Origin of the sequence: Nocardia sp. NPDC049737, assembly GCF_040674755.1 — a bacterium.
Lineage (GTDB): Bacteria > Actinomycetota > Actinomycetes > Mycobacteriales > Mycobacteriaceae > Nocardia.
The window spans coordinates 1-114908 of record NZ_JBFANH010000023.1 but is presented as its reverse complement, the minus strand read 5'-3'; the positions used below and the strand labels follow the sequence as shown (position 1 = coordinate 114908).

General features: G+C 65.2%; 111 protein-coding genes and 1 pseudogene (1 of these 112 running past the window's edge). 68 read left to right on the top strand and 44 right to left on the bottom strand.

The window, feature by feature from the left end; genetic code table 11:
• The 9 genes from AB0J47_RS28245 to AB0J47_RS28205 form a co-directional block, all read left to right on the top strand.
• Positions 1-44 carry the final stretch of a helix-turn-helix transcriptional regulator gene (locus AB0J47_RS28245; RefSeq protein ID WP_364352375.1) on the top strand. The gene continues 835 nt to the left of window position 1, outside the view, so 44 of the gene's 879 nt are visible here — the last part of the coding sequence; its start codon lies off the left edge, out of view; its stop codon occupies positions 42-44.
• Positions 41-247, top strand: coding sequence for a DUF397 domain-containing protein (locus AB0J47_RS28240; protein ID WP_364352372.1), 207 nt, complete (start codon positions 41-43; stop codon positions 245-247). Before AB0J47_RS28245 ends, AB0J47_RS28240 begins: the two co-directional genes overlap by 4 nt.
• Positions 248-461: 214 nt before the next feature.
• Positions 462-1064 carry a DUF3558 domain-containing protein gene (locus AB0J47_RS28235; protein ID WP_364352369.1) on the top strand — a complete coding sequence of 201 codons (603 nt, stop codon included), beginning with the start codon at positions 462-464 and terminating at the stop codon, positions 1062-1064.
• 55 nt (positions 1065-1119) lie between these two features.
• Positions 1120-1641 (top strand): hypothetical protein, encoded by a 522-nt coding sequence (locus tag AB0J47_RS28230; protein WP_364352366.1) that lies wholly within the window; start codon positions 1120-1122, stop codon positions 1639-1641.
• Between the two features lie 308 nt (positions 1642-1949).
• Positions 1950-2288 carry an ESX-1 secretion-associated protein gene (locus AB0J47_RS28225; RefSeq protein ID WP_364352363.1) on the top strand — a complete coding sequence of 113 codons (339 nt, stop codon included), beginning with the start codon at positions 1950-1952 and terminating at the stop codon, positions 2286-2288.
• Entirely contained in the window at positions 2285-2584 is a 300-nt protein-coding gene (locus AB0J47_RS28220; RefSeq protein ID WP_364352360.1) for a WXG100 family type VII secretion target, read from the top strand. The genes AB0J47_RS28225 and AB0J47_RS28220 overlap by 4 nt, the downstream gene beginning before the upstream one ends.
• A 131-nt stretch (positions 2585-2715) precedes the next feature.
• On the top strand, positions 2716-3903 hold the full coding sequence (locus AB0J47_RS28215; protein ID WP_364352358.1) for a hypothetical protein: 1188 nt from the start codon (positions 2716-2718) through the stop codon (positions 3901-3903).
• A gap of 12 nt (positions 3904-3915) precedes the next feature.
• Entirely contained in the window at positions 3916-4428 is a 513-nt protein-coding gene (locus AB0J47_RS28210) for a hypothetical protein (RefSeq protein WP_364352355.1), read from the top strand.
• Positions 4429-4591: 163 nt separating this feature from the next.
• Positions 4592-4978, top strand: coding sequence for a hypothetical protein (locus AB0J47_RS28205; protein ID WP_364352352.1), 387 nt, complete (start codon positions 4592-4594; stop codon positions 4976-4978).
• 120 nt (positions 4979-5098) lie between these two features.
• Here the strand turns inward: AB0J47_RS28205 and AB0J47_RS28200 are convergent, their stop codons facing one another.
• A complete protein-coding gene (locus tag AB0J47_RS28200) occupies positions 5099-5422 on the bottom strand; it encodes a hypothetical protein (RefSeq protein ID WP_364352349.1) in 324 nt (107 codons plus the stop codon).
• Positions 5423-5429: 7 nt separating this feature from the next.
• Here AB0J47_RS28200 and AB0J47_RS28195 point away from each other — a divergent pair, with 7 nt between their 5' ends.
• On the top strand, positions 5430-5972 hold the full coding sequence (locus AB0J47_RS28195) for a hypothetical protein (protein ID WP_364352346.1): 543 nt from the start codon (positions 5430-5432) through the stop codon (positions 5970-5972).
• An 18-nt stretch (positions 5973-5990) separates the two neighbouring features.
• Complete coding sequence (locus AB0J47_RS28190) at positions 5991-6434, top strand: hypothetical protein (protein ID WP_364352343.1); 444 nt, start codon at positions 5991-5993, stop codon at positions 6432-6434.
• A 653-nt stretch (positions 6435-7087) separates the two neighbouring features.
• On the opposite strand, the gene AB0J47_RS28185 is transcribed toward AB0J47_RS28190, so the two are convergent.
• The 3 genes from AB0J47_RS28185 to AB0J47_RS28175 form a co-directional block, all read right to left on the bottom strand.
• Entirely contained in the window at positions 7088-7480 is a 393-nt protein-coding gene (locus AB0J47_RS28185) for a rhodanese-like domain-containing protein (RefSeq protein WP_364352340.1), read from the bottom strand.
• A gap of 67 nt (positions 7481-7547) precedes the next feature.
• Entirely contained in the window at positions 7548-8072 is a 525-nt protein-coding gene (locus AB0J47_RS28180) for a cysteine dioxygenase family protein (protein ID WP_364352337.1), read from the bottom strand.
• A 171-nt stretch (positions 8073-8243) separates the two neighbouring features.
• On the bottom strand, positions 8244-8825 hold the full coding sequence (locus AB0J47_RS28175; RefSeq protein WP_364352334.1) for a TetR/AcrR family transcriptional regulator: 582 nt from the start codon (positions 8823-8825) through the stop codon (positions 8244-8246).
• 101 nt (positions 8826-8926) lie between these two features.
• On the opposite strand from AB0J47_RS28175, the gene AB0J47_RS28170 reads away from it, so the two are divergent.
• The 5 genes from AB0J47_RS28170 (at position 8927) to AB0J47_RS28150 (ending at position 17169) form a co-directional block, all read left to right on the top strand.
• Positions 8927-10351 (top strand): MFS transporter, encoded by a 1425-nt coding sequence (locus AB0J47_RS28170; protein ID WP_364352331.1) that lies wholly within the window; start codon positions 8927-8929, stop codon positions 10349-10351.
• A gap of 475 nt (positions 10352-10826) precedes the next feature.
• Positions 10827-11885: a phenylalanine--tRNA ligase subunit alpha gene (gene pheS, locus AB0J47_RS28165; RefSeq protein ID WP_063044271.1), complete on the top strand. Its 1059-nt coding sequence runs from the start codon at positions 10827-10829 to the stop codon at positions 11883-11885.
• A gap of 46 nt (positions 11886-11931) precedes the next feature.
• Positions 11932-14436, top strand: a complete 2505-nt coding sequence (pheT, locus tag AB0J47_RS28160) for a phenylalanine--tRNA ligase subunit beta (protein ID WP_364352327.1) — start codon at positions 11932-11934, stop codon at positions 14434-14436.
• 592 nt (positions 14437-15028) lie between these two features.
• Positions 15029-16294: a hypothetical protein gene (locus AB0J47_RS28155; RefSeq protein WP_364352324.1), complete on the top strand. Its 1266-nt coding sequence runs from the start codon at positions 15029-15031 to the stop codon at positions 16292-16294.
• A gap of 101 nt (positions 16295-16395) precedes the next feature.
• Entirely contained in the window at positions 16396-17169 is a 774-nt protein-coding gene (locus AB0J47_RS28150; RefSeq protein WP_364352321.1) for an ESX secretion-associated protein EspG, read from the top strand.
• A gap of 39 nt (positions 17170-17208) precedes the next feature.
• On the opposite strand, the gene AB0J47_RS28145 is transcribed toward AB0J47_RS28150, so the two are convergent.
• From AB0J47_RS28145 to AB0J47_RS28125, 5 genes are all read right to left on the bottom strand, one after another.
• Positions 17209-18237, bottom strand: coding sequence for a hypothetical protein (locus AB0J47_RS28145; RefSeq protein ID WP_364352318.1), 1029 nt, complete (start codon positions 18235-18237; stop codon positions 17209-17211).
• A gap of 54 nt (positions 18238-18291) precedes the next feature.
• Positions 18292-18798, bottom strand: a complete 507-nt coding sequence (locus AB0J47_RS28140; RefSeq protein ID WP_364352315.1) for a hypothetical protein — start codon at positions 18796-18798, stop codon at positions 18292-18294.
• A 25-nt stretch (positions 18799-18823) separates the two neighbouring features.
• Positions 18824-19591 (bottom strand): alpha/beta hydrolase, encoded by a 768-nt coding sequence (locus AB0J47_RS28135; RefSeq protein WP_364352312.1) that lies wholly within the window; start codon positions 19589-19591, stop codon positions 18824-18826.
• A 54-nt stretch (positions 19592-19645) separates the two neighbouring features.
• Positions 19646-19936, bottom strand: a complete 291-nt coding sequence (locus AB0J47_RS28130; RefSeq protein WP_329406503.1) for a DUF427 domain-containing protein — start codon at positions 19934-19936, stop codon at positions 19646-19648.
• A gap of 333 nt (positions 19937-20269) precedes the next feature.
• The gene (locus AB0J47_RS28125; protein ID WP_364352308.1) at positions 20270-21187 is read right to left on the bottom strand and encodes a helix-turn-helix transcriptional regulator; all 918 of its coding nucleotides are present in this window, start codon (positions 21185-21187) and stop codon (positions 20270-20272) included.
• A gap of 166 nt (positions 21188-21353) precedes the next feature.
• On the opposite strand from AB0J47_RS28125, the gene AB0J47_RS28120 reads away from it, so the two are divergent.
• The 4 genes from AB0J47_RS28120 to AB0J47_RS28105 all read left to right on the top strand — a co-directional run bounded on the left by AB0J47_RS28120 (position 21354) and on the right by AB0J47_RS28105 (position 25495).
• Positions 21354-22604 carry an MFS transporter gene (locus AB0J47_RS28120; protein ID WP_364352305.1) on the top strand — a complete coding sequence of 417 codons (1251 nt, stop codon included), beginning with the start codon at positions 21354-21356 and terminating at the stop codon, positions 22602-22604.
• A gap of 50 nt (positions 22605-22654) precedes the next feature.
• A complete protein-coding gene (locus tag AB0J47_RS28115; RefSeq protein ID WP_364352302.1) occupies positions 22655-23134 on the top strand; it encodes a cyclophilin-like fold protein in 480 nt (159 codons plus the stop codon).
• 169 nt (positions 23135-23303) lie between these two features.
• Positions 23304-24329 carry a zinc-dependent alcohol dehydrogenase family protein gene (locus AB0J47_RS28110; protein ID WP_364352299.1) on the top strand — a complete coding sequence of 342 codons (1026 nt, stop codon included), beginning with the start codon at positions 23304-23306 and terminating at the stop codon, positions 24327-24329.
• 32 nt (positions 24330-24361) lie between these two features.
• Entirely contained in the window at positions 24362-25495 is a 1134-nt protein-coding gene (locus tag AB0J47_RS28105; RefSeq protein ID WP_364352296.1) for an alpha/beta hydrolase, read from the top strand.
• A gap of 601 nt (positions 25496-26096) precedes the next feature.
• Here the strand turns inward: AB0J47_RS28105 and AB0J47_RS28100 are convergent.
• The 6 genes from AB0J47_RS28100 to AB0J47_RS28075 form a co-directional block, all read right to left on the bottom strand.
• Positions 26097-27107, bottom strand: a complete 1011-nt coding sequence (locus AB0J47_RS28100; RefSeq protein WP_364352293.1) for an alpha/beta hydrolase family protein — start codon at positions 27105-27107, stop codon at positions 26097-26099.
• 245 nt (positions 27108-27352) lie between these two features.
• Entirely contained in the window at positions 27353-29170 is a 1818-nt protein-coding gene (locus AB0J47_RS28095) for a PatA/PatG family cyanobactin maturation protease (protein WP_364352290.1), read from the bottom strand.
• On the bottom strand, positions 29163-29372 hold the full coding sequence (locus AB0J47_RS28090; RefSeq protein ID WP_364352287.1) for a cyanobactin biosynthesis system PatB/AcyB/McaB family protein: 210 nt from the start codon (positions 29370-29372) through the stop codon (positions 29163-29165). The genes AB0J47_RS28095 and AB0J47_RS28090 overlap by 8 nt, the downstream gene beginning before the upstream one ends.
• Before the next feature lie 13 nt (positions 29373-29385).
• The gene (locus tag AB0J47_RS28085; protein ID WP_364352284.1) at positions 29386-31290 is read right to left on the bottom strand and encodes a PatA/PatG family cyanobactin maturation protease; all 1905 of its coding nucleotides are present in this window, start codon (positions 31288-31290) and stop codon (positions 29386-29388) included.
• A gap of 457 nt (positions 31291-31747) precedes the next feature.
• Positions 31748-32005 carry a cyanobactin biosynthesis PatC/TenC/TruC family protein gene (locus AB0J47_RS28080; protein ID WP_364352278.1) on the bottom strand — a complete coding sequence of 86 codons (258 nt, stop codon included), beginning with the start codon at positions 32003-32005 and terminating at the stop codon, positions 31748-31750.
• 207 nt (positions 32006-32212) lie between these two features.
• Positions 32213-32347: a DUF397 domain-containing protein gene (locus tag AB0J47_RS28075; RefSeq protein WP_364352518.1), complete on the bottom strand. Its 135-nt coding sequence runs from the start codon at positions 32345-32347 to the stop codon at positions 32213-32215.
• On the opposite strand from AB0J47_RS28075, the gene AB0J47_RS28070 reads away from it, so the two are divergent.
• Entirely contained in the window at positions 32298-32723 is a 426-nt protein-coding gene (locus tag AB0J47_RS28070; protein WP_364352527.1) for a hypothetical protein, read from the top strand. The two genes, AB0J47_RS28075 and AB0J47_RS28070, sit on opposite strands and share 50 nt — an antisense overlap.
• 19 nt (positions 32724-32742) lie before the next feature.
• Positions 32743-33000: a hypothetical protein gene (locus AB0J47_RS28065; protein WP_364352275.1), complete on the top strand. Its 258-nt coding sequence runs from the start codon at positions 32743-32745 to the stop codon at positions 32998-33000.
• Positions 33001-33028: 28 nt separating this feature from the next.
• On the opposite strand, the gene AB0J47_RS28060 is transcribed toward AB0J47_RS28065, so the two are convergent.
• Entirely contained in the window at positions 33029-33415 is a 387-nt protein-coding gene (locus AB0J47_RS28060; protein WP_364352272.1) for a hypothetical protein, read from the bottom strand.
• Positions 33416-33427: 12 nt separating this feature from the next.
• Positions 33428-33940, bottom strand: a complete 513-nt coding sequence (locus AB0J47_RS28055; protein WP_364352515.1) for a DUF3558 domain-containing protein — start codon at positions 33938-33940, stop codon at positions 33428-33430.
• A 467-nt stretch (positions 33941-34407) separates the two neighbouring features.
• Between AB0J47_RS28055 and AB0J47_RS28050 the strand changes: the two genes are divergently transcribed.
• The 7 genes and pseudogenes from AB0J47_RS28050 (at position 34408) to ppc (ending at position 43453) form a co-directional block, all read left to right on the top strand.
• Positions 34408-37950, top strand: coding sequence for a nitrate- and nitrite sensing domain-containing protein (locus tag AB0J47_RS28050; protein WP_364352269.1), 3543 nt, complete (start codon positions 34408-34410; stop codon positions 37948-37950).
• 41 nt (positions 37951-37991) lie between these two features.
• Positions 37992-38375 carry a roadblock/LC7 domain-containing protein gene (locus AB0J47_RS28045; RefSeq protein WP_364352512.1) on the top strand — a complete coding sequence of 128 codons (384 nt, stop codon included), beginning with the start codon at positions 37992-37994 and terminating at the stop codon, positions 38373-38375.
• Positions 38376-38410: 35 nt separating this feature from the next.
• Positions 38411-38809, top strand: coding sequence for a DUF742 domain-containing protein (locus tag AB0J47_RS28040; RefSeq protein ID WP_364352509.1), 399 nt, complete (start codon positions 38411-38413; stop codon positions 38807-38809).
• A gap of 28 nt (positions 38810-38837) precedes the next feature.
• Positions 38838-39413, top strand: a complete 576-nt coding sequence (locus AB0J47_RS28035; RefSeq protein WP_364352266.1) for an ATP/GTP-binding protein — start codon at positions 38838-38840, stop codon at positions 39411-39413.
• Positions 39414-39474: 61 nt separating this feature from the next.
• Positions 39475-39707, top strand: a pseudogene (locus AB0J47_RS28030) (sugar O-acetyltransferase); the annotation flags it as partial.
• Positions 39708-40095: 388 nt separating this feature from the next.
• Positions 40096-40515, top strand: coding sequence for a VOC family protein (locus AB0J47_RS28025; RefSeq protein ID WP_364352263.1), 420 nt, complete (start codon positions 40096-40098; stop codon positions 40513-40515).
• A 172-nt stretch (positions 40516-40687) separates the two neighbouring features.
• Positions 40688-43453: a phosphoenolpyruvate carboxylase gene (gene ppc, locus AB0J47_RS28020; RefSeq protein WP_364352506.1), complete on the top strand. Its 2766-nt coding sequence runs from the start codon at positions 40688-40690 to the stop codon at positions 43451-43453.
• A 119-nt stretch (positions 43454-43572) separates the two neighbouring features.
• Here the strand turns inward: ppc and AB0J47_RS28015 are convergent, their stop codons facing one another.
• The 3 genes from AB0J47_RS28015 to AB0J47_RS28005 form a co-directional block, all read right to left on the bottom strand.
• On the bottom strand, positions 43573-43974 hold the full coding sequence (locus AB0J47_RS28015) for a RidA family protein (protein ID WP_364352260.1): 402 nt from the start codon (positions 43972-43974) through the stop codon (positions 43573-43575).
• Positions 43971-44741 carry an IclR family transcriptional regulator gene (locus AB0J47_RS28010; protein ID WP_364352257.1) on the bottom strand — a complete coding sequence of 257 codons (771 nt, stop codon included), beginning with the start codon at positions 44739-44741 and terminating at the stop codon, positions 43971-43973. The genes AB0J47_RS28015 and AB0J47_RS28010 overlap by 4 nt, the downstream gene beginning before the upstream one ends.
• Positions 44742-44811: 70 nt before the next feature.
• On the bottom strand, positions 44812-45909 hold the full coding sequence (locus tag AB0J47_RS28005; RefSeq protein ID WP_364352254.1) for a sugar kinase: 1098 nt from the start codon (positions 45907-45909) through the stop codon (positions 44812-44814).
• An 88-nt stretch (positions 45910-45997) separates the two neighbouring features.
• Between AB0J47_RS28005 and AB0J47_RS28000 the strand changes: the two genes are divergently transcribed.
• From AB0J47_RS28000 to AB0J47_RS27985, 4 genes are read left to right on the top strand one after another with little or no spacing between them, the layout of a single operon-like run.
• Positions 45998-47281, top strand: coding sequence for an amino acid deaminase (locus AB0J47_RS28000; protein ID WP_364352251.1), 1284 nt, complete (start codon positions 45998-46000; stop codon positions 47279-47281).
• Between the two features lie 9 nt (positions 47282-47290).
• Complete coding sequence (locus AB0J47_RS27995; RefSeq protein ID WP_364352249.1) at positions 47291-48901, top strand: D-aminoacylase; 1611 nt, start codon at positions 47291-47293, stop codon at positions 48899-48901.
• A gap of 5 nt (positions 48902-48906) precedes the next feature.
• Complete coding sequence (locus AB0J47_RS27990) at positions 48907-49524, top strand: bifunctional 4-hydroxy-2-oxoglutarate aldolase/2-dehydro-3-deoxy-phosphogluconate aldolase (protein WP_364352246.1); 618 nt, start codon at positions 48907-48909, stop codon at positions 49522-49524.
• An 11-nt stretch (positions 49525-49535) separates the two neighbouring features.
• Positions 49536-50987, top strand: coding sequence for a gluconate:H+ symporter (locus AB0J47_RS27985; protein ID WP_364352243.1), 1452 nt, complete (start codon positions 49536-49538; stop codon positions 50985-50987).
• Positions 50988-51285: 298 nt separating this feature from the next.
• Here the strand turns inward: AB0J47_RS27985 and AB0J47_RS27980 are convergent, their stop codons facing one another.
• Positions 51286-52248, bottom strand: coding sequence for a YafY family protein (locus tag AB0J47_RS27980; RefSeq protein WP_364352240.1), 963 nt, complete (start codon positions 52246-52248; stop codon positions 51286-51288).
• 63 nt (positions 52249-52311) lie between these two features.
• Here AB0J47_RS27980 and AB0J47_RS27975 point away from each other — a divergent pair, with 63 nt between their 5' ends.
• On the top strand, positions 52312-53469 hold the full coding sequence (locus tag AB0J47_RS27975; RefSeq protein ID WP_364352237.1) for an epoxide hydrolase family protein: 1158 nt from the start codon (positions 52312-52314) through the stop codon (positions 53467-53469).
• A 34-nt stretch (positions 53470-53503) separates the two neighbouring features.
• Here AB0J47_RS27975 and AB0J47_RS27970 read toward each other — a convergent pair whose 3' ends face one another.
• The gene (locus tag AB0J47_RS27970) at positions 53504-54484 is read right to left on the bottom strand and encodes a YafY family protein (protein ID WP_364352234.1); all 981 of its coding nucleotides are present in this window, start codon (positions 54482-54484) and stop codon (positions 53504-53506) included.
• 62 nt (positions 54485-54546) lie between these two features.
• Between AB0J47_RS27970 and AB0J47_RS27965 the strand changes: the two genes are divergently transcribed.
• Complete coding sequence (locus AB0J47_RS27965) at positions 54547-55038, top strand: pyridoxamine 5'-phosphate oxidase family protein (RefSeq protein ID WP_364352231.1); 492 nt, start codon at positions 54547-54549, stop codon at positions 55036-55038.
• Between the two features lie 190 nt (positions 55039-55228).
• Here the strand turns inward: AB0J47_RS27965 and AB0J47_RS27960 are convergent, their stop codons facing one another.
• Positions 55229-56131 (bottom strand): LysR family transcriptional regulator, encoded by a 903-nt coding sequence (locus AB0J47_RS27960; protein WP_364352228.1) that lies wholly within the window; start codon positions 56129-56131, stop codon positions 55229-55231.
• A gap of 110 nt (positions 56132-56241) precedes the next feature.
• On the opposite strand from AB0J47_RS27960, the gene AB0J47_RS27955 reads away from it, so the two are divergent.
• On the top strand, positions 56242-57006 hold the full coding sequence (locus AB0J47_RS27955) for an SDR family oxidoreductase (protein WP_364352225.1): 765 nt from the start codon (positions 56242-56244) through the stop codon (positions 57004-57006).
• A gap of 605 nt (positions 57007-57611) precedes the next feature.
• Here the strand turns inward: AB0J47_RS27955 and AB0J47_RS27950 are convergent.
• Both AB0J47_RS27950 and AB0J47_RS27945 read right to left on the bottom strand, forming a co-directional pair.
• A complete protein-coding gene (locus AB0J47_RS27950) occupies positions 57612-58748 on the bottom strand; it encodes a BTAD domain-containing putative transcriptional regulator (RefSeq protein ID WP_364352222.1) in 1137 nt (378 codons plus the stop codon).
• 298 nt (positions 58749-59046) lie between these two features.
• Positions 59047-59403 carry a DUF732 domain-containing protein gene (locus AB0J47_RS27945; RefSeq protein ID WP_364352219.1) on the bottom strand — a complete coding sequence of 119 codons (357 nt, stop codon included), beginning with the start codon at positions 59401-59403 and terminating at the stop codon, positions 59047-59049.
• Between the two features lie 641 nt (positions 59404-60044).
• On the opposite strand from AB0J47_RS27945, the gene AB0J47_RS27940 reads away from it, so the two are divergent.
• Positions 60045-61883, top strand: coding sequence for a serine/threonine-protein kinase (locus AB0J47_RS27940; protein WP_364352216.1), 1839 nt, complete (start codon positions 60045-60047; stop codon positions 61881-61883).
• 74 nt (positions 61884-61957) lie between these two features.
• Here the strand turns inward: AB0J47_RS27940 and AB0J47_RS27935 are convergent, their stop codons facing one another.
• The 5 genes from AB0J47_RS27935 to AB0J47_RS27915 all read right to left on the bottom strand — a co-directional run bounded on the left by AB0J47_RS27935 (position 61958) and on the right by AB0J47_RS27915 (position 65655).
• Complete coding sequence (locus tag AB0J47_RS27935) at positions 61958-63184, bottom strand: RNA polymerase sigma factor (protein ID WP_364352213.1); 1227 nt, start codon at positions 63182-63184, stop codon at positions 61958-61960.
• Positions 63177-63518, bottom strand: a complete 342-nt coding sequence (locus AB0J47_RS27930) for a YciI family protein (RefSeq protein ID WP_364352210.1) — start codon at positions 63516-63518, stop codon at positions 63177-63179. Before AB0J47_RS27930 ends, AB0J47_RS27935 begins: the two co-directional genes overlap by 8 nt.
• Positions 63515-64093, bottom strand: coding sequence for a dihydrofolate reductase family protein (locus tag AB0J47_RS27925; RefSeq protein WP_364352207.1), 579 nt, complete (start codon positions 64091-64093; stop codon positions 63515-63517). The genes AB0J47_RS27930 and AB0J47_RS27925 overlap by 4 nt, the downstream gene beginning before the upstream one ends.
• A gap of 105 nt (positions 64094-64198) precedes the next feature.
• The gene (locus AB0J47_RS27920; RefSeq protein ID WP_364352204.1) at positions 64199-64978 is read right to left on the bottom strand and encodes an isocitrate lyase/phosphoenolpyruvate mutase family protein; all 780 of its coding nucleotides are present in this window, start codon (positions 64976-64978) and stop codon (positions 64199-64201) included.
• Positions 64975-65655 (bottom strand): hypothetical protein, encoded by a 681-nt coding sequence (locus tag AB0J47_RS27915; RefSeq protein ID WP_364352201.1) that lies wholly within the window; start codon positions 65653-65655, stop codon positions 64975-64977. The genes AB0J47_RS27920 and AB0J47_RS27915 overlap by 4 nt, the downstream gene beginning before the upstream one ends.
• Positions 65656-65719: 64 nt before the next feature.
• Between AB0J47_RS27915 and AB0J47_RS27910 the strand changes: the two genes are divergently transcribed.
• The 7 genes from AB0J47_RS27910 (at position 65720) to AB0J47_RS27880 (ending at position 72880) form a co-directional block, all read left to right on the top strand.
• Complete coding sequence (locus tag AB0J47_RS27910) at positions 65720-66424, top strand: winged helix-turn-helix domain-containing protein (RefSeq protein WP_364352198.1); 705 nt, start codon at positions 65720-65722, stop codon at positions 66422-66424.
• A gap of 327 nt (positions 66425-66751) precedes the next feature.
• Positions 66752-67810: an N-acetyl-gamma-glutamyl-phosphate reductase gene (argC, locus tag AB0J47_RS27905; protein ID WP_364352195.1), complete on the top strand. Its 1059-nt coding sequence runs from the start codon at positions 66752-66754 to the stop codon at positions 67808-67810.
• Positions 67807-69024, top strand: a complete 1218-nt coding sequence (gene argJ, locus AB0J47_RS27900) for a bifunctional glutamate N-acetyltransferase/amino-acid acetyltransferase ArgJ (RefSeq protein WP_364352192.1) — start codon at positions 67807-67809, stop codon at positions 69022-69024. Before argC ends, argJ begins: the two co-directional genes overlap by 4 nt.
• Before the next feature lie 77 nt (positions 69025-69101).
• Entirely contained in the window at positions 69102-70037 is a 936-nt protein-coding gene (gene argB, locus AB0J47_RS27895) for an acetylglutamate kinase (protein ID WP_364352503.1), read from the top strand.
• Positions 70034-71248 (top strand): acetylornithine transaminase, encoded by a 1215-nt coding sequence (locus AB0J47_RS27890; RefSeq protein WP_364352189.1) that lies wholly within the window; start codon positions 70034-70036, stop codon positions 71246-71248. The genes argB and AB0J47_RS27890 overlap by 4 nt, the downstream gene beginning before the upstream one ends.
• On the top strand, positions 71245-72237 hold the full coding sequence (argF, locus tag AB0J47_RS27885; protein ID WP_364352186.1) for an ornithine carbamoyltransferase: 993 nt from the start codon (positions 71245-71247) through the stop codon (positions 72235-72237). The genes AB0J47_RS27890 and argF overlap by 4 nt, the downstream gene beginning before the upstream one ends.
• Before the next feature lie 130 nt (positions 72238-72367).
• Positions 72368-72880: an arginine repressor gene (locus tag AB0J47_RS27880; RefSeq protein WP_040689265.1), complete on the top strand. Its 513-nt coding sequence runs from the start codon at positions 72368-72370 to the stop codon at positions 72878-72880.
• Positions 72881-73035: 155 nt separating this feature from the next.
• Here the strand turns inward: AB0J47_RS27880 and AB0J47_RS27875 are convergent, their stop codons facing one another.
• Positions 73036-73185 (bottom strand): hypothetical protein, encoded by a 150-nt coding sequence (locus tag AB0J47_RS27875; RefSeq protein WP_364352182.1) that lies wholly within the window; start codon positions 73183-73185, stop codon positions 73036-73038.
• 253 nt (positions 73186-73438) lie between these two features.
• On the opposite strand from AB0J47_RS27875, the gene AB0J47_RS27870 reads away from it, so the two are divergent.
• The 8 genes from AB0J47_RS27870 (at position 73439) to AB0J47_RS27835 (ending at position 80865) form a co-directional block, all read left to right on the top strand.
• Positions 73439-74641 carry an argininosuccinate synthase gene (locus AB0J47_RS27870; protein WP_364352179.1) on the top strand — a complete coding sequence of 401 codons (1203 nt, stop codon included), beginning with the start codon at positions 73439-73441 and terminating at the stop codon, positions 74639-74641.
• Between the two features lie 110 nt (positions 74642-74751).
• Positions 74752-75639 (top strand): class I SAM-dependent methyltransferase, encoded by an 888-nt coding sequence (locus tag AB0J47_RS27865; RefSeq protein WP_364352176.1) that lies wholly within the window; start codon positions 74752-74754, stop codon positions 75637-75639.
• A gap of 14 nt (positions 75640-75653) precedes the next feature.
• On the top strand, positions 75654-77075 hold the full coding sequence (gene argH, locus AB0J47_RS27860) for an argininosuccinate lyase (RefSeq protein ID WP_364352173.1): 1422 nt from the start codon (positions 75654-75656) through the stop codon (positions 77073-77075).
• Positions 77076-77254: 179 nt separating this feature from the next.
• On the top strand, positions 77255-77578 hold the full coding sequence (locus AB0J47_RS27855) for a multidrug efflux SMR transporter (protein WP_364352170.1): 324 nt from the start codon (positions 77255-77257) through the stop codon (positions 77576-77578).
• A 47-nt stretch (positions 77579-77625) separates the two neighbouring features.
• Positions 77626-77913 (top strand): DUF4253 domain-containing protein, encoded by a 288-nt coding sequence (locus AB0J47_RS27850; RefSeq protein ID WP_364352167.1) that lies wholly within the window; start codon positions 77626-77628, stop codon positions 77911-77913.
• Positions 77914-78029: 116 nt separating this feature from the next.
• Positions 78030-78806 carry an ATP-binding cassette domain-containing protein gene (locus AB0J47_RS27845; RefSeq protein WP_364352164.1) on the top strand — a complete coding sequence of 259 codons (777 nt, stop codon included), beginning with the start codon at positions 78030-78032 and terminating at the stop codon, positions 78804-78806.
• Positions 78803-79837: an ABC transporter permease gene (locus tag AB0J47_RS27840; RefSeq protein ID WP_364352161.1), complete on the top strand. Its 1035-nt coding sequence runs from the start codon at positions 78803-78805 to the stop codon at positions 79835-79837. The genes AB0J47_RS27845 and AB0J47_RS27840 overlap by 4 nt, the downstream gene beginning before the upstream one ends.
• Positions 79838-79890: 53 nt before the next feature.
• A complete protein-coding gene (locus tag AB0J47_RS27835; RefSeq protein ID WP_364352158.1) occupies positions 79891-80865 on the top strand; it encodes an ABC transporter substrate-binding protein in 975 nt (324 codons plus the stop codon).
• A gap of 37 nt (positions 80866-80902) precedes the next feature.
• On the opposite strand, the gene ilvA is transcribed toward AB0J47_RS27835, so the two are convergent.
• Together ilvA and AB0J47_RS27825 are read right to left on the bottom strand one after the other, a co-directional pair.
• Positions 80903-82123: a threonine ammonia-lyase gene (gene ilvA / locus AB0J47_RS27830; protein ID WP_364352155.1), complete on the bottom strand. Its 1221-nt coding sequence runs from the start codon at positions 82121-82123 to the stop codon at positions 80903-80905.
• Positions 82124-82192: 69 nt separating this feature from the next.
• Positions 82193-83362, bottom strand: a complete 1170-nt coding sequence (locus AB0J47_RS27825; protein WP_364352152.1) for a serine hydrolase domain-containing protein — start codon at positions 83360-83362, stop codon at positions 82193-82195.
• 162 nt (positions 83363-83524) lie between these two features.
• Here AB0J47_RS27825 and AB0J47_RS27820 point away from each other — a divergent pair, with 162 nt between their 5' ends.
• The 3 genes from AB0J47_RS27820 to AB0J47_RS27810 all read left to right on the top strand — a co-directional run bounded on the left by AB0J47_RS27820 (position 83525) and on the right by AB0J47_RS27810 (position 86584).
• A complete protein-coding gene (locus tag AB0J47_RS27820; protein WP_364352149.1) occupies positions 83525-84247 on the top strand; it encodes a GntR family transcriptional regulator in 723 nt (240 codons plus the stop codon).
• 121 nt (positions 84248-84368) lie between these two features.
• Entirely contained in the window at positions 84369-85853 is a 1485-nt protein-coding gene (locus AB0J47_RS27815; RefSeq protein WP_364352146.1) for an NCS1 family nucleobase:cation symporter-1, read from the top strand.
• Positions 85853-86584 (top strand): aspartate/glutamate racemase family protein, encoded by a 732-nt coding sequence (locus AB0J47_RS27810; protein ID WP_364352143.1) that lies wholly within the window; start codon positions 85853-85855, stop codon positions 86582-86584. The genes AB0J47_RS27815 and AB0J47_RS27810 overlap by 1 nt, the downstream gene beginning before the upstream one ends.
• 18 nt (positions 86585-86602) lie before the next feature.
• Here AB0J47_RS27810 and AB0J47_RS27805 read toward each other — a convergent pair whose 3' ends face one another.
• From AB0J47_RS27805 to AB0J47_RS27785, 5 genes are all read right to left on the bottom strand, one after another.
• Positions 86603-86947, bottom strand: a complete 345-nt coding sequence (locus AB0J47_RS27805; RefSeq protein WP_364352140.1) for a hypothetical protein — start codon at positions 86945-86947, stop codon at positions 86603-86605.
• A gap of 378 nt (positions 86948-87325) precedes the next feature.
• Positions 87326-87904, bottom strand: a complete 579-nt coding sequence (gene idi, locus AB0J47_RS27800) for an isopentenyl-diphosphate Delta-isomerase (RefSeq protein WP_364352137.1) — start codon at positions 87902-87904, stop codon at positions 87326-87328.
• 132 nt (positions 87905-88036) lie between these two features.
• Positions 88037-88909 carry a geranyl diphosphate 2-C-methyltransferase gene (locus tag AB0J47_RS27795; protein WP_364352134.1) on the bottom strand — a complete coding sequence of 291 codons (873 nt, stop codon included), beginning with the start codon at positions 88907-88909 and terminating at the stop codon, positions 88037-88039.
• Positions 88910-88960: 51 nt separating this feature from the next.
• Positions 88961-90514, bottom strand: coding sequence for a family 2 encapsulin nanocompartment cargo protein terpene cyclase (locus AB0J47_RS27790; protein WP_364352131.1), 1554 nt, complete (start codon positions 90512-90514; stop codon positions 88961-88963).
• A 15-nt stretch (positions 90515-90529) separates the two neighbouring features.
• Positions 90530-91936, bottom strand: a complete 1407-nt coding sequence (locus AB0J47_RS27785) for a family 2B encapsulin nanocompartment shell protein (protein WP_364352128.1) — start codon at positions 91934-91936, stop codon at positions 90530-90532.
• A gap of 549 nt (positions 91937-92485) precedes the next feature.
• Here AB0J47_RS27785 and AB0J47_RS27780 point away from each other — a divergent pair.
• The 3 genes from AB0J47_RS27780 (at position 92486) to AB0J47_RS27770 (ending at position 96667) form a co-directional block, all read left to right on the top strand.
• Entirely contained in the window at positions 92486-95554 is a 3069-nt protein-coding gene (locus tag AB0J47_RS27780) for an AMP-binding protein (protein WP_364352125.1), read from the top strand.
• A gap of 84 nt (positions 95555-95638) precedes the next feature.
• Positions 95639-96037 (top strand): hypothetical protein, encoded by a 399-nt coding sequence (locus AB0J47_RS27775; protein ID WP_364352122.1) that lies wholly within the window; start codon positions 95639-95641, stop codon positions 96035-96037.
• A gap of 30 nt (positions 96038-96067) precedes the next feature.
• Positions 96068-96667, top strand: a complete 600-nt coding sequence (locus AB0J47_RS27770; protein WP_364352119.1) for a methionine biosynthesis protein MetW — start codon at positions 96068-96070, stop codon at positions 96665-96667.
• Between the two features lie 18 nt (positions 96668-96685).
• On the opposite strand, the gene rffA is transcribed toward AB0J47_RS27770, so the two are convergent.
• Both rffA and AB0J47_RS27760 read right to left on the bottom strand, forming a co-directional pair.
• Complete coding sequence (rffA, locus tag AB0J47_RS27765; RefSeq protein WP_364352116.1) at positions 96686-97825, bottom strand: dTDP-4-amino-4,6-dideoxygalactose transaminase; 1140 nt, start codon at positions 97823-97825, stop codon at positions 96686-96688.
• A complete protein-coding gene (locus tag AB0J47_RS27760; protein WP_364352113.1) occupies positions 97815-98915 on the bottom strand; it encodes a glycosyltransferase family 2 protein in 1101 nt (366 codons plus the stop codon). The genes rffA and AB0J47_RS27760 overlap by 11 nt, the downstream gene beginning before the upstream one ends.
• Positions 98916-99173: 258 nt before the next feature.
• Here AB0J47_RS27760 and AB0J47_RS27755 point away from each other — a divergent pair, with 258 nt between their 5' ends.
• The 4 genes from AB0J47_RS27755 to AB0J47_RS27740 all read left to right on the top strand — a co-directional run bounded on the left by AB0J47_RS27755 (position 99174) and on the right by AB0J47_RS27740 (position 104455).
• Positions 99174-101381, top strand: a complete 2208-nt coding sequence (locus tag AB0J47_RS27755) for a hypothetical protein (RefSeq protein WP_364352500.1) — start codon at positions 99174-99176, stop codon at positions 101379-101381.
• Positions 101382-101450: 69 nt separating this feature from the next.
• Positions 101451-103694, top strand: coding sequence for a hypothetical protein (locus AB0J47_RS27750; protein ID WP_364352497.1), 2244 nt, complete (start codon positions 101451-101453; stop codon positions 103692-103694).
• Positions 103691-104200: a GtrA family protein gene (locus tag AB0J47_RS27745; RefSeq protein WP_364352110.1), complete on the top strand. Its 510-nt coding sequence runs from the start codon at positions 103691-103693 to the stop codon at positions 104198-104200. The genes AB0J47_RS27750 and AB0J47_RS27745 overlap by 4 nt, the downstream gene beginning before the upstream one ends.
• Positions 104201-104221: 21 nt before the next feature.
• On the top strand, positions 104222-104455 hold the full coding sequence (locus tag AB0J47_RS27740; protein WP_040689305.1) for a Trm112 family protein: 234 nt from the start codon (positions 104222-104224) through the stop codon (positions 104453-104455).
• Positions 104456-104500: 45 nt separating this feature from the next.
• Here AB0J47_RS27740 and AB0J47_RS27735 read toward each other — a convergent pair whose 3' ends face one another.
• The 4 genes from AB0J47_RS27735 to AB0J47_RS27720 form a co-directional block, all read right to left on the bottom strand.
• Positions 104501-105148, bottom strand: coding sequence for a TetR family transcriptional regulator (locus AB0J47_RS27735; protein ID WP_364352108.1), 648 nt, complete (start codon positions 105146-105148; stop codon positions 104501-104503).
• Positions 105145-105936: an ABC transporter permease gene (locus AB0J47_RS27730; protein ID WP_364352106.1), complete on the bottom strand. Its 792-nt coding sequence runs from the start codon at positions 105934-105936 to the stop codon at positions 105145-105147. The genes AB0J47_RS27735 and AB0J47_RS27730 overlap by 4 nt, the downstream gene beginning before the upstream one ends.
• Positions 105933-106664, bottom strand: coding sequence for an ABC transporter ATP-binding protein (locus AB0J47_RS27725; RefSeq protein ID WP_364352103.1), 732 nt, complete (start codon positions 106662-106664; stop codon positions 105933-105935). Before AB0J47_RS27725 ends, AB0J47_RS27730 begins: the two co-directional genes overlap by 4 nt.
• 77 nt (positions 106665-106741) lie before the next feature.
• Positions 106742-108259: a multicopper oxidase domain-containing protein gene (locus AB0J47_RS27720; protein ID WP_364352100.1), complete on the bottom strand. Its 1518-nt coding sequence runs from the start codon at positions 108257-108259 to the stop codon at positions 106742-106744.
• A gap of 180 nt (positions 108260-108439) precedes the next feature.
• Here AB0J47_RS27720 and AB0J47_RS27715 point away from each other — a divergent pair, with 180 nt between their 5' ends.
• The 6 genes from AB0J47_RS27715 (at position 108440) to tyrS (ending at position 114478) form a co-directional block, all read left to right on the top strand.
• Positions 108440-109618 carry an FAD-dependent oxidoreductase gene (locus AB0J47_RS27715; protein WP_364352097.1) on the top strand — a complete coding sequence of 393 codons (1179 nt, stop codon included), beginning with the start codon at positions 108440-108442 and terminating at the stop codon, positions 109616-109618.
• Positions 109619-109706: 88 nt separating this feature from the next.
• Entirely contained in the window at positions 109707-110606 is a 900-nt protein-coding gene (locus tag AB0J47_RS27710) for an RNA polymerase sigma-70 factor (RefSeq protein WP_364352094.1), read from the top strand.
• A gap of 31 nt (positions 110607-110637) precedes the next feature.
• On the top strand, positions 110638-111786 hold the full coding sequence (locus tag AB0J47_RS27705; RefSeq protein ID WP_364352091.1) for a low temperature requirement protein A: 1149 nt from the start codon (positions 110638-110640) through the stop codon (positions 111784-111786).
• A 22-nt stretch (positions 111787-111808) separates the two neighbouring features.
• Entirely contained in the window at positions 111809-112420 is a 612-nt protein-coding gene (locus tag AB0J47_RS27700) for a DNA-3-methyladenine glycosylase (RefSeq protein ID WP_364352088.1), read from the top strand.
• 107 nt (positions 112421-112527) lie between these two features.
• On the top strand, positions 112528-112965 hold the full coding sequence (locus AB0J47_RS27695) for a DoxX family protein (RefSeq protein WP_364352085.1): 438 nt from the start codon (positions 112528-112530) through the stop codon (positions 112963-112965).
• A 223-nt stretch (positions 112966-113188) separates the two neighbouring features.
• On the top strand, positions 113189-114478 hold the full coding sequence (tyrS, locus tag AB0J47_RS27690) for a tyrosine--tRNA ligase (RefSeq protein ID WP_364352082.1): 1290 nt from the start codon (positions 113189-113191) through the stop codon (positions 114476-114478).
• The last annotated feature ends 430 nt before the right edge of the window (positions 114479-114908 follow it).

The window sequence follows — 114908 nt, the reverse complement described above, 5'->3', positions numbered from 1 at the left end:
GCAGGGAACTGCTACTGAAAGTTGCAAGGGAGTACCAAGCGTGAGCATCGACCTGTCCAGCGCAGCATGGTTCAAAAGCAGCAGGTCAGCCAGTCGTGACACATGCGTGGAAATCGCGCACCTCGAAGGCGGCATGGTCGGGGTGCGGGACTCGAAGGACCCCATGGGACCGGCTCTTGTGTTCAGACCCGCCGAGTGGGATGCGTTCACAGCAGGTTTGCAGAGCGGGGGGCTCGAGCTGTCCTGAGTGGCGTGTCCATGTGAAATCGTAAGAAACCCAGGTGCTTTCGCCTTAGATTCTTTCGTTCCTATAACTCCACGCGCGCGCGTCGGCGACGCTAGGTGGACGCCATCGGCTCGGCTGACGCTGGCCCAACGCCTTTGCGTGCTGGTGACCTGGCCGGTACGGTCTAGACGAGCTTTGGTGGGGGCGGGGTAGCCGGTCCGGTCCCAGGTCTGGGATGGCATTGGCACGAGAGGACGAGATGGCCAGCTGGAGTGGTGTGGTCCGGGGTGTGGTTCTCGGTGCGGGGGTGGTCATGCTGGCTTCGGCGTGCAACTCCGGTGGGGAGTCGAAGGGTAATACGAACACTGCGTCGGCGACGCCGACCATCGCAGCGGATGTACCGGCCGGGTTCGACGCGTGCAAGGACATCCCGCAGGCTCTTATTCAGTCGGAGAAGCTGAAGAACAAGGGGGCTGACACCACAGATAGGCCCGGTGGCATCAAGTGGCGCGGCTGCGGCTGGGTTCAGGCTGGCGGCGACGGATACGCAGGCTCGATCGACACCACCACTATCACCTTGGCGATGGTGCGAGCCAACAAGGACTTTAAGGTCGCTGAGGAGTTCAGCATGGGCGGGCGGGCGGCACTTACCTACAGTCCAAGCGCGCAGAACGATTTAAAGGAGCACTGCATCTTGAATGTCGAGATGAAGGGCGGCAGCCTCGAGGTCAGTATCATCAACCCGCCTTCGGCCAAACTGACTGCCTCCCAGCACTCTTGTGACATCGCTAAGCGCCTGGCGGAGGGAATCGTTCCAGCGATACCCGCCACCCTCTAAGCTTGAATCGATCTCCGGTCGATCCCAGCCGGAGCCCTGGGGAGGAATGCCAACGATGAGTAACGATACGACGATGCCGGCATCAGCCGGGCCGCTGGCCATCGCGATTAAGGATGCTCAGGACGGCAAGCTGACCGTCAGCTTCAGCGACGACGTGCGGGTCAACGCCGACGAATTCGTCTACATCGAACGCGACTGCGAGGCGTTCAAAGAAGAGATAAGGGACCTTCAACGGATCGCGCAATCGATCTCGGACCGTGAGCACTGGGGTCTCGGCGAGACAACGGACGGCATGACCTCGGCCGCCACACTGGTGGCTCGCTTCCGTGGCAAGGCCAAGATCGTCAATCCAGCCACCGACACGGACAACAACGTCTACGACATCCTCCAGCAGCACTATCAGATCGTCGACGACATCCAAAACCTCCACCGCACAATCGCCCAGAAATACGTCGAGCAGGATCAAGAATTCGCCGCTCGCTACAACGAGTTGAAGGCGAATGTAGAACCCAGCCAGATCGGTACCCCGAACCAACTGGGCGTGATTTCGCCCCCCGCCGTCGGTGCCTCGAAATGAGTGATTCGAGTATCCAGGGGCGCGCCGACCAGCGCGATCAATGACGCCCGGACGCTGAACTACCCGCAGCAGCGGAAATGTACGCGCGGCACAGGATTTCGCAACCCACAATGGGGGGAGACAGACCTGTCCATGACGGCATTCGCCCCACTCAATGTCGAGTTCCACAGCCACGCTATGGAACTCGAAGCGGGCGGTCCCAACAAGGCCGCTGTCGAAGGCGACACGCTAACCTACGCACCCGGCGCCCCAAGCTCGCCCACCTCGCTCTATCGCTACCCCAACGTGCATCGGTTACGATTCGCGTCATGAGTGATGGGGGGACATCAACCTCTGGCCAGAACCTTTCGGTGGTGCCCGAGAAGGTGCGGGAGGTCGGCAAGTACGTCTACGAGTTGGCCGAGGCGCTGCGCGCGGCGTTGGATTCCGCTGCGAAGGACGTGGCTTCGCTGACCGATGGCAGCTGGACCGGGGATGCGGCCAACGAGTTCTCCGAGGGCTGGACTGACGTTCGCGATGGCGGCACCAAGATCATGACCGCTCTGACCGGGATGGCGGAAAAGCTCGGCGTCACTGCCGACACCTATCAGGCGCGTGATGAGAGCAACGCCGCCACCGTGAGCACTTCGAGTTTGGATTTGCCATGAGCTCACAGTTTTCGGTCGATCTCGACCATCTCGATGAGGTCGTGACCCGCCTGTCGGGTCTGGCCGGGTTCATCGGCGAGCATCTCGACGAGATCGATGACCGAGTTGCCACCCTGGTCGGCAGCGGGTGGGAAGGCGTTGCCGCCCAGGCATATGCCGATGCCCACGCTCAATGGGTCATTGGGGCAAGGGAATTCGTCGAGGGTGTGAAGGATGTGAGCGACGCGGCCAAGGTGGCCCACGCGCGCTACACCACCGCCCACGACACGAATTACAAAATGTTCTCCCAGGGATAAGACACATGGGTGTACTCGTTATCGACTGGCAGACCTACTACGACGCTGGCAAGAAATGCCACGCCCTGGCCACTGATCTCCGTGCCGCCGACAAACCGGTCCACGATGCGGTCAAAGGTGAATGCGCGGGCATGGCCGGTGACACCGCGGGCTGCGAAGCATGGGGCAAGACCTACGACCGCGTCGCCCAGGAAACGATGCAGACCTGCACGAACCTGGCCGACGCTCTCACCAACTTCGGCAACATGCTCTACGCCGCCGGACACAACTGGGCACTCGGCAATAACTCCAACCCGATGCCCGACCGGCCAACCGTGACTGCGATGTCGGAGTACAAGGTCACTATCCCGACTTCGGTAGGCAACAACGGCGACGGTGTCACCGAGGGAAAGGGCAGTATCCCCGGCTTCTACGACGCCCTGGTCGGGAAGATCCAGGAAGAGTTCGGAAGCAAGCTGCCCAACGGCAACAAAGACAAACTCGCCAAGGCCGCATTGACCTGGAAAACCTTCGCCGAACACAAAACCATCACCGACGCCGCATCCCGGATCACCGAGATCACCAACCTTTTCAGCGACATCCAGGACAAGAAAGGCCTCGAACCCCTCCTCGGCCACCTCACCACCCTCAACGGCGGCGCCACCCAACTTGCCTCGGCATCCCTCAGCCTCGCCACACCCGTCGCCGAATACAGCACCGCCACCTCCGAAACCCGCGACAAATTCCGGGACGCGGTCACCAACGCTCTGATAGCAGCCGGAACCACTGTCGTCATCGGTGTCGCTGCCTCCTGGATCACCGCCGCCCTCAGCGACGTCGCCGCCGGCGTCGGCGTCGTAGCGATCGCCGGCAACACCGCCAGAGTGCTCAAAAGCACCTACGACACCAGCAAACTCATCAAAATAATCGGCACCGCGGCAGCAGTCGCGGGAACCGCGGCCTTAACGGTCACCGCGTTCGACAAAGTCCCCAGCCTCACCGATATCGCCATCAAACTCGGTGCCATCATCGCCATGAAGGTACTCATCGATGATGCCGATTCGGATGACATCAATCCAAACAGCCCTAGCGGTGCGTTTACCACGGCCTCACAGACAACGAAGATCAACAAGATCGCCAGTTACTACGGTGTGCCAGCGAAAGATGTCAGAGAAGCCATCCACAGAATCAAGTCTTACGGGGCATGGCGCGGGGATGGTGCGAATAAGAATCCAGATGTTGTGGTCGATCTGGAATCCGGTGAGGTATACGTGAAGAAGCCGGACGGCACTGCGTCGGACGATAGTATTGGAAATATCCGCGATGAGCTGGACAGATGACGAAGGGGAGATGTGAACTCGGAGATTAAAGAGTACGACGACAGGTGGATAATACAACCTTTACGTGGAAGCCGCATTGCCAATATAGAATGGCGACCCGATGGATTCGAATTCCACCTGGATTCCGGATTCAGGATAGCTGCCGGATACGGTGCCGAACTGTCGCCACGATCTCTTGCCGAAGACGATCCCGACCGTCATGCGATCACCTACTGGCCGAAATCCGAAATCGAACGGACGCTTACAGAGCCAATCGTATCGCCAGTATTCTTCAAGTCCGGCAGCTTGCGAATCGGCTTCCGAAATGGGTGGAACATGTTTGTGTCCGATCGGCGTCCCGAGATACCAGCTGAGGTTTTCTGGGGTGATATTCTCATTTGGAATAGATCAGGTATCGCAAATCAGTCAGATTATCCGGTTGTGACCGTAGATAAATGGTCAGGAGCCAGAATTCAGGCACCTCCGTGGCCGTCTCGGCCAGCTGACCTCGAATTAAACTACGACTCAGATGATATCAACGATTGAGCTGGTCTCAGTCACCGACCGATAGTTCTCCGGCGCCACTACGGTATATATCGACGACAAATATGTCTACGATCCGAGCATAGTGCGAACCCATTCCTATCGAGCGATGGCGGAAGATTATTATGGGAGATAATGACGGCGCTACGATGAAGGAAGTAGGGTAATGAATTCTGGTGACTTTATTACTCGACTGAAGTGGTACGGAGACCTGGAGTGGTATCGCCATGCGGGCGGCATCGGTGATGACGGCACTCCCGCTCCGCCGCTTGTTGTCTGGCGTTTCCCCGAACCTCGGCCAGTTCGTGTTGCTGAACTGTTGCATGAGGCCGCTTTTGCCGACAATCGAGAGATCGACTGGGTGTTCGACACTACCCGACGAAACTGCGTGCTCGTACCTTCACGAGTAATGGCTGAGAAAGAACTTCACGGACTGGCAACCGAAGCGCAAGCTGTAGACCTCTTAGTGAAGACGGATCGAGAGTTCTGCCAGCGTTCGGTACGTGATTTCAAGAGAATCATCGCAGTGTTGGATCAAAATTCTGGCAACTGACTCGATGAGTTCGCGCCGGTACCTCGTTGCCTAACCAAACCTCAACTGCTGGAACCGGACCGCTACTTAGATGATCACAGGATGCACACTCGCGTTGTGGGCCCCAGTCTGCGCGAGGATCTATTCGGGATCTGTTCCATAGATCGAGCGGCACTCCTTGGCGAAGGTGCGGCCGAGCGGGCGCCAGGTGAGTCTGGCGGCGAACGGCATGTCGGCAAAGTACTTTCGGCGTTCGGTACCCCTTGCAGGATGAAGCCGAGGAACCAACTGCCGATCCTTGGGCGCGGCGGCGTGTTCCCGTTCGCCGTGCGCCTCCCGCTTGCGTGCGGTCGTGAAGTAGATGCAGGCGCCAAAATAATCCGCATCCCTCAACCTCGCCACACCCGTCGCCGAATACAGCACCGCGACCTCCGAAACCCGCGACAGATTCCGGGACGCGGTCACCAACGCCTTGATAGCAGCCGGAACCACTGTCGTCATCGGTGTCGCCGCCTCCTGGATCACCGCCGCCCTCAGCGACGTCGCCGCCGGCGTCGTAGCGATCGCCGGCAACACCGCCAGAGTGCTCAAAAGCACCTACGACACCAGCAAACTCATCAAAATAATCGGCACCGCGGCAGGAGCCGCGGGAGCCACAGCCTTCACGGTCACCGCGTTCGACAAAGTCCCCGACCTCACTCAGGAAGCCGCGAAACTGGCGGCCATCATCCTGATGAAAGTGTATATCGACGAAAATGACACAGGTGCTCCGGGGAGTTCAGCTGCGGACGAGAATTTCGAAGGTACGGGGTTTTCTCGCGATGAGATCGCAGAGTTTGCTCGCGGGCATGCGGGCGACGACAACCCCGCGATGGGACGGCCGAGCCTGCCGGAGATCGAGGAGGCTCTGGAAAAGGGAAGGACTTCGCCAGGGAAAGGAAACTCGGTTCGATACGCTTACAATGGTGTCCGGGTAATCGTCAATCGAGACGTGCCTTGGAAAAGCACCACTTAATACCCACAGAGATGAGACATGGGCAATATCGGAGCCGAAGAATACTATGAAGGGTTCTCTGACACGGAACTCGCGGACATCAAGTCGCAGCCCTATCAGGTCGGGCGGCGGTCGTTCACTGTCCTGGAGCTGGTCGCGGCCTGGGCTGCACATGTAGAAAAGATCGATAAAGACCGCGCTAAGCCCACGTCAGATCCGAAGGTCTGGGGCGCTTATGATTTGCTGGCAGCAATGTCTATGCGGAGCTCGCTCGAAAAGTCGATGTCGCAGATGCCCGATTCGATTCGGGGCAAAATTTCCTTCCTGACAACAGAAATCGATAAACAATTTGTTTCTATCACCCAGCCGGATGAAAAGAATCTCGTTGCAGAGTTCGAAGAGGCGGACTTATCGAATAGGCCATGGTGGTGGCACCGAATTCCCGACTCCGGGCCGATACTTGACGAGCTGTCGAACCAATGACTGGCGCCGCGGGTCACCTCGTCGCCCGGTATTCCTTCAAGCGCGGTCACCGTATGACAAGAATGCTGCGAGAGGCATTCATCCAGCTGAAGATTGTTCCGAGATTGCGAAACACTTAAAGAAGGTTGCTGCCGGGGTAGTGCGGTTTACGGCTAGAAGTGTCGCATCCCGTTGATCAACAATCGGGGAAACATGCACTACAACGGGCAGAACTGGTCCGCACCGGCACCCCAACATCCCTTACCTCAACTTTCCTGTCAATCAAGGTGGTTGGCCGCCGCCGGCGGGATTTGCGCCGCAGCCAGGTATGCCGCCGTACCCCGGAATGCCCAGGTCGTCGAATCCCACTGGCTGGTTCGTCGTTGGTGTCGTGGCTGCTGTCCTGGCGTTGGTCGTCATCCGCAAGGGCGAGGGTAAGTCGGAGCTCGACAAGATGAAGGATGCGTTTCCTGGTCTGGTGCAGCCGGTCGGATCGGGTGTATCCGGTACCGGCTACGACGGGCACAAGTGCTACCACGAAACCGCGGGCAGCACGTGGGACATTTTGCGGATATCCGGTGGTGGTCGGCGCAGGTTCTACCTTCTGCGCCCGCGCACCGGATATGCGACAGTTCGGGCTGGAGGGCTTGGCGCCGCAAGCTCGAGGCGGAGGGCTAGGGGACGGCTGTTGTGCCGCCGGGGACTACCGGTAGACCAGCCGCTTGCCACGCCCGGAAACCGCCGATGAGGTCGGTGGCTCGGTGCAGGCCGAGTTCGAGGACGTCGGCGGCGGCGAGGCTGGAGGCGTAGCCCTCGTTACAGACCAGCACCACCGGTGTGTGCTCGGTGAGGCCGGGTAGCCGGTGCGCGCCGGTCGGGTCGAGCCGCCATTCCAGCACGATTCGTTCCACCACGACCGAGCCGGGGATTTCGCCCTCGGCGAGCCGGTTGGCGTGTGGGCGGATATCGACGACCAATGCGCCCTCGGCCAGCAGTGCCGCCGTCTGCTGCGGGTCAACGCGATTCAGTTTGGCCCGCGCCTGGTCGAGCCTTTCCTCGGCGCTCATGATTGCGCCTCCCTAGCGCTCGGCTCCGTCATGACCACCATGGCGGCTGTGTTGAATGTTCGCTCGCTCATACGCCCACGAAATCCGTGAGCGCGCGGTACTCGCGGACCGGTCGAAGCGGTGGTGAATAAGCGTGTACCGAAGCGGCCGGGCGGGTGCTGTGATTGCGCAGCCGGTGCGCGCGTTCAGGTCCGAAGGCGACAGTTTCGCCCGCCCGCCATTGCGCCGTGCGGACCGGGCCATCCGGATGACGGTATTCCTCGCCGAGTTCGCCGATGGATACCGTGAACGAGCCGGACGCACCGCCGTGATCGTGTGGTTCGGTGCCCTGTCCCGGTGCCCACGACAGCAGCCACACCTCGACGCCCATGGTCAGCGCCAGCCGGGTCCACCAACGTTGCTGCGGATCGAACCGAACGATGTCCAGGAGCGGTGTTGCCATGGCATCGGCAACCGACCTGGTCAATTCCCGCAATTCCGCCGGCGCCCACAACGTCCGCTCCGGACATACCGCCTCGCGTATCAGCGGTACATCGACCGAGGGGTGAATATCATTGGTGTGCTTGAGATTCACCGGCAGTGATGTGGTCAAGCGAGATACTCCTGACATGGTCGTGGGGACAAATCGACTGCGCTGCCATCAACCGCGACGAAGCGGTCTCGCGCATTTTCCGGCACCACGACGCCGTTGCCATCGGTCTGGATCACCATGAGCAAAACTGCGCACCCGCAGACCGTGCCGCCACCGCGCGGGACACACCAGCTACTCCGCCTCGGCGCGGAGGCTTTCGAGCATGTCGGTGGCCCAGCAGACCTCGACCGAATCGGGGCCGGCGACACCCATGGCGGCCATCACGGTGAGCAGCATGCCGTTGCCGAGGAAGCGGCAAATCTCCGTGATGGAGGCGTCGGTGAGCTCTTGGATCACGCTGTAGATGCCGCCGAAGCGTTCGCGGACGTTCGGGCCGATGGCCGGATCGGAGGCGGCGGCGAAGGCATGCAGCAGCACCAGGAGTAGTTCGCGTTCGTTGAGGAACGTCTTGTAGCCCTGGCCGAGCGCGCGCATCTTCTCGTCCTGCGTGGAGTCGGGTGTGATGCCTTCGGCGGCGGCCGCGCGGAAGATGACTTCGATGCGGTCGCATACTTGGTTCGCCGCGGCCAGGAACAGTTGCTGTTTGGTGCCGAAGAGGCGGATCACATATGGCTGCGAAACTCCGGCCAGTCGTGCGATCTCATCGGTTTTCGTTGCGGCATAACCTGATTCGGCGAAAGCGGTGATGGCCGCGCGCAATACTTCCGCGCTGCGTTCGGTCGCGGTCATCCGGGTTCGGGCTGGACTCGCCATCGTGCTCCACTTCGTCGTCGGCCGCCTGCCCTTGACATGTTATCAGTCGATGCATACTGTCCGAGCAGTTAGTTATCAGTCGATTACAACAAAGGCTGGACATGTCCGAGACACTCGTAACCGCCGCCCCGCAGGCGCCCGTCGAACCGCGTGCTGGCGGCCGCGCGCTGGCGGCCGTGCTGGCCGCGGTCGGCATCCCGATGTTCATGGTCACGCTGGACAACCTGGTGGTGACCAATGCGCTGCCGGTGATCCGCACCGAACTCGGCGCCTCCCTCGCCGATCTGCAATGGTTCGTCAACGCCTACACGCTGGCCTTCGCATCGCTGCTGCTCACCGCCACGTCCATCGGGGACCGGCTCGGTCGACGCCGGATCTTCCTGGCCGGTATCGCGGTCTTCACAGCGGCATCGGCGGCCTGCGCGCTGGCCACCGAGCCCTGGATGTTGATCGCCGCCAGGGCGATTCAGGGTTTCGGTGCGGCCGCGGTGATGCCGCTTTCGCTGACCCTGTTGTCATCGGCGGTCCCGGAGAAGATGCGCAGTGCCGCCATCGGCATCTGGGGTGGCATCTCCGGGCTCGGCGTCGCGCTCGGACCGCTGATCGGCGGTGCGGTGGTCGAGGGGCTGAGCTGGCAGTGGATCTTCTGGGTGAACGTGCCGATCGGCGTGCTGGCGCTGCCCTTCGCGGCGCGGGTGCTGACCGAATCGCACGGGCGGGCCAAGCGGCTGGATCCGCTCGGGCTGGTGCTGTCCGCGGGCGGCGTGCTCGCGGTGGTGTGGGGCGTGATCCACGGCGCCGATGACGGTTGGACCTCGACCGGCGTGCTGGCCGCACTGATCGGCGGTGCGGTGCTGCTCGGCCTGCTGATCGCCTGGGAGTTGCGGACACCGGATCCGATGCTGCCGCTGCGATTGTTCCGCTCCCGCGCATTTCGGGTGAGCAATACCACCGTCTTCACCTTCTCGGTCGGCGTCTTCGGCTCGATCTTCTTGCTGGCGCAGTACTTCCAGGTAGTGCAGGGCTTCGGGCCGTTGCAATCCGGCATCCGGACCATGCCGTGGACGATGGCGCCGATGGTGGTCGCGCCGCTGGCCGGATTGGTCGTGGATCGGGTCGGCGCGCGGAATCTGCTGACGGCCGGACAGACGTTGCTGGCGGTGGCCCTGGCCTGGATGGCGGCGGTGGCCTCGGTCGACGCGAGCTACCTCGCATTCGTCGGTCCGTTTCTGCTGGGTGGCATCGGGATGGGGCTGACCTTCGCGCCCGGTGCGACCGTGGTGATGGCCAGTGCGAGTCCAGAGGATCGGGCGATGGCTTCGGGCACCAACAGCACCATCCGTGAGGTGGGTGTCGCCATGGGTGTCGCCGTGCTGGCGTCGGTCTTTGCCTCACACGGCTCCTACACCGATCCGCAGAGCTTCGTCGACGGTCTGATTCCCGCCGTGTGGGTCGGCGCCGCGATCGTCGCGGTGGGCGCGGTGCTTTCCCGGCTGTTGCCCAGCCGCATCACAGCAGTGGACTGATCGTCACGGCACTGATCGGCGGCTATGCGCCCGCCCCATGTCATTCGCGTGGGGCGGGCGCACAGCTGCGTTCTGGTATGGCCGCCGTCGCAGGGTGCGCGCCACTTCCGGGCCCTATCACGACGGGCTTTTGGACATGAGTGGTGCGTGCCGGGCATCGAACCGGGCGCAACCTGCGGCGAGGCCTATGCGTGCGCTGTTCGCAATCCTGGTCCTCGTCGCGGGGTACGCGCTGTTCGTCGTCGGAAATGGGAACTGCGGCGCGCTGTGGCGATCAACGAATTGCCGCTGGCCGTAGAGCCGCGCTGGCCGTGGGTGAACTGCGCAAGTTCGAGCTGGCACACGCTCGGCAAGCGCCACAGCGGTAATCCGGATGAATCGGCCGCGGCGCATCGAATACGATTCGACCAGCAGCAATGTGGGTAGGCAATTACGCGGACCCGCCAACCGATCCCCAGGGGAGAGACGAACGATCGTGGCCGACGACAACGATGGAGTCGAGAACGCAGCGCTGAGCGAAGAGGCATTGGCCGCCGCCGCGGCGGAGGCCGAGAAGGCGTTTGCGGCGGCCGCCGATCTCGATGCGCTCGCGGTCGCGAAGACCGAGCATCTCGGCGGTAAGGCGCCGCTGGCCTTGGCCCAGCGTGCGCTCGGCAGCTTGCCGAAGTCGGAGAAGGCGGACGCGGGCAAGCGCGTGAATGTCGCGCGGGCGCGGGTATCGGAGGCCTTCGAATCGCGCCGCACGGTGCTGCTCGCCGAGCGCGACGCGGCCGTGCTGGTCGCCGAGACGATCGATGTGACGCTGCCCGCGCGTCGGGACGCCGTCGGAGCGCGCCATCCGATCACGGTTATCTCCGAGCAGATCGCGGATGTCTTCGTCGCGATGGGATGGGAGGTCGCCGAGGGGCCCGAGGTCGAGACCGAGCACTTCAATTTCGACGCGCTGAATTTCCTGCCCGACCATCCGGCCCGCACGATGCAGGACACCTTCCATATCGCACCGGAGGGTTCGCGGCAGGTGCTGCGCACGCACACCTCACCGGTCCAGGTGCGTTCGCTGCTCGAGCGCGAGCTGCCGATCTATGTGGTGTGCCCCGGCCGGACCTTCCGCACCGACGAACTCGACGCCACCCACACCCCGGTCTTCTCCCAGGTGGAGGGTCTGGCGGTGGACAAGGGTCTGACCATGGCGCATCTGCGCGGCACCCTGGACGCGTTCGCGCGCGCCCTGTTCGGGCCGGATACCCGCACACGTATGCGCCCCAACTACTTTCCGTTCACCGAGCCATCGGCCGAGGTCGACGTGTGGTTCCCGGACAAGAAGGGCGGCGCGGGCTGGGTCGAATGGGGCGGCTGCGGCATGGTGAACCCGAAGGTGCTGATCGCCAGCGGGATCGATCCCGAGGTGTACAGCGGGTTCGCGTTCGGCATGGGGCTGGAGCGGACGCTGCAGTTCCGCAACGGCATCCCGGACATGCGGGACATCGTCGAGGGCGACGTGCGCTTCACGCTGCCCTTCGGTGTCCGGTCCTGAGCTTGTCGATTCCAACGAACCTTCGATCGAGAGAGCGAAACGTCAAGTGCGAGTAGCGCAGTCCTGGCTGACCGAAATCCTGCGCCGGACCACCCCCGACTGGTCGGTGACCCCGGAGGAGCTCGATGCCGGATTCGTCCGCGTCGGGCTGGAGGTCGAAGAGGTCGACAAGCTCGAGCGGGTGACCGGTGATATCGATCGGCCGCTGGTGGTCGGTCGCGTCGCCGAGATCACCGAGCTGACCGAGTTCAAGAAGCCGATCCGGTTCTGCAAGGTGGATGTCGGCAACCCCGATCTGCAGGAGATCGTCTGCGGCGCAACGAACTTCGCCGTTGGCGACCTGGTTGTCGTGGTGCTGCCGGGCGCGGTGCTGCCGGGCGGATTCCAGATCTCCTCGCGCAAGACCTACGGGCATGTGTCCAACGGCATGATCTGCTCGGTCGCCGAACTCGGTATCGGCAAGGATCATTCGGGCATTCTGGTGCTCGAGCCGGGTACCGCCGAACCGGGCACCGACGCCAATGAGCTGCTCGGACTCGACGATACGGTCATCGAGCTGAACATCACGCCGGATCGCGGGTACTGCTTCTCGACCCGCGGTCTTGCGCGCGAGCTGGCATGCGGCTTCGATCTCGAATACGCGGATCCGGCGGTGCGGACACTGGCCGATGACGAGCAGGACGCGTGGCCGGTCCGGCTCGAACCGGAGTCCAAGTGCACCCGTTTCGCGGTGCGCCGGGTCATCGGTATCGACCCGAATGCGGTGAGCCCCTGGTGGTTACAGCGTCGGCTGCTGCTGTCGGGTGTGCGCCCGATTTCGCCCGCGGTCGATGTCACCAACTATGTGATGCTCGAGCTCGGCCAGCCGCTGCACGCCTTCGATGCGGCCAAGCTCACCGGCGGTCTCGTCGTGCGCACCGCCGACAACGGTGAGACGCTGCGCACTCTGGACGAGGTCGAGCGGGTGCTCGATGCCGAGGATGTGGTGATCGCCGACGATTCCGGTGTGGTCTCCCTCGCGGGTGTAATGGGCGGTGCGACAACGGAAGTCGGCGCGGAGTCGACCGATATCGTGCTGGAGGCCGCCACCTGGAATCCGCTGCTGGTCTACCGGACCGCGCGCCGGCACAAGCTGGTCTCCGAGGCCGGTAAGCGTTACGAGCGGGTCGTGGATCCGGAGATCAATGTCGTCGCGCTCGATCGCGCTGCCACGCTGCTGGCCGAAATCGCCGGTGGCACAGTGCAATCCGCCCTCACCGATGTGCGTGTGCCGGTGCCTGCCGCGCCGCCGATCCGGATCGATATCGATCTCGCCGATCGGGTGGCCGGCGTGGTGTATCCGACCGGCACCTCGGCGCGTCGGCTCGCGCAGATCGGCTGCACGGTCGAGGTGGGTGTCGATGAGGCCACCGGGCACGGACAGCTCGTCGTCACGCCGCCGAGCTGGCGGCCGGATCTGGCCCAGCCCGCCGACCTCGTCGAAGAGGTGCTGCGGCTGGAGGGGCTGGAGCAGATTCCGTCGGTCATTCCGACCGCGCCGGCCGGGCGCGGGCTGACCGCCGCGCAGCGCCGTCGGCGCGCGGTGAGTCGGGCGCTGGGCTTCGCCGGATGCGTCGAGGTGCCGCCGCCGCTGTTCCTCGCCGCCGGGATTTTCGACATTTGGGGCTTGGACGCCGACGATCCGCGCCGCAACACCACGCGGGTGCTGAACCCGCTCGATGTGGAGCGCGCGGAATTGGCGACCACCCTGCTGCCGGGGCTGCTGGAAGTGGCCGCGCGCAATATCTCTCGGGGTGCGCGCGATCTCGCGATCTTCGGGATCGCGCAGGTAGTGCTACCAGGTCCCAATGTGCGTGCGGTGGCGGCGTTGCCGGTGGATCGCCGTCCGACCGATGCGCAGATCGAGGAGCTGATCGATTCGCTGCCCGCGCAGCCGGTGCATATCGGCGCGGTGCTGACGGGTCGACGGGAACCGCGCGGGCCGTGGGGTGCCGGACGTCCGGCGGAGGCCGCCGATGCCTTCGCGCTCGCCGACGCCGTCGCCGATGCGGCGGGGGTGAGCATCGAGCGTCGCCCAGGGGTCTACCTGCCGTGGCATCCGGGGCGGTGCGCCGAGCTGGTGGTCGATGGTCAGGTCATCGGGCATGCGGGTGAATTGCATCCGGCCGTTTTGGAGCGGGCGGGTCTGCCGCCGCGCACCTGTGCCGTCGAACTCGATCTCGATGCGCTGCCGTTGCGCGAATCTCGGCCCGTCCCAGTGGTTTCCCCGTTCCCGGCGGTACTGCAGGACGTCTCGGTGAGCGTCGCCAAGTCGGTGCCCGCTGCCTCGGTCGAATCGGCGCTGCGCACTGGCGGCGGTACGTTGCTCGAAGATATCGCCCTGTTCGATGTGTACGAGGGCGCGCAAGCGGGGGAGGGACGCAAGTCGCTCACCTATGCCCTGCGTTTCCGTGCCACCGACCGGACCCTGACCGAGGACGAGGCGAGTGCCGCGCGTGACTCGGCAGTCGCTGCGGCCGCCGGCGCGGTCGGCGCGGTGCTGCGGGGGTAGTCGACTGAAATCGGCCCCGGATGGAAATCCCGTCCGGGGCCGGTTTGCGTTGTGGCTGAGGGCATACCGCGCGGGCGGCCGAAGAAGGTCGAGTGTCGCTCGCGACCGCTGAGTTGCCGATGCCACTGTGTCGCAGCTGCACTCGCATGTCGCCCGCTGAGCTGACGCAGACCTTCGATGCGGTCACACACCGACGCTCCGCATGACACGCCGAGCTGAAAGTCACAAGCTCTGCGCGAACTCGGATTTGGCGCGGCGGTCGAATTTTTCGTCCGCGATAAGCCATGGATGGCACTCCTCTGGTGCCGCTTTCGTAGGTCGAGGCGTCACCGCATGGTCAGGTCGGGGATGGCCAGAGGGGTTGGTCCTGATCGCCGGTTGACGCCCGCGGTGTTGTGCGGCTGAAACCGGGGGGACTGCTCGCGGGCCGATTTGCTCGTCGAGTGTCCAGCGCAGAGCCGATTCGTCGCGCGGCAGGTGGGGGATACCGTTTGATATGGTAAGGATCTCCGGACGGGTCGAGAGGGTGGGGATGGCGCACCGAGTGACGTTGATGCTGCGATCGATGGGCGGTTGAGCCATGGGATTCGGCATGTTCGAGTGGAGCGCAGGCGATCTCGGCTCCGCGATGCTCGGAAGTCTCACCGATTGGATCGCGGGCGAGGAACGTCAACCGGGGGTCGATCCGGCCGCCGTGCAGACCAAATACAACCAACAGCGCGACGGTGTCCGCAGCACTGCCAATGGCATCGGCTTCCACGGTGACTACCGGCCGCGTTCGGTCAAGAACCGCGACGACTTCGATACTCCGACGACCTCCCAACTGCGTGAAAAGGTCGACAAGATCGACATCACTGCCGTCGACAACCTGGCGACCGCATGGAATGAGATCGGCAAACGCGCCGAGACCTCGCTGAACACCTTCAACAAGGCGATGGAACGCGCGACCGATGAAAGCATCTGGAAGGGTGCGTCGCGCGATGCCGTCGCCAAGGCTGTCAGCGACTACAGCACCCAGGCCATGCAACTCGCCAATGCCGCCAAGCTGACCGGCAGCAAGGTCGCCGAACTCAAAACCGGCCTGGAACCGACCAAAGCCCTTGTGCCGCATGCTCCCGAGCTCCGGTCGAATGTCGAAAACGCTCGGCACTGGGTAGCGGGCCGTGGCTGGCGCGATAACGACGAGGCCGAGAGCACCGCGCACGCCGAGGCGGTTCGCGTGCTGCGCACCGTGTACGCGCCGGTCATCGAGGAGACCGACACCAACGTCCCGGTCATTCCGAAACCCGATAACCCCACCGCCAAGCCGGGCGAAACTCCCACCGTGGGACCGGGTTACAGCCCTGGTGGCAGCCAGCCCGGTACTTCCACCGGCGGCACCGAGCCGACGGGAAAGCAGGAGCCCGCGAGCACCGAGGATGGCCAGTCCACCGACCCGTCGAATACCCAGTCGACGGATAGTTCGACGACACCCACTGCCAGCACCGAGCCGACCACGACAAAGCCGGATACCACCGCGACCAACCCGTCGTCGACGACAATGCCGACCACCACAGGCTCGTCGACCGGTTCGGGCAGCCCGAGTGGCATACCCGGCACGACCAGCCAGTCCCCGGGCCGAACCGTCACCGGCGCACCCACCGGCACCGCTACCTCCGCCGCGGCGGCAACGACCACCGCCGCGACCACGGGCCGCAGCGGTATGTCCGGCATGGGCTCACCCGGCAGCCGCGGCGGCAAGGACGAGAACGAGTCCACCAAGGGCGTCCCCGACTACTTGATCAACCAGCAGAACGGCGAAGAGCTCATCGGGCTCGACAGCGCGCCGAAGACGGTCCCGCCGGTCATCGGTGAGTGACCGAACGCGACGAGGGCACCAAGGACACAGCGTCAACGATCGCAGCGGAGCCGAGCGCCAGGGAGGCGGAGCTGTGATCGCCGGAAAGACAGGAAGACCGCATGACAACCGCGCGGCGGTGGCGTTTCACCGCGCTCGAATTCCGAGTGCTCTGGGAGTCGACCGGACGGGATGTGCTCCCGTATCCGCTGCGACATCGCTCCACCGAGGTCTTCCAGGAAGATTCGAATCGGTTGCGTCGGGCCGCGGCCGAGGTGGTGGTCCCACAGTTGGACGACGATCTGGTGCGGTCCGTCGAGGTGCTGCTGGCACCGGAGGCGCGCGTGGAGGTGGCGGGGTTCCACGGTCCGCGTAACGAGTGGAAGATTCGCGCACACGGTGGCGTGCATTTTCAGCACGCCGCATTGGCGATCCAGGAGCCGGGGCCCGATCACGAGCACGGCGGAGATGTGGACCTGCTGTTCCTATCGGCCGATGACCTGGCCCCCGCCGTCGTCGATGTATTGCCGGAAACCCGTCCGGGACAAGGCAAACCGATGCAGGTGCCGGTCGAGGAATTGGAGAAGCCACCGCCCGTGGTGCGCGACGCGTGGCGTCCGACGATTCGCGAGGAGTTCGACAAGTTCTTCCGTCGGCCGACCACTGCCACCGTGCATGTCGGCGTCTACCCGCTCGGCAGTGTGGACAATCGGCATACCAAGGGCCGCAAGGACTTCCAGATCACAGATTTCGAAAATGATGGGCGCTATGTAAGTTTCGGCAGTCGCACCGTCATCGTGAAGCCGACCGATCGCCAGCGCATCACCTCGACACTGCGCGAAATGATCAGCCGCACAGTCGAAGAGGTCCGCAACGGCGATCACCTCGCCCGTTGAGTGCCCACGCCCGGTCGTGCCGGGCGTGGGCCCGCCGGATCAGCTGGTGGCCTCACCCAGGATTCCGAGCACCACGTCCGAGGTGTAGAACGGCTCGAGTCGTTCCCGAATCAGCTTGCCCAGCACGCCATTTCGCTTCGCGCCCTCGATAACGGCGGGGCCGTAGCGCAGGATCTCCTTGGCGATATCGTCGCCGGACAGACCGAGTTCCGGCAGCATCGCGGCCAGCGTGTAATCGCCGTATTTGGTGAAGAAGACATCCACGCACTCGTCGACGAGCAGCCCGAAATACTCCTTCTCCCTGGTGGTGACCGCGATCTCGTAGCAGAGCAGCACCAGTTCGTTCAGATCCTTCTGGGTCAGGTAGTCCCGCAGACCGCTCACCGGCTCATCGGCGTGCAGATCCCAGAACTCCATCGCGGCATCGTGTACCGGAGCGTCGCGCAACATCTCCCGAATGGCATTGTTGGTGCGCTTGAGCGCGAATACCGCGCCCTTGCCCGCCATATCGCCGATGAAGGTGCTTTCGGTGGCCTTCTTGGCGGTCTTGGCCGCCGACTGTCCCATGGAGATCAGCGAGGAGACACCCGGAATCTTGCCCGCGATCTGCCTGTTCGCCTCCATGAAATCGGAGATCAGCTTATCCACGAACTTCGAGGCGACGGTGGCGACCAGCGGGCTCTCGGTGAGCCGCTCCAGGATGCGCTCCTGTGCCTGGTGCATACCGAAGATCTTCTCCAGCAGTGCCTCGACCGGTTCGCGGTCGACGACCTGCCCGAGGGTGTAGTCGTTGTTGGCGGCGATATTGTCGTAGATCGAGTCGGCGAATACCCCGACCATATCCGCGATGACCGGACTGCCGCCGATCAGGTCGATGACGGTGCGAACCGTCTCCTTGGCCTGGTCGATGCCGACGATATCGCGGAAGATGAGGGTGTCGGCCACCTCGATCACCGATTCCACGTCACGAGCGACGACCTCGGTGAAGCGCTCGCCGCTCACCTCGGCCAGCAGGAATTCCACTTGGGCATCGAGTAGCCGTTCGGCGATCTCACGCGGCTCGCTCATCGAATATCACCATCACATTCGTAGTCCGTCGCGCTCGGTCAGCTTACGGATCGTTCATTCGACATCATTGCCGTGCAACGATTTCCGTATCTGAGCCAGACGCTCACGCGCCGCTTTCTCGCGCGTCTCCCATTGTTCGTCGGCGCTGCGGCCCGCAGGAGTCTGCCGGTCGAGTTCGCCCATCCCCTGCGCGGTACCGAAACGCTGCTCGACCTTATCGCGAACTGACTCGAAAGTAGGTACGCCGCCGGACGAATATCCGCCCACCTCGGACCCGGACGGGATACCGGTCGGCGGTACCGGTACTGCCGGTACCGGAGAAAAGCCTCCGACCTGCTCGGATGCGCCGACGCCCGACTCTTGATCATGCGGTTGCGGCGTGACCGTGGTGGGACTCACACCCGCATCGGGGCCCGCATGACCGAGGCCCGAGGCTTCCGCGACCGCGGTGTGCACCCACGAGAGCCGAGGCCGCCCCGCGGTGGCGGTACCGAGCACTGCCAAGAGTTCGTCATCGGACAGTGCCGCGAGGCGCGCGGTGATCTCACCCAAATCGCTCATATCGCCAGGCTACGCACGAGCGCCGTCACGGGTTGAGCAGATCACTCGCCCAAGTGCGGATCAGATCCGGCCAACTGACCCTGGCCGAGATGATCAGATCGTTGTGACCGCCGCCGGGAAAGACCACCAATCGCTTCGGTTCGGGTGCGGCCGCGTACAGCCGCTCGGCGTGCCGCAGCGGCAGCAGTTCGTCCTGGTCGCCGTGCATGATCAAGATAGGTGCGCGCAGCTTGCGGATGCGGCGCAGGCTCGGATAGGCGTCCGGGACGAACGGGCTGGGCAGGAATGGATATACCGAGCGGGCCGCGTCACGCAGACCGGTGAAAGTGGACATCAGAATCAGTCCTGTGGGCGGATGCTCGGTCGCCAGTTCGAGCAGCACCCCGCCGCCGAGCGATTTCCCGAGATAGAGCACTCGATCCGGATCGACGCCAGGCTGTTTCAGCAGCACCTCCCGCGCCGCGTGGGCATCGAGGTAGGTGCCGTACTCGGTGGGGCGCCCGGTGCTGCGGCCGTAGCCGCGGTAGTCGAAAGTCAGTACGTCCAAACCGATTTGGGTGAGCAGCGCATAGATCGGCACCCGGTCGCCGATATTGCCCGCATTGCCGTGCGCGAACAGGACGTGCCCGATCGAGCGGGCGGCGGGCAACCACCACCCCTGCAGTATCTCGCCGTCCGTCGTGCGGATGGACAATTCGGTGTAGTCCATCTCGAGGACCGACGGCGTCTGCACGATCTGCCGATCGGGCATGAAGGTCAGCGCATTGAGGATCGGACTGGCCGGATGTCGCATGCCATCGTTCTTACCCGGTACCCGCCACCTCTGCGCGCCGACGCCCCGAGCGGACTACACCTCGACGATGTCGACGCCCTTCCAGAACGCGACCCGATCGCGCACCTGCTCGGCCTCCGGCTTCGGATCCGGGTAGTACCACGCGGCATCCGGATTCTTCGCGCCTTCAACCTCGACCGTGTAATAGGACGCGAGCCCCTTCCATCCGCACACGGTATGCGTATCGCTGTCCCGGAAGTACTCCGTCTTCAGTGTTCCCGCCGGAAAGTAATGATTGCCCTCGACCACTACGGTGTCGTCGCTCTCGGCCAACACCGTGCCGTTCCATACCGCTCGTACGCTCATCGAATCTCCCACCGTCGCACTGGATTCCGCCGCGCAGACACCACGGCTACGGTGTGTAACCCAAACCACACGCACCGTATTCCCCGCCACCGCTCGCTATCAGTCAGCCGCGCACCTCCGACCAGTCCCGGCGTTGCGCGCAAAAGGTGCGCGGTCAGCCGAGAAAGCGACGCCGCGCGCCGCTGACCGCGCGCCGCTGACCGCGCGCCGCCGACCGCGCAACGCCTGGCGTCTGTGCCTCGAATCGGATCGGTCACCGCCGTGGAAACCCCTCCGTGACCGGCATATCGCCATCGTGGTCATCTCTTCCTCTCAAAACGCTGGGGTGACGAGCTATTCGCCGGCCGTGGTGGCGGGTTGATCGGCGGGCGCGGGCAGGTGAATGTTGGTGGCGGCCCAGGTACCGAGCAGGGTCATCGCATCAGCCGACGGGGTGGCCGGTTGCACGGTGTAGAAGTTGACGACCAGCCCGGGGTCGGCGGGCAGCGGCATGGTTTCGTAGCCGATGCTGATGTCGCCGACGACGGGGTGATGGAAGGATTTGGTGCCGGTGTAGTGCAGGCGCACATTGTGTTTGGCCCAACGGACCCGGAATTCCTCGCTGCGGGTGGACAGTTCGCCGACCAGGTCGGAGATGCCGCGGTCATAGGGGTCGCGGCCGGCGTCGGTGCGTAGCAGGTTGACCGCACCGTCGGCCATGTGGTCCCAGCCGGGGTAGAAGTCGTGGGCGCGTGGGTCCAGGAAGCAGAACCGCACGAAGTTCACCGGCTTGGAGACGTCCGGGTGCAGGGGGTCGGGGTAAAGGGGGCTGTAGAAGGCGTAGCCGAGTTGGTTGCCCGCGACCAGGTCGTGGCGGGCGTTGCGGACGAAGGCGGGCCCACTGTAGGTGTCGAGCAGGCTCTGCACGCCCGGACGGACGGTCTTCGCGGCGCGGCGCGGGCGTCGTTGCGGGCTGATCAGGGCGTTGCCGTGCAGATCGAACAGGTGGGAGCGTTCGGCGTCGTCGAGTTCCAGCGCGCGGGCGATGGCGTCGAGCACCGACTCGGAGACGCTGTTGACCTTGCCGCGTTCGATCTGGGTGTAGTAGTCCACCGACAGCCCGGCCAGGGTGGCGACTTCCTGGCGGCGCAGGCCCGGGACGCGGCGCTTGGCGGCGTCGTAGACCGGCAGCCCGACCTTTTCGGGGGTGATCTTGGCGCGGCGTGAGGCCAGGAACTGGCCGATCTCGGCGGCGCGGCTGCTCGACTCCATGTGATCGAGGCTAGGCCCGTGGCCTGCGTGTTTGCCAGGTGCTGTGAGAGGGGTGTTGCCAGCACCCCTCTGATCTACACCTCCCACAACCGCGCTGCGCCGCGTTGCATGGATTGCGGAGCCGACAGCTCCGAGTCCCGCAATTCTTCGACATCGACGAGGTGAGATGAGCACGCCGACCATCGACCGCCCGAGCACCCGTTTGCCTGTGCTGGTGTACGTGCTGGCCGCCGGGATCTTCCTGATGGGCACGACCGAGTTCATGATCGCCGGCCTGTTGCCCGACGTGGCCGCCGATCTCGGGGTCGACATCGCCCGGGCCGGCCTGCTGGTTACCGCGTTCGCGGTCGGCATGATCATCGGCCCGCCGGTCATGGCGCTGGCCACCCTGCGGCTGCCCGCTCGGGCCACACTGGTCGGTGCGTTGGCGGTGTTCGCGGCCGGGCACGTGGTGGCCGCGGTCAGCGACTCGTTCACCGTCGTCACCGTCTCCCGGGTGGTGACGGCGCTGGCGACCGGCACGTTCTGGGCGACCGGCGCGGTCGTCGCCGCGGCGGCCGCGGGACCGGGGGCGAGCGCGCTGGCGCTGGCGGTGATGTCGGGCGGGTTGAGCCTGGCGGTGGTCGCCGGCGTTCCGTTGGGCACCTTCGCCGGGCAGCTCACCGGATGGCGTGGCCCATTCTGGATCCTCGCCGCACTGGCTGTTCCCGCCATCGTCGCCGTGCTGCGCTTTGCCCCCGCGACCTCCCACCGCGTCACGGACGAGGTGTCGGTGCGGGCCGAGGTCGCCGCGGTACGTCCGTGGCGGGTGTGGGCGGTGCTGGCGGCGATCACCCTGGCCCAGGCCGGGTTCCTCGGCGCCTACAGCTTCATCAGCCCGCTGCTGACCGACCGCGCCGGTATTGCCACGGCGCTGGTCCCGCTGGTGCTGGTCGGATTCGGTATCGGTGCGCTGGCCGGTACTGCGCTGGGCGGTCGGCTCGGTGACCGGTGGCCGCTGGGCACCATCACCACCGCGATCGCCGCCACCTCGCTACTGCTGCTCGTCCTCGCTGCGACGGCGAGCCACTCGACGATCGTCGTCGCCCTGGTCGTCGCGCTGGGTGCGTCGGGTTTGGGGGCGAACCCGGTGCTGATCGCGCAGACTATGCGGTTCGCCGGGCACGGCTCCCGGCTGGCGTCCTCCCTGGCGACCGCGGCGTTCAACCTCGGCACCGCCGCCGGTTCGGCACTGGCTGCGACCACCCTGTCCACCGCCCTCGGCGTGACCGGACCCGCGGTGCTGGGCGCGACGATCACCACGACCGCGCTGATCCCGATCGCTTTCCTCGCCGCCAACCGAACTGGTCCGCGCAGCGACAACACGCCGACGCGACCCGGCCGGCAGCCCCAGCGGGTTCTGACCGGAGTGAGCTGAGCATGCGCCGCACCGCAACCGACAGGAGCTACCCGTGCACCCTGATCGCCGTGAGCGCGATAGCGGCCACGGCGGTGATCACCGCCTGCTCCGACGCCCCGGAAACAACTACCCCGGCCCCACCCGCGCGTGCCTCGCAACCGGCGACGACACCGCCAGGTCAGGAGGAAACGTTCATGCAGATCCGACTGCGTATCGGTATCAGCGAAGCCACCGCGCGGCTCCACGACAACCCCACCGCCCGCGATTTCGCCTCGCTGCTACCGGTCACCCTCACCATTCACGATCTCGGCGGCCGGGAGAAGGCCGGGACGCTGCCGCGTGAACTCGCCGACGGGCAGGGCCAATCCGGTTACCGCGCCGGGCAACTGGGTTACTGGGCGCCCAGCCACGACCTGGCCATCTACTACCGCGAAGACGGTTTCCGCATCCCCGCCCCCGGGATCGTGATGATCGGCGAGATCGAGGGCGGTCTCGACGCGATCACCGCCGCCAACGCCGGCACCACCCTCACCATCACCGCCGCCTGAGCACCGAACAGAAAGGGCATCCCTCGTGCCACGCGGCATGTCAACGCCATCTGCCCGGGAGCCATCGAAACCCCGATGGTCACCCAGATGTACGTCGTCGGCGTCGCACTGCCCGTCGACGGCGGCTACATCGCCCGCTGAACCACCCTGAATCGAGAGGACACACCCCATGCGTGGAGTTGTCATGTACGCCCCCGGCGATGTTCGCGTCGTCGACCGCGAAGACCCCAAAATCGTCGAACCCACCGACGCGATCATCCGGCTCACCGCCACCTGCATCTGCGGCTCGGACCTGTGGCCCTACCGTGGTGTCGAACCGGTCGATCACACCCTCATGGGGCACGAATACGTCGGTGTCGTCGAAGAAATCGGTTCCGACGTGCACACCCTGAACGTCGGTGACTTCGTCGTCGGCTCCTTCGTGATCTCCGACAACACCTGCGAGATCTGCCGTGCCGGATTCCAATCCCGCTGCGTGCACGGCTCATTCGTCGCCGGCACCATCGGCACCCAGTCCGAACTCGCGCGCATCCCCTACGCCGACGGCACCCTCGTCGCCACCCCCGCCATGCCCGAACCCGACCTGATCCCGTCGCTGCTGGCCGCGTCCGACGTGCTGGGCACCGGCTGGTTCGCCGCCGACGCCGCCGCGGCCGGACCCGGAAAGACCGTGGCCGTGGTAGGCGACGGCGCAGTCGGGCTGATGGGTGTCCTGGCTGCCAAACAACTCGGCGCCGAACGGATCATCGCCATGTCGCGTCACGCCGATCGTCAGGCTCTGGCCCGCGAGTTCGGCGCCACCGACATCGTCGAAACCCGCGGCGACGAAGGTGTGGCCGCGATCAAGGATCTCACCAACGGTCTCGGCGCCCACAGTGTCATCGAGGCCGTCGGGAGCCAGGAATCGATGATGCAGGCCATCAACTCCGCGCGCTCCGGTGGACACGTCGGCTACGTCGGTGTCGCCCACGACGGCGTCACCCTGCCCGCCGACCAGCTGTTCTTCGCCGAAGTCCACCTTCTTGGCGGCCCCGCCCCCGTGCGCCGGTTCCTGCCCGACCTCATCGACCGTATCTGGAATCGAACGATCGACCCCGGCAAGGTCTTCGACCTCACTCTCCCTCTGGACAACGTCGCGGAGGGTTACAAGGCGATGGACGAACGCCGCGCGATCAAAACCCTGCTCACTGTCTGACCACCGAAGAAACCTGCACCAGGAGTACCACCATGACCACCATCACGACCGTGCGACGACATCCGCGCCGCTGGACCCGCATCGCCGGCGCCGGTATCGCCACCCTCGCAGTTCTGGCCGCCTCGGCCTGCTCCGGCGCCAACTCGGCCACAACATCCGCCACGCCTGTGACACCGATCGCGGGCCTGGCCCCCGGTGACCTGTCGCGCGGCGCGGACAACTTCTACACCAGCGACCAGGTCACCATGCAGCCGGTGACGTTCAAGAACCAGTACCAGATGGACGTCACCGGCAATTTGTTCGTCCCCAAGAACCTCGCCCCCAGCACCCGGGCCGCGGCGATGGTGGTCGGGCATCCGATGGGCGCGGTCAAGGAGCAGAGCGCCAACCTCTACGCCACCAAGATGGCCGAACAAGGCTTCGTCACCCTCGCCCTGGACCTGGCGTTCTGGGGCGGCAGCGGCGGTGAACCCCGCAACGCCGTCGCCCCTGACCTCTACACCGAAACCTTCTCCGCCGGTGTCGACTACCTGCGCACCCAAGACACTGTCGATCCCGAACGCATCGGTGCTCTGGGAATCTGCGGCAGCGGCAGCTTCGTCATCTCCGCCGCCAAGATCGACCCCCGCATCAAAGCTGTGGCCACCGTCAGCATGTACGACATGGGCGCAGCCAACCGCAACGGGCTCAACCATTCCGTCACTCCCGAGCAGCGTCAGGCGATCCTCGCTCGAGCCGCCGCACAGCGTGATGTCGAATTCACCGGTGGCCCCACCGAATACACCAGCGGCACCGTTCACGAGCTGACGGCCGAATCGACCCCTATCGAGCGCGAGTTCTACGACTTCTACCGCACCCAGCGCGGAGCCGTGACTCCCGAGGGCGCCAGCCCGGACACCACGACCCATCCGACGCTGTCGAGCAACGCGAAGTTCATGAACTTCTACCCGTTCAACGACATCGAGACCATCTCTCCGCGGCCGATGCTGTTCATCACCGGCGAGAACGCCCACTCCCGCGAATTCAGCGAAGAGGCCTACCGCCTCGCCGGTGACCGCAAAGAACTGGTGATCGTGCCCGGCGCCGGCCACGTCGACCTCTACGACCGCACCGAACTCATCCCCTTCGACAAGCTGACCAACTTCTTCACCCAGAACCTGCCCTGACCGGGACAGTTCATCGTGGGGCCCGGCGTGCCAGCAACACCGCGCGCCGGCCCCGCCGTATCCGGATACCGCACCGACTACAGCTACCGCCACGGGAGGAAGCCATGGACCACCGCACCAACCACCGTGATCGAGAATTGGCCTTCGTACTCGGCCTCGCCATCGCGATTGTCGCCACCACCACCTACCTCGACTCGATTGGCACGCTCAGACCATGCTGAGCTACCCCGCTGGATGTTGATCTCCGGCACTGATGCACCGCAAATCGTGGAATGCGGCCCAGGACCGACCAACACCTCCTGGGATGTAGTAACCCTCGACCCGGAGTACCTCAGGAGACAGCAGACGTAGGTTGCGTGGTCAGAAGAGGATGTCTCGGACCCGAATCAGCCGGTGGCCGGTCGGGCCGAGACGGGCCCCCTCAGCGTCGATGTCGATCTCCGCGAGCCCGCAACCCGCGGTGGTCCAAGGACCACGGCATTGGTAACCCACGAGAGAAGTCCGGACTTGTTCAGTCTGGTCTTCGGATTGGCCGTATAGGCCTAGTGCAGATAAGCATCGCCGACAGTGCACCGCTGGGGCGCGCGGCGGGCGCTGGCCCTTATACGCCGAGGCCTGCCTTCAGGGACGGCCAGGCTTTGGGCAGGGCGGTCTTCCAATACGGCCATGAGTGGACGCCGACGGCGGCGTAGTCGATGGAGAGGTCGGCGCCGAAGAGTTTCATGGCGGGCGTGAGAGCGAGGGTGCAGTCGTGCGATACCTGTTCGATCTCGTTCGCCCGGAGCGGGTCGTTGGGCCACGACCAGCGATCGTCGAACGGGGCATCGTCGGGGCCGGGCACGCCGGTGCCCATGTACAGGTGGACCGGTTTGCCGCGCAGCGTGTCGAGGTGTTTGCTCGGATCGTGCGCCGCCCACTCCGGGTTGCCCGCAGAACCCCACATGTTGTCCGGGTTGCCGCCCTTCGATTCGACCACGGGGCGCACCGAGAGCTGGCCGACACCGTCGGTGGAGTAGCAACCGCTGAAGGCTGCCAGGGCTCGGAACATGTCGGGGTGGCGCACGGCGAGAATGGCCGCCGCTCCCGCTCCCATCGAAAGTCCGCCGACGGCGTAGACCCCGTTGCCTTTCAGTTCACGGTCGATCAGCGGCGGCAGTTCCGAGGTAAGGAAGGTCTCCCACTTCTGGTGTCCGATTTTGGGATCGTCCTGCAACCAGTCGGTGTAGTAGGTTCCGCCGCCGCCTACCGGCATCACCACATTTACCGGTTTGTCGGCGAAGAACTCCTTGGCGCCGCCGCGCAGCGTCCAGGTGCTCGCCGGCTGAGATTCCGACGCACCGTTTCCGTCCAGCAGCAGCAAAGTCGGCCGGGATGCCGACTGGTTCGCGGGCACCAGCACGTCCAGGTGAATGGTCCGCTTCATCGCGGGGGAGCGGACGTACATCTGCCACTGTTGCGGGGAGCTGCGCTCGATTCGCTCGACGACGGCTTCCGCATTCGCCTGCGGAGCAACGACGATCAGCGGTGCGACCGCGAGCGTCACGGCCGCGGCGACAGACGCTATCCGCCGGTACCCCAGCCGTTCTCGCAATACCGACACGCGCAAACCCATATGCAACCCTCATCGACGGTTGGCCCCCTTCGGAGGCCGTGAATTTTTCGCTTCGACAATGTCATGAAACGTCATGTAACCGGCGTCATCGGATTCCCACCGTTGGTGAGCAATCAGCCGGCTACGTAAATGGGCTTGTGCTGCAACCAGATTCGTCTGTTGTCGACGCCTGCTGACGGTGCAGCCTCGGTTCGTTGTGTCGAACCGAGGCTGCTGAACCGTATTTCAGAGGTGGCCGCGGTCGGCTACGATCCGGTCGTCGAGGAGGGGCTGATGCGTGGTGGTTTCGGTTCGGGCCAGGCGCGCACGTCTCCCACGGTGACGGGAAGAGTGTCGGACACGTCGATAGTGAACCGGAATACTTTTCGTGCGCGTAGGCCGTTTTCCGGGTCGAAGAATCGTAGTCGGACATCCCAGCAGTCGCTGTTCATCCGGCAGAACGGGCTCTTCTCTACACCGATGGCGTCCAGTGACATCTCGGCGGCGAGTGCATCGGCGATAGTGTGGACAGATTGGAAAACATTGGTGGCGGCGAAATTCAATGCGCGGTCGCGTGAGGCAGTGCCGAGATTGCGCAGATCGTAATACACCCGAGTAAGAAATTCACGTAGATTGCGATGGACTTCGTTCTCGGTGACGTTGTTTCTCCGCGTGGCCACGATGCCGACGGCGGCATCGAGAAGAGTGTTGATCTTCCAGCCGTACATACCCCGAGTCTGTTCGATCTCGAGCACCGGAATCGCCTGTCCGGAGAACAGCCGTACTGTGCGGTCGGTGAGCCTGCCGGGGACGGAGATGCGTTCGATGTGGTCGGTATCGTTCTCGGCGAGGACTTCTCCCGCCATCAGCCGGGTCAGCGTCTGATAGACCTCAGCGGCGAATGGCCCGGTGGGCTCGACGGCGTAGATCGGTGTGAGTTCGAGATTCACGGTCCAGATCAGTGAGCGGGCCTCGGTGGGATATGCGGCGAGATGGTCGACCATCTGTCGAGAGTCGTACGGGTCGGCGGGAACGGCGACACCGTCGAGCCGCACCGGCGCCATGAGCTGCTTGAACGTATCCCGGCGGGCTTCGGTGCCGAAGTCGTAGCCCAGCGTGCCCAGCGCATACACCGGCCCCGGCGTGCGTGACGCCACGGCCGAAACCACTGCACCCGATCCTGCGGAGTCGTGCACGATCCGCGTCGCACCGGGCACGTTCAGTTTGCCGGCCAGGCAGCGGGCCGGTTGGTCGTCCGTGTCGGCATCCGCACACGGCAGCGCCGAATCCAGCAACGCCTGACGGATTGCGAGCGGGTCGATTCGATCGTCGCGGGCCAGTTGCAGACTGGCCAGTAACGCGGCTACTCCGGCGACTATCGGCGCGGAGCAGCTGGTGCCCTTGTGTCGCTTGACGCCGCTGTCGTCATCGATGCTGGCACCGGGCATGTTGCCGCCCGGGGCAATGATGGCGTTCGGCAGGTACTGCGGCCCCCAGTTGGTGAAACCGTAGACCTTTCCGTCGTCGTCGTGGGCTCCGACCGCGAGGACGGTAGGCAGACTCGCCAGAGAGCAGCTGTGGTTTCCACTGTCGTTTCCCACAGCGGCGATGACCAGCACGCCGTGCTGTTCGGCGTGTTCCACTGCGGCGCGCAGCAAACCGTCGACATCACCGGAACGACTGGGCAGACATAGTTCCAGGACGATGATGTTCGCGCCCGCACCAACGGCGGCCTCGATCGCTCTCGCAGCGTTGACCGGATCGACGGCGTGGGCTTCATCGGAGAGCGCGGGGACGATGATGCAGGTACATTGCGGCGCCAAACCAGGTGCGGGGCTTGCGTGTTGGCCGACCAGCACGCTTGCGACCCAGGTGCCGTGTTCCGCCCCTGCCCGGCCTTCTTCGGTGGAGTCGTCGCCGCGGTCGTGCCAAGAATCGGCTACCTCGACGATGGCGGCGCCGTCGAAACACGGGTGCGACAACTCGATCGGTCCGCCGTCGACCAAGGCGACCCGCACGCGCGGATCGCCCGTGGTCAACGCCCACAACTGCGGAATTCCCGCTATGTCGGCCAGGTCAGGCACCGCATCCTCCGTGACTGGACTGTTGTGCTCGCGAGTACGACGGCCACGCCCAATACTGCGGGTCGCTGAAGTTGGCGCCGTGCATGAGCTGGATGCGGATGGAAATCAGCTGCTGCGCTGTGCCGTGCACGACATCGACCGTGCGGTGCGGCTGCACGAGATCCGGCCGCGGGACCGGTGGTGCTTGTGGCGGCAATCTCATGGTGGACTCCTAGCTAGCTGCCGGATTCGGACCATGCGCGCATGTCACCCTGGGTGACCGGCATGAGATCGGATACGTCGATGGTGAATCGGAACACCTTGCGGGCGCGCCGCGAGTTCTCCGGGTCGAAGAACCGCAACTTGACATCCCACGAGTCGGAGTCCATCCGGCTGTAGGGGCTTTTCTGCACATCGATGTCGTCGAGCGCCATCCCGACGGCGATGGCGTCGGCAAAGGTGTGCGCGGCCTGGAACGCGTTGGTGGCGGCGAAGTTCAGCGCCCGATCCCGCGATGTCGAACCGAGGTTGCGCAAGTCGTAGTACACCCGGGTCAAGAACTCCCGCAGCGAACCACGCACCGCGTCCTCCTGTGCTTCGCCGGAAGCGTTGTTCGCTGCGGTGAGCGCCGCATCGATCAGCGCGTTGACCCGCCACCCATACAATCCGCGGACCTGTTCCACCGAGACCACCGGCACCACTTGGCCGGAGAACAGCTTCACGTTGCGATCGGTCAATCTGCCCGGTATCGAAACGCGTTCGATGTAGTCGGCGTCTGCCTCGGCGGCGACTTCACCGGCAAGCAGCGTGGTCAACACGCCGTACACCTCGGATCCATACGCCCCCAGTGGTTCCAGCGCGTAGATGGGGGTCAGCTCGAGGTTCAACGTCCAGATCAGCGACCGCGCCTCGGACGGATGCGCGAGCAGATGATCCACCATCTGCCGCGAGTCGTACGGGTTCGCCGGAACCGTACTGCCATCGATGGTGACCGGCGCCATCAACTGTTTGAACGAGTCCCTGCGCGCCTCGGTGCCGAAGTCGTATCCCAGCGTCCCCAACGCATACACCAGCGGCGTCCACGTCACCTTCACCGACTCGGCCGACTGGGTTACCGCTAGCGCGGGCGCTACGTCCATCGTGGTCGGGTCCGGCTGCGCCGCGACAACTGGGGCATCCGAGGTCTGCGTACCGCGCACCGGCGCCGTATAGCCGGCGACATGGGTCGTCGCGCACGACAGGACCGCATTCGCCTCGGCGTCCGCATGTGTCGAGATGTTCTCCTGCATGGCCATGGCTCTCCCTATGTTCAACTTTCCCGACAAATACCGGCGACACATCTGCTCGGCCCCCACGCATGGGTCCGCGGTGGCCAGCAACAACGTTCGAACGGCGTGCGGGTCCGGCCTTTCGCCTCGCCGCAGTTGCAGGCTCAACAGCAACGCCGCCACACCCGACACGATCGGTGTCGCCATACTCGTGCCGGTCGCTCGTGCGGCGCCACCACCGGGCACCGCACCCAATATCTCCACACCCGGCGCCAGGATCCCGTGCTCGGCGTACTCCACGCCGAAGTTGCTCGACTCCAATGCCATACCGTCGCCGTCGAGTCCGCCGACCGCGATGACGGACCCGAGAGCCGCAGGAACATGCGCGCACTGACACCCGTCGTTTCCCGCAGCCGCGACCAGCAATACGTTCCGCTCCGTGCACAACTCCACCGCGCGCCGCAGGAGGTCCTCCGCCTCCCCGGACGCCGAGAACTGACCACCGCTGAGATTGATCACATGCGCCCCGGCGTCCACCGCTGCTTCGATGCCACGCGCCAAATCCAGCTGCGATGTCGACTTGCCGTCCGAGAACACCGGCACGACCAGCCCGCAACATCCCGGAGCCACCCCGGGCACGGGTCCGTCGTGACGACCGAACAGGACACTCGCCACATGTGTGCCGTGCCGAGTCTTCTCCCCGTCGAATCCCGCACGCGGCCACGGCCCTGACAAGCGAGCCATCGACGCACCTGTGAACGCAGGATGATCCAGATCCGCATCGCCGTCCACAACGGCGACACAAATCTCCTCGGCCCCTGCGGTTTCCTTCCACAACTCTCCCAGGCCCGCGATCTCCGCCAATTCCACCATTCTCGAAATCCCCTGTCCGGAAGCCGACTAGCGCCGCGAATTCACCGAGCGCGACGCCGCCCGCCCCACACCATTCCCGGACCGGACGGCGCCGCCGTTTCCGGCGCTAAATCACTCCGCGTCGTCTGCGAAGAGGTGGTACCAAACTCCATCAACCCACGACTGCTCTACCGCGGTGTCATCACCACGGACGGCGCGGATCGGTTCCCGTTCGACGGGTTCCGACAGTTGCGGAAGAAACTGCGACATAACACATCTCCTTCTACTCGGAAACACTCTTTCACTCACTCGCCACCATCAGCGATGACGAGAGTCATGTGCCTATCGCCGAGAGCATGTTTGAAATGCCCGCAGGAACATCGCAGTCGGGCATGTGCGCTTCTACTCGTTATTGCGCGCGTCGTTATTGCGCGCGTACGAGGCGTATGTGATTCGAGTCGGCGATTCCGCTACTTACTCAGGCCCATACTCGCCCGCGGCGGTACGTGCTCGGATCATTCTCGGCCTCGGCGCCGGACATGAACATGCTCACCCAGATCGCGTAATCGGATAAGCCCGTCTGCAATGGGTGGGGAGTGGTGATCGCGGTGAACGCGTCCCCCGCTCCTGACTGCGAACTCCCTCGGCTGCCATGAGGCGAGTCTGTCGAGGTCCGCTTGGCGGCGGACTTGCGGGCCCGGGTGGATATTCTGGCGCGTCGAACCTTCTCCGGCATGTGCAAACACCTCCGTGGTCCAGCCTGTTCATAGGCTCTGTAGTCCAGAGTGATCACCAGGTCCCGCATTTCGAGTTTAGGTCGTTCGTTGCTCGCAGACGGCAGAATCGACGAACTCGTCGTCTCGAACTACACTCACTGCCAATGGATTACACGTGATCCCTGCGACGCGGCCTCATCCTGGTGAGCGCCCCGGCAGTTGAACCGTCAAGTTAGGGAGTGGCTTCGGGTTTGCTGAGAGGGGCAGTTGAACTCGCCGTTCTGGATGCCAGCGGTGAAGGCGTCCCACTCGGTGGGTGTGAAGACGAGTGCTTGGCCGGTCGGGTTTTTCGAGTCGCGCACCCCGACCTTGCCCCCATCCCTGCGCAATCTCCACACATGTGTCGTTGCCGGCGCTGCGGCTACTCTGGTATGCGGCCGTGCCGATGTGTCACTGGCGCATGAGCTGATGCGACAGCATCGGGTCTGCCGGGTCGATCTGTGCATCTGGAAATCGGCGGCGTACTACACACTGGTGGCCGCAGGTCATCTCGCGCCGCAGACGCTGACGCCGCGCGAGCGAGCCGCGGCCCGAAATGCCGCCTTCCCGCCGCTGGACGCGCAACCATCGGTGTGTGGCGCCCCGCCGCTACGGACGCTGCGGGAGGTACTGGAAAGGTTGTCGGAGCTGGCGCTGCCGGTGCCCGGCGCGAATGGCACAGCAGACCAGAGGAATTGACTCGCTACGGGGGCCGAATATGTGTGAGCGTCGTGCCGAGGTCGACGGGTGGGCGGCCATCTGGAAGATCGACCACTGGAGTATCCGAATTATGCTCGTGCGCAGCCTTATCGATAGCGCGCGTCCATTGCTGAACGTCGATGTGGAGGCGGCTGCGCCCGACCTGGCCGATATGCGTGAGAAATACCCGAACCTGTCCCGGTTGTGGAATGCGGTGCGGCACGGGTACTGGGCGGAAGTGATTACGCCTCAGGAACATTCGGAGGGGACTATTTGATCGACTGAACGAGCGGTGGCGCTATGGCTTATCCGCCCATCGATTCGGTACTGGTGTTGAAGTACGCGGAGTTGGTAACGTCTTGGCCGGTAATACGTTTGATTGATAGGGCCATTATCTCGCCCATGTCTTTGACTACTTCGATGTGTTCACGAATGATGGCGTCGATAGAGTTGGCTTCGCCGGTCGCTTGGCCTTTGAACATCTTGACCAGATCATCGGCCATGTGGAAATCGCCGAAGCCGGAAACGTTTTGCGCCTGCCGAGTGTACCGTGCCATATCCTGGAGGTCCTGCATTCGCTGATCGCACGCCGTGAGGCATTGCCGCGCTGCCTCTTCGCTGTCCAGATACAACTCACCGCTACGTGCTTGTTCTGCGAACCGCTGCCATTGTGCTAATTCGGACTGACTCATGAGAACCCCCTGTCATTTCGGCAGAACTGGAACGATCGACGCACCGATGCGAGTCAGAAGTGTGCAAGGGTCGTCGAGGTTGTCCACGCCCGCATAGTTCAACAGTCCCAGTTGCAGGACGCCCTGAGACGCGGGGAACACCACATCGCAGCCCAGATCCTTGGAAGCGCCGTCGACTCGGAACTGTCGACCCTGACGGCCACCGATCACAACATCCTGGAAATCGACGTTTCCAGCTTTGTGCTCGAACTCGTCGACGGTTCGTCCCGTTGAGTAGACAGTGAGCGAGTACGTTCGTCCGTTCCAGGCACAGATTTCCCACCCCGACTGGTGGACCCCAGCGATGCCGCTCTCTTTGGTCGCAGGCTTGAGCCCCGCCGCCACCACCGTGTCATCTGGGATCTGCGTGCACGGATCGAACAGCTTGACCGATGCCGCAATCGTCTCACTGCTGGCGCTCGGATTACCGCTCGTCGAACTCCCGCACGCGACCAGCCCCGGCAGCGCGGCCGCCGCGAGCAGCATCAATTTCAATCGGTGCGCCATCCCCACCCTCTCGACCTGCGACTATCCGGAGATCTTGACCATATCAAACGGTATCCCCGGCATTGGTGGGTGCAAGGTAGGCGTGCTCTGAGGATTCAGTGCAGAATCACGCACACCGAAACCTCGGCGAACCCGATTGCGACGGGCGTCACGTCACACCGTCCAGCGGCCCGCTGTGAGCGGATCGATACCGCGGAAACGCTGGATTACCAGCGTGTATACAAATGCTTCCGATGTCCGTTTTGTCCGGCTTTCGCGTTGACACTTGCCATATCCCCGGAGCAGGCTGCTGCGTGACTTTCCGTGCGCTAGGGGTGTAGCGATCACGGCTTGGCCGTCGGAGGAGCAGGGTGGTGCGTTTACGTCAAAGGTCGGAAAAATCCGGTGGCACACCGGATATGACTGCCGATCCCGGAAGTGAACGCAAGGTTGCCGGGAACAGAATAGTGCGACCGCGCACGATTCGGGGGCAATTGGCCCGAATCCTCGTCGTCTCATTGGTTTTGGTGCTGGGGCTGCTCGGCGTGACGGTCGCCCGGGAGGTCAAGGCGTTCCGCGAGAGCGGTGACACTGTGCACGCGGTCTCGCTTGCGCTGGCCGTACAGGATCTGGTGCAGCAGGCGCAGCGCGAACGCGGACTCAGCAATGGCCTGCTCGGCGGCGATATTCGCCTGGTTCAGACCGTGGCCGATCAGCGGGCCGACACCGATCGGGCCATGCGCGCACTCGAGGAGGCGGCCGCCGGGAATACGCCCGGCGCGACTCAGGTGCGTTCGGCACTCGGACAATTCGACGCGCTCGATGCGACCCGTGCGCAGGTCGACGCCCGCCGCACCAGCAGGCAGGCCGCCTTCCAGTTCTATACCGACGGCATCTCCGCGCTGAATCGCCTGACACTCGGGCTCGATCAGGCGCGCGACGCCGAGGTTCGACACGGCCTACAGGCTCTGTACGCGCTCGGGGAGGCCAAGGAGCAGACGGCCAAGGAGCGCGGATTCCTCAATGGCGTCTTCGCCGCCGATGAGTTCCGCAATGGCGAGTATGTCGAGTTCCTCGATATCCGCGCCGCCAAGATGGCCGGACTGACCGCCTTCGCGCGCGACGCGACCGCAGCACAACAGGCCCAACTCGATACGGCCCTACGTAGCGAAAATGCCGTCAAGGCAGGCGAATCGGAGCGAATCGCGATCGCGTCGAGCGCCGGTCCGCTGGTGCGTTCGGTGGATTCGAGCACCTGGTGGGCGCAGATGACGGCGGTCATCGACGAGCAGCGCACGGTGCAGCAAGGGGTCGGTGACGATGTGCAGCGGCGCGCGCAGGCGCTGCGCAGGGATGCGTTCCTGACGCTCGGCGGCTTCCTGCTCGCGGCACTGATCGCCATTGCCGCCGAGGTGGTGCTGGTCTTCGCCAGTGTGCGCGCCATCGTGCGTCCGCTCGCCGAGCTGGCGGCAGCGGCCGATGATGTCGCCAATCACCGACTGCCCGAGGTGATCGCGGCCTGGCAGGCATCCGATGACACCCATCCGGATCCGCCGGCGCCGGTGCGCACACCGCGCGGCGCGAGTGCCGAAATCGCCGCCGTGGCAGGGGCATTGGACGGCGTGCAGACCACCGCCTTCGAATTGGCTTCGCAGCAGGCGCTGGTCCGCCGGAATACCACCGAATCGATGGCGAATCTGGCGCGGCGCAACCAGAATCTGGTTCGCCGCCAGCTCGGCCTGATCAGTGAATTCGAACGCGAGGAACTCGATCCCAAGGCGCTGTCCAATCTGTTCGAGCTCGATCACCTCGCCACCCGCATGCGGCGCAATGCCGAAAGTCTGCTGGTGCTGGTCGGTTCGGCGAGTCCGCGGCGTTGGGCCGAACCGATCGCGCTCACCGATGTGATCCGGGCCGGATTGTCGGAGGTCGACGACTATCGCCGGGTGGTGCTGCGGCGGGTCGACGATATCGCGATCACCGGCGCGGTGGTCAGCGATCTCGCGCACATGCTGGCCGAGCTGATCGAGAACGGATTGGCCTTCTCCCCACCGGATATGGAAGTGGAGATCTACGGACGCAAGCTGCCGACCGGATATCTGCTCGCCGTGGTGGACCACGGTGTCGGGATGCCGGTGGATCAGTTGGCGGAGGCGAATGCCCGGCTGCGCGGCGAGACCGATTTCATTGTCGCGTCGACGCGGTATCTGGGGCACTACGTGGTCGGTCGGTTGGCGCGACGGCTCGGGATCGATGTCGAGTTGAATGTGTCGCCGGTGAGCGGAATCGTCGCGCGCCTGCTGTTGCCCGCGGGAATTATTGCGGGAGAAAAGGATCGGCGTGCGCCAGCCGCTGGACAACGGGGCGAGGCGGCTGCGGGGCCTGCGGGTGGGGTGCCGGGAGCGCGCGGCCATACCGGTTCGGCGGTGGCGGGGTTTGTCGGTTCCTCCGTGGTCTCCCGAGCAGGGGAGGACGATCGACGGGCACCTGCGGGCGGGGAGCAGGGCGAGGCGGCTGCGGGGCCTGCCGGTGGGGTGCCGGGTGTGCAAAGGCATACAGAGTCGGCAGCGGAGTTTGTCGGTGCCTCGGGGGGATCCCTTGCGGGTGAACCTATTTCGGCGATAAGGCCGCTCGGCAGGCCAAGGCACGGTGCTCCGGTCAACGGTGCTCGGGTCGACGGTGCTCAGATTGACAGTGCCTGGGTCAATAGTGCATGGGTCGACCGTGCCGGGGTTAATGGTGCATGGGTCGATGGTGCGGGGGCTAACGGTTCTCGGGTCGACGGTGCCGGGAGTGACAAGGCTCGGGTCGACGGTGCCGGGAGTGACAAGGCTCGGGTCGACGGTGCTGGGAGGGACAAGGCTCGGGTCGACGGTGCCGAGGGTGACGGTGCTCGGGTCGAACGTGCCGGGGTTAATGGTGCATCGGTCGATGGTGCGGGGGCTAACGGTTCTCAGGTCGACGGTGCCGAGGGGGACGGTGCTTGGCTCGACGGTGCCAGGGGTAACGGTGCTCGGGTCGACGGTGCCGGGGGTGACGGTGCTCGGGTCGACGGTGCCAGGGCTAACGGTTCTCAGGTTGACGGTGCCTCGTTACCTGGCGGGCCGACGCATGATGTGCAAATGACCGGCGGGTCCGACCTCGACGGCGTCGAACCTCGGCGAGCGAGGTCCGGTGGACCCGCGCATTCCCGACCGGGATTCGCATCGCCGACATCGACACCCGCGCTGTTCGCCCACTTCCATTCCACGCCGGGCGATTCCGGCGACCGTGTCGGATTCACCGGCGCCGACGTCGAGGGAGCCGTACCGAGGGGCGATCGGGCTGCCTCCGAGGGCATCTCGAGGGGCGATTGGGCGGCGTCTGAGGGCGTCTCGAGGGGCGATCAAGCGGCTTCTGGGGGCCCCCGGTCCGGCGATTGGGCTGCGGCCGGTGTTATCCCGACGGGTGACACTGCAGTGGCGGGGAGCAACGGATCGCTGACGGGTCTGCCAAGGGTGGATGGCACTGGGAGCGACGATGCCAACGGTTCCCAGACAGGCTTGCCCGTCAACGGATCGGGGACTGATCGTTCTGCCAACGCCGTACCCACGCCCGATCGCCAAACCGATGCCGTACCTACGACCGAACGGCCGCGACCCGCCGTCCACTCGTCAACGAGCCATTTATTGTGGCAGATACCCGAAACCGCAACAGCGGCAACGGAATCTGATGCTACACCCGCGGCTGTGCCGCGAACCAAGAACGGATTGGTCAAGCGCAACAAGCGAGCACGCTCAACCACCAACGGAAGCGGCAGGGCACCAACGGCTCTCACCCCGGCCCCGCCCAGCGCTCCGGTCGTGGAACGCTCACCGGCCGAAATCCGCAGCATGCTCGCCTCGTTCCGTGCCGGACACGAGCGCGGCACTCCCACCTCGCCGCGAATGGAGGCGTCCGAAAACATCCCGCGCGCCACGGATTTGGCGCAAACCTCGGCTTTACCCACGACCGCAGAGGAGCTTCGGTGACTACCCATATTCAGACGGCGGACCCGCACACCTTCAATTGGATGCTGGCCAACTTCGTCCGCAATACCGACGGTGTCCGCGATACCGTCGCCGTCTCCTCCGACGGTCTGCTCATCGCCATGTCCGAGGGTCTGGACCGCATCGGCGCGGATCGACTGGCCGCGATGGTCTCCGGACTGTCTAGCTTGGCCCGAAGTGCTTCGCGCAGTTACGCATTCGATGGTCTGAAGCTGATCATGATCGAGATGAAGCGCGGTTTTCTGCTGGTCTCGGCACTCGGTGACGGCAGTTGCCTCGGCGTAATCGCCGACGGCGGTTGCGATGTGGGTCTGGTCGGGTACGAGATGGCCGTGCTGGCCGAACGCGCCGGTGCGCTGCTCGACCCCGCGCTCATTTCGGAATTGCGCGAGTCGTTGCGCAGATGAGGGATCCATACCGGCCGCGGTTGCCGGACCCGCGGATGATCCCGGTGAACCAATCCTTCGGTTGGCACGGCGCCAATCGGCCGCCGAAGGGTAGTCCGGATGTGCAGGCCCCTGATGACCGTTTCGTGCGCCCCTTTGTCGTTACCGCGGGCCGCACCACTCCGTTGATCGACGGGCTGCGCATCGAAACGCTGGTGCTGGCAACGCCTGCCGCACTGTCGGCGCCGCTGCATTTCGAACAGCGCACTGTTGTTCGGCTGTGCCAGCAGCCGCATTCCATTGCCGAAATCGGGACGGCGCTGCACGTTCCGGTGGGCGTCGCGAAGGTGATCGTCAGCGATCTCGCGGCCGCCGGGCATGTTTCGGTCCGGGACGCCCCCGAACTTTCCACCGCAGCCATCGAGAGGATCAGGGACCTTGTACGGGCACTCTGAATATCGGACAGCACAGGTCGAGCGGCCCATGCCCGCCTCGGTCAAAATTGTGATCAGCGGCGGATTCGGTGTCGGCAAAACAACATTCATCAGCGCGATCTCCGAAATCGAACCCCTGGTGACGGAGGCGGCGATGACCGAGGTCGCCATCGGTGTCGACGATCCGGGGCGACGCGCGGACAAGACCCAGACCACAGTCGCTCTCGATTTCGGCCGCATCACCCTCGACACCTCGCTGGTGCTCTACCTTTTCGGCACTCCGGGTCAGGATCGCTTCGTCTTTCTGTGGGACGACCTGGTCGACGGCGCGCTCGGCGCGGTGATCGTGGTGGATACCGGTCGGATCGAGGACTGCTATCCGGTGCTCGACTACTTCGAAGAACACAACACGCCATTCGTGGTGGTGGTCAACCGTTTCGAACAGGGCGAGCACTTCGAACTCGACGAGGTCCGTGAGGCACTGGAGCTCGACGAGTGCATCCCGATCCTGGAATGCGATGCGCGAGAACGGGCTTCGGTGAAGGAGGTGCTCGTCGCACTGCTCGAACAGGTGCTCGTGCAGCGCCTGTCCGCATCGCGACCGCACGTCCGTGAGGTCGGCTGAATCCGTAGCCTGGCGCTGGTGGATGACGAAGGAGCCGATGCCGGGTGTGGCCTTGTATCGCCTGAACTACGTCGCGATCATGCTGGACTGGGCGCCGATAGTGATCTGCGACGATGTGTCGATCGGGCCGGGGTGTCGGCTGCTTACCACGCTGCATCCGATGGCCGATCAGCGCAGGTAGCGCTGGGAATCAGCAATGACACAGTGGTCGGGGCGGGCAGCGTCGTCACCCGGGATCTGCCGACACGCGTGTTCGCGGCGGGCAATCCGGCGCGGGTGCCGCGCGAGTTGTGAGCGCGCCTGTGGGTGATAGTCGCGTGCCTGCGGGCGGGTCGGTCGGTGATGACTTCGGCTACGCCGCCTAGCTCGGCATGCCGCTGCTCGACCCGACAACGTGATTCGGACTGGCCCCCGACAACCAAGGCCGAGGCCGCTTGGCCGAACCGCTGCGGCCGAGTTGTCTGCACACTTGCTCCTGATCGGCGGCGAGCACATTCACGCAGAATTCGCTTGGCGGGTTCGGTACTGCGGAATCCGGTGCAACCACGAGGGCTGAGCGGTGATATCCAACGAAGCGGCGTGATGGCGGCCGAAGCGGACGAGAATCTTCTCGGGATCACCGATGAATTCGGCACGCGCTCGGCGTCACCCTTTTATACCGCTCGAACCAAGGGAGATAGCAATGAGCAACGGCAAGGATTTCACTCTGACCCACGTCGCGGTGCTGGTCGGCGACCAGGACCAGGCGCTGGAGTTCTACCGCGATGTCATCGGCTTCGAGGTCCGCCAGGATATGCCGTTTCCTGGCGGTCGCTGGCTGACCGTCGGACCGGCGTCGCAGCCCGGTATCGAATTCATTCTGGAGAACCCGGAGATGAATCCGAACGAGTCCGCGCGCGAAGCCGCGAAGGCGCGGTTGGCCAGCGGTGCGCAGGGCACCCTGATCTTCACCACCGAGGCCGTCGACGACACCTTCGCCCGGCTGCGCGAGGCCGGTGTCGATGTGGATCAGGAGCCGATCACCCAGCCCTACGGCGTCCGGGACTGCGGTTTCCGCGATCCGTGGGGCAACCACCTGCGGTTCTCCCAGCTGCTCGGCTGATTCCTCGAACTCGCCGATGCCGACGTCGATCGGCCTCGGCGAGAACCGGCGTGCTCGGCGTCACCGCGAAGGCCTGATCTTGGCGCAGTAGTGTCGAGTCATGAGCGAGCGCATCGAGCGGATCAGCGACACCGCGCCCTCGGGCGTGACAGTGCCGAACGCCGGCGAGCGACTGTCGGAAACGCCGACAGCACCGGAGGCGACCCGGCCGCTGCGGGACGATATCCGGTTCCTCGGCGGCGTGCTCGGCGACACCATCCGCGATCACGAGGGCCCCGAAGTCTTCGACCTGATCGAGCGGGTGCGGATCGAGGCATTCCGGGTGCGGCGCGAGGAGGTCGGGCGCAGCGCGGTGGCGCAGATGCTCGACGGCGTCGATATCGCGGTCGCGTTGCCGCTGATCCGCGCGTTCACCTATTTCGTGCTGTTGGCGAATCTGGCCGAGGATATCCAGCGCGACCGGCGGCGCTCGGCGCATGAGGCGGCGGGGGAGCCACCGCAGGATTCCTCGCTCGCGGCGACCTACCGCAAACTCGACGCGGCGGCGCTGGACGGCGCCGAGGTCGCGGATCTGCTCGCCGATGCGTTGGTATCGCCGGTGATAACCGCACATCCGACCGAAACCCGGCGCCGCACCGTCTTCGATGTGCAGACCCGCATTACCGAATTGATGCGATTGCGGCAGCGCTATACCGAAACCGAGCGGGCACGCGCGGATCTGGAGCTGCGCATCCGTCGCCAGGTGCTCTCGCTGTGGCGCACGGCGCTGATTCGATTGCAGCGCTTGCGGATTCAGGACGAGATCTCGGTCGGTCTGCGCTACTACGACATCACGCTTTTCGACGTAATTCCGGCGATAAACGCGGAAGTTCGGGCGGCGCTGCGATCCCGCTGGCCGGGCGCGGAATTACTGCCGCGCCCGATCCTGCGCCCCGGATCGTGGATCGGCGGCGATCGTGACGGAAATCCTTATGTGACAGCGGATGTCGTGCGTCAGGCGGCAGCACAGGCATCGGCGGTGGCATTCGGACGGTATCTGCACGAGCTGGTGGAGCTGGAGAAGTCGCTGTCGCAATCGGCGCGGCTGGTGTTGGTGACACCGAAGGTGGCCGCACTGGCCGAGGCCGGTTATTCCGATCCCGCGACGCACTCGGATGAGCCGTATCGCCGCGCGCTGCATCGGATTCGGGCGCGCCTGTCGGCATCGGCCGTCGCCGCGCTCGGCGAACTGCCCGCCGACGGGCTGGATATGGGTGCACCGGCCTATCCGACACCACAGGCGGTACTCGACGATCTGGACGCAGTGGACGTCTCGATGCGGGCCAGCGGCGACGGTCTGCTCGCCGATGAACGCTTGGCCGCGCTGCGATATGCCATCGAGACATTCGGATTTCATCTGCAGGGCCTGGATATGCGGCAGAACTCGGAGGTGCACGAACAGGTCGTCACCGAGCTGCTGGCCTGGGCGGGAGTGCATCAGGACTATACGAGTCTCGCCGAGCATGAGCGGGTGGAGCTGCTCGCCGCCGAGTTGCGCACCCGCCGTCCGCTGCTCGGCCCGCATGCGCGGCTCAGCGAACTCGCCGCCAAGGAGATCGACATCGTCCGTGCCGCACGGGACGTCGTGCAGACCTTCGGCGTCGAGGCGGTACCGAACTACATCATCAGCATGTGCACCTCGGTCAGCGACATGCTGGAAGCGGCGCTGCTGCTGAAGGAGGGCGGGCTGCTCGATCCCGGTGAGCCGGACGGGCCGCCGAGCTGTCCGGTGAATGTCGTGCCGCTGTTCGAGACCATCGAGGATCTGGGTGCCGGTGCGGCGACCTTGGCCGCGGTGCTGGATGTCCCCGTGTATCGAGAGCTGGTGGCCGCCAAGGGAATGCGGCAGGAAGTGATGCTCGGATACTCCGATTCCAATAAGGACGGTGGGTATCTGGCCGCCAACTGGGCGCTCTACCGTGCGGAGCTGGATCTGGTCGAGGTCGCGCGCAAGACCGGAATTCGCCTGCGGCTCTTCCACGGTCGCGGTGGCACAGTCGGTCGCGGTGGTGGGCGCAGCTATGATGCGATTCTCGCCCAACCCGTCGGCGCCGTGCAGGGTTCGCTGCGGTTGACCGAGCAGGGTGAGGTGATCGCGGCCAAGTACGCGGAATCCGGTGCGGCGCACCGCAATCTGGAGTCGCTGATCGCGGGCACCCTGGAGTCGACGCTGCTCGATGTGGAGGGGCTGGGTCCCGCTGCCGAGCCGTCGTATGAACTCATGGACGATCTGGCGGCGCGCGCCCGTGCGTCCTATGCACGGCTCGTGCACGAAACACCGGGATTCGTAGAGTATTTCCGGCAGTCCACGCCTGTTGCCGAGGTCGGCGATCTGAATATCGGCAGTCGTCCTGCCTCCCGCAAGCCGACGAATTCGGTGAGCGATCTGCGCGCCATCCCGTGGGTGATGTCGTGGAGTCAGGCCCGCGTCATGCTGCCGGGCTGGTACGGAACCGGTGCCGCGCTCGAGGACTGGGTCGGCGGCGATCCCGACCGCTTGGCGATTCTGTCCGACCTCTATCGCCGCTGGCCGTTCTTCCGGACGGTGCTATCGAATCTGGCCCAGGTCATGGCCAAGAGCGATCTTGATATTGCGGCCAGGTACGCCGAACTAGTCGATGATGTGGCCTTGCGCGAGCACATTTTCGGCATGATCCGGGACGAGCATGCCCGCACCATCCGCATGCACGCGGCGATCACCGGCAATGATCACCTGCTCGCCGACAACCCGTCACTGGCGGAGTCGATCCACAACCGCTTCCCGTATCTGGAGCCGTTGAACCAGATGCAGGTCGAGCTGCTGCGACGACTGCGCGCGGGCGACGACACCGAACTCGTCAAACGCGGCATCCTGCTGACCATGAACGGACTCGCCACCGCACTGCGCAACTCCGGCTAGGTTGCCTCGGTAGCTCCCGCGCGCCTTTTGTCACGCCGCGCGCGAAATCGCGGGGCGAAACCATGCGCGGCGCGCGAATCAGTGCGTGGGACCGTCGGGCGGCGAGACGGTGGCGGCGGTTAGAGGATGGCTAGGGCGTCGATCTCTACCAGCATTTCCTCGCGGGGGAGGCCGGTGAATACTGTTGTGCGGGTTGGTAGTGCGTTGCTGGTGGTGTTGGTGGTGACGAAATCGCCGTAGGCTTCGTTCATGGTGGGGAAGTCCTCGCGCTTGGTCAGGTAGACGCGCAGCATCACCACGTCGTCGAAGGTGGCGCCGCTTGCTTCTACGATCGCCTTGACATTCTGCAGGGTCCGAATGGTCTGGGCGGCAACGTCACCCGGGAACAGGTACTCGTTGGTCGCCGGGTCCACCGGGCCCTGACCCGAGACCTGCACGAAGGGTCCCTTGCGCACGCCCTGGGAAAAGGTGTGCGCGGGTGCGGGCGCATCGGTGGTGTGGACGGCGATCTTCTCACTCATGAGTGGCCTTTCGTTGCGGTGCGGCCGGGAGTCCAGCCGAGTTCGGCAGAGATGGCATCGGCCGCCGCGCGGACCCGCGGCAGCTCCGCCAAAACCTGATCGTGGTCGAGCAGCATGTCCGGCACCGACATCGAGACCGCGGCTACCACCGTCCCGGTGCCATTGCGCACCGGAACGCCGATGCAGTTCACGAAGCTCTCGTGCTCTTCGTGATCTTCCGCATAGCCCTGTGCCGCAACGAGTTCCAGCTCCGTCAGATAGCGCTCCGGAGTGCGGATGGTGCGATCGGTGAACGTGCGGTAGTCGAGGCGCTCGGCGATCACGAGCCATTCGGTGCGCGGCTGTGCGGCGACGAGCACCTTCCCGACCGCCGTGCAGTGCAGTGGCGCAGGTCGGCCGATGCGGGAGTACATTCGCACGCTCTGGATCGCGTCGAATTTGTCGATATAGATGGCATCGCCGGATTCATACGTGGCCAGGTGAATCGTCTGGCCGGTAGCGGAATTCAGCGCGCTCAGATGCGGGCGGGCGAGGGTGCGGACGTCACGCTGTTCCAAGGCGCGGTTGGCGAGTTCGAAAAGCCGGGAGCCGAGAACGTATTGGTGTTGGCTGTCATGGGTGACGAAGCGCTGCGACTCCATGGTCTGCAGCAGCCGCAGCACCGTCGACTTGTGCACGCCGAGTTCACCGGCCAGCTGATCGAGCGAGCGGGCGTCCTCCCCGAGCGAGAGCAGGATGGTCAACGCGCGCAACAAACTCTGACTCATGACTGCGCCTCGCTGGCGCTCTGCTCCGGCATGACCGAGAAATGCTCGGCTACGTCCATTGATCGCTCGCTCATGACGCCACATTCTCTGCTACGACATCTCTGCTGTAATGCACACGCCCCCAAGCGGGCTGGTCGAGCATCGCCAATGCTTCCAGCGCACCGGGCGATGGCAGTTCCGCGACATCCCCTGTGCCGGTCAGCGCGGCGGCGGCACACAGATGCCCGAAGCGCAGCCGCTGCTCCAGCGGGCGTCCGTGCAGCAGGGCGGCCAGATATCCGCCCGCGAAGGCATCACCGGCACCGATTCGCTCGGTGATCTCGAGTTCCAACGCGGGCGCTTCGACGCGCTCGGTTCCGGAGAATCCGGTCACCGAATGCTCATTGTTCTTGACCACCAGATGTTCCGGCTCCGGGAACAGTGCCCGCAATCGGTCGGCATCGTCGGTGCCGAAGACCGCATCCGCCTCGTCGGCGCCGAGGAATACCACATCGCAGCCGCGTACATGACGAGCCAGCACCTCGGCGGCCTGCTCGTCGCGCCCCGCCCACAGGGTCGGACGGTAATTCAGGTCGAAGCTGACGAGCCTGCCTCGGCGGGGCAGTGCGACAAGGCTTTCGGTGAGGCGGGTCGCGGATTCCGAGAGCGCGGTGGTTATTCCGGTGAAGTGCACGAGGTCGCAGCGCTCGAGTAGTCCTGCCGCCGCCGTCAGGTCGACGGTGGACAGTGCGCTGGCGGCGGAACCAGTGCGGTAGTACTGCATGCGGCTGGTCCCATCGGCCAGATCGGTGGCCTTGCCCGAGCCGCTGCCGCGCTCTTTCACATAGATGGCGGTGGGGCGTGCGGGATCGATGACAACCGCCGACACATCCACGCCACGTGCCGCGAGATGTCGGGTCAGATACCGGCCGAATCCGTCAGCGCCGACCCGGGAAATCCAAGCCGCATCCACATCGAGCTGTGTGAGCACGGTGGCCACGTTCGCCTCGGCGCCGCCCGCGGTTCGCTCGAAGTTCTCCGAGTCCTCCAGCGGGCCGGGACGCGCCACCAGCACCGCGAGCCCCTCACCGATGGTCACCGCCCGTGGGCGGGGCGACGTAGTAGGCCACGTCACATCGATCTCCCTTCTGCCCTTGCGGCCACCGGCCATCCAGTGCAGAATAACCACGCAAAACACGATATGCAACCAGCGTTGCGAATTATGCAATGTACTGGCGGTATGATTCGGCGGACTCGATTCCGCGGGAAGGAGCGACATGGCGATCGATGAGAAAGCCGTTGCCGCACTGGCGGATCGGATGCTCGGGCCCGAGCACAAGGGTCTGCCGCCCGCGGCGTGGGGCCGCACGGTTCGCGACTTCCTGGACTCCGCGCCGCACCTCGACGAGTTCGAAACCCCGGTATTGACCGTCGACCGGGCAGCTGTCGCGGCGAATGTCACGGTGATGGCGGATTGGGCGGCCGCCGCGGGTGTGCGGTTGGCGCCGCATGGGAAGACCACCATGGCCCCGCAGCTATGGGCGCAGCAATTGGCGGCCGGGAGTTGGGGGATCACATTCGCGACCGTGTGGCAGGTGCAGGTGGCCCGGTCGTTCGGTGTCGGACGGATCGTGCTGGCCAACTCGCTCGTCGATCCGGTCGGATTGCGCTGGGTCGCCGCGGAATCGGCGCGGGATCCGGAGTTCGAATTCTTCTGCTGGGTCGACAGTGTCGAGACCGTCGCGCTGATGGAGCAGCATCTGCCGGACGATGCGCGCATTCGGGTGATCGTCGAACTCGGTGGGCCGCACGGGCGTACGGGCGCGCGCACCGTCGAACAGGCACATGCGATTGCCGAGGCCGTCGACCGCGCCGAGCGGCTGACCCTCGCCGGTGTCGGCGGCTACGAAGGTGCGCTCGCCCACGATCGCACCCCGGACGCGATCGCCGCGGTCCGCCGCTACCTGGACGAAATCGCCCGCCTACACCGCGAACTCGCCGCGGGCGGAAGCTATCCGGAGGATGCGATCGTCACCGCGGGTGGCAGCGCCTTCCCCGATCTGGTCGTCGAATGTCTGGCTGGACTCGCCGATGAGCAAGGCGTTCCGACCACAGTGGTATTGCGCTCCGGTGCGTACATCATTCACGACGACGGCTTCTACGCGGGGATCTCGCCGCTGGCACCGCCGCGCAGCGAACGACCGCTGCGCTCGGCGATGCACGGGTGGGCGCGGACCGTATCGCGACCCGAGGCAGAACTCGCGCTGCTGGATGCCGGCAAGCGCGATCTGCCATTCGATGAGGGGCTTCCGGTCCCGCAATTCGTTGCGGGACCGGAAGGTTCGTTGAATCCGGCGGCGCATGTCAGTGCGCTCAATGACCAGCACACCTTCCTGTGGCTGCCGGACGGTGTGGCCGGTGACCTGCCGGTCGGCAGTGTGGTGCGGCTGGGCCTGTCGCATCCGTGCACGGCATTCGACAAGTGGCGGCTGATCCCGGTCGTCGATGATGCCGATGCGGAACGTCCGCGCGTCGTGGACCTCCTGCATACCTTCTTCTGACGAGTGGCCATGACGGACTTAGTGTTTCGCGATATCGACGTCATAGACGGCACGGGTGCGCCACGTTTCCGCGCGGATGTCGGCATCGACCGAGGACGGATCAGCACGATCGCGGACCCGCGAACGATCACCGAGGCGGCCAGGTTCATCGATGCACCGGGTTCGGTGCTCGCTCCCGGCTTCATCGATATGCACGCGCACTCCGATCTGCATCTGCTCACGCAGCCCGGGCATTTCCCGAAGATCAGCCAGGGCGTCACGACCGAGGTCATCGGACAGGACGGGCTTTCGTATGCCCCGATCGATACCGCCGCCCTGGCGGTGCTGCGGCGTCAGATCGCCGGATGGAATGGTAATCCCACCGATCTGGACTTCTCTTGGCGCACGGTCGCGGAGTACCTGGACCGGCTCGATCAGGGCATAACGCCGAACGCCGCCTATCTCGTACCGCAGGGCACACTGCGGCTGCTGGTTGTCGGTAGCGAACAGCGGTCTGCGACGGTGGCGGAGATCCGGCGAATGCGGGACTTGCTCGCACAGGGGCTGCGTGAGGGTGCGGTCGGTATGTCGAGCGGACTCACCTATACGCCCGGAATGTATGCGGACACAGGTGAATTGGCGGCGCTGTGCGAGATCGTCGCCGAATACGGCGGGTTCTATGCGCCGCATACGCGCTCCTACGGTAAGGGCGCGTTGGCGGCGTACGCCGAGATGATCGGCCTGGCTCGCAGCACCGGATGCGCACTGCATCTCACCCACGCGACCATGAACTTCGGCGTGAACCGCGGGCGCGCGCCGGAATTCCTGGCTTTGATCGATGCGGCCAGGGCCGAGGGGTGCGATATCACCCTGGATACGTATCCGTATCTGCCCGGCTCGACCACACTTTCGGCGCTGCTGCCGAGTTGGGCGATGTCCGGTGGTCCGGATGCGGCATTGGCTCGCATCGACGATCCCGCGATGCGTGCGCGAATCGCGTTGGACGTGAATGTTAATGGTTCCGACGGCTGCCACGGCGTCACGGTCGAATGGGAGACCATTCAGGTCAGCGGTGTAGCGAATTCGGAGTTGGCGGAGTGCGTCGGCAGGACCGTCGCGCAAATCGCGGCCGATACCAGTCGCGAACCGGTCGCGGTTTTCTTCGACCTGCTGCGCCGAGATCAATTGGCCACCACCATCCTGCAGCACGTCGGGCATGAGGAGAACGTGCGCGCGATCATGGTGCATCCGGCGCATATGGGTGGGAGTGACGCACTGCTCGTCGGCGCGCGGCCGCATCCGCGCGCCTGGGGCACCTTCCCGCGCTATCTGGGCCATTACGTCCGCGAACTCGGCGTGCTCGGGCTCGAGGAGTGCGTGCACCACCTCACCGGACGGCCCGCCGAGCGGCTGCGGCTGAGCGACCGCGGACACGTATTCACCGGGTATGCAGCCGATCTCGTGTTGTTCGACCCATCGACGATCGCCGATGCCGCGACCTTCGAGGACCCGAAGCAGCAGGCACGCGGTATTCAACACGTGCTGGTCAACGGCGAATTCGCCATCGAGAACGGCGCGCCCACCGGCAAGCTCGCCGGACGTGCGCTGCGCATGGATGCCACGCGGAAGGAGACATATTGACCACCATGAGCGCTCTGGAGGTCATACGCGCCGACCGCGTGCTGAGTGTGGTGCGTGCGCCGGAGATTCCGGACCCGCTGGCACTTGCGGATGCGTTGGCACGCTCGGGGATTCGTACGTTGGAGCTCACCTTCACGACACCGGGTGTGCTCGATTACTTACGTATCGCCGCAACGGCCCCTGATGCGGTTGTCGGTGTCGGAACCGTACTGCATGCCGATCAGGCCAAGGCCGCGATAGATAGCGGCGCACGGTTCCTCGTAACACCCGGTGTGCGTGCGGAGGTCGCGGCCGTCGCGGCCGAGCGCGATATTCCGGTCGTCATGGGCGCTTTCACACCCACCGAGGTACTCACCGCACTCGACCTCGGCGCCGCCGCGGTGAAGATCTTCCCCGCCAGGGCGCTCGGTCCAGGCTATTTGAAAGACCTGCGCGGCCCCTTCCCCGATGCGGCGCTCATTCCCTCCGGGGGCGTCAATGCGGGCAATGCCGCCGAATTCCTCGCCAACGGAGCCGTGGCCGTGACCGCGGGTACCGATGTCGTGGCCCCATCCGACGTCGCCGCGGGCCGATGGTCCGAAATCGCCTCGCGCGCGGCGTTATTCGTTCGATCCATGAATTGAGAGGTACCCACATGGGCACCACTGTCGACTGGCTACGCACTACAACACCCGGATTGTTGGTGCTGTGCGGTCTCGCGATTGCCGTACTGCTGCTCGCTATTATCAAGGTCAAGCTGGAGCCGTTCATCGCGCTGCTGCTCACCGGACTCGGGCTGGCGCTGGCCGCCGGACTACCGGTGTCGAAGATCGTCGGTACGGCGATCAAGCCCGGTGATTCGCTGCTGGAGACCGGTTTCGGCGGCATCCTCGGGCATATCGCGGTCATTATCGGCCTCGGCACGGTGCTCGGCGCGATTCTCGAACGTTCCGGTGGCGCGGACGTTTTGACCGGCAAGCTGTTGAGCATCTTCGGCGAGAAAGGCGCACCGGTCGCCATGGGTCTGCTCGGGCTCATCTTCGGCATCCCGGTCTTTTTCGATATCGGCATCTTCGTGCTCGCGCCGCTGATCTATGTGGCCGCCAAGCGCGGTGGTCGATCGCTGGTGCTGTATGCCATGCCGATGTTGGCCGGTCTGTCCATGACCCACGCCTTCCTGCCGCCGCATCCAGGGCCGGTCGCACTTGGTGGTCTGCTCGGGGTGAGCCTGGGCTGGCTGATAATCATGGGATTCATCTGCGGCATCCCGGGTTTCATTGCCGCAGGCATCGTGTGGGGCACCTACATCGGTAAGCGGGTGCAGGTCGAGGTGCCTGCCGAATTCCTGGTGCGGCCGGAAGCCGAGCCTGCGGCGAAGGGCGAAGGTCCGGGCACCGCAACGGATCCGGAGGCAGTACGCACCGAGACACGTCCGCCCGCAGTCGGTCTCATCGGCGGCATTATCGCGATTCCGCTGGTGCTCATTCTCGGCGCGACCTTCGGCAGCCAATGGCTGGACAAGGAGTCGCGACTGCTGCAGGTGCTCACCTTCCTCGGCACGCCCGCCGTCGCGCTACTGATCGCGGTGCTCGTCGCCTTCTATCTGCTCGGCGTGCGGCGCGGTTCCAGTGTGCAGGAACTCAGTACGCTCACCGCGGAATCGCTGAAGCCGGTCGGCATGCTGTTGCTGGTGGTCGGTGCGGGCGCGTTCTTCGGAAAGGTCATCTCCGCCACCGGCATCGGCACCGCGCTCGCCGACACCATGTCGGCCGCCGGACTGCCGGTGATCGTGCTCGCTTACATCATCAGCTGTGGTCTGCGCGTCGCCCAGGGCTCGGCTACCGTCGCTATCGTGACCACCGGCGGTATTGTCGCGCCGCTGGTCACCGGGCACGGATACTCGCAGATGGCCATCGCACTCATCGCCATGGCGATCGCGGCGGGTTCGATCATCCTCAGCCACGTGAACGACGGTGGCTTCTGGATCATTTCGAAGTACTTCAACCTGACGGTGAAGCAGACGCTGCAGACTTGGACGGTGCTCGAAACCGTGCTGTCGGTGGTGAGTTTCGCGGTTGCGGCGGTGCTGTTCGCGATTGTCGGCTGAGCTCGCATCAGCCCGGCATCGTGATCGAATCCCGTTGCCGGGCTGACCAATTCGTGGCAATGGCGGGCTGTCGCGTCCAGGGTCAGGGCGTAGCGGGCCGCCATTCGGCTGCGGTCTGTAATGGCCGCATGCGTGGTGAAAGCCGTCGAGTCGTCCACCGGTCGGGGCGTATGGGGTGCTGTCGCGCAAGGGGAGTCGGGTGCCGGTGGTCGCGGGGCGGGCGGCCATGCGACTCAATGCCGTTGTCGGTGCAGGTGAAAGCGCCTGTGGCGGTGTTCGATCGGCGTTGTCGAGCGAATCAGTCGAAGTTGCGGAGGGCGGTTGCGCAGCGGTCGGCTTGGGCCCGGATGGCAGTGACGAGTTCGGGTGGGCCGCTGAGCAGTGTGAAGTCGATATCCACCGAGGTGATCATCCAGACCAGTGCCTCCGGCGTATCCGCGCCGACGTGCAGATGACAGCTGTGGTCGTCGACGGCTTCGATGACGCCCATGCCGGGCCAGACATTCGCCGCGGCATCCTCGGCGGACTTGTGCAGCAGGGCAATTGCCTGATGCGGCCACGCCCGGGACGACAGTTGTAGCGAAAGGTGCGCCGCGACATCGCCTTCCGGGAGCTCACGCGGAGTGAAGCTTGGGCCGGTGGGTGTTCGGGGCGAGACGCGGTCGGCCCGGAAGGTGCGCCAGTCACCGCGATCGACATCCCAGGCGACGAGGTACCACCGCCTGCTGAAGTGCACCAGGCTGTGCGGCTCCACCGTACGACGGGTGGTGGCGCCGCTGTGCGCGCGATAGTCGAAGCGCAGGCGTTCGTGCCGTTGACAGGCCTCGGCGACGGCCATCAAGGTGTCCGGTTCGACCGTTGCGTCCGGTGTCCCGACCCGAACCATCGCGCCACGCAGCGTGCGGACGCGGTGGCGCAGTCGCGGCGGCAGCACCTGCTCGAGTTTGCTGAGTGCGCGCAGCGATGCCTCCTCGATACCCGCGACGGTGCCATCGGAGGCGCTGCGCAGGCCGACCGCCACCGCGACGGCCTCCTCGTCATCGAGCAACAGTGGCGGCAGGGCAGCCCCGGCGCCCAGCCGATAGCCCGCGGTGCCCTGTGTGGCGTGCACCGGGTAGCCGAGTTCACGCAGCCGATCCACATCGCGGCGGACCGTGCGGCCGGTGACGCCGAGTCGTTCGGCGAGTTCGGCTCCGGCCCAGTCGCGGTGGGTCTGCAGCAGGGCGAGCAATTTGAGCAGGCGCGCCGAGGTCTCCAACACGAAATCCAGAATGTCAGATTCTTAGGAACGTGCCTGTCCTAAGGGGGTCATAGCGTCGTTTCCATGAGCACCGAACAGGACATCCGCCCCTTCCGCATCGAGATCCCGCAGGCCCGGATCGATGACCTGCACGCCCGGCTGGCGAATACCGCGTGGCCGGATGAAATCCCGGGCGGCGGTTGGGATAAGGGCGCATCCATCTCGTATATGAGGGACCTCGCAGAGTACTGGCGGTCCGAATATGATTGGCGCGCGGTCGAAGCGCGACTGAACGAGCTGCCGCACTTCGTCACCGAGATCGACGGACAGCAGGTGCATTTCCTGCACGTCTGCTCGCCCGAACCCGATGCCGTGCCGTTGGTTTTGAACCACGGCTGGCCCGGCTCGTTCGTCGAATTCCTCGATGTGATCGGGCCTTTGAGCGACCCGCGCACGCACGGCGGGGATCCGGCCGATGCATTCCATCTGGTCATCCCGTCGTTGCCCGGATTCGCCTTCTCCGAGGTCGGGCCGAAGGTCGGGGACGGTTCGACAGAGCAGTTCGCGCAGGTGGTGGCAAAGTTGATGGCCCGGCTCGGCTACGACCGGTACGGGGCGCAGGGCGGTGACGCGGGTTTCTTCGTCTCGACCGAACTGGGGCGCATCGCCACCGACCATGTGCTCGGCATCCATGTGAACGGTCCGATCACACTGCCGTCCTGGAGCGATGACGGAACAGAGCCGGACTACAGCCCCGAGGATCGGGCGAAGTTGGACAAACTCACTGGGAGCGAGAGCTACACCCGGTACGGCTATGCGATGGTGCAGGCGGGCCGCCCGCAGACCCTGGCCATCGGCATGCACGATTCGCCCGCCGGGCTGCTGGCCTGGATCGTGGATCTCTTTCAGCGCTGGACCAATCCCGCGCTCGAATTGCCCGATGCGGCGGTGGATCGCGATGCGCTGCTGACCAATGTCAGCCTCTATTGGTTCACCAGGACCTTCGTCTCCTCGATCCGGCTGTACGGGGAGGGGGACTCGTGGGGGATGCCGCTGCGGAATTCCGGCGTGCCGACTGCGGCAGCGGTATTCGCCGGTGACAATTCCATTCGTGTGCTCGCGCAGCAGCAGCACAACATCGTGCGATGGACCGAATACGACCGGGGCGGTCACTTCGCGGCAATGGAGGCGCCGGATTTGCTGACCAACGATGTGCGCGCATTCTTCCGCTCGCTGCGCTGAGGTTGCCCACACTCTTTGCACTGGGTGGGTGGGCTCAGGAAACTCGCGGGCCTCGATAGCGCTCGGCCATCGCGAAGGCCGTGGCAGCGAGCCGGTCGCGGAATTCTGGCGGGTCGAGAACCTCACAGAATTGGCCGAGCGGCAGGATCGCACTCGCTAGAACCTCGTAGGACTCCGAGGGAATGGTTGCTTCAACCCAGCCCTCGGCGTCCGGTTCGGTTGCCGATGCCATCGCCTCGACGACCGCGGCGGGCTCGATCATCAACCGGAGCAGCGGCAGCTGGGCGGCCGCGATCCGGCAGCGAGCCCGCACTCGAAGCATCGATCGGGCGAAATCATCGGCGGATTCCGACCAATGCGCAGCGAGGTTGAAATCATTTGGCCGCGTGAAGGATTCGCCCGACGGCACAGCCGAGGTGATCCGGCTGACCCGATAGGAGCGGATGGCCGATCCGTCGCGTGCGACGAGATACCAAGTTCCGGCCTTCAACACGAGGCCGAGCGGATCGAGGCGGCGTTCGACGGCGCGATCCTTACGCCGATAATGGATATCGAGTCGCCTGTCGTGCCACAACGCATCGGCAACCGCTGCCAGCGTTGGTGTTTCGTCGGGGCGGCGGAACCAGCCCGGCGCATCCACGTGCACACGTTCCGCGATTCGTGTTGCCCGGCCGCGCAATTCGGGTGGCAATGCGGCCAGCACCTTGAGCTGCGCGGTCGCCAATACCGTGCCTAGTCCGAGATCAGCGGCGGCCGCAGGTTGTCCTGCGAGCAGTACCGCATCGGCTTCCTCGGTGGTGAGACCGGTCAACCGGGTGCGGTACCCGTCGACCAGCCGCACGCCACCGGTCCGACCCGGTTCGCTGTAGATCGGCACGCCCGCCGCCGACAGCGCCTCGATATCGCGATACACCGTGCGCACCGACACCTCCAGCTCGCGCGCCAGCTCCGGCCCCGTGGTCCGGCCGCGGGTCTGCAGCAGCAACAACAGCTGCACCAGTCGACTCGCTCGCATGATTCGAGATTAGCCATAAAACCTGACAGAAGATGTCATGTTTGGCTCGTACCGTCGACCGCATGACCACATGGAGCCAGTTCACCGAAGAAGCCCCACGCATCGCGACCGTGTTCACTCGTCGCCACCAGGCCACCGGCAATCTCTGCATGCTCGGTACCCTGCGCTCCGACGGTTTCCCGCGCATCAGCCCCGTCGAACCGCGGATTTTCGAGGACATGCTGGTGATCGCGGGCATGCCGAACACCACCAAGTTCAAGGATCTCGCCCGCGACCCCCGCTTCTGCCTGCACACCGCGACCGTCGACACACAGGTCGGCGACGGTGACGCAAAGCTCTTCGGCACGGTTATCGACCTCCCGGACAAAGACGTGCACGCCCGCTTCGCACAACAGTTGTTCGACGAATCCGGATTCGACATCCGCGACCAAGAGTTCGACCACTTCTACACCGCAGACCTGACCAGCGCCTCCACCGTCGAGGTCATCGACGATCACCTGGACATCACCATCTGGAAGCCGGGACAGGGGGAGCGGGTGGTGCGCAAGCACTGAGCGGTAGGTGGCTTGTCGGCGGTGATCAGGGCCGACCAGTTCGGGGAAAATCACCGCCGGGGCGATCTCGGTGGGTGCTGCGGGTCCGCGTGGCATTAATAACCGGCGCGTGGTGCAGCCACGCGGACTGCGCTGGCTACGTCTCTGCGCTGCGAGCGATGGCGAGGAAGCCGAACTCGGTGCTCTCCCGTCAGCGCGGGGTGAGCTGGGCTGCGATCGACGCGGGAACTGGAATGCCGCGACGATGCAGGTCAGCTGTGAAGCGTTGTACCAGTGGATCATTCGGCGTGCAGGTCAAGGCCACGACGTTCCGGGTCAGACGTGGTTTCATACTGGCTACCGCGCCGCTGAACGACGCGGTCAACGCGGTGGTCGGGACCAGTGCGACGCCGAGTCCGGCGGCCGCCAGCTGGGCTGCGGTGGTGGCCTGACGGGTTCGGGTCGCCGCGGTGAGGGTGACGCTGTGGTCGGCGGCGATCTGGTCGAGCCAGACGCCGAGGCCGTTGTCCGGGTGATAATGCACGATCGGTTGGGCCGCGATATCGGCGAAAGTCAGTGCCGAACTTGTCTGTTCGGTGGTCGGCAAGACCGCGACGATCTCCTCCGTGCCGATGACATCCAACTGTCCGTCCCAATGCGCAGGCTGGGGACCGATTGCGATATCCACCTGCCCCGACGCGGCCAGTTCAGCCAGCGCGTCGGCGCTCGACAGTTCCGTCAATGCGAGGTGGATGCCTGGGCTTCGCCGATGCCAGGCACGCAGGACCGGCGCGAGCAGTCCGGCCGTCATGCTCTCCGCGCAACCGATGCGAAGTTGTCCCTCGGTGCCCTCAGCGATGGCGCGGCCGGTGCTGACGACCCGCTCCGCGGCGGTGAGCGCGGCCCGCGCGTCCGCGACGATCGCCCGGCCTGCCGCGGTCGGGCGTACGCCGCGCGGTAGCCGCTGCACCACCGGCGTGCCGATTTCGCGTTCCAGGGCCGCGATCTGATGCGACAAGGCGGGCTGCGACATGTGCAGGCGCGCGGCGGCTTCGGTCACGGAGCCGTAATCCAGCACGGCGACAAGGCATTCCAGGGCGCGCAATGTTGCCATTCGGAGATTCTATCGAAAACTGAGAAAAGATTCATGGCGCGATGGGATTGCGGCGGTGCCGGACCACGTTCGATCTCGGTGAAAGGCAACAAACACCGAGGAGGCAAAACATGTCGGATGCGATGAATGGGAAGAAGCTGCTCGTCATCGGAGGACGTTCCGGAATCGGGCGGCAGATCGCCGCGGACGCGCTTGATGCGGGTGCGCATGTCGTGCTCGCCGGACGGGATCGCGAGGCCGTCGATCGTGCGGTTGCCCGGATTGTGGACGACTATGCGACCAACGGCGCTCACGATCCGTCCGGGCCGAGTGCGTCTGTGGTCGGCGCGACGGTCGACCTGACCGATGAGGATTCGATCCGCGTGCTCGCCGAGCAGATCGGCAACCTGGACTACCTGGTCTCGGTGGCGGCCGCACACGCCAACGGTCCTGTGACGCAGCTGGATCGAAGCGCCGTCGATCAGGCATTCGACGCGAAGGTTATCGGCCCTCTCCTGCTCGCCAAACACTTCGCCCCCAGAATTCACGGCGGGGGCGCGATCCTCCTGTTCTCCGGCGTCGCGGCTTGGCGGCCCGCGCCGGGACGGGCGGTCATGGCCACCACCAACGGCGCGGTGAGCTTTCTCGCCGAAGCCCTCGCAGTCGAACTGGCACCCATCCGCGTCAACGCCCTCTCCCCAGGCATCGTCGACTCCGGCGCATGGGACGGACTGGGCCCCGACAAGAACCAATTCCTCGCAAGTATCGCCACCACGAACCCCGCCCGCCGAGTTGGTCACCCATCCGACATCTCCGCCGCTGCCCTCCTAGCCCTGACCAACCCGTTCCTGACCGGCACCACCCTGCACATCGATGGCGGAGGTCGTCTCGCATGAACCGCCTCTCACTCGACATCCAACACGCGAACCCCGACGCCCGAACCATCGAAGATGGCACTACGAAGACAACCTGATCTTCCTCCGACAGTCCGGACTGATTACAAACGTCGGCGGGTAGCCCCGGCCCTCATTCGGCAGTCGCGCCGGGCGAGACATTGTCCGGCGCGGCGACGCCGAGCACCCGCTCAGCCCACGCAGGCCTAAAGACCCCATCGGTTACGCCGCGAACCACATCGCTGTCTGACAGGATCTAGGCAGTGCTCAACGCGAGGGGACCGCAAAGAGGAATCGGGTGCTCGCGGTTCGCACGCACCAGATCCGACACGACCCGATCCTGCAGGAGCTCGATCAACTCAGCCTCGCCAATCTGCAAGCCGCAGTGTCGTATCTATTCGCCGAGGATTTGAAGGCCGCGACAGCGGGGAAGAAACCGTATGTCGTATTCCTCGACGCGTACGAAGCGTTCATTCACGACGATGCGGTCGTATTCCATCGATTGGGAGTTCCGCGCTCTTCGGTGACCCGTTGTACGACGTGGCCACTCATCTGCACAAGCATCGGAAGCGGTACCCGTTCTATTGACGATCCCCGCAGGCGCGCTGTCAATTTGGTGATGCCTCGAACATCAGCTGGTGGTCGCCGATGCGAATTCGGTCGCCGTCGGTGAGGGCCGCGCTGCCGCGGATGCGCTGGTTGTGGATGTGCACGCCATTGGCGGACCGCAGGTCGCAGACTATGTAGCTGGTACCGGTGTCGACGACGACGGCGTGGTGGCGGCTGATGGCGGCATTGTCGAGCACGATGTCGTTGTCGGGCAGACGACCGATCTTGGTGGAGGCGGATCGGAGCGGATAGTCGCTGCCGGTGGTGAGATCACGCAGGTGTGCAGTGGTCGAGCCACCTTGTCCGGCGCTCCGGTTCTCCAACGTCTTCATATGGAGCGTGGCGGTGGTCATCGCGGCCTGTATGACGTCGAGCGGTTGTTGACGCAAGATCCGTGTCTCCAGATCACGGATAGTGTGTCCAGGGTCGATGCCGAGATCGTGCTCGAGAATGGTGCGTAGACGTCGGCAGGCGTCGAGCGCGTCAGCCTGTCGGTGGGCCAGATACAGCGCGGTGATGAGCTGCGCCCACAGCGGTTCCCGATAGGGGTACAGGGCGGTGAGCGTCTGCAGTTCCACGATGACCTCGTGGGCGCGTCCGCCCGCGATTTCGGCTTCGGCGTACGCGGTGTGGGCGAGCAGCTTGTCTTCGTCTAACGCCGTAGCGAACGTCGTTACGAACTGGAACTCGTGCAGGTCGGCCAGCACCGGACCGTGCCATTCGTTCAAGGCCGCGGTCAGGTGTCGGCTGGCCTGCTCGAACTGCCCGACAGCCGCAGCCTTAACGCCAGCGGTCTTCGCGGCGGTGAACCGGGCCAGGTCGTAGTCGGCGTCGGCGACGGCGAGCCGGTAGCCGGGCGCAGCGGTCGCGAGTGCGGCCCGCGGGTCGACACCGTGGTCGGCAAAGATCTTACGGAGGTCGGAAATGTAGGAATGGATGCTGGCACGCGCCTTCGGCGGCGGACAGTCTTCCCACGCGGCGCTGGTCAGGGCGTCGATTGCGACCGGACGGTTCCGGTTGAGCACCAACATCGCGGCCACCGCGCGCAGTTTCGGGGTGCCCAGCTCCACCGTGCTGTCGCCGATAGTCAACTGCAAGGGCCCCAATACGCGAAAGCTCACACCGGTGTCGGCCATCGCGTTCGACTCCTTCAGGGGTATCGATGTGCCCACCTCACTTGATTATGAGCGTGATAGCGAGCCTGGCAGGCACTTTCCCAGCGTCCCGCCCGAAACTTCCCGTCGCGTGACGGCTGGCCCAAGCCGTTAGGAGTGACACCGCGGTGCCGGTGCTTGCTGGTTCCGCCCGCCGTCGCGGGCGGGATCTGTGCGGTCGCGTACGGGCTGGGGCCTCTGCCGCAGGTCCGGTCGGCACCCGTGGCTCGCCTGGGTTGCGGGGGCCGGGCCCGGGCCCGGCCCCGCGCTTACGGGTGGGTCAGGCGGCAAGGAGTTTGTGGTATTGCGGGCAGTAGGTGTCGACCGAGGCGACGACGAAGACCGCGGATTGGCGGGTGGTGAGGTCGGTATTGTGAAGGATGTCCTTGCTGACGGCGACCGGGGTTTGGCCGCCTGCAATGGCGCGGCAGACATGGTGGGCGTCGCCGATTGCGGCCGCGAGTGAGGCGAATCCGATGCCCTCTTGCCGGATCAGGTTCAGGAATCGAGCGTCACTTGTGGTGCTGGGGGCGCTGGGAGCGGCGGTGGCTGTCGCGGCGACGGCGACGCCACCGATGCCAGCCGTGGCGGCGATCAGGGCGCTGGCGATCGTGCGGGACAGGCGGTGTCCGAACATGGTTATGTCTCCTTGTGCTGGTCGGGTGTGCCGGTTTGGCAAGACCAGAGTCGGGCCGCCGCCTGGACGAATTCTGGACGAATTCTGGACGAATCCTCGACCTCCCGGCTGAGCAGCCGCGCACGAGTCAGGGCTCGACGCTGATTCGGCCGACGAGAGCCGACCCGGCTGGGAGGCGAGTACGGGTTTATCGGGATGGCCGGCCAGTCACCGACCAGCTTGCAACGAATGCTGCTGGTCGGTGGGGGCGCAAATGCCCACCAAGGATTCGTCAAGGCGAGCCTCTGAGCCTGGAATTGCCGACACCGACAACAATCCGACTCATCGAAGGCGCCAGCTTCCGCGCCGACCCTGACCTTGCCGGATGGACCTGCTCCAGGCGGACTCACCCATCGTCGGGGTCGCGCCCGGCGTCATCATAGCAAAGTGCTATCATGGACATTTGAGCTGAGTTCGTCGTGGCTTCCGTCTTTGTGGAGGGCTGCCGTGAATAGAGACGATATCAACGGCGCTAGTCAAGTTTCGGCCGGTTCGGCGGTCATCGTTGGGCTCGGAGATTCTGATCTATCCCCTGTCGCCGGCAGGCTCGCTGACGCCGGCTCCTTGTGTGGGCGGCGCAGGAGAATGGGCGGGCCCTCGCGATGAGCGCCGAGAGCGAATCCCGACTGGGAACGCGGTTCGGACGGTATCAGGTGTTGCGGCTGATCGGTCGGGGCGGAATGGGTGAGGTGTATGAAGCCTATGACACCGTCAAAGACCGCAACATCGCGTTGAAACTGTTGCCGGAGGCGCTGGGCGCCGACCCCGAGTATCGAGAGCGGTTCCGGCGCGAGTCGCACGGCGCGGCGCGGCTCAGCAATCCGCACGTGGTGCCGATCCACGACTGGGGTGAGGTCGATGGCCGCCTCTATATAGACATGCGGCTCATCGACGGTCCGGATCTGCGTAAGTTGTTGACCGGTTACGGGCCGATGTCGCCGGCGCGAGCGGTTTCCATCGTGCAGCAGGTGGCGTCCGCGCTGGATGCCACCCACGCCGATCATCGGGTGCATCGCGACATCAAACCCGAAAACATCCTGATCACTCGTGACAATATGACCGGCGACGATTTCGCGTACCTCGTCGACTTCGGTCTGGCGACGACCCCTACTGACCCCCGGCTGACGAACACGGGTCACGCCATCGGCACGTTCTCCTATATGGCGCCCGAACGGTTCGAGAACGTCGCGGTGACCAATCGCGCCGACGTGTACTCGTTGGGCTGCGTGTTGCATGAATGCTTGACCGGCGAGCGGCCGTACCACGCCGACTCGTTCGCCACACTGATACGGGCGCTGATGTTGGAGCCCTCGCCGAAACCATCCGCGGTTCGTCCTGGTCTATCGCCTGGATTCGATGCGGTCGTCGCGCGCGGGATGGCCCGCGATCCAGCCGACCGCTACCCGAGCGCCGGCGACTTGGCGTTGGCTGCAGCCGCCGTGTTGACCGAGCCTGAGCGCGCCCACCTGGCCACAATCGCCCAGGAAGCTCCGGCCGAGCATCACGAGGCAGTGCCGACCAAGGCGCCGGATGACCATCGCAGCGAACCTGGCGTGGAGCACCCAGCTGGTCAACCGCCCGCAGCTCCCACCACCATCCGATATCCCGTGCCGGGCGTCCCGGCCGGGCCGTCGAATCTGGGCGACTCTCCGCTCGACGGCACCCCATGGCCGCCCTCGGCGGCAGGTCAGGCCGCGGCAGGATCGGTCTGGCCCCAGGCCGATCAGGTGCCGTCTCCTCCTGTTCCGTGGCCCGCCCCACCCGGACGGCAGGCGTTCGCGGGCCCCCAGCCCGCCGTCCACCGATGGAAGGTGCGAGCGCTGATCGCGCTCGGCTCGGTGGCGGGCGTCGCAGCACTCGCATTGGGCGGGTGGGGGCTCTACTCTGTCATCAACCCGCCAACTCCGACTTCCGCGAACCCCGCACCGCCCCCGGTGTCGATACCGGCCGCATCATCACCAGCCCCTTCGTCCGCGCAGCTCACTCCCGCCGAAAAGAACCTCTTGCAATTGCTGCCACAGGGCTACAGCGCCAGCAACTGCCGACGGGGCAAGGGCGACGCCACCAGCGTGGCCGCCCTGTCATGCAATGCGAATCCCACCGGCACACCGAACGTCGGCGGCACGCCGGAAGCCCACTTCTATTTGTATCCGAACCTTGCCGCTCTCAACGACGCGTACCAGGCCACCATCCGAGGCGCGGTCGTCCCCTGCCCTGACGGCAAACTCGATCGCTCGAGCAAGGTAACCCACAACGGTCAGACCATCTACACCGGCAATCTAGCCTGCACTCGGAGTACCGGCAGCGCACTACCGGTACCGGCGCTGGAATGGACGGACGAACGCGACTTCGTCTTGGCCATCGCCTTCGCCGGCGACTCCACCGGCGCGGTCCCACTGTTCGACTGGTGGAAGAAGTACGGCGTCATCGGTGGGAGTTGATACTCGGCAACGCGAGTTGGCCGCAGAGATCCGGTACCACCATTAGGGCAGAGTAAGTGAAACCGCTCATCGCTCTAGTTAGCCGAGGCGAGGTTGTCCCGTTGTCGCCGTAGGAAGGTCCGTTCGGCGGTGTTGGGCGTACGGGTGATGGCGGTGTCGTAGGCGCGGATCGCCTCGGTGTTGCGACCGAGTCGGCGTAGCAGATCGGCGCGGATCGCGTGGTACAGATGGTGGTTCGGGAGGTCGATTTCGTTGAGTAGCGCGAGCGCCGCATCCGCTCCCGCGACCTCGGCGACCGCCACTGTCCGGTTCAGGGCCACCACCGGACTCGGTGCCACGGTGGACAATTGGTCGTACAGACGTAGGATCTGTTGCCAGTCAGTGGATTTCGCGTCCGGAGCGTCCGCATGTACCGCATTGATCGCCGCTTGGATCTGATACGGACCGGGTTGGTTGCGGCGCAGGCACTCTCGGACGAGTGCTTGGCCCTCTGCGATGAGGGCGCGATTCCAGCGAAGGCGATCCTGTTCCGGCAGTGGTACGAGCGAACCGTCCGGCGCGGTGCGCGCGTCCCGACGTGATTCGGTGAGCAACATCAAGGCGAGCAGCCCACGCACCTCCGGCTCATCGGGCATCAGCTCGATGAGTAAGCGCCCCAGGCGGATTGCCTCGCTACACAGCTCGGCCCGCACGAGGCGATCGCCCGAGGTGGCCGTGTGACCTTCGGTGAAGATGAGGTAGATGACGGCGAGGACCGCGCGGAGCCGGGCGGGTAGGTCCGCATCGCGGGGGACCCGGTACGGGATGCGTGCGTCGCGGATCTTGCCCTTGGCTCGGACGAGCCGCTGGGCCATTGTCGATTCGGAAGTGAGGAAGGCGTGGGCGATTTCGGGGGTAGTCAACCCGCCGAGCAGTCGCAAGGTGAGCGCGACCTGTGCGTTGAGCGACAGGGCCGGGTGACAGCAGGTGAAGATCAGTCGGAGCCGATCATCCTGCACCGCAACGGAATCGGGCGGTTCGTCGTCGGCGCGCAGGAGGGCGGCCACGACATGACGATCGTGCCGCGTTGCCTCGCGGCGCAGTCTATCGATGACGCGATTGCGGGCCGTAGTGATGATCCAGCCCGGTGGGCTCGGCGGCAGTCCGTCCGTCGGCCAGCGCTGCACCGCGGCCGTAAAGGCATCCTGCACCGCGTCTTCGGCGACGGTGATATCGCCGAAGACGCGAATCAGGCTGGCGACCGCGCGACCGTAATGTTCGGTGAAGACGTCCTCGATCACGGCCGGGGTGACCTCAACCATCGGCGAGCGGTCTGATCTCGATCGGCAGGGTCACCACCGCCGCCACCCTGCGACCCCATTCGAGTGCTTCATCGAGATTCGCCACCTGGATGATGGTGAATCCGCCTATGTGCTCCTTACTTTCGACGTACGGCCCATCGGTGATGAGCACGTCGTCGGCGCTGGCACGCAGCACGGTGGCGGTGCTCGGCGGATGCAGTCCAGCGGCGAAAACCCATGCGCCCGCGGCCCGCATCTCGTCGTTGACGGCTTCCAGGTCGCGCATGATCTCGTCGAGATTGTCCGGCGGCGCGACGTCGTCGGGCTGGTAGATGCTGAGCAGGTACTGCTTCATCGCTTCTCCTCATCCCGCTGATAGGTGACGATCACCACGCCGGTGGTGGTCGCGACGCTGTCGACGAGTCGCAATTCGCCGAGGCCGACCCCGTCGAACAGCCGCTGCCCGCCGCCGACCACGATCGGGTGGATCAGCAGCAGAAGCTCGTCGACCAGATCATGCCGCATCAGTGATCGCAGCAGGTCGCCGCTGCCGAGCACCACGAGATCCTGACCCAGGTCGGCCACCGCGGGGACGGCGTCGGCAAGCAGCGTGGAGTTCTGCCAGGGCAGCGGCTCGGTCAGCGTCCGGGACGCGACGAACTTCTCGGTCTTGTTAAGCACCTCGGTGAACGGATTGTCGGTCTGATGCGGCCAGAAGCCGTAGAAGTCCTCATAGGTCCGCCGCCCCAACAGCAGCGCTCCGTGGTGGGTCGCCATATGTTCGCCCATCACCTGGGCCTGCACCGGATCGTCGTGGCGATGCGCCCAGCCGCCGTACCGGAAACCGTCCCTGACGTCCTCGTCGGCCCGGCCGGGGGCCTGCATGACGCCGTCCAGGGTGACGTGCTCGACCGCGATGATCTTGCTCATGAGGAAGTCCTTCCTGTTGCTGGCCGGTCCGCTACCGGCTTCACCTCCTACACGAGCGGCTACCCGCTGAATCGACATCGCGGACAGAAATCTTTCGGCGGTTTCTTACGACCCCGTGATCGCCTGGATTTCGCGGTAGCTGGGAATGCCGGAGCGAATGGCCCCGCCGTCGCGCACCGCCCGCGCTACATCCACGATCCCGGCCAGCGCCGCGCGATACAGCAGCGATCCCGTGCTGATGCGCCGCACACCCAAGGCCGCGAGTTCCGCGATCGACGGCCCGGCGACCGAGTACAACATGTTGACCGGCAGCGGCACCGCCGCGACGATCCGGCCGATCTGATCCGGATCGGTCACGCCGGGCACGAAAACCCCATCGGCACCGGCCTTCACATATTCCTCGGCGCGAGCCAGAGTCGAACCCTGTTGCAGCCGCAGCCAATACGTATCGACCCGGGCATTGACGAACAACTCGGGCGCGCGCGACTTGATCGCGGCGATCAACTCCGCGTGGTGCCCGGGCTCGGCCAGAGCCGTATCTGCCCGCCCATCCTCGAGGTTCACTCCGGCGATGCCCAGACCGGCCAGCTGCGCGACATATTCGGCAACCGTCCCCGGGTCTTCGCTGAACCCACCCTCGATATCGACGGTGACCGGCACCGGTAGCCGCGCGAGCCTCTTTGCCAGCGCAAGTGTTTCATCGCGCGTGACACCGGCGCCATCGGTGAGACCAGCCGCCACCGCGACACCCAGACTGGTGGTCCCGATCGCCGCAAACCCCTCCGCGGCCAGCACGGCGGCCGACCCGAAGTCCCAGGCATTGGGCAGCACCAGCGGCCCGGCCCCGTGGTGCAGATCGTGAAAAGCCTTCGTCTTGTTCGTCATGACCCCTCGATGATTCCGGTGGCGATGGCGATGGCATGGTCGCGACCGGGGCAGACATGCGGCCCTGCGCCGAATCCCAGACCCGCGCCGGTGAGGTCGAGTTCGACCAGTTCATCGTCGAGGACGCGGCGGGTGCGGCGCACCGGTGGATCCTCGACCAACGTTCGCGCGATGATCTCATCGGCGGCACCCGCACCTGCGAGCCGACGTGCGTTGTCCACCAGCGCACCTGTCGCCTGACAAGCCTGGATCAGCAGACCGATCCGCGCGGCGGTCCGCTCATCGGCCACTCCGCCGCAGGCGCCGACCAATTCCGTGACGGCCCGATCCGCCTCCGGGCTGTCGGGTTCGTGGGGCTGGTAGTGCGCGGCGGCCACGGCGACGGACGATAGCGAGATATCCTGGAGCCCAAGCGCTTCCGCTAGCACGCGAACATGCGGCAGTTTCCCATCGGTCATCCTGGCCCGTGCGCGCAGCACCTCGGGAGCCAGCAGCGCCAATTCCGCCACGACCAGGCCTCGCCGCCGATCATGTTCGGCCCCGTCACAGAATCGGGCGACGGTGGCGCGCAGCCACGCGATCCCGGCCGGTGGCACGTCGCGAGAAACCGCGGGCATCGGGGCATCGGCCAATACCGCCCGCACCCGATCGGGATCGGTGATCACAGGACTGTTCATGTCGCGACGCTATCCCGCCGACGTTTCGGTGGTCGCCGAATCAACCCGGCGCGATCATAGGGTGGTGCAAACCCGAGGAGCCGAGCTGGCCGGACTGGCCACCCTGCTGGCCGACCGCACCCGCGCCGATATGTGCCTGGCACTGCTCGACGGTCGCGCTTGGACGGCGGGCGAGCTGGCCCGCCATGCCGGAGTGGCGCCATCCACCGCGACCGAACATCTGAACCGGCTGTTCGATGGTGGTCTACTCATCGAACGCCGGCAGGGCAGGCACCGCTACGTGCAGCTGGCGAGCTCGCAGGTCGCCGAGTTATTGGAGACCATGGTCGCCCACCTGGAACCGGCACGGCCCGAGTCCACGACGCTTCGCGCGTCCACCGCGGCTGCGGCCCTGGCCCGCGGCCGAACCTGCTACGACCATCTCGCGGGCCGACTCGGCGTCGCGATCACCGATGCCATGACCGAGCGCGAACTACTCGATGACGACAGCGGCTTCGCCCTCACCGACGCGGGTCTGGCGTGGCTGACGGGCCCGATGGGCATCGAGGCGAACACGCTGCGGACTCGCCGCCCGATTGCCCGCCCCTGCCTCGACTGGACCGAACGCCGCACCCACCTCGGCGGTGCTGCCGGAGCACAGTTGTGCCGCCGGTTGCAGGTACTGGATTGGGTGCGGCGCGTCGGCTCCGGCCGCGCTGTCCGCCTCACTCCGAAGGGCGAAAGGGGCCTGCGGGAGGCGCTCGGCATCGATCCTGCCACGGTTGCCTGAACACCTCGTCCGCACTGAGCGACCGTCCACGGCCCCGGTAGCGCGTCCAACTCGGGTTCTACGCCGCTGCTGGACTGTTGATCATCGTGGTCGCTACTCAGGTCGCGGTGAGCACCGGTCTGATGGGCAGTCGGGTCCACCGCGATCCTGGGACTCCCGTCTGTCCCCGTCGGGGCGGGTGCTAAATCTCATCAACCCGATTGAGATGGGTTCTTTCCGGGTATGACCGCTCAGGCGTATAACGGAACGGCCTGGTGACAAGGGTCCGGCTGGGCTATGCAGACCCCCGTTCATGAATGAGCTTGCATAATCGTGCATAATCATCACATGGTTGATTCGTCGAGTAACCCAGTGTTGCGGGTTGCTGTCGCCGGTGCCAGTGGATACGCCGGCGGCGAGGTGTTGCGTCTCTTGCTCGGTCATCCGGCCTACCGCGACGGGCGCCTCGTCATCGGGGCGCTGACCGCGGGATCGAATGCGGGTAGCACGCTGGGGGAGCTCCAGCCGCACCTGCTGCCCCTAGCCGACCGCGTGCTCGCGCCGACCACGCTCGACGAGCTGGCCGGCCATGACATCGTCTTCCTCGGCCTGCCGCACGGCCAATCGGCGGCCATCGCGGAGCAGCTGCCGGAGTCGACGGTGATCATCGACTGCGGCGCCGACTTCCGGCTGACCGACGCGGTCGCCTGGGAGAAGTACTACGGCACCACGCACGCGGGCAGCTGGCCCTATGGCCTACCGGAACTGCCGGGCGGGCGCGAGCGACTGCGCGGCGCGCACCGGATCGCCGTTCCCGGTTGCTATCCCACGGTCGCCAGCCTCGCGCTGGCACCCGCGATCGCGGCCGGAATCGTCGAACCGAAGGTGAATGTTGTTGCGGTGAGCGGTACTTCGGGCGCGGGCCGCAAACTCGATATCGGTCTGCTCGGCTCCGAGGTGATGGGTTCGGTGCGGGCCTATGGCATCGCGGGCGCGCACCGGCACACCCCGGAAATCGCGCAGAACCTGCGGGCCGCCGGTGGTAGCGAGGTCGCCGTGTCGTTCACCCCGGTGCTGGCGCCGATGCCGCGTGGCATCCTCGCGACCTGCACGGCCCCGACCCGAGTCGACGCTGAACAGGCTCGCGCGGTCTATGAAAAGGCTTACGCCGACGAACCATTCGTGCAGCTGCTGCCAGAAGGCACACTGCCGCAGACGGGTTCGGTACTCGGCTCCAATGCCGTCACCCTCCAGGTCGCGGTGGATGCCGATGCCGGACTGCTGGTGGTGATCGGCGCGATCGACAACCTGACCAAGGGCACCGCGGGCGCCGCGGTTCAATCCATGAATCTGGCGGTCGGATTCGACGAGACCGCAGGACTTTCCACCGTAGGAGTGGCACCGTGACGACGATCGGAACTCCGGCAGGCAAGCTGGTCCGGAGCCAGGGCGTGACCGCACCGCTCGGCTTCCGGGCTGCTGGCATCGCCGCTGGCATCAAGGCCAGCGGAAAACCCGATCTGGCACTGGTATTCAACGAGGGCCCGGAATACGCGGCCGCGGGCGTGTTCACCCGCAACCAGGTGAAGGCCGCACCGGTGCTGTGGTCGCAGCAGGTGCTCACCACTGGCCGCTTGCGTGCGGTGATCCTGAATTCCGGTGGAGCCAATGCCTGTACCGGTCCAGGCGGATTCCAGGATACCCACCAGACCGCCGAGGAATTGGCCAAGGCGCTGAGCAATTGGGGCACCGAAACCGGCGCGGGCGAAATCGCGGTCTGCTCAACGGGTTTGATCGGCGACCGGCTGCCGATGGACAAGGTGATCCCGGCCGTCACCGAGATCGTGCACGAAATGGGCGGCGGACTGTCCGGCGGACTCGATGCGGCGCACGCGATCATGACAACCGACACCGTGCCCAAGGAAGCGGCGTTCCACCACCGCGACAAGTGGAATGTCGGCGGCATGGCCAAGGGCGCGGGCATGCTCGCCCCCTCGCTGGCGACCATGCTGGTGGTGCTCACCACCGATGCCGCCGCGAGTGCCGAACAGCTGGATCGCGCACTGCGCAACGCGACGCGGCTCACCTTCGACCGGCTCGATGTCGACGGCTCCTGCTCCACCAATGACACCGTGTTGCTGCTCGCCAACGGGGCGAGCGAGGCCACGCCGTCACAGGAGGACCTCGACGCTGCGGTGCTCGCGGTCTGCGACGATCTGGCCGCCCAGCTGATGGCCGACGCAGAGGGCGTGACCAAGCGGGTGCAGATCACCGTCGCCGGTGCGGTCTCCGAGGATGAGGCGCTGATCGCGGCGCGCGCCGTCGCCCGCGACAGTCTGGTCAAGACCGCGCTCTTCGGTTCCGACCCGAACTGGGGCCGGGTGCTCGCCGCCGTCGGCATCGCGCCGATCACCCTGGATCCGAACCGGATCTCGGTGTCGTTCAACGGAAATCCGGTCTGCGTCGACGGCGTCGGAGCGCCGGGTGCGCGCGAGGTAGATCTGTCCGGCGCCGATATCGAGGTGCGGATCGAACTGAATGTCGGTGACGGCACCGCCACCGTGCGGACCACCGATCTGTCGCACGGCTATGTCGAAGAGAATTCGGCCTACAGCTCATGATCGAGCGCGGCGAGCGAACCCTCAACACAGTCGGCATCGCTGGGCACGGCGAAGGTGAGCGCCAGCGAGCCGGAGCCATTACCAGCGATGCGGTGCAGGGACTTTCGGCGTTGGACAAGGCGCACGTCCTCGCCGACGCATTGCCGTGGCTGCAGAAGTTCCGCGACAAAATCGTAGTCGTCAAATATGGCGGCAATGCGATGATCGATGCGGGCCTGAAACATGCCTTCGCCGCCGATATGGCGTTCCTGCGCACCGTCGGTGTGCAACCGGTGGTGGTGCACGGCGGCGGACCGCAGATCAGCGCAATGCTGAAAAAGCTTGGGCTGCAAGGCGAATTTCGCGGTGGCTTCCGCGTCACCACACCCGAGGTAATGGACGTGGTGCGGATGGTGCTGTTCGGTCAGGTCGGTCGGGAACTGGTCGGGCTGATCAATGCGCACGGCCCGTACGCGGTCGGCATCTCCGGTGAAGACGCGCGCCTTTTCACCGCGACTCGACGCACCGTCGATGTCGACGGCGAGGCGACAGATATCGGGCTGGTCGGCGATGTCACCGAGGTGAATGCCGACGCGGTGCTCGACCTCATCGGCGCGGGGCGCATTCCGGTGGTCTCCACCATCGCCCCGGATGCCGACGGCGTGGTGCACAACATCAATGCCGATACCGCTGCGGCCGCGCTCGCCGAGGGTATCGGCGCGGAAAAGCTGGTGATCCTGACCGACGTCGAGGGCCTGTACACCAACTGGCCGGACCGTTCGTCGCTCACCTCGCACCTCGACGCCGCCGAACTGGCCGAGTTGCTCCCGCGACTTGATGCGGGCATGGTGCCCAAGATGGAAGCCTGCCTGCGCGCCGTGCAGGGCGGAGTGCCGACCGCACATGTCATCGACGGTCGGGTCCCGCATTCGGTGCTGTTGGAACTGTTCACCGGAGAAGGAATCGGAACGATGGTGACGCCCGCCCCGCTGCCGACGAGCGCGGCGGACACACTGAACGGAACGAAAATATGAGTGACACAGCAGAGCTGCAACAGCGGTGGTCCGCCGCGTTGATGAAGAACTACGCCACCCCCAAGGTCGCGCTGGTGCGCGGTGCGGGTGCGGTGGTCTACGACGCGGACGGCAAACGCTACATCGACTTTCTCGGCGGCATCGCGGTCAACAGCCTCGGCCACGCACATCCGGCGATTCTGGAAGCCGTCACCCAGCAGCTCGGCACATTGGGCCACACCTCGAATATCTACGCCAACGAACCGGTCATCGAACTGGCCGAACGGCTGCTCGCGCACTTCGGTGACGGTGAATTCGGGGACGGCCACGGCCGCGCGTTCTTCTGCAACTCCGGCACCGAGGCCGTTGAGGCGGCGTTCAAAATGGCGCGGCTGACCGGTCGGCCCAAGATCATCGCGACCGATGAGGCCTTCCACGGCCGGACCATGGGTGCGCTCGCGCTCACCGGACAGCCCTCCAAGCGGACGCCGTTCGAGCCGATGCCCGCCGGTGTCGTCCATGTGCCCTACGGCGATGTGGCGGCGCTCGAGGCGGTTGTCGACGAGGACACCGCGGCGGTATTCCTCGAACCGATGATGGGGGAGAGCGGCGTTGTCGTGCCGCCGATCGACTATCTGGTGAAGGCGCGGGAGATCACCGCGCGTCACGGTGCGCTGCTGGTCCTCGACGAGGTGCAGACCGGTATCGGCCGGTGCGGAAAGTTCTACGCGCATCAGGCATTCGGCATTGTGCCGGATGTGATCACACTGGCCAAGGGGCTCGGCGGTGGGCTGCCGATCGGTGCGGTGCTGGCCACCGGACCGGCCGCCGATCTGCTGACGCCGGGTCTGCACGGCACCACGTTCGGCGGCAACGCGGTCTGTGCCGCAGCGGCTTTGGCGGTTCTGCGGACCATCGATGAGACCGATCTGCTCGCTCATGTCGAATCCGTCGGCAAGCGGCTCAGTGATGGCATCGAACTGCTCGAGCACCCGCTGATCGATCACGTGCGGGGCGCGGGTCTGCTGCTCGGTATCGTGCTGACCGACGATATCTCGGCCGAGGTCGAGAACCGGGCGCGCGAGGCGGGCTATCTGGTGAATGCGCCCAAGCCCAATATCATTCGGCTCGCGCCGCCGCTGGTGCTCACCGAGACCCAGGCCGACAATTTCGTCGGCGATCTGCCCGAGATCCTCGACGGTGCGATCGCGGACGCCAAGGGGGACAAATGAGTACAGCATCGCGGAGCGATTCCCGGAGGGGCGGCGGCCGGGATACGGGTGGACCGATTCGGCACTTTCTGCGCGACGATGATGTCACGCCTGCCGAGCAGGCCGAAATCCTCGCGCTGGCAGCGGAATTGAAGAAGGACCCGTTCGCGCACCGGCCGCTGGAGGGGCCGCGCGGAGTCGGGGTGATCTTCGAGAAGAACTCCACCCGCACGCGGTTCTCGTTCGAGATGGGTATTGCGCAGCTCGGCGGGCATGCGGTGGTGGTCGACGGTCGCGACACCCAGCTCGGGCGCGAGGAGACGCTCGGCGATACCGGCAGGGTGCTCTCGCGCTATGTCGATGCGATCGTGTGGCGCACCTTCGAACAGCTGCGTTTGGACGAAATGGCGGTTACCGCAACGGTTCCGGTCGTCAATGCCTTGTCCAATGAGTTCCACCCTTGTCAGGTGCTCGCCGATCTCCAGACCCTCGTCGAGCGCAAGGGCAGTCTGGTCGGACGCAACCTCACCTACTTCGGCGACGGCGCGAACAATATGGCGCACTCGCTGCTGCTCGGTGGTGTGACTGCGGGCATGAACGTAACCATCGCCGCGCCAACGGGTTTCGAACCATTGCCATGGATCCTGGAAGCCGCGCGCAAGCGGGCGGCCGAGACCGGCGCGACCATCACCCTCACCGGCGACCCGGTTGCCGCCGCGGCGGGTGCCGATGCTCTGGTGACCGATACCTGGACTTCCATGGGTCAGGAGAACGACGGTCTCGATCGCGTCGGCCCATTCCGTCCGTTCCAGCTCAACGACGATCTGCTTGCCAAGGCGCAGCCGGATGCCCTTGTGCTGCACTGCCTTCCGGCGCATCGCGGCGAGGAGATCACCGACGAGGTGCTCGACGGACCGCATAGCGCGGTGTGGGACGAGGCGGAAAATCGGCTGCATGCACAGAAGGCGCTGCTGGTGTGGTTGTTGGCCAAGCGAGGTGAGGCGCGGTGAGTGCTTGCGAGCGATCCGGTGCCGCGGCAGCGACAGACTCGAGGGCTCGGGGTGACCACGCGGGGCCCCGCGGCCGATCCAACACGGCCTTCTTCGGGCCCGGTGCGAGACGTTTCGGTGAGGCATGGTCATGACCGTCCAGCCCGACGCGGGTAAGTCCGCTCCCGCTATCGCTCGAACCCGCGCCGGCCGCCAGTCCCGCATTATCGAACTGCTGACGGCCCACGCGGTCCGCAGCCAGACCGAACTCGCCGCGCTGCTCGCCGCCGAAGGCATCGAAACCACTCAGGCCACTCTTTCCCGCGACCTCGATGAACTCGGCGCCGTCAAACTGCGCGCCGCCGACGGCGGTGCGGGTGTCTACGTGGTGCCCGAAGACGGCAGCCCGGTGCGCGGTGTCACGGGTGGAACCGACCGCCTCTCCAAACTCCTCGGCGACCTCCTGGTCTCCACCGATGCCAGCGGCAATATCGCCGTACTGCGCACCCCACCTGGCGCCGCCCACTACTTGGCCAGCGCTCTGGACCGCGCTGCCCTCCCCTTCATCGTGGGCACCATCGCTGGCGACGACACCATCGCGGTAATAGCCCGCGAACCCCTCACAGGCGCCGAACTAGCCGCCAAAATCGAGGAACTGGCCTGAGGCGCGAACTCTCGTCGCGCAGAGTCGCCGGTCGCTCGACGTGACCGACACTGCGATTGGTGACGCACATCAGTGGCTACCCCGCATAGGGCACAACATGGTCGAGGCGAGCGCTGGATGGCGATGCTATTGCACGGCGCGAGTCTTCTTGTGCCTCAGCCGAACGGGTATTGGCCGCCGCTGTGGGGGGTGTCTGGAGTGCCGACGCTGATGATGTCTTGGACGAGGTCGAGTAGGGCGCGGCCGAGGTCGAGGACGTCGTTGCCGAGGGTGCTGAATTCTCCTGCTATGAGGTGCAGCAGCATGGGTCCGTCCTTTGCCCGCTCCGATAGTTAACGGATAAAGCGTGACATAGGTGCAAGGGGGTGCCAAGGTGCTACCGGGAAGGTTGAACTCGGACCCGGTTGTGAATGGGCTTGCATCATCGTGCATAATCATTTGCAAGACGGTGAGGGCCGCCTGACGTGCGATTTGGGCGCGTCGGTGGGCGCCGCGCCCAGCCGCCCGCGGATGCGGGCACGACCTGCAGACAAGCACGAAACCGAGGAGCACAAAGACATGTCCGAGCGCGTCGTACTCGCCTACTCCGGTGGGCTCGATACCTCCGTTGCGATCAGCTGGATCGGCAAGGAGACCGGCGCCGAGGTCGTGGCGGTCGCCATCGATCTGGGCCAGGGCGGCGAGGACATGAATGTGGTGCGCCAGCGTGCGCTGGACTGCGGCGCCGTCGAGGCGATCGTGGTCGATGCGCGCGACGAATTCGCCAACGAGTACTGCCTGCCGACCATCCAGGCCAACGCCATGTACATGGGCCAGTACCCGCTGGTCTCGGCGATCAGCCGCCCGCTCATCGTCAAGCACCTGGTCGAGGCCGCCAAGTTCCATGGCGCGAGCACCGTCGCGCACGGCTGCACCGGTAAGGGCAACGATCAGGTCCGCTTCGAGGTCGGCATCGGCGCGCTGGCTCCCGACCTGAATGTGATCGCCCCGGTCCGCGACTACGCCTGGACTCGGGAGAAGGCCATCGCCTTCGCCGAGGAGAACCAGCTCCCGATCAATGTCACCAAGAAGTCGCCGTTCTCGATCGACCAGAACGTGTGGGGTCGCGCGGTGGAGACCGGCTTCCTCGAGGACCTCTGGAATGCGCCGACCAAGGACGTCTACGACTACACCTCGGACCCGACGGTGAACTTCGAGGCGCCCGACGAACTCATCGTCACCTTCGACAAGGGTGTACCGGTCGCCATCGACGGTCGCCAGGTCAGCGTGCTCGAGGCCATCGTCGAGCTGAACCACCGGGCGGGCCGCCAGGGCGTCGGTCGCCTCGATATGGTCGAGGACCGGCTCGTCGGCATCAAGAGCCGCGAGATCTACGAGGCCCCCGGCGCGATCGCGCTGATCACCGCGCACCAGGCCCTGGAAAACGTCACCATCGAGCGCGAACTGGGCCGCTACAAGCGGCAGGTCGAGCAGCGCTGGGGCGAGCTGGCCTACGACGGCCTCTGGTTCTCCCCCCTCAAGCGTGCACTGGATGCCTTCGTCGCCGAAACCCAGCAGCACGTCACCGGCGATATCCGGATGGTGCTGCACGGCGGTTCCGTCGTGGTCAACGGCCGCCGCTCCGAGCAGTCGCTCTACGACTTCAACCTGGCCACCTACGACGAGGGCGACAGCTTCGACCAGTCGCTCGCCAAGGGATTCGTGCAGATCCACGGCCTGTCCTCCAAGGTCGCGGCCCGTCGCGACCTCAACCAGAAGTAGGCGTCGCCTTCGCTCGGCCGAGCGCGCGAGATTCAGCGACGGACTGCGTCCGACTGCGCCTATTAGGCTCGATCGGGTCGGTGCCATCGCGCCGACCCGAAAGGAGCGCCATGCGGACCGACGACGACAGCTGGGATATCGAGTCGAGCGTGGGCGCCACCGCCCTCGGCGTCGCCGCCATGCGCGCGGCCGAATCCCGTCGCCCGGACGCGCTGTTCCACGACTCCTATGCCGAACTGCTGGTGACGGCCGTCGGCTCGGAGTCGTGGACGCGCATCGCCCGCGGTGAGGTCGAGGGCCTCGAGGAGGCCGCGACGCGGGCGATGGGCCCGATCATCGGCTCGTTGATCGCGCGCACCTGCTATTTGGATACTTACTGCCAGGATGCGGCTACTGACGGCATCAGTCAGTTCGTCATCCTGGCAGCGGGCTTGGATGCTAGAGCGTACCGACTCGAATGGCCCAGCGGGACAACGGTATTCGAATTGGATCTGCCAAAGGTATTGGAGTTCAAGGCGGTAGCGCTCGCGGACGTAGAGCCTGTGGCAGAGCGCCGTGAGGTTGCGGTGGATCTGCGTCAGGATTGGCCAACGGCGATGCGGGAGCACGGATTCGACCCTGCCGTGCCGACGGCATGGCTGGTCGAGGGACTGTTGCGCTACCTCCCGGCGGATGCGCAGGACCGGCTGTTCGACAGCATCGTGGCGCTGAGTGCGCCGGGCAGTCGCGTGGGGATCTACCGCTCGGGAATGCCGGCACCCGACCCGAATGCCGTGCGAGAGGTGGAATCCGCTGAAATCGACGTCCGGGTCGACGTCGGCACCCTGTGGTATTCCGACGAGGGCCGCAGCGATCCGATCGACTGGTTCACCAGCCATGGCTGGACGGCGACCCGCGCCGATCCGGTCGAGGTACTGCGCAACCGCGGCCGCGAAGTGCCGCAAGACGCCGCCGCGAAAATGACCACCGACATTTTGTTCACCGCCCGACGACCCTGAGGAGACAGCACACGATGACGCAGAGCGGCAGCACCAACGAAGGGGCGCTCTGGGGCGGACGTTTCGCGTCCGGACCGGCCGCGGCGATGGCCGCGCTGAGCAAGTCGACCCATTTCGACTGGGCGCTGGCTCCCTACGACATTCGCGCGTCGAAGGCACACGCGCGCGTGCTGCACAAGGCGGGACTGCTGTCGGAGAGCGACCTCGCCGCCATGCTGGCCGGACTGGATAACCTTGCGGCGGGCGTGGATTCGGGTGCGTTTGCCCCCGCCGAGGCCGACGAGGACGTGCACGGTGCGCTGGAGCGCGGGCTGATCGATCGGGTCGGCGCCGAACTCGGCGGCCGACTGCGGGCCGGGCGCTCGCGTAATGACCAGGTGGCCACGCTCTTTCGGATGTGGCTGCGTGATGCGGCGCGCCGGGTCGCCGCCGGGCTTCTCGAGGTGGTCGACGCGCTGGTCGCCCAGGCGGCCGCGCATCCGGATGCGGTGATGCCAGGCAAGACGCATCTGCAGGCCGCGCAGCCGGTGCTGCTCGCGCATCATCTGCTCGCACACGCGCATCCGCTGCTGCGCGACATCGATCGGCTGCGCGACTTCGATAAGCGGGCGGCGGTGTCGCCCTACGGTTCGGGCGCCCTGGCCGGTTCCTCGCTCGGACTCGATCCGGAAGCCATCGCGACCGAACTGGATTTCGATGCGGCGGCGGCGAATTCGATCGACGCCACCTCCGCACGTGATTTCGCGGCCGAGGCGGCGTTCGTGCTCGCCATGATCGGCGTCGATCTGAGCAGGATGGCCGAAGAGGTGATCATCTGGAGCACACCGGAATTCGGTTACATCACCCTCGCCGACGCCTGGTCCACGGGCTCGTCGATCATGCCGCAGAAGAAGAATCCGGACGTCTCCGAACTCACTCGTGGCAAGGCCGGTCGCCTCATCGGCAATCTGACCGGACTACTGGCCACTCTGAAAGCCCAACCGCTCGCCTACAACCGGGATCTGCAGGAGGACAAGGAGCCCCTGTTCGATTCGGTCGCCCAGCTCGAGCTGCTGCTCCCGGCCATCGCGGGCCTGGTCTCGACGCTCACCTTCCACACCGACCGCATGGCCGAACTCGCCCCCGCCGGTTTCACCCTTGCCACCGATATCGCCGAATGGCTTGTCCGGCAGGGTGTTCCGTTCCGTGTCGCGCACGAGGCCGCAGGCGCCTGTGTGCGCGCCGCCGAGGCGCGCGGCGTCGGCCTGGACGAACTGACCGACGAAGAATTCGCCGCCATCGATCCCGCCCTGACCCCCCACGTCCGCGAAGTCCTCACCGTGCAGGGCTCGATCGCCTCCCGCAACGCCCGCGGCGGAACCGCAGGCGTCCAGGTAGCGGCCCAACTCACCGAGATCCGCAACACCGTCGCCACCCTGCGCTCCCTTTCCTCCTAACCCGCGCCTCGCGCAGGCCCTCAGCTCAACGATCAAGATCAGGTGGAACTGAGGGCGGCATCGCCCGAGAGGCCCCACCATCAGTGCCACCTGATCTTGATCCAGGCCCTGTTGCTGGGGCGGGTGATCTTTCGATCCGCCGGTGCAAACGCTTAATATCGCTGGTTTACGCTGCGCCGATGACCCTGCTGTTGCTGGCGCTGGCCATCGCCTCCGAAATCACCGCGACCGTATCGCTCAAAATCTCCGACGGTTTCACCAAATTGGTGCCCGCGATCATCGTTGTCCTCGGCTATAGCGCGGCCTTCTTCTTCCTGTCCCAGGCTTTGAAGCGCGGCATGCCGATCGGTGTCGCCTATGGCATCTGGTCGGCGGTCGGCGTCGCGGCCATCGCCGTCATCGGTGTCCTTTTCCTCGACGAAAGACTTTCGCTGATCCAGGTCGGCGGCATCGCATTGGTGATTCTCGGTGTCTTGGCTCTGGAACTCGGTGGCGCACATTGACATCCACGCGGCGAGATTGTCGGTGGGTGGCTGTTGAATGACGGCTCATGAAGAGAGATTTCGAGGCGCTCAACTACGCCCTCGACGGCGCCGACCACGCGTTGATGCTGCGCCGGTGGGCGGCCTCGGAGCGGAGCTGCGAACTCGTCGCATTGGATTCCGACACACTGTGGCTCGCCGTCGCACACGAGCCGGAGCTGACCGAAGACGCCGCGCTCGCGCAGGCCTTGGAGGGGTATCTGTACTGCCCGGACGCTGCCGAACAGGATCGCGATTCACTCGATGAACTCGCCGAATCCATGCTTCGGCAGCTGTGGCGCTTCTGGTGGGACTGATCGGTCTCGTTGCGCCCTGCGCATTTTGCCGAATTCGTCCCATGGGAGGCGGCGGCGAACGTAGCATCGGCCGATGGATCGGACGCTTGCTCAGCTGAGTAGACGCGGGTAAGGGTATGGCATCGGAACCGGGCGATGTAGTACTCGAGGCCCAGGCGTTGGGGAAACGCTACGGCGGTGTCGAGGCGTTGCGGGGAGCCAACTTTCAGGTCCGCGCCGGTGAGGTCGTCGCATTGATCGGCGATAACGGCGCGGGTAAATCCACACTGGTGAAATGCCTTTCCGGGGCGGAACAACCGGATTCGGGGACCATCCTGCTCGACGGTTCGGAAACGGTGCTCGGTACGCCGACCGCCGCACGCAATCTCGGCATCGAAACCGTATATCAGGACCTCGCCGTCGCACCCGATCTGGACCCGGCCGCCAACCTCTTCCTCGGCCGGGAACTGATTCGCCGCGGGTGGGCGGGCAGACTCGGCATGCTCGACAAGCGGGCGATGCGAAACCAAGCCGTCGAGCACTTCCGACGCCTCGGCGTGACACTGCAGAGCGCTGATGTGCCGATCGGCGCCCTGTCGGGCGGACAGCGCCAGAGTGTCGCTGTGGCGCGCGCGGTGCTGTGGGCGAGCAAGGTCGTCTTCATGGACGAACCGACCGCGGCCCTCGGGGTTGTGCAGCGCGAGCGGGTGCTCGAGGTGATCCGCAATGTGCGTGACCAGGGCATTGCCGTCGTTCTGATCAGCCACAATATGCCCGAGGTGCTGGCGGTGGCCGACCGGATCGAGGTGCTGCGACTCGGCAAGCGGGTGGCCCGGTTCGTCGCCGCCGATGCGACGCTGGAGCAGTTGGTCGGCGCGATGACCGGAGCGCTGTCACATGAGGACGCCGCATGAGGAAAGTAGCGCCGAATGGCGGCCCCGATCTGCCGGAACGCACTGTACTGCAACGACTTCTGGGCGCGAGTACGTTGTGGATCGGTGTGGTGCTCGTTGTACTATACGTCGTTTTCAGCGTCATCCGCCCCGACGCCTTCCCCACCCGCTTCACCCTGCAGACTCTGCTGATCGAAACGTCGGTGCTGCTGGTGCTTTCGGTGGGCATGACCTTCGTGATCATCACCGCCGGCATCGACCTGTCGGTCGGCATGGTGCTGATCTTCGCGGGCGTGCTCGGCGCGAAAACGATGGAATGGCTGAGTCCCGACGAGAACGCGACCGGCGCCGGCTGGGGAATTATCGGTGTCGGTTTCCTGATTTCCATTGCGGGCGGCGGCATCTGGGGCCTGCTCAATGGAATTCTGGTGGCAAAGGCCAAGATTCCACCGCTGATCGTCACACTCGGCTCATTCGGTGCGGCACTCGGTGCGGCACAACTCATCACCGGCGGTGTCGACACCAGAACGGTGCCCGATAAGCTGCGCAACTCGTTGGGTTTCGGGACGTCACTGGGTGGCGTACCGAATCTGGTGCTGGTCGCGGCGGTGGTAACGGTGCTCGCCGCCTTGGTGCTGCACACAACCCGATTCGGCCGCTACACCTATGCGATCGGCTCCAATGAGGAGGCCGCGCGGCGCTCGGGCATCGCGGTCACCCGCCACCTCGTGCTGGTCTATCTGATGACCGGATTACTCGCCGGGCTGGCCGGATTCATGAATCTGGCCTACTTCGGCACGACCACCATCGGCGGACACGGTACCGACAATCTGGATGCCATCGCCGGTGTAGTCATCGGCGGGACAAGCCTTTTCGGCGGGATCGGCACCATCGTCGGCACCGTCATCGGCGTCTTCATTCCGTCGGTGCTCCGCAAGGGCTTCGTCATCGCGGGTGTGCCGGTGTTCTGGCAGCCGATCGCGGTGAGCGCGGTGCTGGTCGGGGCGGTGTGGTTCGACCAACTGCGCCGCCGGGCCCGAGACCGCAAGTAGAGAGGTAAGCAGTTACAACACTGCGCGATAAGAGAATAGGCGGAGGTAGCCAAATGAGGGTGGCGAAGCGGACCGCGGTGGTGATCGGCGCGATGGCGGCGGTCGGCGCACTGGTGGTGGGCTGTGGTGGTTCGGTGAACAATTCCGGCAGCACGGATGCCAAGAAATTGGTGCTGATTCCGGGTGTCGCCGACGAACCGTTCTACATCTCCATGCAGTGCGGCGCGCAGGACGAGGCGAGCAAACTCGGCTACAAACTGCAGACGCAGGCGCCGACCAAATTCGATGCGGGCGCGCAGACTCCGGTGCTGACCGGCGTGGTGGCCAATAAGCCAGGCGGCATCCTGATCGCCCCTACCCATGCGCAGGCAATGGCGAATCCGATCAAACAGGCCAAGGATGCCGGGATCAAAATCATCGAGGTCGATACCGCACTGGACGACACCTCGATCGCGCTGTCGTCGATCGCATCCGATAACAAGAAGGGCGGCGAACTCGCGGCGCAGACGCTCGCCAAGCTCATCGGCGACAAGGGCCCCGTACTGGTGATCAACACCAAGGCCGGAACCTCCACTACCGACGCGCGTGCCCAGGGTTTCGAAGATGCGGTGAAGGCCTATTCGGGCATCACCTCGCTCGGCGTGCAGTACAACAATAATGAAGCGGCTCAGGCGGCTTCGATCGTCACCGCGACACTGGCCGCCCATCCCGACCTCGCCGGGATCTTCGCCACCAACCTGAGTTCGGCCGAAGGCGCGGCCACCGGATTGCGCAATGCCAATAAGCTCGGCCAGGTCAAATTGGTCGGCTTCGACGCGAGTCCGAAACAGGTCGAGGATCTGAAAGCCGGTACCGTGCAGGCACTTATCGCACAGGATCCGGCCGGGATCGGCGCGAAGGGCGTCGACGAGGCCGCGGCCGCGCTGGAGGGCAAGCCAGTGATCCGCAATATCCAGACCGATATGGTGGCTATTACCCAGGCCGATATGGATGCCAACTCGAAGTACTTCTACAAGCGCAAATGCTGACGGAGTCGACGTTGGGTCCGAGCACGCTCGGACCCAACTAATCCTCCACGCGCACCGCGTACCCTGAATTCTCCAGCGCGGCAAGCACATCGGCTCGGTGCGTAGGACCCCGGGTCTCCAACGTCAGCGATACCTCGACCTCGTCGACCGCGAGCCACCCACCGGTCCGCGAGTGCACCACATCCACCACGCTCGCCCCGGTCTTCCCGATCACGGCGAGCAATCCGCTCAACGCGCCGGGAAGATCCGGAATCGTCACGCGTACAGCCAGATACCGCCCGGCCGCACCCAGTCCGTGACCGATGATTCTGGTCAGCATCATCGGATCGATATTGCCACCGGACAGGATCGCGCATACCGACCCCTGCAGCCCGAGTTCGGTGGGCTCGCAACTTATCAGGGCCGCCACCGCGGCGGCACCGGCGGGCTCGACGATCAACTTCGCGCGTTCCAGACACAGCAGCAGCGCCTTGGACAGCGCATCCTCATCTACCGTCACCACTGCGGGCACATGCGCCGCGACATGCGCGAACGGCACCTCACCCGGCAGTCCGACCGCAATACCGTCGGCCATGGTCGACATCCGCGCCACCCGCATCGGCTTACCCGCCGCCAGCGAATCCGGCCATGCCGCGGCCTGGGCCGCCTGCACCCCGACCACCCGCACTCGCGGTGCGACATGATGCAGGGCAATGGCGACCCCAGCGAGGAGCCCACCACCGCCGGTCGGCACGATCACCGTTCCGACCTCGGGCATCTGCTCGATGATCTCCAGTGCCACCGTCGCCTGCCCGGCGACGATATCGGCGTGATCGAACGGATGGATCAGTGTCGCACCGGTCCGTTCGGCGAAATCCAGTGCGGCATCCAGCGAGTCGTCGATGGTCTCACCGACCTGGCGCACCTCGGCGCCATACGCCTTGGTGGCCACCAACTTCGGCAGCGAAGCACCCATCGGCATGAACACGGTCGAGCGAATCCCGAGCGAAGCCGCGGCCCATGCGACGCCCTGCGCGTGATTGCCCGCACTTGCCGCCACCACGCCGCGCGCCCGATCTTGCGCCGGTAGGTTCGCGATCCGGAAATACGCCCCGCGCGGCTTGAAGGAGCCAGTGCGCTGTAGGTTTTCGCACTTCAGCCGCACCTCGGTTCCGGCAAGCTCTGACAACACCCGTGACGCGACGACCGGCGTCCGTCGAATCACCGGCGCCAATGCCGCCGCGGCCGCCTCGATCCGCTCCAGTCCCAGCAACTCCATGCGCCCATGCTGCCAGCCCATGGCACGAATGTGCGACATGGTCAGGAATCATCCGATGATTTCCCGCGCCTATCCGGCCTTCGCGATATTGTGCGCAATGGCGCCGAGCCGCGCCAGTCGCGCATCGCCCAACGGCGTCAACCTCCCACCGAGCCGATTGGTGACGAAGGCCAGCGACATACCGGTAGCCGGATCAGCGAACGCCCCCGAACCACCGAGGCCGAAATGACCGAAGGCGGAGACGGGTTCGGCCTTCGACGGCTTCATCGGCACACCGTGGTAGCCCAGCGCCCACGGAATGCGAAACGCTAGAACGTAATCGGGAGTGAAGACCTGGCGCTGGGTGATCTGTTCGATCGTTTCCGGCCGCAACAACTGGAAGTCCCCGAGTCGCCCATCGGTCGCGAGCGCGCTGTACATCCTCGCCAGCGCACGCGCCGAGAAGACCCCGTTGACGCCCGGAATCACGCAATCATGCAGGCGCGGATCGGAAACCATATCGGCGAACCCGCGTGGTGTGGTTTCGGCGGCCGCCGCGAAACGAGTCCGGCCCATCAGCCGCGCACTGTTGTCCCAATTCATCCCCGCGACGGTGAGCCGCGGAAAGTTGGTGGCAATGCGGCCGCGCTCGGATTCCGGCACCCGGAACCAGAGCTCTTGCGCCGCAAGTGGTTCCGCGATTTCGGTGCGCAGCAGCTCGGTGAAGTCCGAACCGGAGACCCGTCGAATCAGCTCGGCGACCAAATGTCCGAAGGAGATTCCGTGATAGCCGCTGGTCACCGTGTGGCGCGGATCGGGGGCGCAGGCCGCGAGTGCGGCGGTGACCTCGGCATCGTCGAAGAAACGCGCCACCGGCCCTGGCAGCAGATCACGCAACCGATGCAGACCCGCCCGATGCGTGAGCATTTCCCGCACCGTAATGCGGTCCTTACCCGCCGCCCCGAATTCGGGCCAGTAGGTGGCGACCGGCTCGTCGTAGTCGAACAGACCGCGCTCGGCCAGTCGGTGCGCCAGCGTCGAGACCACACCCTTGCCGGTGGAATAGGCCATTGCCACGGTATCGGCGGCCCACGGCACGCCCGGATGCGCGAATCCGGCCCACACGTCCACCACCGGTTCGCCATGCTGATAGACCACGAGCGACCCGCCGCCGTCGCTCGGCCGCCGAAACAGTCTGTCGAACTCGGCGACCAGGCGCACATAGCGACGATCCACCGACTGCGTTGCCGTAAGTGTCATCGGATTACCTCTGTCGTTAGGCCGACCAACAGCATCGCACGACGGCCATGCGGCCCATCGTGCTGCCGAAATTCCAACCGTGAGACCAGTCGGTTCGGTGAACTTTTCCTGACTGTCACATCCGCGACCGAGATCGCAATACGGCTCGCATAGCGTGCCAGCATGCCCCCGAGACGACGATCGGCGCTACTGGCCAGGTTGGTTGTCGACGAACCAGGCCGACCGCAAGTGATCCTCGGCGAACTGCGCCGGGTGATTCTGGATGGCGCCGTGCCGCCGTGCACCGTGATCCCGCTGCGCGAGGTCGCCGAATTATTCGGCGTCAGCCATATCCCAGTGCGCGAGGCGCTCAAGACATTGATCGGGGAGGGACTGGTCACCCATCGGCCGCACGGTGGGTACGCGGTGGCCCAGCTGACCTCCAACGAGCTGCGCGAAATGTATATCGCGCGGGAGACGCTGGAAACCGCCTCACTGGCGGCCGCGGCCCGCAATGCCACCGACGCCGACCGCGCCCGCCTGCTTGAGGTGAATTCGCTACTGGAACAGGCGATTCGAGATGACGACCCGGTCTCGTACCATCGCCAGTCTCGCCATTTCCACGTGGCGCTGACCAAGCCGTCGCGGATGTTCCGGCTGCTGCACATGCTCGAATCCGCGTGGAATGTCACCGAGCCCGTGCAGTCCATGGTGCATATCGGCCCCGGCGATCGGGTGCGCCTGCATACCGATCACGCGCTGATGCTCGATGCATTCATGGCCCGGGACGTGGATCGCCTTCTGCTGGTGGCCGAACGGCATCACCGCAGGTTGGAAACGGTAATCGCGACATTGCCGACCGATACCGGACTGCTCGCGCCGGAAGATATATCGATCGCGCAATAGCCGGGCAATAACTGCGCAATGGCGGGGCAATGCATGGTTCTTACCGTCGTTTCGATCACACCGCCAGCGACTGCTTGCAGGTCGGTCGAAATAGCACAGCCACCCTCGGATGGGAAACACCATGACCGAAACGCTTACCACCGCGGCGCCGCCTGTTCCCGCGTCGCCCGCCTACGACCCACGGCTGACGAATGCGGATCTGGCCCCGCTGCGCGAGCAGACCTGGGGTACCTACAACATCTTCGCGTTCTGGATGTCGGACGTGCACAGTGTCGGCGGCTATGTCACCGCGGGCAGTCTGTTCGCACTCGGACTAGCCAGCTGGCAGGTACTCGTGGCGCTGCTGATCGGCATCACCATCGTCTATTTCTTCTGCAATCTGGTCGCGAAGCCGAGTCAGGTGACCGGGGTGCCCTATCCGGTCATGTGCCGCAGCGCATTCGGGGTGCTCGGCGCGAATATTCCGGCGATCATCCGTGGCCTGATCGCCGTCGCCTGGTACGGCATCCAGACCTTCCTCGCCTCGGCGGCGCTGGATGTCGTACTGGTGAAACTGTTTCCGAGCCTGGCCCGGTATGCGGTCGTCGACGACTATGGGTTCCTCGGTCTCTCGGTGCTCGGATGGGGCAGTTATCTATTGCTATGGGTGGTGCAGGCCTGCGTGTTCTGGCGCGGCATGGAATCGATTCGCAAGTTCATCGACTTCTGCGGTCCCGCTGTATATGTCGTGATGTTCCTGCTCTGCGGTTACCTGATCGCCAAGGCCGGTTGGAGCGCCATCGACCTGAAGCTCGGTGAGGTGAAGTACACCGGCTGGGCCTCGGTCCCCGTCATGCTCGGCGCGATCGCGCTGGTGGTCTCCTATTTCTCCGGTCCGATGCTGAACTTCGGCGACTTCTCCCGCTACGGAAAGAGTTTCGCGGCGGTGCGGCGCGGCAATCTGCTCGGGCTGCCGGTCAACTTCCTGCTGTTCTCGCTGCTGGTGGTGATAACCGCATCGCTGACGGTCCCGGTCTACGGTCAGCTGATCACCGATCCCGTTGCGACGGTGGCCCGTATCGACAGCACCTTCGCGATCGTCCTGGGCGCGTTGACCTTCACCATCGCCACCATCGGCATCAATATCGTCGCCAACTTCATCTCACCGGCCTTCGACTTCTCGCACGTCAGCCCGCAGCGAATCAGCTGGCGCGCGGGCGGCATGATCGCCGCGGTCGGCTCGATCCTGATCACGCCGTGGAACCTGTACAACAATCCGGAGGTCATCCACTACACCCTGGAAGTGCTGGGCGCATTCATCGGCCCGCTGTTCGGTGTCCTCATCGCCGACTACTACCTGGTGCGCAAACAGCAGGTCGTCGTCGACGACTTGTTCACCTTGTCGCGGACCGGAACCTACTGGTACAGCAGGGGTTACAACCCGGCAGCGATCATCGCCACCGCCGTCGGCGCGATCGTCGCGGTGATCCCGGTGCTCGCCAAGGATGTCACCGGCATGTACACCGCCGCGCAGTACAGCTGGTTCATCGGCTGCGGCCTCGGCTTTCTCGTCTACTACCTGCTGGCCACCCGAACCCGGTTGGCAGTGAAGGGAGTCAGTGCCTGATGCGCATCCGGGTCGTCAACCCGAATACCACCAGGGCGATGACCGACACGATCGAGCAGTGTGCCAAGGCCGTAACGGGCCGGGGCACGCTGCTCGATGCGGTAACCGCCGACATGGGGCCCGCCTCGATCGAGAGTCATTATGACGAAGCCCTCAGCGTCCCAGGCATTCTCGACGCCATCCGGCGCGGCGAACACGAAAGTATCGACGGCTATGTGATCGCGTGCTTCGGCGATCCCGGCTTGGATGCGGCCCGAGAACTGGCACGCGGCCCGGTAATCGGCATCGCGGAGGCAGCCATGTACACCGCAAGTCACCTCGGTGGCGGCTTCAGCATCGTCACGACGCTGAGCCGCACCATCGGCCGCGCGGATGAACTGGTGTATCGCTATGGCATGCGGCGCTTTTGCCGCGGGATCCGCGCCTGCGAGATCCCGGTGCTCGCCCTGGACGATCCGGATGCGCGCAAAATCATCACGCAGGCCTGCAGCGATGCGGTCGACGCCGATGGCTCTGATGCGATCGTGCTCGGTTGCGCGGGCATGGCCGACCTCTGTAACCACATTCGCGACGAGATCGGCGTACCGGTGATCGACGGCGTTGCCGCGGCCACCCTCACCGTGCAGTCGCTGATCACCCTCGGCCTGCGCAAATCGGGTAGGGGAGAGTTCGCCACGCCACAACCGAAGCCGTACAGCGGTCTGCTGCGTTCCTTCGGCTCGAAACTCTGAGCCGTCAGGCGGCGGCGGTCAGGCGGCGGCGGTCAGGGTTTCCATAGCCGCATCGGGATCGTCGACATCGACTACGAGACGGGTGAACCCCGGACCGGCGAGGTCGATGAGAATGGCTTGGCCGTCGAACCTGGTGTCCCAGAACTCTTTTCGCCCTCTGCCGCGATAGGTCCCCGCAGCGATCACACCGGGAAAGAAGGTGCCGGGTGCGCGGACCCACGGCGGGCGCAGATCGACCGGGGCGGGGGTCACCCCTTTGATATCGGCTAGATCGAAGGTCACGTGCTCGCGCAGCGCCAGTAGTCGGTGCCCGCCGAGCACATGAACCGTCACCTTATCGTCTGTGACTTCGACTTCGACCATCGTGCACCTCGCTGAATTCAAGACCTCGTATGTGATCCAGGATCCGAGTCGCTCCTGTTCGCACCCTGTGTCGTTCCTGTGATTTCTCGAAGGCTTTGTTCGGTGTTACAAGTGCCGTGTATCCGCAGAAATACTTGCTGAAACGTAGATATGCGCATCAGAACATGTCAGGTGACACTCGAAAGTCAGCCAAGACATATGTCTCACCAAAAACCAGCAAGGAGAGGGACGCGCTCGCGCCGACTTGCCGGCCCACTCCAGGCCACCCGCGGACTCGGCCGAGGCAGCTACGCGCGGATCACCACCGACTAAGAAATGACGCCGGAGATGATCGGTGACTGCCTCGGCCTCGGCCTACGTACCGGCATCGGCTGACCTTCAGATGACCCGAAAAGCTTCTTCCGCGATATCGAGCACACCGAGCAACCACGGGGTGTAGCTCCCCGGATCGTCGGCGATCGCATCCCGCAGCGCCTCCGGCTGGATCCACGCATAGTCGGCGACCTCCGCCGGATCCGGCCGTGGCGCCGCGGACCGTAGGAACTCGGCATTCAGCCGTCCGATGAGCACATGATCCCATTCGTGCTCCACTCGACCGGTCGCGGAATCCTGCGCGTGATACCGGAAGATGCCGACCTCTGTCAGCGCGGTGGCCAACCCCAACTCCTCGGCCAACCGGACCGCCGCGGCCGCCGCTACCGGCTCGCCCGGCGCGGGATGACCGCAGGCGGTGTTCGCCCACAGCAGCGGGAACCGAGTCTTGACCGCAGCGCGCTGCTGCAACAGCACCCGACCTGCATCGTCGTACAGCAGCACCGAGAACGCGCGGTGCAGCAGCCCAGGCGCGGTATGCGCCTGCGCCACCGGGCACGCACCGACCGCGCGCCCGGCCTTGTCCACGAGCTCGACGGGCAGGGCCTCACGGTCGGTGATCGGTTTGGCCAGCGTTTCGGTCACAGCTCCACCTCGCTAGCGCTCGCCTCCGCTGTGACCGATGGTGTTGCGCCCATGATTCGCTGGCTCATGCCTCCACCTCGCTGGCGTTCGCCTCCGCTGTGACCGATGGTGCTGCGCCCATGATCCGCTCGCTCATCGCCCCACCTTATCGGCGGCAATCAGCAGGTATTGGAAGCTGCCCTCCTTGTAGGCGGTCAGGAACGGCTTCTCCACCCCGGTCGCCAGCTCGGATTCGGTGCGCAGCTCCCAGTAGGGAATCGTGGCGGCGGTCAGATCGATCACATTGACCGGCACCAGATTGTTGTCGGCCAAAGCCCGGAAATACTCGCTGCGCGGATGAATCATGCAGCCGTAATGGGCGTCGATCCAGCTGACCGAGGCCGAGCGTCCGCCGTTGACATCATTGGAGCAGCCGGTGATGCAGACGTAGCGACCGCCGGGTTCGAGCAGCCTGGAGAACTCCTCGAACAGCTCGCCGAGCGCGACATACATGGTGGTCTCGTTGGTCCAGATGCCGCGCATGGCTCCGGTGTCGAAACCGGTATCGAGCATATTCCGGAAATGGAAGCGCACCTTGTCCGCGACACCGCGATGGGCGGCCTGATCATTGGCGAAGCCGACCTGATATTCGGAAATGGTGACGCCGTCGACCTGACAACCGAAGCGCTGATTGGCCATAAAACTCGTACCACCGCGGCCTGATCCGCCGTCCATCAACCGATCGCCGGGCCGGATATCACCGAGGTGGTCCAGCAGCAGCGAGGCCTGTGCGGTCTCGAGGCGGTGTAATTCCTTGACGAGCCGTTCTTCGCGAGAATCCGCCGGCCCGGCCAACGCCGCCTGATCGGGTTCGCCGATACCGTAGTGGTGGTGGAACAGCCCGTCGACCTCACCGAGTCTGGTATTGACCCGGTCGTCATTCGGGTTGTTGTTCCAGTACTCGGCAACGGCCTTCTGGTAGCTGGTGCGCAGGACGGACCCCGTGTCGGGATTGAGCATGGTCATGCCTGATCATCCTCTCGTGTTGCGGTACTACTGATTTCGTTGCGGTACTGGCTAATTCGACTCGTTGTAGCGCTTGCTCGCGGCATGCCAGGCGCGGTTGCCGCCCATCCATGCCCAGAGCCCGCCGAGGAATCGGCGCAATTCGGCCGATCCGGCCGCGGCCAGTGGACCGGCCTCCTGTTCGAATCGGTGCACCAGTTCGTCGTGCACGATGGCGGTGCGCAGCACCGCCTCGCGCCGGGAGCAGCGCTCCTCGGCGGCCAAGACCGTCGGCAGGTTGAATTCCCGACCGTCGGAACGGTCTTCGCGCGCCATCGAATACAGATCGTTCACCATCTGACTGGCGAGTGCGGCAGTGGTGACGACCCGGCGCACCCGCGGATCGGTGTACTCGGCGGCTTGGAGTTCATAGCCGCCGACCACATCGATCGGCGCCATACACGGCAGAAAACTGTGCGGCCGCCGATTGGTGAGGTACTCCCACACCGGTGGCATCCGGTGTGCGGCCCGCCAGCCCGCCTCCGCGCCGAGCGCGATGAACCATCCGGCGATCTCGGTACGCAATCGAGCAAGCTGTGCCGGGGTCGCATACCGGGACAGATGCTCGAAGGACGTACGAAACGCGCGCAGGATCGGATCGGCCTGCGACGCTCGTTCCAACTGTTGCTGGTAGCGCGCCGGAAGATGGACGGGATCCATTGCGGCGGCGGCCAATTCGAGGCGGGGGCCGAGTTCGGCCTCGGCGCTGGACGGCGTGCCGTCGGGTGCGGTCTCATCGGCTCCTTCCTCGCAGTAGTAATCGTCGACCGACCATTCGGAGACCGCGCATTTCGCGGCCGCGAGCAGCCGGTTGGGATCGTTGCTATCCGGATGGGCGAGCATGATCAATCGGCCGAAGTCGGCATCGCGCAGTTCGTCCAGGCGCCCTGCGTAAAGGCCGATATCGCGCGCCCAGTCGATGAGCCCGTCGTTGACCAGTTCGGCCAACGCCGGATCATCGCGCAACGGCGGTGGACAGTACAGGGGTGGAATCGGTGCCGCGGTGCCGTGCAGGTAGGCCGATGCGGTACCTAATCCGGTGGGGCCGAATGGAATTCGTCTCCGAGGAGGTTCCGATTCGATTGCTGCCGGCGCAGCCCCCTGCGCCACGCCGACAGCGATCGATGTGGCGTTGAACGCCACCGGTGGCGGCTGGAGACCAGCCGCCCGGATAGTAGGTGTGCGTGCGGGGTCGGGTACCTCAGTAGTAGGTAGTCCCGCTTGGGTGGTGGTGGACGTCGGAAGTAGGACTGCAGCCGCGCCCAGGCCGCTGGGTCCGCGCAGGCTCCGCGGAACAACCGTCTCAGGTTGGGTAGGTAGGTCCAGTTCTGGCGAATCAGTCTCCACCACCTGGGTTTCGGATGATTCGGGTATTGCTGTGCATTCGGGTAATTCCGTACTTTCCGGTATCTCGGCGTTTTCAGGTGGAGTCGTGGTTTCCGGTTCCGAAACCTCCAGCGGGAGTATCGGGGGAGTAGGGGTATCGAGGTTGGACAGCAGTGCCGCGACAGCGGCGGCCACCTCGTGGGTGGCGGGTGGTGCCGAGGCGCGCGAGAGCACCGACATCGGTCATCACCCCGGTCAGTCCGCCTGCCGGGCGACCAGGACGTTGTCGAGCACGCCCAGCGCGTCCGGCACCAGCACGGCCGCCGAGTAGTAGCAGCTGACCAGGTAGGAGATGATCGACTGGTCGTCGATGCCCTTGAAGCGGACGTTCAGGCTCGGCTCGTATTCGTCCGGAATTCCGGTCTGGTGCAGGCCGATGACGCCCTGATCCTTCTCGCCGGTGCGCATGGCAAGAATCGAGGTGGTTTGGGTATCGCTGACCGGGATCTTGCTGCACGGGTAGATCGGGACGCCACGCCAGGCGAACACGCGGTGCCCGTCCACCTCGACCGGATCCGGATACAAACCGCGCTTACTACATTCACGACCGAAGGCGGCGATCGCCTTCGGATGTGCCAGAAACAGTTTCGTACTGCGCCGCATACTCAACAGCTCATCCATATCGTCCGGCGTCGGTGCGCCGGACTCGCTGTAGATGCGCTGTTTCAGGTCGCAATTGTGCAGCAACCCGAAATCGGGATTGTTGACCAGGTCGCTCTCGCGTCGCTCGTAGAGCGCCTCGATGGTCAGCCGCAGCTGCTGTTCGACCTGGTTCATCGGATCGTTGAACAGGTCGGCGACGCGCGTGTGCACCCGCAGCACGCTCTGGGCCAGGCTGAGCTCGTATTCGCGCGGGGCGGCGTCGAGGTCGACGAAGGTGCCTGTCAGCAACGGCTCACCGAAGTGGCCCGAGGAGATCTCGATATTCGCCTCGCCCTTGGTATTTTGCGGGCGCGCCGGTGCGTCGGCGATACGGGACAATTGCTCGCGCAGCGCCGGGGTGTTCTCGAGCATTTCCTCGAGCCTTTGCCGGGGCAGCACCAGCATTGTGGTCTGAGTGATGGTTTTGACGGTCACCGGCCAAATTCCGGACCCGTCGATGAGGGTTTCATCGCCGAAGAAATCGCCGCCGCCCAGCATGCCGAGCTTGGTTTGCTCGCCGAATTCACCGGTGCCGATCTTGCTGAGCTTGCCGTGCACGATCAGCATGACCTGATTCATCGGATTGCCGAATTCGGCGACCACCGTACCGGGTTCGAGGTCACGCTGCTCGAAACGCTGGGCCAGTGCCCGCAGCGCGTCTTCGTCGTCGAAGTCTCGCAATTGCGGAAGTTCGGTGAGTTCCATCGGGATCACTCTGGCTTGCGAGCCGTCGATGACGAACTCGACCTCACCGTTGCCCACGGTGTGGGTCAACCGTCGGTTCACACGATAAATACCACCGTTGACCTGCGTCCACGGCAACGCACGGGTGAGCCAGCGCGAGGTGATGCCCTGCATCTGCGGCTCGGATTTTGTGGTGTGCGCGAGCTGGTGGGCGGCACCGGTGCTGAGGCTCTTGTGCCCGTTGGTTTCTGTTTGGACTGGCATTTCGATGGTCATGCGTTGTCCTCACCTGAGATGGTCACCGAGACGGTCGATTGTGCTGTATTTGTTGTCGATCGCATTTCGAAATCGGCGGTGGTGCACAACAATTCGACAGGCGGCAGGCCTGCTGGGTATGGCGGCATGGTTGCCGAGAGAAGTGGCGGGACCGAGGCATGCAGACGGTAACCGACTCTCCCGTGCGAATTGGCTTACGCGACATTGCGTTCCGAACGGCTTCGATCCTAAACCGCGAAAGATGCTGTGCGCACGCGAATCTCGAAGAAGAAGCCACGAGAATGCTGGTCTGTTTTTCGGATGGTTACGACATGACCTCGATACGGATAACTGCCGATAACGACCCTGGATGGATCGGCGCGGACCGAGCAAGCTGCGCGGTCGGTATCTTTTGCGCACCGCCGCCGCGAACATCCCGCATCATCGGCCCAGACCTGGCATGGAACCTGTCACAGCCGCCCCATAATGGATACACGGTGTGGGAAGCTCGTCTGAGCACATCGGGGTGTGTGATGCGGGTCACTTTGCAGGGTAGGGCCAGGAGCGATCGTGAAGTTGAATGTGGAAAGTGTGGTCGGGTCGGTGCAGCGGTTGATGGCAACGGCCCAGAACGGCCTCGAGGTCATCCGCTTCGGCGGGTTGAGCACCGATGTCGAGTCGTCGCCGTTCGAGATCGTCGAACGGCGCAGAATGTATCGACTGCGCCATTACTTCCCCGACGATCCGACGCCGAGCCGCGGCCTGAGCGACGGACCCGCAGGCGACAGCGTGCGTAACCACGGAGGGCCCCGGGACGGCCGCCATGGACACCGCCCGGTCGCGGTCCTGGTGCCGCCGCTGATGGTCAATGCCGATATCTGGGATGTCAACGCCGAGGACGGCGCGGTCGGCATTCTGCATCGCGGCGGAATCGACTGCTGGGTGATCGATTTCGGTTCGCCCGCAAGTGAGGAGGGCGGCTGGGAACGGGATCTGGCCGATCACGTCCTCGCGGTCAACAGCGCCATCGATACAGTCTGCGAAGCGACCGGCGCCGATGTGCACCTGATGGGGTACTCGCAGGGCGGCATGTTCGCCTATCAGGCCACCGCCTACCGGTCCGGTAAGGGTGTGGAGAGCATCGTGACCTTCGGCAGCCCCGTGGATGTGGTCGCGGGTATGCCGTTCGGACTGCCGTACGGCATGGTCTCCGATGTCGCGGAGTTCCTGGCCGACCATGTGGTGACCCGGCTGCCGATCACCGATTCGATGGTCCGGCTCGGCTTCCAGATGCTCGATCCGGTGAAGACCGCCAAATCGCGCATCGACTTCCTGCGCCAGCTGCACGACCGGGAGGCGTTACTACCCAAGGAACGTCAGCGTCGGTTCCTCAATAATGACGGTTGGGTCGGCTACGCCGGTCCGGCGGCGGCGGATCTGCTCAAGCAGTTCGTCGCGCACAACCGAATGATGCTCGGCGGCTTCGTGATCCGGGGCCACCCGATTTCACTGGCCGAACTGAAGTGCCCGATCCTGGCGTTCGTCGGCGAGGTCGACGATATCGGCCAACCCGCCGCGGTGCGCGGTATTGTCCGGGCCGCGCCCAACGCGGAGGTATACGAAGCCAGTTTGGTGGCAGGACATTTCGGCCTCGTCGCGGGCAGCATGGCGACCAGGCACACCTGGCCGCTCGTGCGTCAGTGGATCGATTGGATGGACGGCGATCAGCCGCTGCCGCCGGAGATCGCGCCGATGACCGAACATGTGGCGACCAACCGACCGAATTCGGCGGCCACACGAGTCGTGCACACCGCGGCCACCCTGGCCGAGGCGGGCGCGGGCGTCGGCAAGGTGCTGGAGGGCTTGGCCAGCAATACCGTGCGCGGGTCGATCGAACTCGCCGGTGAAGCCGCACGCGCACTGCCGCGACTGACCCGGCTCGGCATGATCCAGCCGCATACCCGCATCTCGTTGGGGCGACTGGTCGCCGAGCAGGCGCGGCGGGCGCCGCTGCGCGATCTGTTCCTCTTCGACGATCGCGTGCACACCAACGCCGCAGTGAACGTGCGCATCGATAATGTCGTGCGCGGGCTCATCTCCGTCGGCATCCGCCCGGCCATGCGCGTCGGTGTGGTGATGGAGACCAGGCCGAGCGCGCTGGCCACCGTCGCCGCGCTGTCCCGTATCGGTGCGGTGTCCGTATTACTCGCCCCCGGTAGCGAGTTGGAGCGGGCCATCGAACTCACCGGCATCAAAGCCCTGGTCTCGGATCCGGAGAATCTGCGAGCGGCGGCGGCTACCGGTACGCGGGTCCTGGTGCTCGGCGGCGGCGCCGCGCGCGCTCTCGATATTCCGTTGAGCGAAGACGTGATCGACCTGGAACAGATCGATCCGACGCAGGTGGAGCTGCCAGCCTGGTATCGCCCGGATCCGGGTCTGGCGCGGGAATTGGCGTTCGTGCTCGTCACCGGCACCGGTGACCGGCTGGAGACCAAATACATCACCAACCACCGTTGGGCGCTGTCGGCCTTCGGCACCGCGACCTCGGCCGATCTGGATCGCAAGGACACCGTCTACTGCCTTGCGCCGCTGCATCATTCGTCCGGTCTGCTGGTGAGCCTCGGCGGCGCGATCGCGGGCGGCAGCCGGATCGCGTTGGCCAGGTCGCTGGATCCGACCAGTTTCGGCGAGGAGGTGCATCGCTACGGCGTCACGGTGGTCACCTACACCTGGACCATGCTGCGCGACATTCTCGACGCCGAAGTCTTCTCGTCCGGACTGCGTTCACCCACCGCGTCGGCTCCGCCGACTGCCACCCCAGCTTGGCACCCTATCCGCCTGTTCATCGGCTCGGGCATGCCCGCGGGCTTGTGGCGACGCACGACCGAGCAGTTCGCGCCTGCTCGGGTGCTCGAGTTCTACGCCTCCATCGAGGGCGACGTGGTGCTGGCCAATGTGGCCGGTGTGAAGGCGGGCTGCAAGGGCCGTCCCGTGCCCGGCACCGCCAAGGTGGAGTTGGTCGCCTACGACCCGGTCACCGAACAGATTCAGACCGACGGGTCGGGCTTCGCGCGTCGGTGCGCGGATAACGAGGTCGGTCTGCTGATCGGCAAGGCGACCGATGGCGTAGACCTCTCCGACGGCGGGTTCCGCGGGGTATTCACCGCGGGCGATGCGTGGATGCCGACGGAAAACCTCTTCCGCCGCGACAGCGACGGCGACTACTGGCTGGTCGATCGCACGGACACGGTGATTCACACCGAACGCGGTCCGGTCTTCACCCAGCCCATCGTCGACGTGCTCAACGACATCACCGCGGTCGATATGGAGGTCGCGTACGAACTGCCCGCCGGCGAGCATGCGGTGGCGGCGGCGGCGGTCAGCGTCCGCAACGGTTTCCGGCTGGAACCCAAGGACGTGACCGAGGCGGTGCGCGCACTCGATCCGGACCAGCGGCCCGACATCGTGTACGTCGTCGACGAGATCCCGCGCAGTTCCTCCTACCGCCCGTCGACGCGGGCCGTGCAGGCGGCGGGCCGCCCGCGGCCGGGACCTGATACCTGGTGGTACAACCGGGAATCCGACGCGTACGAAATCCTCACCGAGGACGAGGCCGCAAACATCTTCGGCACCGAGTGAGCCCGTCCCCCGTCGTTCCGGTTTTCGGCCGGAACGGCGGGGTAGCGTGGACGCCAGGTCCGCGGCGACAACGGAGGTTTCGAGATGTCGTGGAAGGTCAAGCTGGGCGTCGGCATATTGGCACTGCTGGGTGCGCTGATGGTGATCGGGTTCGTGAAGAGTCTGGTGCTGTCCCTGGTGCCACTGGCGATCCTGCTGTTAGCCGGTTACGGCGTGTTCCGGCTCTACGTCGGCAGTCGCGGCAAAGCCAAAGCCACCGGGACCGAAGCGCCACAGCTGCCGGCCACCCGCCACCCGCGCTCCCGCCCCGTCCCACGAAGGATGCGGCGACCAGACTGCGCGAAATCCGCGAGGAAGCGGCCGCTCAGCAGCGGCAGCCGTAGGCTTGTACGCTTGACGCGCCGGATCGTGTTGGCGAGTCGGTTGATTCATTACCAAGAGGGCGGTTCCTCGCGGGCTGCCCGGCGCATCCGGGTGGCGTAGTTGCCACGTCGACAACTGTTCAGGGGTGCAGTGAGACCGAGCCTTATCTACCGCAGCGGAACCATCTACGAGCTGTTGATGCGGGGGCTGTATGGGCGGCACTACCCCGCTCGGTATCGCGCGATAGCCGAACTCGTGCCCGATGGCGCCAGCGTGGTCGACCTGTGCTGTGGGCCCGCGACGCTGTACACCCGCTACCTGCGCGACCGGTCCATCGAATACGCCGGACTCGACCTCAACGGCCGATTCATCGCCAGGCTGGCCCGGGCGGGTGGACGCGGCGTGGTGTGGAACTTGCGTTCCGATACCCCACTGCCCGAGGCCGATTACGTCATCATGCAGTCGAGCCTGTATCACTTTCTGCCCGAACCTGCTCCGGTCATCGATCGGATGCTGGCGGCGGCGGGAAAGCAGGTGATCATCGCGGAGCCGATTCGCAACTTGGCCACAAGCGACAATCGGGTGCTCGCCGCGATCGGCCAGCGGTTCACCGATGCGGGCGACGGCGCACAGGCGCGCCGGTTCAGCGAGGCGACTCTGGACGCGTTCTTCCGCGGTTACGAGGCGCGCGTGGTACAGCGGTCGCTGATCGCCGGTGGCAGGGAGAAGCTGTTCGTGCTCACCGCGTGAGGCGGGCCCGGCGCTCGCCTAAACGGTGTATGCGGTGACGGCGTCGATGACCCTGGCGATCTGATCGTCGGTGAGGTCGGGCCAAAGTGGCAGGCGAACAACGGTTCCCGAGAATTCGGCGCTGCGCAGACAGGGCTTCGGGGTGCGGCCCAGTTTGAGTCCGGCCGGGCTGGAATCCAGCGGAACATAGTGGAACGGCGCCGAAATACCGCGTGCGGCCAGATGTGCGATCAGATCGTCGCGCTGCCGCTCGGTAGGTGTGCGCAGGTAGTACAGATGCGCGGTATGTGTTCGGTCCTCGGGCACCGCCATGAGCCGGACATCGTTGCGGCGGGCCCAGTCCGGCAGTGCGGCGGCGTACGCGTCCCAAACCCGGTGCCGTCCGGTCTGGATCGTCTCGAATTCGTCCAGCTGCGCGTCCAGCACCGCCGCGTTGAGCTCGCTGGGCAGATAGCTGGAGCCGATATCCTGCCAGGAGTACTTGTCCACCGCGCCGCGCAGGAAACGAGCGCGGTCGGTGCCCTTCTCGCGGATGATCTCGGCGCGCGACATGAGGATCTCGTCGGTGAGCAGTAGTGCACCGCCCTCGCCGCAGTGCACGTTCTTGGTGTCGTGGAAGCTGAGCGTACCGAGGGTGCCGAGGGTGCCCAGTGGGCGATCGCGCCACCGGCCGCCGAGGCCGTGCGCATTGTCCTCCACAATGGCGATGCCGTGCGCGTCGGCGAGTGCGAGCAGCCCGGCCATATCGGCGGCCACCCCGCCGTAGTGGATGACCACAACGGCCTTGGTTCGCTCGGTGATCACCGCGGCGACCGATTCGGGATCCAAATTGCCTGTTTCCGGGTCGATATCGGCGAAGACACAGGTGGCGCCGCGCAGTGCCATGGCCGTCGCGGTCGACGTGAACGCGAAACTCGGCACGATCACCTCGTCGTCGGGGCCGAGCTCGAGCAGCAGACCCGCCATCTCCAGTGCGGAGGTGCACGAGGTCGTCAGCAGCGCATGCGGCGCCTCGGTGATGGTCTTCAGCTTCGCGGTGGCCGAGGCGGTGAACCGCCCGTCGCCGTGACTGTGGTCGGAGGCGAGAACGGCCTCCAGATTGGCCAGTTCGCGGCGGGCCCGGAACGGGCGGCTGAAGATGACTCGGTCAGTGCTCAACCTGGTCGTTCTCCCTGCTGGCGGCGGTTGTGGTCATTTCTCGGTTATCCGCCGGGCGCGGCGTCGGCGAACCGACGGTCAGGTACAACGGCTTGCCGACGAGGATATGCAAAGCCACACCGAGGTATTCGGCGATGAGTCCCAGCGAGAACAAGATCGTTCCCGAACATAGCAGCAGCACGACGATCATCGAGGCCCAGCCCTCGGGCGCCCAATTATCGGCGGTGAGCGCCTCGTATACGACGAAGGCGGCCATCACGCCACCGGCCAGCGCGAGGGTTACCCCGAGCAGGCTGACCAGCCGCAGGCCCCGGGTTCCGCTGCACAGAACCATTTTCCAGAACAGCGAGAACAGACGGCGATAGTTGTAGCCGGAGTCCTCACGGCCCTCGGCGCGCAAGGTCACCGGCACCTGGGCGACGGTGCCGACCACCCAGGTCAGCGCGACGTCGAGGTAGGCGCCGTTGGAGGCGACCTCGGCGAGTTGGCGGCCGATATCGCCGCGGATCAGCCGGTAGCTTTCGAATCGGGTGGAGTCCGGGAAGGCGAAGATCGTCGCGAGCACCACCTTCGCGCCGCGCGAGGTGATATTGCGCAGGAATCCGTGCGGGCGGGTGTTGGTCGGCTTCGAATAGACCAGATCGGCGCGCTCGGTCAGGGCCGCGTCCAGGAATGCGCCGATGAAGGCGGGATCGTGCTGGCCGTCCTCGTCCATGGTGACGATCCAGTCGCCCCGGGCGGCCGACATTCCGGCGATGGTTGCGGCGTCCTGCCCGAAGTTGCGGCTGAGCCAGACGACGCGGACCTCCGGATACGTCTGCTCGAGTTCCTGCAGCACCACATCGGAGCGGTCGGGACCGTGGTCGTGTACCAGGATGATCTCGCCGACCGTGAAGGCGACGCCGCCGGGAGTGTCGGTGGGATCGGTCAGCCGGTGCAGTTCTTCGACAAGTCCACCGATGGTTTCTTCGCCCCGATAGATCGGCACCACGACCGATACCGCGTGCGGCTGGTCGGCGCCCGGCCGAGCGGGGCGTCCGTTGGTCGCACCCGCGGGCGAGCCGTTGGGGTGGGCGGTGGGAATCGGCATCAGCTGGATCGACTTTCGATGACGGTGCGTGCCGGTAATCTCCGCTGGACAGCAGAGCCCGAGCCGCCGTGAACTTTAACACGGTACGCATACGGCATTCCGGAGCAGCTCATCGCACCATCATGGTGGTGTCGGCGGTTCGATGCCAAGCTCGACTGTGCGCTGTAGGGTTTGGAACTCGTGACGGTTGGTGCAGTGACGGAGGCGAAAAACGCAGGACCCGACGCCCGCGACAGGGAGCCCGATTCACGTCGGGAGGTGTACCGATGGGGTGCCGTCTGCACACTCGGTGTCATCGCTGGATACCTGGCGGTACTGCTGGCCAACGCACGGCACTTCTACACCGACGACACCGAATCCCAGTACACCGGACTCTGGGTGGGATTGGGACGCGCGCTGCGTGACGGCACCTTCCCGGTGCTGGTGCCCGAGCGCTGGATGTCGGGCAACAACACGATGGATGATGCCGGCCTGTTCAACCCGCCGCAGCTGCTGATCGATCTGATCGCGCCGTCGGTCGACAACATGGCGGTGTACGCGACCGTCGTCAAACTGATCTTCGCGATCATCGCTGCGCTCGGTGTCTACCGGATCTGCCTGGTATACGGTGCGCGGCCGGTGTGGTCCGCGGTCGCGGGTGTCGCGTTCCCGCTGTCGGGTTTCTTCCTGTTCTTCGACGAGGCCAGTTGGATGACTGCGCTCACCGGCACCGCATGGCTGGTCCATGCCTGGGCGTCGTCGGTGCGCTACACCCGCGGTCTCGGCGGGCCGATTCCGGTCTTCATCTACCTCTACCTGGCCATCTCCACGCAGTACATCTTCCCGGCCGTCGAGGCGGCGCTGATGCTGCTCGCCGTCGCGGTGGGCGAGCTCGTCTACCAACGCAAATGGCAGCCGGTGGCGCGGTTGACCGCCGCCGCGACGGGTGCCGGTCTGGCCGGATTGCTGACCTTTCTGCCGAGCATGCTCTCGGCGAAGGTGACCTGGCGCGGCACTATGGAGATCAACAACGACCAGTTCTTGACGGTGCCGTGGTCGGAATCGCTGAATGCCAGTCTGCCGAGCACATTGCCCGCGTTCACCTCCTGGTGGGGCTATATCCAGCCGATGCCGGTCACCTATATCGCCTGGTTCCTGATTCCAGCGTTGGCCTTCATCGACTGGCGGCGCGCCCGCGAATCCTGGCGCGAGCTCAGCGGGGTCGCACTGTTCGCGATCATCATGCTGATGTGGAGTGCCGGACCGGGTTCGATCGGTCCGCTGCGCTGGCCGGTGCGGGTGCTGCCGATGCTCGCGCTCGGCCTGCTCGTGGTGGTCTGTGTGTTACTCGGGCGCTACGCCACCGTCCGTGATCTGAAGAGTCGCGGCGTCGCTGCCGCTGTGCTGATCGGTCTGCTGTGGGTGCGGTCCTTTTCCGCGGATCCACACAATGTGGTCCGGCACGTACTGGCGGCCGCCGCGATCGGCGCGCTCGCCGCCGGAGCGGTATGGCTGGGGCGTAACCGGAGTCTGGCCACCGCGGGTGTGCTGATCATCGTCGCGATGTTCCCGATCGCGTTCTATCAGGTCAATGCCGCTCAGCCGACACCGATGACATGGCATCTGCCGACCAACAGGTCCGAGGCGCAGGCCGCGTTCCCGGACTTTCCCGGTACCACGATCCAACTCGGCGAGCGCGGGTTACTGCAGCGCGACGATATGAGCCTCGACGGCGCCTACGGATCTCTGGTCTTCGGCAACTACGCCAAATCGCTCGAGCTGACCTATGTCAATGGGTACACCCCGACCGGTCACTTCTATTTCGGCGAACTGCTGTGCATGCGGTGGGACAGCAGCGTCTGCCCGGACGCCTATCGGCGGATGTTCGCCCCGGAGCCGACCACCGGCCGTCCCCTTGTCGATCTGATGAAGCTGGACCGGGTGGTGTTGCAGCGCGCCCTGTTCCCCGATGCGCGCAATCAGCCGGCACCGGAGGGCTGGAAGTGGGTCGACTATCCCGGCCACGAGCGCTACATCTCGGTGCTGGAACGCGTGGACGGTCTGATCTCGACGGTGAACGGTCGCGTCGCGGATGCGAAAAATGTGACAGCGACATCGATTTCGGAGACCGATACCACCAGCCGGGTACGGGTGTCCTCGGCCGGCGGCGGCAAGGTGGTATTCGCGCGCCTCGGCTGGCCGGGTTACCGGGTGACCCTGGACGGTAAGCAGATCCCGATCACCACCGTGGCGAAGTCCTTTGTCGCCGTCGACATACCCGCCGGCACGCAGAACGCCGAACTGGTGCTGACCTGGCGGCCGCCGGGCTGGAAGATCGGAATCGGCACCACAGCGCTCGGCATCGCCGCCATCGGGGTGCTGCAGTGGCTGTGGGTGCGATCGCGGCGTCGGGCCCCGGAGCCGCCGGCGGCGGATCATCCGAGCCCCGGCGAGCCGGATCGTGAATTGGCGGACGTGGTCTCGTAGCGGTCGATCCGTGCATCCCGATCGGAGGTGTCCCTCGACGAGTGCGCCCTGTAGGGTCTGGAACTCGTGGTGGAAAGCAGCGCCCCCGCCCGGCGGGACGTGTACAAGTGGGGATTCATAACCGCGCTCGGTGTGATCGCCGGATATGTTGCCGTCCTGCTGGCCAATGCCAGGCATTTCTACACGGATGACAGTGAGTCGCAGTACGGCCCGCTGTGGGTGATGCTCGGCCGGTCCCTGCGCGACGGACAGTTCCCGGTGCTGGTCCCCGAGCACTGGATGGCAGGCGACTACGCCATTGAGGAGGCGGGCCTGCTGAATCCGCCGCAACTGCTGATCGATCTGATCGCGCCCTCGGTCGACAATATCGCGCTCTACACCACCGTGATCAAGCTGATCTTCGCGGTCGTCCTGGGAACCGGTGTGTACCGCATCTGCCTGGAGTACGGGGCGCGGCTGCCGTGGGCCGCCGTCGCGGGTGTGTCGATTCCGTTCACCGGTTGGCTGCTGTTCTTCGACGAGGCCAGTTGGTACACCGCCTTCACCGGTACCGCGTGGCTGGTGCATGCATGGGCATCCAGCGTGCGCTACGCACGGGGACGTGGCGGGCCGATCCCGACCTTCGTTTTCCTGTATCTGGCCATCTCGGTGCAATACATTTTCCCCGCGGTCGAGGCCGGGCTGATGATCGGCGCGGTGGCCGTGGGGGAGGTTGTTTACCAACGCAAATGGCAGCCGTCGCTGCGACTGCTCGCGGTCGCGGGCTGTGCTGCGGTGGCAGGGCTGGCCACCTATCTGCCGAGCATGCTGTCGGCGAAGGTGACGTGGCGCGGCACGGCTCAGATCAATAACGACCAGTTCCTGACCGTGCCATGGTCGGAATCGCTCAATGCCAGCCTGCCCAGCTCGTTGCCCGCGTACAACTCCTGGTGGGGTTATGTGCAGCCGATGCCGGTGGTCTATATCGCCTGGTTCCTGATTCCGGCGCTGGCCTTCGTCGACTGGCGCAAGGCGCGCGCTTCGTGGCGGGAGTTCAGCGCGATCGCGCTCGTCGCGTTGATGGCGCTGATGTGGACGGCGGGGCCGGGCACCATCGGCCCGCTGCGCTGGCCCGCGCGAGTGTTGCCGATGCTGGCCCTCGGACTGTTGGTGCTGGTGTGCGTGCTGCTCGGCCGCTTCGCCACCTTCGAGAATTGGCGTGGCCGCGGTATCGCAGCGGGCGTGCTGATCGGGCTGCTGTGGGTGCGGTCGTTCTCGGCGGCGCCGCGCGAGGTCATCTGGCATGTGGTGGCGGCGGTCGGAATCGCCGTGCTCGGCGCGGCCGTCGTGTGGCTCGGGATGAAGAAGAGCATGGCGGCGGCCTGCGCGTTGACCATCGTTTCGGTGTTCCCGATCGCGTTCCTGCAGGTGCGTGCGGCACAGCCGACGCCGATGAGCTGGAATCTGCCCGAGCAGCGGTCGCAGATGAAGGCCGCGTTTCCCGAATTTCGGGGCACCACCTTGCAATTGGCCGATCGCGGGCTGATCCGGCCGGAGGATCGTTCGCTGCGGGGCGCGTACGGATCGCTGGTCTTCGGTAACTACGCCAAGGATCTGGAGAAGACCTACGTCAGCGGTTATACGCCCAACGGGCACTTCTGGTTCGGTGAAATGCTGTGCATGCGCTGGGACACCAGCGTCTGCCCCGATGCCTTCCGGCGGGCCTTCGCGACGGAGCCCACTACCGGTATGACGATCGTCGACCTGATGAAGGTGGATCGGGTAGTGCTGCAGAAGGCGCTGTACCCGGACGCGCGCAATCAACCCGCACCATCTGGCTGGCATTGGGTCGACTACCCGGACCATGAGCAGTACATCGCGGTGCTCGAGCGAGTGGGTGGGCTGCTGTCCACGCAGAACGGCCGGGTGTCGACGGTCTCGGGCGGCACCGCGACGTCGGTGTCGGAATCGGAGCTGACCAGCCGGGTTCGCGTGAGTTCGGATACTGGTGGTCGCGTGGTCTTCGCCCGGCTGGGCTGGCCGGGCTATCAGGTGAAGCTGAACGGCCGGGCGATCCCCTTTGACGTGGTCGCGAAAACCTTCGTCGCCGTGGATATTCCGGCCGGTACCAAGAACGGCGACCTGGAGCTGACCTGGCGGCCGCCGGGGTGGAAGATCGGCGGGGTCGCGATACTGCTCGGGCTGTTCGGAATCGGCGCATTGCAGTGGATGTTCGTGCGCGGTCGCGAGCGCGACGAGGACGACGCGCAGCGGACCGAACCGCCGGTGACCGCGTCTGTTTCGGAACCCGATCTGGCGGGAGTATCTCGTTGACAGCTGACCAGCAGGCCGAATTCACGGCGGATCATGCGGGCGCGACCGGTGCCGAGGATCCGGGTCTGCTGCTGCGGCTGGTGCGTCGGCAGGAGATCGCCTTCGCGATGGTCGGTGCGTTCAATACCGCGCTGGGGATGGTGCTGACGCTGCTGTGGCTGTCGGTGCTCGGCGAGCGGGTGCCGCCCGCGGTCGCGGTCGTCGCCGCCTATGCCGTCAGCATCGTTATCGCGTTCGTACTGCATCGCACGTTGGTCTTCCGGGTGCGCGGACATATGCTGCGCGATTTCGTTCGCTTCGTGGCGGTCAATTCCGGTGGGCTGCTGATGAATATCGCACTGCTGTCGCTGGCCGTTTCGGTGCTGCATCTGCCGAGTAGGCCGGCCGCGGTGGTGGTGATGGGTCTGGTCGCCATCGCGAGCTTCTTCGGGCATCGCTACATCTCGTTCCGCCGGGCGCCCATGCCCGAGCCGCCGTCGGGCGGTTCGGGTGCGGAACGGTTCTAGGCGCCGGGTAAGTTATCGATCATGCCGGAGGAAACCGCCTTGGACGCCACACTGTTGAGCCTGCTCGCCTGCCCGCAGGACAAGGGTCCGCTGCTGTTGGTCCGCGACGACAAGGGCGCGACCGCCCTCTACAACCCGCGCCTGCGCCGCGCTTACCCGATCGAGAACGGCATTCCGGTGCTGCTGATCGATGAGGCCCGCGATGTCACCGACGCCGAGCACGCCGCCTTCACCAGCCAGCACGCCGACGCCTGAGCAGTTATCCGCTCGGTGGCGCACGATAGCGTGCGCCACCGCGAATCACGGTGCGGGAGTATCAATTTCACCGGTGAGATAGCGCTGCAGCGTGGGGGCGACGGCCGCGACCAGTTCGGGACCCGGCATCGAGGCCAGCGGTTCTATCTCCAGGATCTTGCGCGCGACCAGCACGCCGATCATCTGCGTTCCCACCAGCGCGACCCGGGCGCGACCGTCATCCTCGGGCTTCGCGATCCGCATCCGTACCCGTTCCAGGACGACATCCAGGACAAATGTCCTGGCCAGCGCGGTATCACCGCCCGCGAGAATGCTGCGCACCGCCGCGACGATCCCGGGACCAGCGGGGGAGTCCCATACCGCGAGCACCGAACCGAGAATGGTTTCGCCGAGCCGATCCAGCGGCGCGGCCTCGATCAGACGCAGCGTGGCCTCAGGATCGATCGGCAACTCGACCACCGCGGCGAACAGTTGCTGTTTGGTCCCGAAATAGTGGTGGACCAGCGCGGGATCCACCCCGGCGTCGGCGGCGACGGCGCGAATCGAGGTCTTGTCGAAACCGATTTCGGCGAAGCGGGCGCGGGCGGCAGCGAGGATGTCCTCGCGGGCGCCGGAGCGACCCGGCCGGCGACCGGAGCGAGTGCCCCGGTCGCCGTTGGTCGTCGGGTCCGGTGCGGTCTCCTCGGCCGTCACGTGGTCCGCCGTCGTAGCGTGGCCGCGCCCAGGCACAGCGCGACAATGGCGAATCCGGCGACGACAGCCAGATCACGCAGCATCTGACCCGTGACATCCGAATGTGTCGAAACCTGTTGCAGCGCATCGACCGCATAGCTCAACGGCAGCACATTGCTGATCGCCTCCAACCAGCCGGGCAACTGTCCGCGCGGAACAAGCAAGCCGCACAGGAAGATCTGCGGTGCGACCACCACCGGCATGAACTGCACGGCCTGGAATTCGGTGCGTGCGAAGGCGCTTGCCAATAGCCCGAGTGCGACGCCGCAGATCGCGTCGACCATGGCGATCACCACCACCCAGACCGGACTGCCCGCCGAATCCAGGCCGAGCAGCCCGAAGGAGACCAGACAGGCCACCGCCGCCTGTGCCGCCGCGGCCAGCGAGAAGGCGGTGCCGTAGCCGGCGAGCAGATCGAGCTTCGACAGCGGTGTGGTCAGCAACCGCTCCAAGGTGCCGGAGGTGCGTTCGCGCTGCATGGCGATCGCCGTGATCAGAAACATCACGATGAACGGCAGGATGCCGAGCATGCTGATGCCGACGCGGTCGAAGATCGGCACCGGGTTCAACGGGTTGGTCGGGGCGTCCTTGTAGATGAAGTAGAGCAGCGCCATCAGGACCGCGGGAACCACGAGAATCATTGCGACAGTGCGGTGGTCGTTGCGCAGCTGACGCAGGATGCGTCCGGTCGTCGCGACATAGGGACGCAGCGTCGGTGTCCGGTGGCGCGGTATGAGGGTGGTAGTCATGCCGCACGTCCCATCGTGATCAGAGTGAGGAAGGCTTGTTCGAGGTTCTGCTCACCGGTCTCGGTGCGCAGTTCGTCCGGGCTGAGCTCGGCGAGCAGATCGCCCTCGCGCATCAACAGCAGTTTGTCGCAGTGCTCGGCCTCGTCCATCACGTGGCTGGAGACCAGCAGTGTCGTTCCGTTGGCGGCCAACTCGTGGAACTGTTTCCACAGGTCGACGCGCAGTACCGGATCCAGGCCGACCGTCGGTTCGTCCAGGATCAACACCTCCGGCTGCGCGACCAAGGCGCAGGCCAGTGATGCGCGGGTCTCCTGGCCGCCGGAGAGCTCGTCGCCGCGCTGATGGGCGTTGTCGAGCAGACCGACCGCGGCTATGGCTGTGTCGATGTCGTCGCGATCACGGCCGTAGAGCGCGCCGTAGTAGGCGACGTTTTCGCGCACGCTGATATCGCGGTAGATGCTCGGTGCCTGGGTCACATAACCGATCCGATGCCGCAGTTCCGCTGCGCCCGCCGGTAGTCCGAGCGCGGATATCTCGCCGGACGCCACGATCTGGGTTCCGACGACGCTGCGCATGAGCGTGGTCTTGCCGCATCCCGACGGTCCGAGCAGTCCGGTGATGGAACCGCGCGGGATGGTCAGCGAGATGTTGTGTAGGACTTCGCGGCCGCCGCGGCGCACGGTGAGGTTGCGAACCTCGACGGCGTGGGATGAGTGCAGGTCCGTCATGGGACGCCTCAATTCATCGAGTGTTGAATTCACTGTGTGATGAATTTAGCGCGCTCTGGTTCGCTGGGCAAGACCCGTTAGTGGTGATGTGTTGGTGTTCCGGCCGACTGGCCGGGCTCGACCACGACAAACTGGCCCATCATGCCCTGGTCCTCATGCCAGAGCAGGTGGCAGTGATACATGTACGGCGAGTTCGGATCGGCGGGTCCGTCGAACCGCATGGCGAGTTTCGCGGTGGTATTCGGCGGCAGGAAGATGGTGTCCTTCGGGCCGGTCAGCGCTTCGGGCGGCGGTGCGGCGTTCAATTCGAGGACGCGGAACTGCACATCGTGAATGTGGAAGTTGTGCGGCATGCCGTCGTTGTTGTGCACCACCCAGGTTTCGGCGGTGCCGCGAGTGACCGTCAGATCGATCCGATCCATTGCCATCGGACTGCCGTTGATACCACTCAGATTCAGTTCGAAGTTTCGCTCGCGCACGGAATCCGAGCCATCCGGTGTGGATGGATGTGTCAGTACCGCAGGCAATTCCGGCGATTGCCGCAATGTCGAGGCCGCACGCAATTCGAGGATGTCGAAGCTGTCGTCACCGCCTGAGAATCGCTGCGTCCAGAAGTTCAGTCCCGCATCGAGTTTCGTGCTGCGCAGCACCGTCCGTTCGCCGGGCCGCACGCGAACCACGATCTCGGCGCGTTCGCCCGGCGACAACCGCACCCGATCGAGCGCGACCGGATGTTCCACCAGTCCGCCGTCGGTGCCGACCAGCGAGAAGTGGCGTTCGTCGGCGAAGCCGAAGGTGTAGATCCGCGCCGTCGAAGCATTGAGCAACCGCAACCGCACGAGCTCATCGCCGACACTCCGATAGGGCGTGAGAGTTCCGTTCACCATGGTCCGGTCGCCGAGGAACCCGACGTCGCGGAACATGCCGTGTGACGAATCGAGCTGATTGCCACGGAATTTCACGTCCTGGACGATCACCGGCAGATCATCGACGCCGTAGTTCTTCGGCAGCGAAAGCCCTTCGGACACTTCGTCATCGAGTAGGAATAGCCCCGCGAGACCACGCCGGACGTGCTCTTCGGTCGCACCGTGCGGATGCGGGTGGTACCAGAGCGTGGCGGCGGGCTGGTCCACTGTCCAGTGCGGTGTCCACGTGTCACCGGCCTGCACCATCTGGTGTGGCCCGCCATCCATTGCCGCGGGCAGATGCATCCCGTGCCAGTGCACCGTCGACTGCTCCGAAAGATTGTTCCGAACTGCGACTTCTACCTTCTCCCCGCGCCGCGCCCGCAGCGTTGGTCCGAGATAGTCTCCGTTGAACCCCCATGTCCCGGTCGACTGACCCGCACGGAATTCCCTTTGCCCCGAACGCATTTCGAGTTCGAAGACCCGCGTACCGTCCGCTCGCACCCGAGACTGCGCCAGCGGCGGAATCGCGAGTTCGTTATTGAATTCGGTACTGCCGACAGTAGATATGGACGCACTGCTGTACACCCACGTCACGCAGCCGCCAACCGATAGCAGCAAAATCGTCGTGACCGCCACGCCGATCGAGAGAAACCGCCGCAACCACCGCGGCCGGGAAACCGAAGACATGCCGCAGACGGTAAGGATCACCGGCCCCTGACCACATCCGGGAGCGTCCCCATTTCACCCCTGATCCGGTGGGTGTCCCACGTCACATCGCGTGGCTGTCACGTCCGGCGGTGCTGCTTTGTCCGATGGTCGTCACCAACCAACAACCTGCCCCGGTGACACCGACCACGGGAGCAAGCCATGACCACCACCACGCATCGGATCGTCGTACTCGGCGCGGGCTACACCGGCATGCTGGCCGCCATTCGGCTGGCCAGGCGTACCCGCAAGCTCGATGTCAAGATCACCCTCGTCAACCCGGCCGCCCGCTTCACCGAGCGGCTGCGCATGCACCAGATCGCCGCGGGGCAGGAGTTGGCCGATAATCGGATCCCGCAAATCCTGGCGGGTACGGGCATCGAATTCGTCCAGGGCTGGGCAACTTCCATCGATCCCGAGGCCCAGCGGGTCTACCTCGATGGCACCGGCACGCTGCACTACGACGAGCTGGTCTACGCACTCGGCAGCAGCACCGACACCAGCATCGTGCCCGGCGCCGACGATCACGCCTGGACCCTGAACGATCCGCGCACCGCCCACCGATTCTCTGAACACCTCGCGGTGGTTGCGGCCAATGGTGGCACTGTCGCGGTGTGTGGCGGCGGTCTGACCGGTATCGAGGCGGCAGCCGAAATCGCTGAAAGCTTCCCGGGCCTGCGCGTCACGCTGATCAGCAGGACCGAACCGGGCGCGATGATGGGCGATAAGGCCCGTGCCTATCTGAACAAGGCACTCGATCGGCTCGGCGTGGCTCGTCAGGTCGGCCAGTCGGTCACCAAGGTGCTGCCGGACGCGGTCGAACTCGCCAGTGGCGAACTGGTTTCGGCCGATCTGACCCTGTGGACCACCGGCGTCCGTGTCTCGCCACTGGCCGCACAGTCGGGCATCGAAACCGATGCGCGCGGGCTCATCGTGGTCGATCCGACCCTGCGGTCGGTTTCGCACCCGAACATCCATGCCATCGGCGATGCCGCCGCAGTGCGCCAGGCCTGGGGACAGATCCACGGCACCTGCCAGTCCGGTATGCCGACCGCGGCGTACGCCGCCGACACCATCGCGCGGCAGCTGAAGGGCAAGAAGGTCAAGCCGTTCCGGTTCGGCTACTTCCACCAGCCCGTCAGCTTGGGGCGCACGGATGCTGTCATCCAGTTCACCAAGGTCGACGACACCCCCGGCCGGTTCTACCTGACCGGACGCGCCGCCGTGCTGTACAAGGAGAGCGTGAGCAGCAGCCCGTTGCCGAGCTTCAAGCTCAGCAAGAAGATGACGGTCTCGGTCCAGCTGTCCAAGGGCGGCAAGGCCACGCGTCGGACCGTATGAACCGGATGAGCCGTCCGCCAGCCCAGGCGGGCGGTTTCCGCGTTCGTCCCGAAAGCTGGATTGCCAAATCCGGACTTGCAATAGGAGCATGGGCCAAATGGTCGACGCTACGCCCGCGCGGGATCCATTCATCGAACACCGGCGGCTGCTCTTTTCCACCGCCTACCGGATGCTCGGCACCGTCACCGATGCCGAGGACATCCTCCAGGACACCTGGCTGAAGTGGAATGAAACCGATCAGTCGGCGGTCCAGCACCCCAAGTCCTATCTGGTGCGCACAGTCACCAACCTGTCGTTGAACCGGCTCACCTCCGCCAAGGCCAAACGCGAAACCTACGTCGGCCCTTGGCTTCCCGAACCCCTGCTGACCTCACCGAATATCGCCGAGGAGACCGAGTTGGCCGACACCGTCTCCACCGCGATGCTGGTGGTCCTGGAGACCTTGAATCCGGTGGAGCGCGCGGTCTTCCTGCTGCGCGAGGTCTTCGGCTACAGCCACGCCGAAATCGCCGACACCCTCGACAAGCCCGAGGCCACCGTCCGGCAGATCGCACATCGGGCCCGCTCACATGTGCAGTCCCGCCGCCCGCGCTTCGATACCGATAAGGCCGAGCGCACCCACATCACCGAACAATTCATGGCCGCCTGCGCCGGTGGCGATCTCAATGCCCTGATGGATCTGCTCGCCCCCGATGTCACCTCATGGTCTGATGGCGGCGGCGTGGTCACCGCGGCCCGGCGTCCGCTGTACGGACCCGATCATGTGGCCCGCTGGGTCCTCGGCGTACTCGCCAAGCCGTCGGTCGCGGGCATCGTCCTCGAGCCAGCGCATATCAACGGGGAACTCGGTGCGCTGGCGCGCATCGAGGGCAATCCGGTGGCGGCGTTCACCTACGACATCATCGACGGCCACATCCACAACCTGCGCTTCCAGGTGAACCCGAGCAAACTCGGGGGGCTCTACATGGGGACCGACGTCCTCGGGTGACCATTGCGGGGCGTTGCTTTACGATCCTGCCGTGACCAGCCAGACCACGGAAACAAACGTGGACGGAGGTCAGGTTCGGGTTTCCACCCTGGAGCTGTTCTTCGATCTCGTTTTCGTCTTCACCATCACCCAGCTGACCCACGTCTTCACCCACCATCCCGGCTGGGAGGCACTGGCTCAGGTGGTGGTGCTGTTCGGGGTTATCTGGTGGATGTACAGCGGCTACGTCTGGCTCACCAACGAGGTGGCGCCGAGCAGTTCGCAGCGCCGCACGCTGCTGTTGATCGGCATGTTCGGCTTCTTCGTGCTGGCGCTGGCGATCCCGGACGCGTTCCACGGCACGGGTCTAGCTTTCGGTCTCGGATACGTCCTGGTCAACACCGTGCACACGGCACTGTTCTGGGTCAGCGGCGGCACCTCGGCCAGCCAAGCGATCAAACGCCTCGCGCCACTGAACGCGCTCGCGGCAGGGCTCGTGCTCGCGGGCGGATTCGTGCACGGCTGGTGGCAATACCTGTGCTGGGCCTCGGCACTCGCGGTGCAGATACTGAGCCCGTACCTGGTCGACACCCGCGATTTCGTGGTGCGGGCCAGCCACTTCTGTGAGCGCAACGGGCTGGTGATCATCGTCGCCATCGGTGAATCGGTGGTCGCGATCGGTCTGGGACTGGCAGGGGAGAAGCTGACGGTGCCGCTGACCGCCACCGTCGCACTCGGCCTCTGCCTGGTCTATGTGCTGTGGTGGGCCTATTTCGGGATCGACGACGAGCGCGGCGAGCACGCGCTTGCCGCGGTTCCCGCGCGGGAACGCTCGCGTCCCGCGTTGCTCGCCTACGGCTATGCGCTCTACCCACTGCTGATCGGCATTACGGTCGCCGCTGCGGGCATCAATATGACCATCGCGCACGGCAACGAACGCGCTTCCATCGCCGCGGCGTCCGCGCTCTCCGGCGGCGTCGCGCTGTACTTCTTCGGACAATTCTGTTTCCGGCTCGCATTGGGTCTGCCGCGCCCGTGGTCGCGACTGCTCGCCGCCGCTGCGGTGGCCGTCACCATCCCGATCGGTGTCGTATGGGTCGCCTGGGCACAGCTGGCAGTGCTGGTCGCTGTCGGCTACGCCGCGGTGATCATCGACGACCTCGTCACGCTGCGCTCGGGCCAGCACAGTCGCTACGTCTGACTTTCGGGAACAATTGAGAGTCGTGCGAAATGAAGAACTCGCGGTCGAACCGCCCGCCGCGGCCCGCCGACTGCTCGGCTCGACGCTGTGGTCCGGACCGGTCGGCGTGCGCATCGTCGAGGTAGAGGCATATGGCGGCGATCCGGCCGGACCGTGGCCGGATCCGGCATCGCATTCCGGACGCGGGCGGACCAAGCGCAATGCGGTGATGTTCGGGCCCGCAGGAGTGCTGTACGTCTACCTCAGCTACGGCATGCACATGTGCGTGAACGTGACCAGCGGTCCGGACGGCACGGCGAGCGCGGTACTCATCAGGTCCGGCGAAGTGATCGCCGGATTGGAGACGGCAAGGGATCGACGGCCACCAGCCCGCACCGACGCCGATTTGGCAAGGGGCCCAGGAAATCTCGGCAGCGCGCTTGGAATCACGCTGAGCGACTATGGAACTCCGCTCTTCGACCCTGCCTCGCCGATCCGGTTGGAACTCAACGGCGCGATCGACCCCGCCGAGATTTCCAACGGCCCGCGCGTCGGGGTCAGCAGCGCGGCGGATGTACCGTGGCGATTCTGGCTCGCATCACCGGCGGTCTCGGTCTACCGGCGCAGCCCGCGCGCTCCGATGGAAGCGGTATAACGCCAGGTCACAAGAATTTTCGGGATCAGCGATGAGTTTTCGGCGCGGTGTCCGTCCTATCTGTTGAACGCGCTGCACCCGCCGCGACCGAACCGAAGGATAGACAGATGACCGCCATCGCCTCCGCCGCCCCCATCACCGCCGCCGCCGTTGCCCACCGCCCCAGCAAGAAGATGAATATCGCGCTCTGGACCGTGCAGATCCTGCTCGGGCTGTTCTTCATCATCGCCTCCGCCGCCCCGAAGCTGCTGGGTGCGCATGCTGCGGTCGAATCCTTCGACACGATCGGTTGGGGCCAGTGGTTCCGCTACTTCACCGGCTTGGTCGAACTCGCCGGCGGCATCGGCCTGCTGGTGCCCCGCCTGACCGGCCCCGCAGCCGTCGGCCTGACCATCACCATGGTCTGCGCCGCCCTGACCCAGGTGTTCCTGCTCGGCGCGGCCGCTCTGGCGCCCTTCCCGCTGGTGCTCGGCGTGGTGTTCGTCTGGATCGCCTGGCAGCGTCGCGACAGCATCGTCGCGGTGCGGGAGCTGCTGGCTCGCTGAACATCCGAATAACGCACACGATCGGCAGACCTGCGGTCTGTCGATCGTTGTCGCGTTTACCGAAAATGGTTCGCCCTGCGTGGCGGCGCACGGCGACACTGAGGGCCATACCGGTCGCGGGGACCGGTGCGGAAAGATGGGACAGCGTGAGCGAACGAAGTGAGCGAACCATGTGCCAGCGCGCCTCGCGCACGCCGGAGCCGAGCGCCAGCGAGGCGCAGGCGTGAGCGGCGACATCATCGACGAACTGACCTGGCGCGGACTGATCGCGCAGTCCACCGACCTGGAAGCCCTGCGCGCGGCGATAGCCGCCGGGCCGCTGACCCTGTATGCGGGTTTCGATCCCACCGCGGCCAGCCTGCACGCCGGACATCTGGTTCCGCTGCTTGCGCTGAAGCGGTTCCAGCGCGCGGGTCATCGCCCGATTGTGCTGGCCGGCGGTGCCACCGGCCTCATCGGCGACCCGCGCGACGTGGGCGAGCGCACCATGAATTCGACCGATACCGTCGCGGAATGGGCGGGCCGGATCCGCTCGCAACTCGAGCGCTTCGTCGACCTCGACGACTCGCCCACCGGCGCGATCATCGCCAACAATATGGACTGGACCGGTCAGCTATCGACCGTCGACTTCCTACGCGATATCGGCAAGCACTTCTCGGTCAACGTCATGCTGGCCCGCGACACCATCAAGCGGCGCTTGGACGGTGAGGGCATCTCCTACACCGAATTCAGCTACATGCTGTTGCAGGCCAACGACTACCTCCAGCTGCGCCGCAACTACGGCTGCACACTGCAGGTCGGTGGTTCGGACCAGTGGGGCAACATCATCGCCGGCGTGGAGCTGAACCGTCGCGTCGATGCTGCGTCGGTACACGCGCTGACCGTGCCGCTCGTTACCTCGGCCGACGGCAAGAAATTCGGCAAGTCGACCGGCGGCGGCAGCCTGTGGCTCGATCCGGAGATGACCAGCCCGTACGCCTGGTACCAGTACTTCGTGAATACCGCCGATGCCGATGTCGTGCGGTACCTGCGCTGGTTCACCTTCCTGTCCCGCGAGGAGTTGGCCGAGCTGGAGTCGGCCACGACCGAGCGTCCGCATGCTCGGGAAGCGCAGCGCAAGCTGGCCGAGGAAATGACGAATCTGGTGCACGGCGAGGCGAATACCCTCGCCGTGCAGTTGGCGAGTCAGGCCCTGTTCGGCCGCGCGGATCTGCGTGAACTCGATGAGCCGACGCTGTCGGCAGCCCTGCGCGAAGCCGCGGTCGACGGCACGGTCGCGCAGGTCGGGACCGGTGAACCGAGCACGATCGTCGATCTGCTGGTCGCCTCCGGACTGTCGGAGAGCCGCGGCGCCGCGCGTCGGGCGGTGAACGAGGGTGGAGCGTCGGTGAACAACGAGCGGATCTCGGATCTGGAATGGACGCCCGCCGATGCTGACTACCTGCACGGACGGTGGTTGGTGCTGCGCCGCGGCAAGCGGAACTTCGCGGGCGTACTGCGGGCAGGCGCATAAAGATCACGTGGCTCGGGTCACATTCGGGTGGCCCGGACCAGGTTTCGGGGGTGTCGGATGGCCTCTGACCTGCGGAATGACATGCGTGTAGTGCGGATTTGACTCGACGTTCTCCGCCGCGTAACTTTATCCAAGTCAGAGCGACACGGACACCGACCCGGAGCCCAAAGCGCAGCGGAAACGTTGAGCACAGCGGCCTGGGAAACGAGGTAGGACGAGGAGCGCCTGGCGACCAGCGTTGCCGGATCGAACGAGCAGACTTGACTCTGCGCGGGCGGTTGGCTAGGCTAGGAAAGTTGCCTCAACAAGCCTCCCGAGAGAATCTGGGGTGGAGTTGTGTGCGTGTGTTCTTTGAGAACTCAATAGTGTGTCGATGAATGTCAGTGCCAAATGTTTTATTTGGTTCCGGCTCCTCATACCCCCGTGTGGG

Bases quoted from the DNA above. Each gene is read 5' to 3' on its own strand.
- AB0J47_RS28235 (WP_364352369.1), top strand. From the start codon at position 462: ATGGCATTGGCACGAGAGGACGAGATGGCCAGCTGGAGTGGTGTGGTC.
- AB0J47_RS28230 (WP_364352366.1), top strand. From the start codon at position 1,120: ATGAGTAACGATACGACGATGCCGGCATCAGCCGGGCCGCTGGCCATC.
- AB0J47_RS28225 (WP_364352363.1), top strand. From the start codon at position 1,950: ATGAGTGATGGGGGGACATCAACCTCTGGCCAGAACCTTTCGGTGGTG.
- AB0J47_RS28220 (WP_364352360.1), top strand. From the start codon at position 2,285: ATGAGCTCACAGTTTTCGGTCGATCTCGACCATCTCGATGAGGTCGTG.
- AB0J47_RS28215 (WP_364352358.1), top strand. From the start codon at position 2,716: ATGGCCGGTGACACCGCGGGCTGCGAAGCATGGGGCAAGACCTACGAC.
- AB0J47_RS28205 (WP_364352352.1), top strand. From the start codon at position 4,592: ATGAATTCTGGTGACTTTATTACTCGACTGAAGTGGTACGGAGACCTG.
- AB0J47_RS28190 (WP_364352343.1), top strand. From the start codon at position 5,991: ATGGGCAATATCGGAGCCGAAGAATACTATGAAGGGTTCTCTGACACG.
- AB0J47_RS28185 (WP_364352340.1), bottom strand. From the start codon at position 7,480: ATGAGCGCCGAGGAAAGGCTCGACCAGGCGCGGGCCAAACTGAATCGC.
- AB0J47_RS28175 (WP_364352334.1), bottom strand. From the start codon at position 8,825: ATGGCGAGTCCAGCCCGAACCCGGATGACCGCGACCGAACGCAGCGCG.
- AB0J47_RS28170 (WP_364352331.1), top strand. From the start codon at position 8,927: ATGTCCGAGACACTCGTAACCGCCGCCCCGCAGGCGCCCGTCGAACCG.
- AB0J47_RS28155 (WP_364352324.1), top strand. From the start codon at position 15,029: ATGTTCGAGTGGAGCGCAGGCGATCTCGGCTCCGCGATGCTCGGAAGT.
- AB0J47_RS28150 (WP_364352321.1), top strand. From the start codon at position 16,396: ATGACAACCGCGCGGCGGTGGCGTTTCACCGCGCTCGAATTCCGAGTG.
- AB0J47_RS28145 (WP_364352318.1), bottom strand. From the start codon at position 18,237: ATGAGCGAGCCGCGTGAGATCGCCGAACGGCTACTCGATGCCCAAGTG.
- AB0J47_RS28140 (WP_364352315.1), bottom strand. From the start codon at position 18,798: ATGAGCGATTTGGGTGAGATCACCGCGCGCCTCGCGGCACTGTCCGAT.
- AB0J47_RS28135 (WP_364352312.1), bottom strand. From the start codon at position 19,591: ATGCGACATCCGGCCAGTCCGATCCTCAATGCGCTGACCTTCATGCCC.
- AB0J47_RS28130 (WP_329406503.1), bottom strand. From the start codon at position 19,936: ATGAGCGTACGAGCGGTATGGAACGGCACGGTGTTGGCCGAGAGCGAC.
- AB0J47_RS28125 (WP_364352308.1), bottom strand. From the start codon at position 21,187: ATGGAGTCGAGCAGCCGCGCCGCCGAGATCGGCCAGTTCCTGGCCTCA.
- AB0J47_RS28120 (WP_364352305.1), top strand. From the start codon at position 21,354: ATGAGCACGCCGACCATCGACCGCCCGAGCACCCGTTTGCCTGTGCTG.
- AB0J47_RS28110 (WP_364352299.1), top strand. From the start codon at position 23,304: ATGCGTGGAGTTGTCATGTACGCCCCCGGCGATGTTCGCGTCGTCGAC.
- AB0J47_RS28105 (WP_364352296.1), top strand. From the start codon at position 24,362: ATGACCACCATCACGACCGTGCGACGACATCCGCGCCGCTGGACCCGC.
- AB0J47_RS28100 (WP_364352293.1), bottom strand. From the start codon at position 27,107: ATGGGTTTGCGCGTGTCGGTATTGCGAGAACGGCTGGGGTACCGGCGG.
- AB0J47_RS28090 (WP_364352287.1), bottom strand. From the start codon at position 29,372: ATGAGATTGCCGCCACAAGCACCACCGGTCCCGCGGCCGGATCTCGTG.
- AB0J47_RS28085 (WP_364352284.1), bottom strand. From the start codon at position 31,290: ATGGTGGAATTGGCGGAGATCGCGGGCCTGGGAGAGTTGTGGAAGGAA.
- AB0J47_RS28080 (WP_364352278.1), bottom strand. From the start codon at position 32,005: ATGCCGGAGAAGGTTCGACGCGCCAGAATATCCACCCGGGCCCGCAAG.
- AB0J47_RS28065 (WP_364352275.1), top strand. From the start codon at position 32,743: ATGTGTGAGCGTCGTGCCGAGGTCGACGGGTGGGCGGCCATCTGGAAG.
- AB0J47_RS28060 (WP_364352272.1), bottom strand. From the start codon at position 33,415: ATGAGTCAGTCCGAATTAGCACAATGGCAGCGGTTCGCAGAACAAGCA.
- AB0J47_RS28055 (WP_364352515.1), bottom strand. From the start codon at position 33,940: ATGCTGCTCGCGGCGGCCGCGCTGCCGGGGCTGGTCGCGTGCGGGAGT.
- AB0J47_RS28045 (WP_364352512.1), top strand. From the start codon at position 37,992: ATGCTGGCCAACTTCGTCCGCAATACCGACGGTGTCCGCGATACCGTC.
- AB0J47_RS28040 (WP_364352509.1), top strand. From the start codon at position 38,411: ATGATCCCGGTGAACCAATCCTTCGGTTGGCACGGCGCCAATCGGCCG.
- AB0J47_RS28035 (WP_364352266.1), top strand. From the start codon at position 38,838: ATGCCCGCCTCGGTCAAAATTGTGATCAGCGGCGGATTCGGTGTCGGC.
- AB0J47_RS28025 (WP_364352263.1), top strand. From the start codon at position 40,096: ATGAGCAACGGCAAGGATTTCACTCTGACCCACGTCGCGGTGCTGGTC.
- AB0J47_RS28015 (WP_364352260.1), bottom strand. From the start codon at position 43,974: ATGAGTGAGAAGATCGCCGTCCACACCACCGATGCGCCCGCACCCGCG.
- AB0J47_RS28010 (WP_364352257.1), bottom strand. From the start codon at position 44,741: ATGAGTCAGAGTTTGTTGCGCGCGTTGACCATCCTGCTCTCGCTCGGG.
- AB0J47_RS28000 (WP_364352251.1), top strand. From the start codon at position 45,998: ATGGCGATCGATGAGAAAGCCGTTGCCGCACTGGCGGATCGGATGCTC.
- AB0J47_RS27995 (WP_364352249.1), top strand. From the start codon at position 47,291: ATGACGGACTTAGTGTTTCGCGATATCGACGTCATAGACGGCACGGGT.
- AB0J47_RS27990 (WP_364352246.1), top strand. From the start codon at position 48,907: ATGAGCGCTCTGGAGGTCATACGCGCCGACCGCGTGCTGAGTGTGGTG.
- AB0J47_RS27985 (WP_364352243.1), top strand. From the start codon at position 49,536: ATGGGCACCACTGTCGACTGGCTACGCACTACAACACCCGGATTGTTG.
- AB0J47_RS27975 (WP_364352237.1), top strand. From the start codon at position 52,312: ATGAGCACCGAACAGGACATCCGCCCCTTCCGCATCGAGATCCCGCAG.
- AB0J47_RS27970 (WP_364352234.1), bottom strand. From the start codon at position 54,484: ATGCGAGCGAGTCGACTGGTGCAGCTGTTGTTGCTGCTGCAGACCCGC.
- AB0J47_RS27965 (WP_364352231.1), top strand. From the start codon at position 54,547: ATGACCACATGGAGCCAGTTCACCGAAGAAGCCCCACGCATCGCGACC.
- AB0J47_RS27960 (WP_364352228.1), bottom strand. From the start codon at position 56,131: ATGGCAACATTGCGCGCCCTGGAATGCCTTGTCGCCGTGCTGGATTAC.
- AB0J47_RS27955 (WP_364352225.1), top strand. From the start codon at position 56,242: ATGTCGGATGCGATGAATGGGAAGAAGCTGCTCGTCATCGGAGGACGT.
- AB0J47_RS27950 (WP_364352222.1), bottom strand. From the start codon at position 58,748: ATGGCCGACACCGGTGTGAGCTTTCGCGTATTGGGGCCCTTGCAGTTG.
- AB0J47_RS27945 (WP_364352219.1), bottom strand. From the start codon at position 59,403: ATGTTCGGACACCGCCTGTCCCGCACGATCGCCAGCGCCCTGATCGCC.
- AB0J47_RS27940 (WP_364352216.1), top strand. From the start codon at position 60,045: ATGAGCGCCGAGAGCGAATCCCGACTGGGAACGCGGTTCGGACGGTAT.
- AB0J47_RS27935 (WP_364352213.1), bottom strand. From the start codon at position 63,184: ATGGTTGAGGTCACCCCGGCCGTGATCGAGGACGTCTTCACCGAACAT.
- AB0J47_RS27930 (WP_364352210.1), bottom strand. From the start codon at position 63,518: ATGAAGCAGTACCTGCTCAGCATCTACCAGCCCGACGACGTCGCGCCG.
- AB0J47_RS27925 (WP_364352207.1), bottom strand. From the start codon at position 64,093: ATGAGCAAGATCATCGCGGTCGAGCACGTCACCCTGGACGGCGTCATG.
- AB0J47_RS27920 (WP_364352204.1), bottom strand. From the start codon at position 64,978: ATGACGAACAAGACGAAGGCTTTTCACGATCTGCACCACGGGGCCGGG.
- AB0J47_RS27915 (WP_364352201.1), bottom strand. From the start codon at position 65,655: ATGAACAGTCCTGTGATCACCGATCCCGATCGGGTGCGGGCGGTATTG.
- argC (WP_364352195.1), top strand. From the start codon at position 66,752: ATGGTTGATTCGTCGAGTAACCCAGTGTTGCGGGTTGCTGTCGCCGGT.
- AB0J47_RS27890 (WP_364352189.1), top strand. From the start codon at position 70,034: ATGAGTGACACAGCAGAGCTGCAACAGCGGTGGTCCGCCGCGTTGATG.
- argF (WP_364352186.1), top strand. From the start codon at position 71,245: ATGAGTACAGCATCGCGGAGCGATTCCCGGAGGGGCGGCGGCCGGGAT.
- AB0J47_RS27880 (WP_040689265.1), top strand. From the start codon at position 72,368: ATGACCGTCCAGCCCGACGCGGGTAAGTCCGCTCCCGCTATCGCTCGA.
- AB0J47_RS27875 (WP_364352182.1), bottom strand. From the start codon at position 73,185: ATGCTGCTGCACCTCATAGCAGGAGAATTCAGCACCCTCGGCAACGAC.
- AB0J47_RS27870 (WP_364352179.1), top strand. From the start codon at position 73,439: ATGTCCGAGCGCGTCGTACTCGCCTACTCCGGTGGGCTCGATACCTCC.
- AB0J47_RS27865 (WP_364352176.1), top strand. From the start codon at position 74,752: ATGCGGACCGACGACGACAGCTGGGATATCGAGTCGAGCGTGGGCGCC.
- argH (WP_364352173.1), top strand. From the start codon at position 75,654: ATGACGCAGAGCGGCAGCACCAACGAAGGGGCGCTCTGGGGCGGACGT.
- AB0J47_RS27855 (WP_364352170.1), top strand. From the start codon at position 77,255: ATGACCCTGCTGTTGCTGGCGCTGGCCATCGCCTCCGAAATCACCGCG.
- AB0J47_RS27850 (WP_364352167.1), top strand. From the start codon at position 77,626: ATGAAGAGAGATTTCGAGGCGCTCAACTACGCCCTCGACGGCGCCGAC.
- AB0J47_RS27845 (WP_364352164.1), top strand. From the start codon at position 78,030: ATGGCATCGGAACCGGGCGATGTAGTACTCGAGGCCCAGGCGTTGGGG.
- AB0J47_RS27840 (WP_364352161.1), top strand. From the start codon at position 78,803: ATGAGGAAAGTAGCGCCGAATGGCGGCCCCGATCTGCCGGAACGCACT.
- AB0J47_RS27835 (WP_364352158.1), top strand. From the start codon at position 79,891: ATGAGGGTGGCGAAGCGGACCGCGGTGGTGATCGGCGCGATGGCGGCG.
- ilvA (WP_364352155.1), bottom strand. From the start codon at position 82,123: ATGGAGTTGCTGGGACTGGAGCGGATCGAGGCGGCCGCGGCGGCATTG.
- AB0J47_RS27825 (WP_364352152.1), bottom strand. From the start codon at position 83,362: ATGACACTTACGGCAACGCAGTCGGTGGATCGTCGCTATGTGCGCCTG.
- AB0J47_RS27820 (WP_364352149.1), top strand. From the start codon at position 83,525: ATGCCCCCGAGACGACGATCGGCGCTACTGGCCAGGTTGGTTGTCGAC.
- AB0J47_RS27815 (WP_364352146.1), top strand. From the start codon at position 84,369: ATGACCGAAACGCTTACCACCGCGGCGCCGCCTGTTCCCGCGTCGCCC.
- AB0J47_RS27810 (WP_364352143.1), top strand. From the start codon at position 85,853: ATGCGCATCCGGGTCGTCAACCCGAATACCACCAGGGCGATGACCGAC.
- AB0J47_RS27805 (WP_364352140.1), bottom strand. From the start codon at position 86,947: ATGGTCGAAGTCGAAGTCACAGACGATAAGGTGACGGTTCATGTGCTC.
- AB0J47_RS27795 (WP_364352134.1), bottom strand. From the start codon at position 88,909: ATGACCATGCTCAATCCCGACACGGGGTCCGTCCTGCGCACCAGCTAC.
- AB0J47_RS27790 (WP_364352131.1), bottom strand. From the start codon at position 90,514: ATGTCGGTGCTCTCGCGCGCCTCGGCACCACCCGCCACCCACGAGGTG.
- AB0J47_RS27785 (WP_364352128.1), bottom strand. From the start codon at position 91,936: ATGACCATCGAAATGCCAGTCCAAACAGAAACCAACGGGCACAAGAGC.
- AB0J47_RS27775 (WP_364352122.1), top strand. From the start codon at position 95,639: ATGTCGTGGAAGGTCAAGCTGGGCGTCGGCATATTGGCACTGCTGGGT.
- AB0J47_RS27760 (WP_364352113.1), bottom strand. From the start codon at position 98,915: ATGCCGATTCCCACCGCCCACCCCAACGGCTCGCCCGCGGGTGCGACC.
- AB0J47_RS27740 (WP_040689305.1), top strand. From the start codon at position 104,222: ATGCCGGAGGAAACCGCCTTGGACGCCACACTGTTGAGCCTGCTCGCC.
- AB0J47_RS27730 (WP_364352106.1), bottom strand. From the start codon at position 105,936: ATGACTACCACCCTCATACCGCGCCACCGGACACCGACGCTGCGTCCC.
- AB0J47_RS27725 (WP_364352103.1), bottom strand. From the start codon at position 106,664: ATGACGGACCTGCACTCATCCCACGCCGTCGAGGTTCGCAACCTCACC.
- AB0J47_RS27720 (WP_364352100.1), bottom strand. From the start codon at position 108,259: ATGTCTTCGGTTTCCCGGCCGCGGTGGTTGCGGCGGTTTCTCTCGATC.
- AB0J47_RS27715 (WP_364352097.1), top strand. From the start codon at position 108,440: ATGACCACCACCACGCATCGGATCGTCGTACTCGGCGCGGGCTACACC.
- AB0J47_RS27710 (WP_364352094.1), top strand. From the start codon at position 109,707: ATGGGCCAAATGGTCGACGCTACGCCCGCGCGGGATCCATTCATCGAA.
- AB0J47_RS27695 (WP_364352085.1), top strand. From the start codon at position 112,528: ATGACCGCCATCGCCTCCGCCGCCCCCATCACCGCCGCCGCCGTTGCC.